The organism is Streptomyces sp. NPDC088732, from assembly GCF_044751205.1.
Lineage (GTDB): Bacteria > Actinomycetota > Actinomycetes > Streptomycetales > Streptomycetaceae > Actinacidiphila.
This window is the reverse complement of record NZ_JBIVLI010000004.1, coordinates 280,791-394,767: the sequence shown is the minus strand read 5'-3', so window position 1 is coordinate 394,767 and position 113,977 is coordinate 280,791. Positions and strand designations below refer to the sequence as shown.

Below are 113,977 nucleotides of genomic sequence, written 5' to 3'. Positions count from 1 at the left end.
GCGCCCCGGTCACCGACTGGCGGCTGTACGACACCCACTACACCGAGCGCTATCTCGGCGACCCCGGGCAGCAGGCGGCCGTGTACGCCGCCAACTCCCTCGTCACCGACGCCGGGCTGTCCGCACCGGCGGAGCGGGCGCGGCCGCTGATGCTCGTCCACGGCCTCGCGGACGACAACGTGGTCGCCGCCCACACCCTGCGGCTGTCCTCCGCCCTGCTGGCCGCCGGGCGCCCGCACGAGGTCCTCCCGCTGTCCGGGGTGACCCACATGACCCCGCAGGAGCAGGTCGCCGAGAACCTCCTGCTGCTCCAGGTCGCCTTCCTCAAGCGGGCACTGGGACTCGGCACCGCGTCCTGACCCGGTCCCTCCCCCGGCTCCGCCGCGCCGGCCCGAGCGCACCGGCCACGCACCACGAGCCTCACGGAGCACCACCCCGGGCGGCGCTTCCTAGCCGAACGGGGGCTCGCGCAGGTACGCCGCCCGGGCCTCCCCGGGCGGCGGCCCGTACGCGTCGACGACGGGCAGGACCGCCGTCCGGTCGAACAGCGGCATGCTGAGGGTGTCGGCGGCCGGCACCACCTCCGCGTCCGCGAAGGGGTCGCCCTCCGGCGCCCCGTCATGGTCCGGCCGGCGGGGAATCAGCAGCAGGACGGCCACGACGGCCGCGGCCGCCGAGAAGCCCGCCGCGAACTCGGCGCCGCCCAGGGCCTGGAGCCGGAAGGTGACGAGGACGGGGACCGCGACGGCCCCCAGCAGGCACGCGACCGAGATGCCCAGCGGCCGGGAGAACGGCGCCCGTGCCAGGGCCGCCGCCCCGGCGGCCGCGGCCAGGGCCGTGCCCGCCCAGGCCTGCCAGTCGAAGGGGGCGCCCAGTTGGGAGTTGACGAGGTAGCCGCCGACGGCCGTGCGGAACAGGAAGCTGGGCGGCAGCGGGGTGGCGGCCGGGTCGCCGTGGGTGCGGGTGAACTCCCAGATGCCCGTGATCGCCGCGGCGACCAGCAGCAGCAGCCCCGCCAGCACTCCCGCGGCGGGTCTGGGCGGCGCGGGGGCGTCCGTGCCGTTGCGGCGCACGACCAGGAGCAGCAGGAGCGCCCCGGCCACCTGGCCGCCGGCGGTGAGCAGCAACGGCCCCTGGAGGCCGCGCAGGACGCCGCCGGAGGCGGGGGCGAGCAGGAGGGCCGCGGGGGTGCGCAGCGCCAGGGTGATGACGGCGGCGGCCCCGAGCACCCCCACCCCGCCGGGCCGGAAGGCGGCCACCGCGCCGGCCGCGTACAGCCCGAGCAGCAGCAGGTCCACGGTGGAGGTGATCATCGGTGCCCCGCCGACCGGCACTCCGAGCCCGGTCCACACCCTGAGGGCGCCCTCCGCCCGGAACTGGGTGATGTCCTGCGCCACCCAGACGGCCTCGGCCGTTCCCAGGGCGGCACAGATCGCTCCTCCGAGCCGATACGTCTGCCGCATGGCCACCTCCCAGGCCCCTCCGGCAGCAGTGTCCTTGCGTTCCGGGGGAATACGGGGCGCGGGCGCCCCGCGTTCAACGCGGGGCCCTGCGGTGGCCGGCCGGGGCGACCCGAGGTCGCCCCGGCCGGCGGACGGCACCCGCACGGCCGTACGCGCCCAGCCTGCCGCGTCCGCATGTCGCGGGCGGGTCGGGCGCGTTGCCCGCGCGTAACCGCGATCGGCACGGCGACGGGGCGCGTACGGCGGGTCAGCCCTGCGCGGGGTCCGGGGGGACCACCGTCCTCTCCTCGGCGAAGTGGCAGGCGCTGGGGTGCGCCGCCGGGGAGTCCAGGCCGCGGAAGACCGCGGGGACGGCGAGTTCGGGGACCTCCAGGGCGCAGCGCTCCTGGGCCTTCCAGCAGCGGGTGCGGAAGCGGCATCCGGAGGGCGGGTCGGCCGGGGAGGGCACGTCGCCGGAGAGCAGGATGCGTTCGCGGTGCCCGCGGGCCTCGGGGTCGGGCACGGGCACCGCCGACAGCAGGGCCTGCGTGTACGGGTGGGTGGGGTGTTCGTAGATCTGGGAGTCGTCGCCGGTCTCCACGATCCGCCCGAGGTACATCACCGCGACGCGGTCGGAGATGTGCCGGACGATGGACAGGTCGTGCGCGATGAAGACGTAGGACAGCTCGAACTCGTTCTGCAGCCGCTCCATCAGGTTGACGACCTGGGCCTGGACGGAGACGTCCAGCGCCGAGACGGGCTCGTCGGCGACGATGATCTCCGGGCGCAGGGCCAGGCCGCGGGCGATGCCGATGCGCTGCCGCTGGCCGCCGGAGAACTGGTGCGGGTAGCGGTTGATGTACTCCGGGTTGAGACCGACGACGTCCAGCAGCTCCTGCACCTTGCGGCGGCGGTCGCCCTTGGGGGCGACCTCGGGGTGGATGTCGTAGGGCTCGCCGATGATGTCGCCGACCGTCATGCGCGGGTTGAGCGAGGTGTACGGGTCCTGGAAGACCATCTGGATGTTCCGGCGCACCGCTTTGAGGGCGCGCCCGGACAGCCGGGTGATGTCCTGGCCCTTGTAGAGGATGCGGCCCGCGGTGGCCTGCTCCAGATTGACCAGCAGCCGGGCGACGGTGGACTTGCCGCAGCCGGACTCCCCCACGATGCCCAGGGTCTCGCCCTTGTGGAGGTCGAAGTCGACGCCGTCGACGGCCTTGACGGCGCCGATCTGCTTCTTGACCAGGATGCCCTGGGTGAGCGGGAAGTGCTTGACCAGCCCGCGCACCTGGAGAACGGGTTCAGTGCTCGTGCCCACCGAGGCACTCCCTCCAGAAGTGGCAGGCGCTGCCGCGCGTGTCGCTCACCCGGTAGAGCCCGGGTTCGTCGGTGCGGCACCTCTCGCGGACCATCGGGCAGCGGGGGTGGAAGGCGCAACCGGGCGGGATGCGCAGCAGGTTGGGCGGCAGGCCCTTGATGGCGAACAGGTCCCGGCCCTTGTGGTCCAGGCGCGGGATCGACGCCAGCAGGCCCTTGGTGTACGGGTGGGCGGGGTTCCTGTAGATCTCGTGGACGGGGGCGGTCTCCACGATGCGCCCGGCGTACATCACGGCGATGTGGTCCGCGACGTCGGCGACCACGCCGAGGTCGTGGGTGATCAGGATCAGGCCCATCCCGTACTCGCGTTGGAGCTCGGCCAGGAGCTCCATGACCTGCGCCTGGACGGTGACGTCCAGGGCGGTGGTCGGCTCGTCGGCGATGATCAGCTCGGGTTCGAGGGCGAGCGCCATGGCGATCATGACGCGCTGCCGCATACCGCCGGAGAACTGGTGCGGGTACTGGCCCACGCGCTCCTTCGCCGCCGGGATGCGGACCCGGTCCATCAGTTCGACGGCCTTGGCCTTGGCGTCCTTGCGCGACATGCCCCGGTGCACCCGGAACATCTCGCCGAGCTGGTCGCCGACGGTGAGCACGGGGTTGAGCGAGGACAGCGCGTCCTGGAAGATCATCGCCATCCGGGCGCCGCGGACCTTGCGGCGCTCCTCGCCGCTCATGGTGAGCAGGTCCCGGCCCTGGAAGAGGATCTCGCCCCGGGTGACGTGGCCGGGCGGCGAGTCGAGGATGCCCATCACCGCCTGGGCGGTCACCGACTTGCCGCTGCCGGACTCCCCGAGCACGGCGAGGGTCTGGCGGGACCGCACGGAGTAGCTGACGCCGTTGACGGCCTTGGCGACGCCGTCGCGGGTGCGGAACTCCACGTGCAGGTCGCGGACGTCGAGCAGCGGCGCCGCGTCCCGCGCCGCCGCCGCGTCCGTCACCGGGCCGGTCATCACGCCTCCGTCCATCAGCGCAGCTTGGGATCGAGGGCGTCGCGCACGGCGTCGCCGAGCATGATGAACGCCAGCACCGTCACGCTGAGCGCCCCGGCGGGCCACAGCAGCATGTGCGGGGCGTTGCGGATCTGGGTGGACGCCTGGGAGATGTCGATGCCCCAGGACACCGTGGGCGGTTTCAGGCCGACGCCGAGATAGGACAAGGTGGCCTCCAGCGCGATGTACGTGCCGAGCGCGATGGTCGCGACGACGATGACCGGCGCCACGGCGTTGGGCGCGATGTGCCGGAGCAGGATGCGCCCGTTGCCGGCGCCCAGTGCCCGTGCGGCCTGCACGTAGTCGTTGTGCTTGGCGGTGATGACCGCGCCGCGCGCGATACGGCCGATCTGCGGCCAGCCCAGCAGCACGATGAAGCCGACCACGGGCCAGACCGTGGAATTGGTGACCACCGACAGGAAGACCAGGCCGCCCAGCACGATGGGGATGCCGAAGAAGATGTCGCTGACCCGGGAGAGGACGGCGTCCGTCCAGCCGCCGAAGTAGCCCGCCAGGCCGCCGAGGAGGCTGCCGAGGAGCGCGGCGCCGACGGTCGCGCAAAGGCCGACGGTGACCGAGGCGCGGGCGCCGTACACGACCCGGGTGTAGACGTCGCAGCCCTGGTTGTCGAAGCCGAAGGGATGGCCGGGCGACGACCCCAACTGGGAGTTGGCGAGGTTGCAGCTGAGCGGATTGCCGTCGGCGATCAGCTGCGGCCGGATCGCGATGACGACGAGGAAGACGATGACGAGCGCGGAGAGCAGGAAGACCGGATTGCGCCGCAGGTCGCGCCAGGCGTCCGACCACAGGCTGCGCGGCTTGTCCGCGATCGGCGGTCCCGTCTCGCCGGAGCCGCCGGGGCCGCCCGGAAGCGGTTTCTCCAGGCTGCGTGCCTCGTCCTGCCCGAGCCCCATGGAGGCGCCGGTGCCGCCGGCGGCCTCCATGGCCTCGTCGGGGTGGTCGGTGGGTTCGGGCATGGTGGTCCCCCGGCTCGGGCTGAAGGTGCTGCCGGCTCGCTCCGGGCCGCCGCCGTCCGGCTCAGGCATAGCGGATCCTCGGGTCGAGCACCGCGTACAGGAGGTCGACGAGCAGGTTCGCCACGAGGAAGACGATGACCAGGATCGTCACGAAGCCGACGACGGTGGCCGAGTCCAGCCGCAGGATGCCCTGGTAGAGCTGGAAGCCGACGCCGCGGATGTTGAAGATGCGCTCGGTGACGATGGCGCCGCCCATCAGGGCCCCGATGTCGGTGCCGATGAAGGTGACCACCGGGATGAGGGAGTTGCGCAGCAGGTGGCGGGTGACCACCAGGCGGCGCGGGAGTCCCTTGGCGACGGCGGTGCGCACGTAGTCGGCACGGGCGTTCTCCACGATCGAGGTGCGGGTGAGCCGGGTGACGTACGCGAGCGAGGTCAGCGCCAGGACCAGGCCCGGGACGATCAGTTCACCGAAGGGCGCCTCGATGGAGACCGAGGGCGCGATCAGGCCCCACTTGACGCCGAGCAGGTACTGCAGCACGTAGCCGGAGACGAACGTCGGGACCGAGATGACGATCAGGGTGGCGAGCAGCGCCGCGGTGTCGACCGGGCGGCCGCGGCGCAGCCCGGTGAGCACCCCGAGGCTGATGCCGATCAGGATCTCGAAGAGGATCGCGACGATCGTCAGGCGCAGCGTGACCGGGAAGGCGGTCCGCATCAGTTCGGTGACCGCCTGGCCGTTCCAGGCCGTGCCGAAGTCGCCCTGGAAGATCTGCCCCATGTAGTGCAGGTACTGCTGCGCGAGGGGGTGGTCCAGGTAGAGGTCGTGGCGGATCTGCGCGGCGGTGGCGGGGTCGCAGGCGCGGTCCCCGCACTTGGCCTGCACCGGGTCGCCGAGCGCGTACACCATGAGGAAGATCAGCAGGGTGGTGCCGATGAACACGGGGATCATCTGCAGCAGCCTGCGGACGACGTACCGTCCCACGGCGTCAGCTGACCTTGATCTGGTTGTAGACGGGGACGCTGAACGGGTTGAGCGCCACGCCGGACAGCCGGGGCGACCAGCCCGCGCTGCCGTTCTGGTACCACAGCGCGATGGCCGGCACCTGCTGGGGCAGGATGCGCTCGGCGTCCTTGAACGTGGCGACGGCCTTGGCGAGGTCGGTCTCGGCGTTGGCCCGGTCGACCAGCTTGTCGAACCTCGGGTCGCTGAAGTGCGAGTCGTTGGACGAGGCGCCGGTGTAGTACAGCGGCTGGAGGAAGTTCTGGATCAGCGGGTAGTCCATCTGCCAGCCCGCCCGGAAGGGGCCCTTCATCTGCTTGTTGGCGATCTGGTTGCGGAAGTCGGCGAAGGTGCCGACGGGATTGCCGACGCAGGCCCTGTCGTTGCCCAGGGCGTTGTTGATGCTGTTGCAGACGGCGTCCACCCAGTCCTTGTGGGACCCGCTGTCGGCGTTGTACGTGATCTTCATGGTGCCGCCGGGAATGCCGCCGGCCTCCTTGACCAGCTGCTTCGCCCGCGCCGGGTCGTAACGGCAGACGTCGCCGCAGATGGTGTCGTCGAAGCCGCCCCGCGCGCCGAGCACCGGTGAGGTCCAGTCCTTGGCGGGCGTGCGGGTCTTCTGGAAGATCTGCTGGGTGATCTGGTCGCGGTTGATCGCCATCGAGATGCCCTGGCGGAGTTCGGCGGAGCGCGGCCCCGACCAGGCCTTGTCGTACAGCGGGAAGGCGAGGGTCTGGATGATGCCGGCCGGGGTGTTGAGGTAGCGGTTGCCGAGGTCGGACCGGACGTGCCTCAACTGCTGGGCGGGGACGTCGTCGACCAGGTCGAGGTTGCCGGCCTGCAGATCGGTGTAGGCGGTGTTGCTGTCGGTGTAGACCTGAAGGTCCACACCGCCGTTGACCGCGGCGTCGGCGCCCTTGTAGCCGCGCCACGTGCGCAGCTTCATGACCTGGCCCCTGGTGTACGAGTCGACCTGGTACGGGCCGTCGCCGACCGGCCTCTTCAGCCACGCCGCGTGGTCGGTGAAGAAGCTCTTCGGCAGCGGCATGAAGGCGTTGTAGCCGAGGGTGTCGGGCCAGCTGGAGAACGTCTGGTTGAGCTTCACGGTGAAGTTCAGGGCGTCCTTCCTCACCAGTCCGGACAGCACCTTGGCGGTCGGGGCGCCACTGGCCGGGTGCACCGTGCCGTAGCCCTTGATGTAACTGAAGAAAGGCGCATTGACCTGCTTGTTCGTCACCAGCGCCGCATAGTTCCAGGCGTTGATGAACGAGTCGGAGGTGACCTTCTCGCCGTTGCTGAACGTCCAGCCGTCCTTGAGCCGCACCTCGAAGGTGCGGGAGTCGGTGGTCGAGACCGAGTCGGCGACGACGTTCTCGGCGGCCCCGGTCCTCGGGTTGTAGCGCTTCAGGCCGCGGAAGATCATGTCGAGCACTTTGCCGCCCTGCACCTCATTGGTGTTGGCGGGCTCCAGCGGGTTCTGCGGGTCGCTCCACGAGGCGCTGAGCACGTCCTTGCCGTCCGGCTCGCCCCCCGAGCCGCTCCCTCCGCCCCCGCACGCCGTCGCCGCCAGGACGAGGGCCGCCGCGCTCATGGCCCGACCCGCCGCGCTCCGTCGCATCGGCCGCCTCCTCAGGGAACTCTGTGCCGCACAGGACACCTGAGCCCCCATCAGACCGCAAAACCGGACATTGCGCACTGCGGCTCACCGGGCCCGGGCCGGGCCGCCGCGGCGATGAAGGGTTATCCCTCGGTCGCGGTCCGCCAATAAGGGTTTACCCGATCGTCAGGTTAAGTTTCGATCAAGAAAATAAAGGATCGATCACGACGAACCGGCCTTCATTGACGCGGATGTAATTCCGTTGCGAAAGTCCCACTCAACCCGCAAGGGCCGCGCACCCCCACTCGCACGACCTGCGAAGACGGATGCGTCCCCAATGTTTCAACCGCGTTGCACCACTATGCCAGAGCCGGCTGAAACGTAACGCCGAATTATTTTTCATTATCTTCAACCGAGTGAGAGTGTGTGACTCGTGGGCCGATATCTGCTGCGCCGACTCGTCAACTATCTGGCGCTGGTCCTCATCGCGGCCTCGCTCACCTACACGCTGGCGGCGCTGAGCCTCGACCCGAGGTCCAACTTCCTGGGCCGGAACCCCCCGGTCTCGGCCACCTCCGTGTCGGCCACCCTGGACGAGTACAACCTCAACCCGGACACCCCCTTCGTGGTGCGCTTCGGCCACTGGGCCGACGGTGTGGCCCACGGCGACCTCGGACGGACCGTCACCGGCGGCCAGGTCAACGACGAGTTCGCCCGGCGCGTCGGGGTGAGCACCCGGCTGCTGCTGATCGCCACCATCGTCGGCTCGATCGGCGGCGTGCTGGTCGGCGCCTGGGGCGCCATCAGGCAGTACCGCGTCTCGGACCGGGTCGCCACACTGGGCTCCTTCTTCATCCTGGCGATGCCGGTGCCCGTGATCGCGGTGACGCTCAAGCTGTGGTCGATCGACGTCAACGAGGCCGTCGGCTTCAAGCTCATCGAGTACACCAACGAGTACGATCCGGGCCTGACCGGCACCTGGGACATCCTGCTCAGCCGGCTCCAGCACCTGCTGGTCCCCAGCCTCACCCTGATCCTCGTCCAGGTGGCGCTCTACAGCCGCTACCAGCGCAGCACCATGCTGGACGTGCTCGGCAGCGACTTCCTGCGCACGGCCCGGGCCAAGGGCCTGTCCCGGCGGGCGGCCCTGATGAAGCACGGACTGCGCACCGCCGTGCTGCCGGTGGTCCCGCTGCTGGTCTACAACGTCGTGCTGCTCTTCACCGGCGCCACCTTCACGGAGAAGATCTACGGCTGGCACGGCATGGGCGAGTGGCTGGTCAACTCGATCAACACCAATGACGTCAACGCGGTCGCCGCCGTGGGCATGTTCACCGCCCTCGTCGTCCTGGTGGCCGGTCTGCTCTCCGATGTGCTCTACGCGGCACTCGATCCGCGCGTACGGGTGCGCTGAGCCCCACCGCGCCTCCGTCGCCCTGATCCCGCGTCACCAGGAGCCCTCTCTCATGGCCGTCCAGACCCCCTCCGTCCAGCCCGCCACCCTCCCCGCCCCGCCGGCCCGGCGCCGCAGCGGCGGACGGCTGCGGCTCACCGCCGTCCGCTTCGCCCGCAACCGCCTGGCGCTGTTCGGGCTGTGCATGCTCTTCGTGCTCTTCGTCCTGGCCTACGGCTCCCCGCTGTTCTACAAGTGGAGCTACACGGAGCTGGACTTCACCGCGTTCCAGAAGCCGCCCTCGGGAGCCCACTGGTTCGGCACCGACCAGACCGGTACCGACCTGTTCGCCATGACCATGCGCGGCCTGCAGAAGTCCCTGGTCATCGGCATCCTGACCGGCATCATCTGCACGTTCTTCGCCGCCGCGGTCGGGGCGAGCGCGGGCTACTTCGGCAGCTGGACCGACCGTTCCTTGATGTGGGTGGTCGACCTGCTGCTGGTGATGCCCAGCTTCCTGATCATCGCGGTGCTCTCCCCGCTCTTCCAGGGCACCACCTGGCTGGTGTTCGTGCTCCTGCTGGCGCTGTTCAGCTGGATGATCACCGGCCGGGTCATCCGCAGCATGACGCTGACACTGAAGGACCGCGAGTTCGTCAAGGCCGCCAAGTACATGGGCGTCCCGGCACCGGTCATCATCTTCCGGCACATCCTGCCGTCGATGGCCTCGATGCTGATCATCGACGGCACGATCCAGGTCGGTGCCGCGATCATCGGCGAGAGCAGCCTGTCGTACTTCGGCTTCGGCGTGCAGGCCCCCGACATCTCGCTCGGCACCCTCATCGCCACCGGCACCCCCGCCGCCCCCGCCTTCCCGTGGCTGTTCTACTTCCCGGCCGGCTGCCTGGTGCTGATCTGCCTGTCGATCGCCTTCATCGGCGACGGCCTGCGGGACGCCCTCGACCCCAACTCCGCCGGTGCCAAGGCCCGCGCCCCCCGCACGCTCAAGAGCACGTCCAAGGAAGGACGCACGTCGTGACCGAGATCCCCGCCCTGGAGGTCACCGACCTCCACGTCTCCTTCCCGAGCGAGGCCGGGCCGGTCGGGGCCGTACGCGGCGTCTCCTTCTCGGTGCGGCGCGGCGAAGTCCTCGGCATCGTCGGCGAGTCGGGTTCCGGCAAGTCCGTCTCCTCCCTGGCCGTCCTCGGCCTCCTGCCGGACACCGCCGACGTCAAGGGCTCGGTGAAGCTGCACGGCCGTGAGCTGCTGGAGCTGGACGACCGGGAGATGACGAAGATCCGCGGCAAGGACATCGCGATGGTCTTCCAGGACCCGCTGTCCGCGCTGACCCCGGTCTACTCCGTCGGCGACCAGATCGTCGAGGCCCTGCGCATCCACCAGGACCTGGACAAGGACGCCGCCCGCAAGCGCGCGGTCGAACTGCTGGACCTGGTCGGCATCCCCGACCCGCAGCGGCGCGCCGACGCCTTCCCGCACGAGTTCTCCGGCGGCATGCGCCAGCGGGCGATGATCGCGATGGCGATCGCCAACGACCCCGAGGTGATCATCGCCGACGAGCCGACGACCGCCCTGGACGTCACCATCCAGGCGCAGATCCTGGACGTGCTGAAGAAGGCCCAGGAGGTCACCGGCGCCGCCATCGTCATCATCACCCACGACCTCGGCGTGGTGGCCGGCTTCGCCGACCGGGTCCAGGTGATGTACGCGGGCCGCCCGGTGGAGACCGGCCCCGTCGACGACGTCTACTACGCGCCCCGCATGCCGTACACCATCGGCCTGCTGGGCTCGATCCCGCGGCTGGACGACGGCGGCCGGCACGCCCTGACCCCCATCGACGGCAACCCGCCGTCGATGGTCGCCCTGCCGACGGGCTGCCCCTTCGCCGCCCGCTGCCCCGTGGCGATCGACGTGTGCCGCCGGACCGAGCCGGAGCTGACGGTGCGCGAGGGCGGCAACCACCCCACCGCCTGCCACCGCAGTCACGAGCTGGAGGACGGCGGCTCCCTGGACCCGGCCACCGTCTACCCGGTGCCGGAACTGCCCCCGCCGCCGCCGGCCGCGGACGTGCCCCGCGACCTGCGCGACACCGTGCTGGAGGTACGCGGGCTGGTCAAGCACTTCCCGCTGATGCACGGCGCCGTCATCAAGCGCCGGGTCGGCGAGGTGCGGGCCGTCGACGGCATCACCTTCGACATCCGCGAGGGCGAGACCCTCGGCCTGGTCGGCGAGTCCGGCTGCGGCAAGACCACCACGCTGCTGGAGATCCTCGACCTGCCGTCGGGCCAGTCCGGCGCCGTCACGGTCTTCGGCAAGGACATCCGGGGCCTGGGGCGCGCCGACCGCAAGGCGCTGCGCCGCGACCTCCAGGTGGTCTTCCAGGACCCGATGGCGGCCCTCGACCCGCGCATGCCGGTCGGGGACATCCTCGCCGAGCCCATGAAGACCCACGGCTGGTCCCGGGACCGCATCGCCGCCCGCGTGCCCGAACTGCTGTCGCAGGTCGGCCTCGACCCGGACCACGTGGACCGCTTCCCCGCCGAGTTCTCCGGCGGCCAGCGGCAGCGCATCAGCATCGCCCGCGCCCTGGCCCTGGAGCCCAAGCTGGTCGTCCTGGACGAACCGGTCTCCGCCCTGGACGTCTCCATCCAGGCCGGTGTGCTCAACCTGCTGGACGAGCTCAAGTCGCGGCTGGGGCTCAGCTATCTGTTCGTCGCGCACGACCTGTCCGTCGTACGGCACATCGCCGACCGGATCGCCGTGATGTACCTGGGCCGGATCGTCGAGATCGGCTCCGCGGAGGCCGTCTTCGACGCCCCTTCGCACCCGTACACCCAGGCCCTGCTGTCGGCGGTCCCCCTGCCCGACCCCCGCAAGGAACGGATGCGCAAGCGCGTCCTGCTCTCCGGCGACCTGCCCAGTCCCACCGATGTGCCCACCGGCTGCCGCTTCCGCAACCGGTGCCCGAAGTTCGCCTCCCTCGACGAGGTCCAGCGCGGCCGCTGCCGCGACGAGGACCCGTCACCCTCCGCCCTGGCGGGCGACCACAACGCGGCCTGCCACTACGCCGCCGCGGTCACTGTCGTCTGACCCCCTTGTTGTCCCAACCCGTTAGAGGAGAGAGTCCGTTGAACAGAACCCGTACTTCCGCGGTCATGGTCGCGCTGGCCACCGCCGGCGCGCTGGTGCTCACCGCGTGCGGCGGCGACAGCGGCGGTGACGACGCCGCGGCCAAGAAGAACTCGGTGCCCAAGTCCAGCGCCAACAACATCAAGGCCACCGACCGCGACCAGCTGAAGGAGGGCGGCACCCTCAACTGGCCGGTCGCGGAGATCGCCGAGAACTTCAACTACAACGAGATCGACGGCACGCTCGCGGACGGCTTCGACGTCGAGCGCTCCCTGATCCCGATCACGATGCTGTCGGACGCGACGGGCACCGTGACGCCGAACCCGGACTACCTGACCTCGGCGAAGGTCGACGACAGCTCCGGCAAGCAGGTCGTCACCTACGAGATCAACCCCAAGGCCAAGTGGTCCGACGGCACGGCCATGTCCTGGAAGGACTACGAGGCCAGCTGGAAGGCGCTGAACGGCAAGGACGCCAAGTACAAGATCTCCTCCAGCACCGGCTACGAGCTGATCAGCAGCGTCGCGAAGGGCAAGACCGACCAGGAGGTCGTGGTCACCTTCGACAGCCCCTTCGGTGACTGGAAGAGCCTGTTCAGCCCGCTCTACCCGGCCTCGGTCATCGGCACCCCGGACGGCTTCAACACCGGTTACCTCGGCAAGATCCCGGTCACCGCCGGCCCGTTCAAGTTCCAGGGCATCGACAAGACCACCAAGACCCTCACCGTCGTCCGCGACGACAAGTGGTGGGGCAACAAGGCCATACTGGACAAGATCATCTTCCGGGCCCTGGACGCCGACGCCCAGGCCGGCGCCTTCGCCAACGGCGAGATCGGCTTCTTCAACGTGGGCCCCGACTCGGCCGCGTACAAGCAGGCCAAGGAGGTCACGAACGCCGAGATCCGCAAGGCGGCCGGCCCCAACTACCGCCACATCACCTTCAACGGCGCGCACGACAACCTCAAGGACGTCAAGGTGCGGCAGGCCATCATGTCGGCCCTCAACCGCGACGCCATCGCCCAGTCCGACCTCCAGGGACTGGACTGGGACCCCAAGCCGCTGAACAACCACTTCTTCGTCACCAACCAGAAGGGGTACAAGGACAACGCGACCGGCATCGGCGTCTTCGACCAGGCCAAGGCCAAGAGCCTGCTGGACGAGGCCGGCTGGAAGCAGGACGGCGAGTTCCGCACCAAGGGCGGCAAGACCCTGGAGCTGGACTTCGTCATCCCGGCGAACGTCGCCACCTCCGCCAACGAGGGCAAGCTGATGCAGCCCATGCTCAAGGCGGTCGGCATCAAGCTGAACATCAAGACCGTCCCGATCCAGGACTTCTTCGACAAGTACGTCAACACCGGCAGCTTCGACCTGACGGCCTTCTCCTGGCTGGGCACCGCCTTCCCGGTGTCGTCGACCAAGTCGATCTACGCCAAGCCCGTCGGTGACAACATCCAGCAGAACTACACCGGTGTCGGCAGCGACGAGCTCGACGCGGCCATGAACAAGGCGGCGGCGGACACCGACGCGGCCCAGGCCATCACCGACGCCAACGCCGCGGACGTGCTGATCTGGCAGCAGGCCAACCTGCTGCCGCTGTACCAGCGCCCCGACATCTACGCCGTCCAGAAGAACCTGGCGAACATCGGCGCCTACGGCTTCCAGGACCTGCGCTACGAGAACATCGGCTACACCAAGTAAGTCCCGCCGGCTCCGCCCCGCCACCGCACCCCGCGGCGGCGGGGCGGAGCCGTTCCCGGGGGCACCCTGCGGCGCCGCGCGGTCCGTCACACGGGCTGGATCCGCACCTCCGCGCCGGAGGCGCCCAGGTGCCCTCCCTGACGGTCGCGTCGTCCAGGGCAACCACGGGCCGCCGTGAGCCGTTCCGCCACACCTGGACCAGGACCGGCACCGGCGCCCTCGGCGTTCCCGGGCCCATGCGCGAACGCGGAAGGGCGCCCACGCGATGATCGCGTGGGCGCCCTTCGGGGGCTGGGCCGGGATCAGACCGTCGCGTTGACGACGTCCTTCTCCTCGGCGAAGTGGCACGCCGAGTCGTGCGCGGCCGGGGTCTCGGAGCTCTTGAAACGCTCCGGGATCGCCAGCAGCGGCTCCTCGGTGGCGCACTTGTCCTGCGCCTTCCAGCAGCGGGTGCGGAAGCGGCAGCCCGACGGCGGGTTGGCCGGGGACGGCACGTCGCCGGTGAGGATGATGCGCTCGCGGTGCTCGCGGGCCTCCGGGTCCGGCACGGGCACCGCCGACAGCAGGGCCTGCGTGTACGGGTGGGTGGGGTGCTCGTAGATCTCGGTGTCGGTACCGATCTCGGCCATCCTGCCCAGGTACATCACGCCGACGCGGTCGGAGATGTGCCGGACGATGGACAGGTCGTGCGCGATGAAGATGTAGGACAGGTTGAACTCGTCCTGGAGGTTCTCCATCAGGTTGATGACCTGCGCCTGCACGGACACGTCCAGCGCCGAGACGGGCTCGTCGCAGATGATGATCTCCGGGTTGAGCGCCAGGCCGCGGGCGATGCCGATGCGCTGCCGCTGGCCGCCGGAGAACTGGTGCGGGTACCGGTTGATGTACTCCGGGTTGAGACCGACGACGTCCAGCAGCTCCTGCACCTTGCGGCGCCGGTCGCCCTTCGGGGCCACCTCGGGGTGGATGTCGAAGGGCTCGCCGATGATGTCGCCGACCGTCATGCGCGGGTTCAGCGAGGTGTACGGGTCCTGGAAGACCATCTGGATGTTCCGGCGGACGGCCTTGAGCGCCCGTCCGGACAGCCGGGTGATGTCCTGGCCCTTGTAGAAGACCTCGCCGGCGGTGGCGCGCTCCAGGTTCATCAGCAGCTTGGCGACCGTGGACTTGCCGCAGCCGGACTCGCCGACGATGCCCAGGGTCTCGCCCTGGTACAGGTCGAAGGAGACGCCGTCGACGGCCTTGACGGCGCCGACCTGCTTCTTGAACAGGATGCCCTGGGTCAGCGGGAAGTGCTTGACCAGGTTGCGCACCTGCAGGATCGGTTCGCCGCGCTCGACCGGCTTGGCGATCGCGGCCTCGACGACCTCGGCTGCCGCCTCATCGTTCGTGGGGAGCTCAGCCATGGATCGTCTCCTTCCAGAAGTGGCACGCGCTGCCGCGGCCCGGCAGCTCGCCACCGTCCCGCTCGGTGACCGGGACGAGCCTGGGCACCTCGGTGCGGCAGATGTCCTGCGCCATCTCGCAGCGCGGGTTGAACGCGCAGCCGGTCGGGATGCGCAGGAGGTTGGGCGGCAGGCCCTTGATCGCGTAGAGCTCCTGGCCCTTCTGGTCCAGGCGCGGGATCGACGCCAGCAGGCCCTTGGTGTAAGGGTGGGCCGGACGCTTGTAGATCTCGTGGACGGGGGCGGTCTCCACGATGCGCCCCGCGTACATCACGGCGATCTTGTCCGCGACGTCGGCGACCACGCCGAGGTCGTGGGTGATCAGGATCAGGCCCATGTTGAACTCGCGCTGGAGCTCCGCGAGGAGCTCCATGACCTGTGCCTGGACGGTGACGTCCAGGGCGGTGGTCGGCTCGTCCGCGATGATCAGGTCGGGCTCCAGTGCCAGCGCCATGGCGATCATGATGCGCTGACGCATACCGCCGGAGAACTGGTGCGGGTAGTCGCCCACCCGCTGCTTCGCCGCGGGGATGCGGACCCGGTCCATCAGCTCGATGGCCTTGGCCTTGGCGTCCTTGCGGGACATGCCCTGGTGCACCCGGAACATCTCGCCCAGCTGGTAGCCGACGCTCAGCACCGGGTTCAGCGAGGACAGGGCGTCCTGGAAGATCATGGCGATCTTGCGACCGCGGATCTTGCGGCGCTCCTCCGAGGACATCTTGAGCATGTCCTTGCCCTGGAAGAGGATCTCGCCCTGCGGGATCCTGCCGGGCGGCATGTCGAGGATGCCCATGATGGCCTGCGCGGTCACGGACTTGCCCGAACCGGACTCGCCCAGCACCGCAAGGGTCTCGCCCGGCTCGACGGTGTAGTTCACACCGTTGACGGCCTTGGCGACGCCGTCCCGGGTGTGGAACTCCACGTGCAGGTCTCGGACCTCCAGCAGGGGAACACCCGTGCCGTCGGCGCGCCGGGGGGCCGGCACGCCCTCCGTCATATCCATGGTGGTCATGTACGCCCTCCTCAGCGCAGTTTGGGGTCGAAGGCGTCGCGGACCGCGTCGCCGAGCATGATGAACGCCAGCACCGTGAGGCTGAGCGCACCGGCCGGGAAGAGCAGGGCGTGCGGGGCGGTCAGGAACCGGTCCTGCACGTCGCTGATCATCAGACCCCAGGAGATGTTCGGCGACTGGATGCCGATACCGAGGTAGGACAGCGCGGCCTCCGCGGCGATGTACACACCGAGGTTCATCGTCGTGATGACGATCACCGGCGCCAGCGCGTTCGGCAGGATGTGCCGGAACGCGATGCGCTTGCTGTCCGCGCCCAGCGCCTTCGCCGCCATGACGTAGTCGTTGTGCTTGTTGGAGATCACCTCGCCACGCATGATGCGGAACACCTGGGGCCAGCCCAGGATCGCCAGCACCAGCGAGACCGTCCACACGTTGCCGGTGTTGAACATCGACATGATCAGCAGCGCGCCGACGATCAGCGGCAGGGCGAAGAAGACCTCGGTGACCCGGGACAGGACGTTGTCGAGCCAGCCGCCGCGCAGACCGGCGATCATGCCGAGCACACAGCCGACCAGCGAGGTCAGCAGGGTGGTCACCACACCGACGATGATCGAGTTCCGGGTGCCCCAGACCGTGCGGGTGTAGATGTCACAGCCCTGGAGGTCGTAGCCGAACAGGTGGCCCGAGGAGGGCCGGTCCAGCGAGTGCTCCAGCTGGCAGAAACCGTCGACGAACGGACTGCGGGAGGTGAAGACGCCAGGCGCGACCGCGAGCGCCAGCAGAAGCAGGATGATCACGCCCGAGACGATGAACATCGGATTGCGGCGCAGGTCGGTCCAGCCGTCCTTGAGCAGGCTGGCCGCGCGGGCCGGCTTCTCCTCGGCAGCCGTCACCGGCTCGCCGGGCATCCCGTCCTTGGCCGGGATGGACTTCTCGATGGTGTTCTCACTCATAGCGGATCCTCGGGTCGAGCACGGCGTAGAGAACGTCTACGACGAGGTTGGCCACCAGGTAGATCAGGACGAGCAGGGTGACGATCCCGACCACCACCGGACGCTCGCGCAGGTACACCGACTGCGCCAGCTGCTGGCCGATGCCCGGCAGGTTGAAGATTCTCTCCGTGATGATCGCGCCACCCATCAGCGCGCCCAGGTCCATGCCCAGGAACGTGACGACGGGGATCAGGGAGTTGCGCAGGGCGTGCAGCCCGATCACCCGACGGTACGGCAGGCCCTTGGCGACCGCGGTACGCACGTAGTCGGCACGGATGGACTCCATCATGCTGGCCCGGGTCAGACGGGTGATGTACGCCATCGACGTGGACGCGAGCACGAGGCCCGGCAGGATGAAGCTGGTGGGCCAGCCGTCGTCGGTACCGGCAACCGGGACGATGCCCAGGTTGACGCCGAGCTCCAGCTGGAGCACGTTGCCGAGCACGAAGACCGGGATCGAGATCAGCAGCAGGGTGCTGACCAGGACCAGCTGGTCCAGGAACTTGCCCTTGCGCAGCGCCGAGAGCACACCCGCCAGGATGCCGATGACGGCCTCGATGACGAAGGCGGTGATCGCCAGCTGCGCCGTCACCGGGAAGCGCTGGGAGACGATCTCGGAGATCGGGCGCCCGGTGTACGTGGTGCCCAGATCCCCGGTGAACACCCCCTTGATGTAGTACCAGTACTGCACGTACCAGGGATCGTTGAGGTGGTACTGGTCTCTGAGGATCGCGGCGATGTTGGGATCGGCTCGCTTCTCGCCTGCAAGCGCCTGGATCGGGTCGCCGTGCAGGGCGAAGACCAGGACATAGATGATCAACGTGACGCCTATCAGTACAGGTATCGCCTGCAAGATACGGCGCGCGACGTATCGGCCCATTGGTTCTCCAGAAGGGGGTGCTGACCCGCCTGCCGCCGGAGGGCTGGGAGGGGGCGGCGGGGCGGACGCGGACGGCAGACAGGGTGGGCAGGGGAAACCATCAGGCCTCCCCTAACCCACCCCATGTCAGCCCGTTACTTCAAGGGCGTACTCGCTCAGGCGAGCTTGACGGTGTCCCACAGGACGTTGCCGCCGGCGATCTTCAGGGCCGAGAGCTTGTCGCTGTAGCCCGCGTTCAGCTTGTAGAAGTAGACCGGGATGTACGGCATCTCGTTGAGGAGGATGTCGTCGGCAGCCTGGTACTGCTTCTGCGCGTCCGCGTCGGTCGCCGCCTGGTCACCGTCGGCGAGCAGCTTCTCGAACTGCGGGTTGGTGTAGCCCGCGTAGTTGGAGCCGTTGGCGATGGCGTCCTTCGAGAAGATCGGACGGAGGTAGTTCTCCATGTTCGGGTAGTCCATGTTCCAGCCCATACGGAAGGCGCCCTGGTACTTCTTGGCGTCCAGGTCGTTCAGGATGGTCTGGAACTGCTCGAACGGCTTCGCCGTGACCTTGATGCCCAGGTTGGTCTGGATCTCGTTGGCGACAGCCTCGATCCACGCCTTGTGGTCACCGTCGGCGTTGTAGCCGAGCTCCAGCGTGTTGCCCGGGAGGCCGCCGCTCTTCTTGTAGAGCTCCTTGGCCTCGGTCGGGTTCAGGGTGCACGCGTCGCCGCAGGCGCCCTGGCGGTAACCCGGGATGATCGGGCTGATGAAGTCGTCAGCCGGCATACGGGCGCCGAGGAAGATCTTGTCCGCGATGGTCTTGCGGTCGATCGACATCGAGATGGCCTTGCGGAGGTCCGCGTTCTGGAAGGCCTTGTTGTACTTCAGCGGGAAGCCGATGTAGCCCACGCCGGAGTCGGACTCGTCGATCGCGCGGTCGCCGAGGTCCTTCTTGTAGGTGGCCAGACCGGAGGTCGGGATCGAGTCGTCGATGTCGAGGTTGCCCGCGACCAGGTCCTTGTAGGACGTGTCGGAGTCCGAGTAGACCTTGAAGTTGATGCCCTTGACCTCGTACTGCGAGGCCTCGGGGAACTTGTCGTACTTGACGACGCTGATCGACTCGTTGTGCTTGACCTTGCCCTTCATCATGTAAGGGCCGTTGCCGATCGGGGCCTCGCCGAAGCCCTTGGGGTCCTTGAAGAAGGCCTTCGGCAGCGGGTCGAAGCCGTTGAAGGACAGCTGCGCCTTGAACGCCGAGAACGGCGCGGTCAGCGTGACCTTCAGGGTCGAGTCGTCGACCGCCTGGAGACCGGACAGCTTGTCGGTCGCCGGCTTCTTGCCCTCGCCCGGGTTCAGGTCCGCGTAGCCCTGGATGTGCGAGAACAGCGCGTTGGTCTGCTGCGCGTTGTCCTGGTTGGCGCCGTAGTTCCAGGCGTCGACGTAGGACTGGGCGGTCACCTTCTCACCGTTGTGGAAGGTGTAGCCCGGCTTGAGCTTGATCGTCCAGACCTTGGAGTCCGTCGTCTCTATGGACTGGGCCATGTCGTCGACGATCTTGTTGTCGGCGTCGAGCTTGGTGAGACCGACGAAGAGGGCGTGAACAACCTCGCCACCCTCGGTCTCGTAGGTGTTCGAGGGGACGAGACCGTTCTGCGGCTCGCCAATCTCCATCGACACAATGCCGTCAGACTTGCTGCCACCACCGGCATTGTCCTTGCCACCGCCGCAAGCAGTTGCGGCCATGGCGACGATGATCGCGCCTGCGACCCAAGTGGCGCTCTTGGCACCGCGCATGGGTTTGCCTCCTCAGGAGTCACTGTCCGTACGTGAAAGGCGCCGGACCCCACTGACACCCCTGACAGTGGACTACCGGCTACCTGTGCTCGTGAGTCGGCGCTCCCCATAAGCGCTTGGACCCATTGACCCGAGCTCAACGGCTCCAACTATCGGTCACGTTGGGCCTACGAACCACACACTTACGATCTCGTTTTGGTCACAACCGGTCCAAAACAGTTTCGCAATTCGGACATTTGGATTGTAGACAGACACCGACGAAACGGACTTGTAACACAAGTATCGGTGAACACTGTCCGGTATTCGGACGTCTGAAACTGAAAAACACTTGCCTCAAAGCGCGTGGATCCACGCGAATCTACGGCGCTGACGGACCGCCAGGGAACGTGCTGTCGCGGCCGCGCCACTGGCGTAACCGCGACACTTCGCCCCGGTCCACGAGGCCCGCCGCGACCGGCGGTTGCCGACGGTGACATCGGTCACAGCAACCGCCCGTGAGGGCCCGGTCCGTGGCCCGCCTCACATGCGCGGACCGCCCCGTCACGGTGCCGTCACGCAAAGGCACCGGCCCTGGCCGCCCGTGGGAACGGGAGCAGGACCGGTGCCCCTGGTGCATGTCAGCGCTTGGCGCGGGAGGCGGTGCGGCCGCGCTCCTTCTGGTCCAGCACGACCTTGCGGATGCGGACCGTCTCCGGGGTCACCTCGACGCACTCGTCGTCGCGGCAGAACTCCAGCGACTGCTCCAGGGAGAGCTTGCGCGGCGGCACGATCGCCTCGAAGGAGTCGGCGGAGGAGGAGCGCATGTTGGTGAGCTTCTTCTCCTTGGTGATGTTCACGTCCATGTCGTCGGCGCGGGAGTTCTCGCCGACGATCATGCCCTCGTACACCTCGGTGCCCGGGTCGGTGAACAGCACGCCGCGCTCCTGGAGGTTCGTCATCGCGAAGGCGGTGACGGCACCGGCGCGGTCGGCGACCAGCGAACCGTTGTTACGGGTGACCAGCTGGCCGAACCACGGCTCGTGGCCCTCGTGGATCGAGTGGGCGATGCCCGTGCCGCGCGTACCGGTCAGGAACTCGGTACGGAAGCCGATCAGACCGCGGGAGGGGACGACGAACTCCATGCGGACCCAGCCGGAGCCGTGGTTCGACATGTTGTCCATCCGGCCCTTGCGGGTGCCCATGAGCTGCGTCACGGCGCCCATGTGCTCCTCGGGCACGTCGATGGTGATGCGCTCGACCGGCTCGTGGACCTTGCCCTCGACCTCGCGGGTGACCACCTGCGGCTTGCCGATGGTCAGCTCGAAGCCCTCACGGCGCATCTGCTCGACCAGGATGGCGAGCGCGAGCTCACCTCGGCCCTGCACCTCCCACGCGTCCGGACGCTCGGTGTCCAGCACCCGGAGGGAGACGTTGCCGATCAGCTCGCGGTCAAGACGGTCCTTGACCTGGCGAGCGGTGACCTTGCGGTCCTTGACCGCGGACTTGACGGCACCCTTGCCGCCGGGGCCGCGACCGACCAGCGGGGAGGTGTTGGTGCCGATGGTCATGGAGATCGCGGGCTCGTCCACCGTGATCAGCGGCAGCGCGACCGGGTTCTCCGGGTCGGCCAGGGTCTCGCCGATGGTGATGTCCGGGATGCCGGCGACGGCGCAGATGTCACCGGGGCCGGCCTTCTCGGCGGGCTTGCGGGTGAGCGCCTCGGTCATCAGCAGCTCGGTGATGCGCACGTTCTGGATCGAGCCGTCGCGCTTGATCCACGCGACCGTCTGGCCCTTCGTGAGCTCGCCCTGCTCGACGCGGAGCAGCGCGATACGGCCCAGGAAGTTGTCGGCGTCGAGGTTGGTGACGTGCGCCTGGAGCGGCGCGGCCTCGTCGTAGGAGGGGGCCGGCACGTGCTCCAGCAGCGTGGAGAAGAACGGCTCCAGGCTGTCGCTGTCCGCGGGGACGGTGCCGTTCTCCGGCTTGGTGAGCGAGGCCACACCGTCGCGCGCGCACGCGTAGACGATCGGGAACTCGATCTGGTCCTCGTCCGCGTCCAGGTCCAGGAACAGGTCGTACGTCTCGTTGACGACCTCGTCGATCCGGGAGTCCGGGCGGTCGGTCTTGTTGATGCAGAGGATGACCGGCAGCTTGGCCGCCAGCGCCTTGCGGAGCACGAAGCGGGTCTGCGGCAGCGGGCCCTCGGAGGCGTCCACCAGCAGCACGACCGCGTCGACCATCGACAGGCCGCGCTCGACCTCGCCACCGAAGTCGGCGTGGCCGGGGGTGTCGATGATGTTGATCGTGATGGGGTCGCCACCACCCTTGGGGTGGTACTTCACGGCCGTGTTCTTCGCGAGGATCGTGATGCCCTTCTCGCGCTCCAGGTCGTTGGAGTCCATCATCCGGTCGTCCAGATGCTGGTGCGCGGCGAAGGCTCCGGCCTGCTTGAGCATGGCGTCGACCAGCGTCGTCTTGCCGTGGTCGACGTGGGCGACGATGGCGACATTACGAATGTCGTTGCGCGTGGGCATACTGCGGCGCTTCTCCCGGGTTGGTGGGTGTGGCGGCATACCCTCGTCGGCACACCTGCCGCCGGGCGAGTCGAGCCACGGCCTCACCCCATGGTACGGGGCCCGAACGGTAACGCCCGCCCGGGCATGATCGCCCGCCCCCGGGCCGTCCCCAGGTGCCTTTCAGGCGGTCGCGGTGTGCGGGATGAGCTCGACGCGCAGATCGAGGCCGAGCGCCCGCGCCAGGCGATCGAGCACCGGCAGAGTCGGCACGGTGCCGCCCGCTTCGAACCGGGCCACGGCCGACTGTGTGAGATTCGACCGGCGGCCGAGTTCGGACTGCGAGATACCCAGCTCCAGGCGCCGCTCCCGCACGGCAGTACCCAGTTCGAAGCGCAGGCGCGCAGCCGTGTACTCCTCTTCCATTTCCGGCGTGACGGCCCGTGCCTGCCGCGCCCCGGCGAGCGTCGTACGCCCCGACTCAGCGCTCACAGATTCTCCTCGTGGTCGGCGGTGTGACCTTCATCCACGCAGCGTTGCAGAGCCCGCCGGGCTCGGTTCACCTCGTCTGTCTCGCGCATCCTCGTCTTGACGAACACGGTCAGCATGATGATCCGGCGCTTCTCCGCGATCCAGTACGTGATCCGGACCTGGCGCTCGCCACAGTAGAACCGCAGCTCGCGAAGTTCCCGTCCAGCTGCCGCGTATACGGCTCGCCGAGCAGAACTCCCCGTTCCTCCAGAAGATCCAGGTGCATCAGAGCCTGAGCCCAGCGCCTGTCGTCGAGAGCCGCGAGCCACTGCGCGACCTCCGGTTCGAGTTCCACGGTACCCCAAGCCATAGCACGAACGCTATGACTCGGGGGGACTCGACGAGGGCGTGATCCGGAGTGGTCACCCGAACGGGAAGGTCATTTCTTGAAGCCGATGTCCTGGAAGCGCGGGGTCGCGAAGCCGAAGGCGCCCGCGTTGCGGACGGAGGAGCGCAGGGCGACCAGTTCGGGGCGCTGGAAGAGGGGGAGGGAGCCGGCGACGGCCCAGATGCGGGCGTCGGCGCGGGCGGCGAGGTCGCGGGCCCGGGAGGGGTCGAGTTCGCCGGCGGCCTGGTCGAGGAGCTGGTCGATCTGGTCGGTGCCGACCCGGGGGAAGTTCTGCGCGACGACCAGGCTGCCGTCCGGGCCCGCCTCCGGCTTGGCGTAGATGGGCCGGGTGTCGGTGGCCGGGTAGGCCGTGCCGGGCCAGGAGTAGAGGGCCAGGTCGAAGTCGCCGGCGGCGAGGTGGTCGCGCAGGAAGCTCTCGTCGGAGACCTTCTGGATCTCGGTGCGGACGCCGATCCCGGAGAGCATCGCGGCGACGCGGCCGCCGACCGTGTCCAGGGCCTTGTTGGACTCCGGCAGCACGAACCGCAGCGTGAGCGCCTTGCCGTCCTTGCGCAGCACAGTGGTGGAGGGCTCGACGACCGTGACCCGCACCTTGTGCGCGGGTGCCGCGAGGTTGCGCTCGGCGGGACGGGCGGGGGCCAGGGCGGTGCGGCGCCAGCCCGCGTCGGCGAGCAGCGCCTGGGCGGCCTTGGGGTCGGACTCGCCGAGGGCCGCGCTGTGGTCGGCGTACCCGGCCTGGGAAGCGAGCAGCAGGTGGTTGCCGAGCGGTTCGTCGGGCAGGCCGACCGGCTTGAGCACCGCCCGTGCGATCGCCTGGCGGTCGATCGCACGGGCCACCGCGCGCCGGACCCGCTCGTCGGCCAGCGGGCCGTCGGCGCCGTTCAGGGCGAGCTGGGTGTAGGAGGCCGACCGCGTCCGGTAGACGGACACGTTCTTGATCTTCGGGGTGCGGTCGACGTTCGCCAGGTCCAGGCTGCCGTCGGCCAGGCCCGCGGCCCGCAGGTGCGCCGGCACCGCGGTGAGCACCAGCTTGTCGAGTCTCGCCCGGTCGCCCCACCAGCGGGGGTTGCGGACCAGGGTGACGTCCTTGCCGGTGACCTTCCGCACCTGGAACGGGCCGCCGGAGACCGGCAGCGAGCGCCGGGCAGAGTCGTTGAACGCGGCGGCCGTGCCGGTGACGGACTTGGGGTAGAGCGGGGTGAACAGGGACTGCCAGTCGGCGAAGCGACGGGCGAAGGTGACGCGGACCTCGCCCGGCTCCTTGCCCTGGGCCACCGAGGCGATGCGGTCGTAGCCGGCGTTGCGGGCGGCCCAGTAGGCCTCGTCCTTGTCGCGCAGCGCCTTCCACTGGGCGGCGAAGTCGGCGGTGGACACGGCCCGGCCGTCGCTCCACACCGCCTTCGGATTGAGCTTGTACGACACGACCTGCCGCGGCGCGCGCTCCACGACCTCCGCGGACTGCAGCAGGTCGGTGTCCCGCTGGGGCCGTCCGCTTCCGTCCAGCCGGAACGTCGCGGGGAGCACCGCCGCGGCCACCATGTCGGTGGTGTCGCCGGCCTGGACCTGGAAGGCGTTGAGGGTGGCGGGCGCGGTGTCGACGGCCCAGTGCAGCGTGCCGCCGTCGCGCACGGCGTCGCGCGGCGCGGAGGCGAGGTCGGTCCCGGCGAGCGGGTCCTCGCGGCCTGAGGAGCAGCCGGCGAGCGTCGCCACCGCGAGGGCCAGCGCGGTGGCGAGCGCGGGTGGGGACAGGGGGGCGCTGCGGGCCATCGTTGCGTACCTCCGCGAACCGGGGCCATGACCATCTGGCGTTATTTGCCGCTTATCGCACCTCACTGAAAGCGATCATCGCGCCCCCTCGTGTTCGACACGGCGCACACCTCCCGGCTCCCACCCGCCCGGCCCAACGGGGCGCGCGGCGCCGGGCATACGCCCCCCATGAGTGGGAGAATCACGGCAGATCTCTTCCCAAGCGCGACTGTGACGCGCAACACTCGGCAGGCGCCGGCGTCGTGCGCCCGCACCGTGGCGGAGGTGAGGACAGCCATGTCCCTGCAGGACGATCTGACATCGGTACAGCGTCGGCTGGACGAGCTCGGCAGAGCCGTCTCCCGGCTGGAACAGCAGGTCGGCGACAGCCTTGACATGCGGCGCGTGCGCGCCGACACCAAGCACCTGAGCGACGACCTCGCGCTGCTGCGCGACAGTGTCGGCGCCACACACGCGGGCCAGAAGCCGCGCCCGGAGATGGTGACCATCCCCGACACGCCGTACGACCCCTCATTCTGGTCCGGCGCGGAGGACGAAGGGCTGGGGGCGCCGGACCGCCGAGCGCCCTAGGGAGCCACCTTTGGCCACAGATACCGGAACCGCACCCGGAACCGAACCGCCTCCACCCGCACCACCCGCGCGCCACGGTGTCCTTTCCGCCGGGCGCGCCGCCATTCCCGCCCGCCACCTGCGCACCGACCGGTGGTGGCTGCAACCGCTGCTGACCGCGCTGGGCCTGACCGCCTTCGTCGTCTACTCGACGTGGCGCGCCTTCGCCAACGCGCACTACTACGCGGAGCCGTACGTCTCGCCGTTCTACTCCCCCTGCCTGGGATCGAACTGCGTGGACATGCCGCTCGGCGCCCGCTGGCCGCTCTTCGGCGACTGGTGGGGGCTGTCCCCGGCACTGCTGGTGCTGATCTTCCCGCTGGGCTTCCGGCTGACCTGCTACTACTACCGCAAGGCGTACTACCGGGGCTTCTGGGCCTCGCCGCCCGCCTGCGCGGTGGCCGAGCCGCACACGGGCTACACCGGCGAGACCCGCTTCCCGCTGATCCTGCAGAACATCCACCGGTACTTCTTCTACTTCGCGATCCCGGTGGCCGCGATCCTCAGCTACGACGTCGTCCTGGCCTTCCGGGACGGGCGGGGCGCGTGGGGGCACATGGGGCTCGGCACCCTGGTGCTGCTGGTGAACATCGCCCTGATCTGGGCGTACACCTTCTCCTGCCACTCCTGCCGGCACATCGTCGGCGGGCGGCTGAAGCACTTCTCGCGGCATCCGGTGCGCTACCGCGCGTGGACCTGGGTGGGGCGGCTCAACCGGCACCACATGGGACTCGCCTGGGCCTCGCTGGTGAGCGTGGCGGTGTCCGACTTCTATGTCTACCTGGTCGCCAGTGGCGCGTTCGACGATCCGAGGTTCTTCTGATGGCACAAGTCGAACGGCACACCTACGACGTCGTCGTGGTCGGTGCGGGCGGGGCGGGACTGCGGGCCGCCATCGAGGCGCGCGAGCAGGGCATGCGCACCGCCGTGATCTGCAAGTCGCTCTTCGGCAAGGCGCACACCGTCATGGCCGAGGGCGGCATCGCGGCGAGTATGGCCAACGTCAATCCGCACGACAACTGGCAGGTGCACTTCCGCGACACCATGCGCGGGGGCAAGTTCCTCAACCAGTGGCGGATGGCGGAGCTGCACGCCCGCGAGGCACCGGACCGGGTGTGGGAGCTGGAGACCTGGGGCGCGCTCTTCGACCGCACCAAGGACGGGAGGATCTCCCAGCGCAACTTCGGCGGCCACGAGTACCCGCGGCTGGCGCACGTCGGCGACCGGACCGGCCTGGAGCTGATCCGCACCCTCCAGCAGAAGATCGTCTCGCTGCAGCAGGAGGACCTGGCCGAGTACGGCGACCACGAGGCCCGGCTGAAGGTCTTCCAGGAGTGCACGGTCACCCGGGTGCTCAAGGACGGCGACCGCGTGTCGGGGGTCTTCGGCTACGTGCGGGAGTCCGGGCGCTTCTTCGTGATCGAGTCACCGGCCGTGGTGCTGGCCACCGGCGGCATCGGCAAGTCCTTCAAGGTGACGTCGAACTCCTGGGAGTACACCGGCGACGGGCACGCGCTGGCGCTGCTGGCCGGGGCTCCGCTGATCAACATGGAGTTCGTGCAGTTCCACCCGACCGGCATGGTCTGGCCGCCGTCGGTGAAGGGGATCCTCGTCACCGAGTCGGTGCGCGGCGACGGCGGGGTGCTGCGCAACTCCGACGGCAAGCGGTTCATGTTCGACTACATCCCGGACGTGTTCAAGGAGAAGTACGCGCAGAGCGAGGAGGAGGGCGACCGCTGGTACGAGGACCCGGACAACAACCGGCGCCCGCCCGAGCTGCTGCCCCGCGACGAGGTGGCGCGCGCGATCAACTCCGAGGTCAAGGCCGGCCGCGGCACCCCGCACGGCGGTGTCTTCCTGGACGTCTCCACCCGGCTGCCCGCCGAGGTCATCCGGCGCAAACTGCCCTCCATGCACCACCAGTTCAAGGAGCTGGCGGATGTCGACATCACCGCCGAGGCGATGGAGGTCGGCCCGACCTGCCACTACGTGATGGGCGGCGTGGACGTCGAACCGGACACGACGGCGGCGACCGGGGTGCCGGGGCTGTTCGCGGCCGGTGAGGTCGCGGGCGGCATGCACGGCTCCAACCGGCTCGGCGGCAACTCCCTGTCGGACCTGCTGGTCTTCGGCCGGCGGGCGGGCCTGCACGCGAGCGAGTACGCGTCCGGGCTGGCCGCGGACCGTCCGTCGGTGGCCGAGTGGCAGGTCGACGCCGCCGCGGCGGAGGCGCTGCGCCCGTTCAGCGCGGAGGCCGAGACGGTCGCCGACGAGGTCGCCGAGAACCCGTACGGCCTGCACCAGGAACTGCAGCAGACGATGAACGACCTGGTCGGCATCATCCGCAAGCAGAACGAGATGGAGGAGGCGCTGACCCGGCTGGCGGCCCTGCGGGTGCGGGCGCGGCGGGCCGGTGTCGAGGGGCACCGGCAGTTCAACCCCGGCTGGCACCTGGCGATCGACCTGCGCAACATGCTGCTGGTCAGCGAGTGCGTGGCGCGGGCGGCCCTGCAGCGCACGGAGTCGCGCGGCGGGCACACCCGGGACGACTACCCGGAGATGGACCGCCGCTGGCGCAAGGTCAATCTGGTGTGCCGGCTGGCCGATCCGGCGAACGCCTTCGGCGACGTCTCGGTGGATCGGCGGGAGTCGGTCCCGATCCGTGACGACCTGCTCGCGCTGTTCGAGAAGGACGAGCTGCTGAAGTACCTGACGGACGAGGAGCTGGACCGGTGAGCACGTACTCGGGGCACTTCAGGGTGTGGCGCGGCGACGCCGACGGCGGTGAGCTCAAGGACTACGAGGTCGAGGTGCACGACGGCGAGGTCGTCCTCGACATCATCCACCGCCTGCAGGCCACCCAGGCCGGCGACCTGGCGGTGCGGTGGAACTGCAAGGCGGGCAAGTGCGGTTCGTGCAGCGCGGAGGTCAACGGGCGGCCGCGGCTGATGTGCATGACGCGCATGTCGGTCTTCACCCGCGAGGAGACCGTCACGGTGACCCCGATGCGCACCTTCCCGGTGGTGCGGGACCTGGTGACGGACGTGTCCTTCAACTACGAGAAGGCGCTGGAGGTCCCCTCCTTCGTCCCGCCCAAGGGCGTCGCGCCGGGTGAGTACCGGATGTTCCAGGAGGACGTGGAGCGCTCGCAGGAGTTCCGCAAGTGCATCGAGTGCTTCCTGTGCCAGGACACCTGCCACGTCGTCCGTGACCACGAGGAGAACAAGAAGGCCTTCGCGGGCCCGCGTTTCCTGATGCGGGTGGCCGAGCTGGACATGCACCCGCTGGACGCGGCCGAGGAGTCGGGCCTGGACCGCAAGCGCTCCGCGCAGGAGGACCACGGGCTCGGCTACTGCAACATCACCAAGTGCTGCACCGAGGTGTGTCCCGAGCACATCAAGATCACGGACAACGCGCTCATCCCCCTCAAGGAACGCGCGGTGGACCGCAAGTACGACCCGCTGGTCTGGCTCGGCGACAAGATCCGGCGCCGCAGCAGCAGCTGACCGGCCCGGGCCGGCCCCGCGGGGCCGGCCCGCACGCTCGCACCGGGGCGCTGCTCAGAACAGGCTGAGCAGCGCCTCGATCGTGTCCTCCCCCGAGGTGCCGCCGCCGTCCGCGGGCAGCGCCAGTTCGAACCAGACCGTCTTGCCGCGGTGGGTGCGGCGCGAGCCCCATCGCGTACTGAGCAGCGAGACCAGTTGCAGGCCGCGGCCGCCCTCGTCGGTGGCGCGGGCACGCCGGCGGCGGGGCTGCAGGAGGGCGTCGTCCCAGACCTCGCAGACCAGGGTGCGGTCGCGCAGCAGGCGCAGCCGGATGTCGCCGTGGCCGTGCCGCAGGGCGTTGGTGACCAGTTCGCTGACGAGCAGCTCGGTGGTGTCCACCAGGGCTTCCAGGTCCCACGACAGCAGGCAGTCACGGGCCAGTTCGCGGGCTCTCGCGACCGAGCGGGGGGTCGGCTCCAGCGTCCAGTCGCCGACGGAGTCGGCGGGCAGGCCGTGCACGCGGGCCATCAGCAGGGCGATGTCGTCCTCGCCGTGGGCGGTGTCGAGCCGGGCCAGTATGTGGTCGCAGACGTCCTCCAGAGGGCGCTGGGGGTCGTCCAGGGCCAGCCGGAACGCGCGCAGGCCCTCGTCCAGGGGGTGGCTGCGGGACTCGACCAGGCCGTCGGTGTAGAGGGCCAGCAAGGCGCCGTCCGGGAGGTCGATCTCGACCTCCTCGAAGGGCTCGCCACCGACGCCGAGCGGCATGCCGGTGGGCACCTCCAGCATCATCGCCGGCTCGCCGGGCTCCACGAGGACGGGCGGCAGATGGCCGGCGTTGGCGATGACGACCCGGCGGGTGATCGCGTCGTAGACGGCGTAGACGCAGGTGGCGAGGTAGACCTCGGACAGGTCGGAGGAGTCCGCCTCCTTGCCGTGCCGGCTGGTGCGGCCCTCGCCGCTGCCGCCGAGGCCGCGGGCGACCTCGTCCAGGGCGGTCAGCACGTCGGCGGGCTCGATGTCGAGCAGGGCCAGGGTGCGCACCGCGGTGCGCAGTTCGCCCATGGCGACGGCGGCGCGCAGGCCGCGGCCCATGACATCGCCGACGACGAGCGCGGTGCGGTGGCCGGGCAGTTCGATGACGTCGAACCAGTCGCCGCCGACCTCGGTCTCCATGTTGCCCGGCAGGTAGCGGCAGGCGATGTCCAGCCCGGCGGCCTCGGGGTTGCCGGGGGGCAGCAGGCTGCGCTGGAGGATGAGGGCGCGTTCGTGCTCGCGGCGGTAGAGCCGCGCGTTGTCGATGAAGATCGCGGCGCGGGCGGCCAGTTCCTCGGCGATCATGCGGTCGCGCTCGGAGAACGGCTCGCTGCCCTTGGCGCGGGCGAACTGCACCAGGCCGAGCACGGTGTCGCGGGCGACCACGGGCACCGCCAGGATGGACTGGACGAGCCCGCCGCCCAGTTCGCCGAGTTCGACCTCGGTGTCGCCGCCGTCGCCGGCTATGACCTGGGTCTGCGCGGTGCGCAGGGCGCCCGCCCAGGGCGAGTTGAACGGATAGCGGTGCACGGCGCCGACCGACACCGGGCTGCTGCCGGTGTCGCCGCCCAGCCGGGTCACCGGCGCGTCGGAGACGGCGCTGGCGAAGGCCACCCGGCGGACCTCGCCGCTGCCGTCGGCGGTCCCGACCGGGCCCTCCTCGCCCACCAGGAGCGCCTGGTAGAGGTCGACCGAGGCCAGGTCGCAGAAGTGCGGCACGGCGACGTCGAGCAGCTCGCGCGCGGTGGTCTCCAGGTCCAGGGAGCTGCCGATGCGCCGGCCGGCCTCGTTGAGCAGGGCGAGGTTGCGGCGGGTGTGGGCGGCCTCCCGCTCGGCGCGCTGGCGCCCGGTCACGTCCTGGGCGAGGCCGGCGACGCCGATGGGCCGCCCGCTGCCGCTGTGCAGCCGGTAGAGCGAGATCGCCCAGCGCCGGCGGCTGGTGGTCCCGCCGGCCGCGGGGACCGTACCGACGATCGTCATGTCGAGCACCGGGTTGCCGCTGTCCAGGACCTGCTTGAGCGCGGCGGTCAGCCGGTCGGCCTCGACCCGGGAGAGGAAGTCGTGCGGGCTGCGGCCGTGGTGGCCGCCGGGAGTACGGCCGAAGACGGTGGCGAAGCGCTCGTTGACGCGCAGCAGCCGCAGGTTGGTGTCGAAGAGGATGAAGCCCATCGGCGACTGGCCGAACACCGCCTGGGAGGAGGCGAGATCGGTCTCGATCTGGCGCAGCACCCGCATGTCGACGGCGATGCACAGTGCCCCGCGGGCGTTGGTCTCGCCGCGCGAGGGCATGACGTAGACCTCGGCGAGGCCCTCCTGGCCGGCCTTGTCGCGGTAGGGGACGACGCCGGTCCACTCGCGGCCGTCGAGGATCTCCGCGACGCGTTCGTGCGCGCGCTCCCGGCGGTCCTCGGGCACGAAGGCGCGGATCGGGTCCTTGCCGAGGGCCTCGGCCGCGGACACCCCGAAGAACTCCTCGGCGCGCTCGCTCCACTGCTCGATCCGCCCGTCGGGGCCGAGGGAGAACGAGGCGACCCGGATGTAGTCGTAGATCGACCCGGGAGGGCTCGACTGCCAGGCGCTCTGCGGCAGGGCCTCAGGGTTCCGGGGCCCAACGGCCCCCGATGGCTCATCGCTCACGCCCGACCCCTCCAGCTCACACATACGGACCGGCTGGTGCCGAGTATTCAGCATTACCCCCGTTCCGCACATGGTCTTGTCGATCACAGCATCATCTCAAGGCGTACCGATCCCGCCGGTGCCCCACTTCAACTACCCTGCTCCAGCGCGTCGAACCGTGCGCGAGGGGGTCATGCCGGTACGGGCAGGGCGAGTTCGAACCAGACGGTCTTCCCCGGCGGCCCGTGGCGCGTCCCCCAGCGCCGGGAGGCGCGGGCCACCAGCTGCAGGCCCCGGCCGCCCTCGTCCTCGGCGCCGGCGGAGCGTTCGCGGGGCGGATCGGGCAGCGGGTCGGACACCTCGACCAGCAGCGAGCTGCCGCGCACGACGCGGACGCCGATCGGCCCGTGGGCGTGGCGCAGGGAGTTGGTGACGAGTTCGCTGACGAGCAGCGCGGTCACGTCGGTCAGTTCCCGCAGCTCCCACCGCGCCAGGGTGTCCCGTACGAGCGCCCGGGCGTGGCGCACCGCGCTGGGCTCCGCGGCGAAGGTCCAGGAGGCCGTGCTGCCCTCGGGCAGACCGCCGAGGCGGGCCACCAGCAGGGCCACGTCGTCGGGTTCGCGGCCGTGCGCGAGGGTGGCCAGCAGGTCGTCGCAGGTGGCCTCCAGGGAGTGCGGGGGCCGGGCGGCGAGCACCGCGCGCAGCCGCTCCAGGCCGACGTCGATGTCCTCGTCGCGCGCCTCGATCAGGCCGTCGGTGTAGAGCACCAGCACGGCCCCGTCGGGGACGTCGAGTTCCACCGACTCGAACTCCACCCCGCCGACACCGAGCGGCACCCCGGCGGGGATGTCCATCAGCCGCACCTCCTTCACGGGGTCCGCGGGGTCCGTGACCGCCGTGCCGGCCGTCCCCTCCGTACGGCCCGTTCCCGGGACGACCAGGACGGGCGGCGGATGCCCGGCGCGCGCGACGGTCAGCCGCCGCGTGGAGGGGTCGTAGACGGCGTAGACGCATGTCGCCGTCCAGCCCTCCGCGGTGTCCCCGGCCAGGTCGTCCCCGAGGTCGTCGACGCGCCTCAGCAGCTCCTCCGGCGCCATCTCCATCGCCGCCAGGGTGCGCACCGCGGTGCGCAGCCGCCCCATGGTCGCCGCAGCCCGCAGCCCGTGCCCGATGACGTCGCCGACGACCAGCGCCACCCGGCCGCCCGCCAGCGGGATGACGTCGAACCAGTCGCCGCCGGCGGCGGCTCCCGAACTGCCCGGCACGTAGCGGAAGGCGAGTTCGACGCCCGGCGGTTCGGGGACGCTCTGCGGCAGCAGGCTGCGCTGGAGCATCAGCGCGCCCTCGCGCTCGCGGATGTAGAGGCGGGCGTTGTCCAGGGCGGCGGCGGAGCGGTCGGCGAGCTCCGTCGCCAGCGCGAGGTCCTCGGCGTCGAAGGGCTCGCGCCCGCCGGCCCGGCTGACCACCAGCAGGCCCAGCACGATGCCGCGGGCCACCAGCGGGGCCACGATCAGCGAGTGGATGCCGAGGTCGACCGCGGCCTGCACCTTGGGGTCGCCCGGGTAGGTGGTGATCGTGTCGCGCAGTTCCCGCGGGCTCTGCACCAGGGCGGGCCTGCCGGTGTGCAGCACGGCGCCGAAGATCGACGCGCGGTCGACCTGGATCGTCTTGCCGATGCCGAGCATCCGCTCGACGAGCGGCCCCTCCTTGATCGCCCCGATGCCGAGCTGGCGCATCCTCGTGGTCTCGCCGTACGGGGCGCCGGGCAGCTCGCCGCCGTCGGGGACCGCGGTGTGCAGGATGACCCCGCTGTAGTCGCTGAACCGCGGCACCACGGTCTGCGCCAGCTGCTCGGCGATCCGCCGCACGTCCAGGAGGTCCGCCAGCCGCGAGCCGACGTCGTTGAGCAGGGCCAGGCGGCGCCGGGCGCGTTCGATCTTCGCCGCGGAGTGCTGCCGTTCGGTGACGTCCATGACGGTGCAGCTGATGCCCAGCACCCGGCCCGCCCCGTCCTCCAGGCGGTGGTAGGACACCGACCGCCATCCGCCGTCCCGTCCGGGGATGACGACGTCGATGACGGCCCGCCCGGTGGCCAGTACGTGCCGTTGCAGCGCGGCCAGTTCGTCCGCGGCGCCCTTGTGGACGACCTCGTCGACCCGGCGGCCCAAAGTCCGCTCGCGGGGGACGCCGTTCATCCGGGTCAGGGCGTCGTTGACGCGGATGTAGCGCAGGTCGGTGTCGAAGATGGCGACGCCCAGCGGGGAGGAGTCGAAGAGCGGGTCCAGGGCCGCGAGATCGTGCTCCAGGGTGCGGATCCGGCTGGTCTCGGCGACCGAGGCCAGCACGAACTGGCGGCCGTCCCCGTCGACGAGCATCGAGGCCCTGGCCTCCACCTGGACACTGTGCCCGTCGCGGTGGCGCAGCCACAGGACGCCGTCCCAGCTCCCGGAGCGCAGCAGTTCCTCCAGGATGCCCTCCGCCGGGCCCGGGCCCGACACGGCGCCGGACCGGGGGGCGCCGCGGGCGGACGGCCGGGCGCCGGCCGCCAGCAGGGTGCCCACCCGGCGGCCCACGATGTGCTCGCCCGCCCAGCCGAGCATCTCCTCCGCGAGCGGGCTCCACAGCAGGACCCGCCCGGAGGTGTCGAGCATGACCACGGCCAGCCGCAGGCTGTCCAGGAGGCCGCCCGCCATGGTGCGCAGGGGTGGCGGCGGCAACGGCGGCGGCAGCGCCCTGGCGGGTCCGAGCGCACGCGCAGTCGCGGCCGCGGGCGGCGCGGGCTCCCGTGCGCCCTCCGCGTCCTGGGTGGAGTCGTCGCTCCCTGTCATGAATGGGGGCCCCAGACCATTGGGGGGTGTCCGGCGGGTGCCCGTCGGAGCGTCCTGGACGGATCAATCAGCCCATACCCGGTATTCCGGTCCGCATATCGCGGGACGGCGGCGGGGGGTCCGGCGGCCGGAGGACGGCTCATCGGCGTGCGGACGCGCGTGCCGCCACCCAGGCCACGGCCGGCCGGTCCTGGTCCAGCCAGTCGACCTCGTCGACGCGGTCGGCGGCCAGCCAGCGCAGTTCGTCGTGGTCCTGGAGCGGCCGGGGCTCCCCCGCGAGGATGCGCGCCGTCCAGACGTGCAGGACGTACCCCGGTTTCAGCGGCCACTCGCCCGGGACGCGTTCCAGGGGCTCCGCCTCGATGCCGAGTTCCTCGCGCAGCTCCCGCACCAGCGCGTCCCGCGCGGTCTCGCCGGCCTCGGTCTTGCCGCCCGGCAGCTCCCAGCGGCCGGCCAGTTCCGGCGGGGCGGTGCGCCGGGCGGCCAGCAGCCTGCCGTCGTCGAGCAGGGCGGCACCGACCACCACGGTCACGTCACGCGTCGTCATGCGCGGAACCTTACGACGCGCGGCGGTCGATGCGCTCGATCAGGTAGAGCTGCTTGTGCCCGCGGGCGTCGAGGGTGTCCGCGACGCGCTCGGCCTCCTGCTTGGTGGCGTAGCGGCCGACGCGGTAGCGGTTGCCGTTGTCGTCCTGGCGTATGACGACCCACACCAGCTCGCCGCTCATCGGATCTCCTCCAGGTGCGCGACATTGGCGCGGTCGTCGTCCTCGGCGCTGGGCCGGCCCGCGAACCAGGCGTCGAGGATCTCCCGCAGCAGCGGTCCGCTGGTCAGCCGCAGGCTGAGCGCGAGGGCGTTGGCGTCGTTCCATGTGCGGGCGCCGTCGGCGGAGTACGCGTCGACGCACAGGGCGGCGCGGACGCCCGGCAGCTTGTTGGCGGCGATGGAGGCTCCCGTACCGGTCCAGCAGCAGACCACGGCGTGGTCGGCGCGGCCCTCGGCGACGTCCCGGGCGGCGCTCTCGGCGCTCCAGGCCCAGTCCTGGCGGTCACCGGCGCGCAGTGCGCCGTGCGGGAGGACGGTGTGGCCGCGGCCGCGCAGTTCGTCGACGAGCTGCCGCGCCACTGGCTCGTCCATGTCCGAGGAAACGGCGATGCGCATATGCCGGAGCCTACGCCTCAACGTGACGCGCCGGACACGTTCGGACGGTATTCGACTCGATCGGGCCATGTTCGATGGGGAGTTGACTCAGAAGGGCCACTCGTTCGCGCCCTTCGGGCTCCCCGCGCGCCCCGGCGGCGCCGCTCGGATCCCCAAGCGGCCGCCGGAGCAGGCGAAGTGACGGTGCATCACCAGGGCAGGACGCCGTTGCGGTCGAAGTAGCCGCCGGTCGGGCCGTCGGGGGCGACCGTCGCCATGCGGACGATGACCTCGGCGCCCTCCTCGACCGTCTGGAAGCCGGTGTTGCCGTTCAGGTCGGTCTTGGTGAAGCCGGGCTCCACGGAGTTGATCCGGAAGTGCGGGAGCGCCTTCGCGTACTGCACGGTGATCATGTTGACCGCCAGCTTCGACGCCGGGTAGTCCAGGCCCGGGAACATGTGGGCCGGCTGGTCGGGGTCGGTGACGTGGTGCAGCGAGGCCAGTCCGCTGCTGACGTTGACGACGACGGGAACGGCGGACCTGCGCAGCAGCGGCAGGAAGGCGTGGGTGACCCGCACGACGCCGAAGACATTGGTCTCGAAGGTCTGCCGCATCGCGTCGGCGGTGGTCTCGACGGTGGGCACCACGCTGTTGTCCGGCCGGCGCACCTCGATGCCGGCGTTGTTGATCAGGACGTCCAGTCCGCCGTCGGCCTCGACCGTCCGCGCGGCGGCCGCCACCGAGGCGTCGTCGGTGACGTCGAGGACGACGAAGCGCGCACCCAGCCGCTCGGCGGCCTCCCGGCCGCGCCCGGCGTCCCGGGCGCCGATCCAGACGGTGTGGCCCTCGGCGATCAGACGGCGGGCGGTCTCGTACCCGAGGCCCTTGTTGGCGCCGGTGATGAGAGTGGTCGGCATGGTCGGCATCGTCGGCATGGTCTTGCTCCTGTGGGGGTGGGGAGGGTCGGTGACTGATGCCTCCAGCGTGCGGCGGGGGCCGCCGCGCAGACAGTCGTCCCGTGTTCCTGGGACTCGCGGTACCAGGGCGATCGAGCGCCCGGAGCGCACACTGGGGAGCATGGCGACAGCGGAGTTCGGCAGGGCGGTGCGCCGGTGGCGCGACCAGGTGTCCCCGGAGGCGGCCGGCCTGCCCGCGGGCGGTCACCGGCGTGCCGCGGGGCTGCGCCGGGAGGAACTGGCGCAGCTCGCGGGGATCTCCGTCGACTACGTCACCCGGCTGGAACAGGGCCGCGCCTCCAACCCGTCCGCCCAGGTCGTGGAGGCCATGGCGCGGGCGCTGCGGCTGTCGCCGACCGAGCGCGGCCACCTCTTCGAGCTGGCCGGGCTGGCGCCGCCGGGGCCCGAGACCGTCCCCGCGTACATCACCCCCAGCGTCCACCGGCTGCTGGACCGCATGACCGGCACACCCGTCGCGGTCTACGACGCCTCCTGGACGCTGCTCCAGTACAACCCGCCGTACGCGGCCCTGATGGGCGACCCCTCCGGATGGCGCGGCAACGACCGCAACGGCGTGTGGCGGCACTTCCTCGGTGCGGGCAGCCGCGCCCGGCTCACCCCGGAGGAGCTGGAGGCGTTCGAGACCGCGGTGGTCTCCGACCTGCGCGCGGCGGCCGCCCGCTACCCGTCCGACCAGCGGCTGCGACGCATGATCACGGAGCTGAGGGCGGGCAGCGAACGCTTCAGCGCGCGGTGGGACTCCGGCGCGATCGGCCGCCACGAAGCCGCGCGCAAGACCATCGACCATCCGGGGGTCGGCGCCGTGCGGCTGGACTGCGACGTGCTCACCGTGGCCGGCAGCGACCTGCGGATCATGGTCTACACCGCCGAACCCGGCACCGAGGACGCCGAACGCCTCTCCCTGCTCACCGTGCTCGGCACCCAGTCCCTCGTGGGCTGACCCGGCCCTGGCCCGGGGCGGGCGGCCTCCCGGTCGGTGGGTCGCCGACGCGTGCCCGGGGCCCGGTCCGCGGCCGCCGCGCGGACGGTTCACCGGGGCCCGCGTCGATCGTCGCGGCCGGGCGCGGCGGTCGGATCCCACTCCGGCCGGGACCGCGCCGCGGAAGGGACGGCGGGCCGGAAACGACCGCGGCGCCCACCGCGCCGGGACGTGCCGTCAGAGGGCGGACCGCGCCGCCGGGGTCACTTGACCGGCATGCGGTAGGACGCCCGGTAGCGCTCGGCGGGGACGATGATGTCCGCGGTCTCGACGGGCAGGCCCGAGGCGTAGAACGTGCGGCGGATCTCGATGACGACATGGCCGGGGACGCCGCCCAGCACCGCGGTCTCCTCCGCGAGCCCGGGGCGGGCGCCGACCTCCTCGGCGACGTTGTCGACGACGACGTCCAGCGCGGCCATGCGCTCGACCACGCCCTGCCCGGCCAGCGGACCCTCCTCCGGCAGCAGGACCGGGGTGCGTCCGGTGACCGACAGCGGTTCCCACGAGGTGGCGAGCATCATCGGCTCGCCCTCCGTGCGGTAGAGGTAGCGGGTGCGCATCACCCGGTCGCCGGGCTGGATGCCCAGCCGTTCGGCGACCCGCGGTCCGGCCGCGTCCTGGAAGCTGTTCGCCTCCCAGTTGCCCTTGAAGCTCTCGTCCGCCTGCTCCTGCCGGAACGGCGACGCCTGGCCGCCGCCCGGCCGGTAGCCGGTGCGGACGATCAGCCGCGGGTCGGGGCGCTCGCGGACGTACGTACCGGAGCCGGAGCGGCCCTCCACGAAGCCCTCGGCCATCAGGACCTTGCGGGCCTCCAGCGCGACGGTGTCCGACACCCCGTACTCGGCGCGGATGCGGGCCTGCGACGGCAGGCGGGTGTGCGGAGGGAGCGTGCCGTCGAGGATCTTCTGGCGGAGATCCCCGGCGACGCGAAGGTACGCGGGCTGCTCACCGAAAGGCACGTGCCCCTCCCTCGGGTTGACTGTGTGCAACAGCTTGGCAACACACCGTTGCCAGTCGCAAGTCTTGCCCATCGGATTACTTCTGTCGCGTCAACCCGGCAACAGCTCGAACGCCGCGAGGACCACCCTGGCGTGCTGCTCCGCCTGGTGCCTGACAGGGACCCAGCGCGCCCGGTGCGCGGTCTCGTACGCCCGGCACCAGTCCGCGACCAGGCGTTCCAGGCACTCGCGCACCGCGGCGGCCGGGACCTGGGACGGATCGGCGCCCCGGGCGAGTCGCAGCAGCATGGCCGCGGCGCGCAGCGGCAGCCGCTGCGCGTAGATCTCGACGCTGCTGACCCGGGCCCGGGTCATCGCGGGCAGCGGCGGCGCGGAGGCGGTGCGCAGCGCCGGGTCCCAGTCGGCGGCGAGCTGCGGGCCCACGGCGACGATCTCCTGCGCAGCGCGCAGCAGCGGCCCGCCGTCCCCGGGCAGGCAGGGCCGCAGCTCACCTATGAGCCCGCCGACGTGCTCGCTCGCCCGGCGCAGGGCGACGCCCGCGGCACGCAGCGCCTCGTCGGCGGCGGGGTGCGGGGAGGTGTCGCCCGCGCGGTCGCAGGCCCACATCGGCACCTCCGCGATCGCGGTGATGCCGCCGTAGCGGTGGGCGTAGGTCCAAGTGGAGTTGCTGGCGTCCTCGCGCGGGCCGCCGGGGGGCGGCATCACGTAGACGCCGGGCCCGGGGCTCGGCCAGTGGAAGGCGTCGGACGAACCGGCCTCCAGCGGGATGTCGAACTCGGCGGCCGATTTGGCGATCCGCTCGGCCAGCCGGGGGATGGCCCGGGTCACCTGGATGAAGCTGCCGCCGACGTCGATGCCGTGCAGCGAGCACTGGAGCACCGGGCGCAGTTCGTCGATGACCGCGATCAGCGCCCGGGTCTCGGGCAGCGCGCCGGCCAGTGAGCCGTCGTCGGGCAGCCACTCCGGCTGCTCGGCGGCGCGCGGCCGGAAGAAGTGCCGGTAGTGGCCGAGCATCGTGAACCGGCCGTCGGGGACGGCCTCGTTGAGCCGCGCGCCGTCCGGGTCGGCGCACAGCAGGAAGTGCCAGGCGGCGTCGGCGCCCTCGCGCAGCGCGGGGTCGGCGGCCACCCGCCGGGCCAGCCGGAGCGCGGTGGCGCCGCCGATCATCTCGTTGGCGTGCGGCCCGGCCACGACCAGCACGTTGCGCCGTCCGTGGCCCACCGACAGCAGGAGCAGCGGCTCGCCCGCCCGGGAGGTCCCCACCGTCCGTACCCGGCACAGATCGGGCCGGCGAAGGGTCAGCGCCCTGGCCGCCGCGTTCACCTCGTCCACGGTCGGGTAGCGGTCGCCGGCGGTGGTCTCCCCCGGATGTCTCATACAGCCCCCCGCTGTGGTCGAACGGTCGCACTGGATTGTTCCAATGCCCGTCAACCCGGGGCTAGTACGCGTAGGCGTGGTCGCCGCACACGGATGAAGGGGGTACGGCGCCTGGCGCAGCCGTACCCCCTTCCCTGCCGGAGCGTCAGTGGCGACGGGCGGCCTGGCGGCGGCGCGAGGCGAAGACGACGCCACCGCCGGCGAGCAGCAGCAGCGCGGCGGCCGCGGAGACCATGCCGACGTTGCCGGAACCGGTCTCGGCGAGGTCGCCGGAGTCACCGTTCGGGGACTGGGCGGCGTCGACCGCGGGGCTGGAGTCCGACGCGGAGGCGGAGGCGGACGCGGACGCGGAGTCCGACGCCGAAGCCGAAGCCGACGGCGTCTCGGACTCGGTGACCGGAGCCGAGGTGGACGGCGTCGCCGAGACCGGCGGCGTCGTGGTCTCGTCGCCGCCGGACGGCGTGGTCGGCGGGGCGGTGGTCGGCGGCGTGGACGGCACGGTCTGCGTGCTGCAGTCCTTGGTGCCGCCGTTCCACCAGGCGATCTTCTTGTCGCCGATGACCGCGTGGTCCGGGCCCTCGGGCAGCGGCCCGTGCTCGTAGCCGTCGTTGGCGTCCATGACGCCGTCGTACTTCTTGTTGCCGTAGTACAGGTCGACCTGGGCGAAGCAGGTGACGTCCGGGACGGCGACGTCGAGCGTGTCGGTGCCGTTGGTGATCGTCACGGTGTCCCAGTCGTGGAACACCTGCTTGCCGGAGGTCTCGAAGGTGGCGCCGTGCGTGCGGTACGAGGCCAGGGACACGGTGCAGGACGAGGAGCCGTCCGCGACGCGCACCTTGACGTGCACCTTTCCGTCCTCGGCGGGCTTGAGGGTGACGTCGTCGACCTTCACCGACGCGTACCAGTTGGTGCCGTCGAGCGAGAACTCGCAGCGGTCGGTGCTGGTCTTGGTGCCGCCTCCCTGCCCGGGCTTGTAGGTGTGGTGGCCGCCCTTGTCCCAGCCCTTGCCGCCGGGGCAGTCGCCCGCCCAGGCGGAGGTGGCACCGGCCGCGGAGAGGGCGACGGCGGCGGCACTCACACCGAGCAGCCGTCCGATGGTGACGCGTCGCGATATGGCCATGCGGAACCCAATCTTGCGTTGCGTGGCCCGGCGGGAGCGCGAAGGACGGCAGCTGCTTCCCCGTGTGCGAGCAGGCCGAGGCGTCGCCGGGCAGAGGTCGAGGTGCACACGGGGCTCTCCGGCCCCAGTGGCACCACGCATCGTCGTGTCTGCGTCAATGGCCTGTCAACCTGGCCCGCTGAAAAGGTCGTTGGATCGAGGTTTCGATCCGGGAAATGGCGGAAAGTGCGCCGAACGCGATCAGTCGCACCAGGTCCGCGTCGTACGGATCGGGGTCGGCGGCGCGCCAGGCCTCCACGTCCGCCTCGGTGATCCGGTACGGGGCCAGCGCGGCGAGCAGCACCAGCCGCGCCGCCGGGCGCTGGGCCGGGGGCAGCGGGGACGTCCGGTGCGCGATCCAGCCGCCGTCCAGCGGCGGGTGCGAGCCGTCCCACACGTCCACGGCGGCGGCCACGGCCTCCCGCGCCTGCACGCCGAGCCGTTCCCCGCCACGCCCCGCCGCGGCCCGCAGCGCCGCGAACGCGGTCCCCACGGGCGCCCCTTCGGCCCAGTCCGGCGGCGGCCCGGCCGGCACGCCGCGCAGCAGCGGCAGGCTCGCGCCGGGCTCCAGTTCCCTGCGCACGGTGCGCCCGAGGGCCCGGCCCCCGGCGCTGCGCACCAGCCGCAGCCGCTGCAGTCCCGCGGGCAGCATGTCGTCGGTGAGCAGCGCCGACACCATGCGGTTGATGAAGTGGAAGGCCAGCGCGGTGCCGATGAACTCCGGTGCGTCCGCGGCGTCGAAGGGCCGGCCCGCCGCCTCCGGCGCGTCCGGCCCGAGCGCGGTCCTGGTCGCCTTCCCCCAGGCGAGCAGCGCGGCGTGCCCCGGGTCGGCGGGCGCGTCACCGCGGGCGACGGTCTCGGCGAGCCGGTGGTCGCCGGTGGCGTGCAGCAGGACGGTGTGCGCGTCCACGCAGAACGGGCAGCGGTTGGCCTGCGAGACCCCGAGCGCGACGAGTTCCTTCGCGGTGCGGGAGGCGCGGCCGGCGAGCAGCGACTCGCGCAGCACGGCCCAGGTAGCGGCCAGCAGGTCGGGGGCGGGCGACAGCACCACGAAGGTGGGCGCCCGCCGGATGCCGAAGTCGGTCGCCAGCTGGGCGTACACCGCGGCGGACCGCCCGGTGAGCGTGTCCGGCGGCGCGGGGGTGGTGAGGCGGAAGGGTGCGGGCACGGGATGCCTCCTCCGGGGTCGTCGGCCCGTTCGCGGATCTCGATCGTGGACCCGGACCGGCCCCCGGGTCGTCGTCCCCGGGAAGTGACATGGCACTGCTGCACGGGCCGCGTGGCGGGGCGGCGCTACTCCCCGGGGAGTAGCGCGGGAGCCGTCTTCCAGGAGGACGTGCGGGGCGCGGGCCCCGGTTAAGGTGCCGTCATGGGAGGAGCCAGGCTGATCGCACGTCAGGTCCGCGAGTCGCCGCTGGACTTGCGGGGGTGGCAGGGCGTCCTCTTCGACGGGCTGCTCGGTCTCGTGCTCGTCGCCGACGTCCTGCTGCTGCCCGGGGTGCCGGCGCCCGCGGACGCGGTGGACCTCGTCCTCGCCCTCGTCGGCACGCTGGCCGTCAGCGGCAGCCGCCGCGCCCCCGTGTCCGCGCTGCTGCTGTGCACGGGCTGCATGCTGGCCTACGCGCTGCGGGTGCACCCGGGGCCGTCGGCGGCCTTCCCGGTGCTGGTCGCCGTGCACATCGCGGTCAGGAGCGGCGGGCGGCGGCTGCCGGTGAAGCTGGCGGTGCTCGCCTTCCTCGGCGGCTACCTGGCCTCCGGGCAGCCCGCGCCGACCGCGGCGCAGTCGACCGCGCTGCTGCTCGGCTGGTTCCTCGCCTCGGTCGCCATGGCGGTCGTGGGGCGGCACCGCCGCGCGTACCTGGAGCAGCTGGAACGGCGGGCACTGGAGGCCGAACGCACCCGCGAGGAGGCCGCCTTGCGCCGCGCGGGCGAGGAACGGCTGCGCATCGCACGGGAGCTGCACGACTCGCTGACGCACAGCATCTCGATCATCAAGCTCCAGGCGGGTGTCGCCGTCCATCTGGCCCGCAAGCGCGGCGAGGAGGCCCCCGAGGCGCTGCTCGCCATCCAGGAGGCGAGCGGCGAGGCCATGCGGGAACTGCGGGCGACGCTGGAGGTGCTGCGCGGCAGCGGGGGCGGCCACGGCGTGGACCGCATCGGGGACCTGGCCGAGCGCTCCCGGACCGCCGGGCTGCCCACCAGCGTCACCGTCAGCGGCCGGGAGCGGCCGCTCGCGGACGGCGTGGACCGGGCCGCGTACCGCATCGTGCAGGAGGCGCTGACCAACGTCACCCGGCACGCGGGACCCCGGCCGCGCGCCACCGTCCGCATCGAGTACGCCGACCGGCAGCTCGTCGTCCAGGTCGACGACGACGGCACCGCCGCGCCGGACGCACAACCGGTGCCCGGCGTCGGCCTCACCGGCATGCGCGAGCGGGTCACCGCGCTCGGCGGGCGGCTGCGGGCCGGACCGCGGCCCGAGGGCGGCTTCACCGTACGGGCCGAACTGCCACTGGAGGCCGCGACATGATCCGGGTACTGATCGTCGACGACCAGGCACTGATGCGCGCCGGGTTCCGGGCCCTGCTGGACGCGGAGGAGGGGATCGAGGTCGTCGCCGAGGCGGCCGACGGGCAGGAGGCCGTCGCGCTCGCCGAACGGCATGTGCCCGACGTGGTGCTGCTCGACATCCAGATGCCCGTGCTCGACGGCATCGGTGCGACCCGGCGGATCGCCGCCGACCCGCGGCTGGCGGAGGTGCACGTCGTGATCCTGACCAACTACGGCCTGGACGAGTACGTCTTCGACGCGCTGCGCGCCGGTGCCAGCGGCTTCCTGCTCAAGGACACCGAGCCCGCCGACCTCGTCCAGGCCATCCATGTCGCGCAGCGCGGCGACGCGCTGCTGTCCCCGGCCATCACGCGCCGCCTGATCGCCGAGTTCGTCTCCCGGCCGCCGGACGCGGCGCACGCGGCGGGCCTGGAGGCGCTCACCAACCGCGAGCGCGAGGTGGTGGCGCTCGCCGCGCGCGGACTGGCCAACGACGAGATCGCCGCGCGCATGGTCATCAGCCCGCTGACCGCCAAGACCCACGTCAGCCGGGCCATGACCAAGCTGGGCGCCCGCGACCGGGCCCAACTGGTCGTGTTCGCCTACGAGTCGGGGCTGATCACGCCCAAGTCCCCGGTCGCCGGACAGCAGCCCTACGCGCCGGCCGGCTCCGCGGCCTCGGCGGCGTCAGCGGTCTCCGCCGATTCGTCGGCCTTCTCGAAGTAGGTGTCGAGCACGGCGTCGAGCTCCCCGGACCAGGTCTTCAGCCGGCTCCTGGAGGGCGCCTCGACCCAGGTCTCGTACCAGCGCCGCGGCGAGAGGTAGACCGTCACACCGAACCGGCGCCCCCACCGCGGGGCGTCGACCTCGACCGCGCCGATCTCGTCCCAGCCGAACTCGGCCTCGGTGTCGTCGAGCCGGAACGTGACGCCGTCCCGGTCCGCCCGGATCGAGCCGCGGCGGTCGGCGACCTCGAACTCCGGTCCGCCGGCCGGCTCCGCGTCGCTGCGCGGGGCCTCCTCGACGGCGGGCTCCTCGACGGCGGGCTCCTCGACGGAGCTGTCGTCGCCGGTGTCCTCGGCGGTGTCTTCCACGGGGGTCGGGGCGTCGTCCGGCGCGGGCGCCGCCTTCACCAGGTCCGCGGACGGCTCCGCGGACGTGACCTGGGGCTCGTCCGGCTCCGGCACGGCGATGCCGGGGACGTACGCCGGATCGATGCCGGCCGCCTGTACGAGCGGGATGTTCGAACCTCTGCTCTGCTCCACGGCGGGCAGTATGGCCCATCGGGCTGTGCCCGCGACACTCGCCCCGGCCCGGGGCGCGCACGTGTCGCGCCCTCCCGGCCGGCGGATGGCGGAACGTTCCGGCGGCGGACCGGCCCGCCCGCCTGCCGCGCGGCGGCCGGCAACATCGCCCGGTGGCCTGTCGTGACCGGTCCATTCATGATCACGCAACCGGGGCGGCACCTGCCCGGACAACCCTCGACGCATGACCGACACACCTACGATCGTTCCCTTCGACCGCCGGAAGTTCCTGGCGGCGGCGGGCGGCACCACCCTCGGCGCCGTCGCCGCCGGCCAGTTGGCCATCGGAGCCGCCTCGGCCGCCGACGGCGGGACGGGAGCCGCCACCGCCGCCACCGGCCCGTCGGGCGTCGTCGACCCGGCCCCCTTCCTGCTCGGTGTCGCCTCCGGCGACCCCGACGAGGACAGCGTCGTGCTGTGGACGCGGCTCGTCACCGACCCGCTCGACGCGGAGACCGGCGGCATGGCACCCGTGCCGGTCAAGGTGAGCTGGGAGCTGGCGCGGGACGAGGAGTTCCGCCACATCGTCGACGACGGTCACACCGAGGCCGTCCCCGAGTCCGCGCACAGCGTGCACGTCGAGGCCAGGCACCTGACGCCCGACACCTGGTACTGGTACCGCTTCCAGGTCAACGGGACCTACAGCCGCACCGGCCGCACCCGCACCCTGCCGAAGCCCGGTTCCCCGGCCGACCAGCTGCGGTTCGCCTTCGTGTCCTGCCAGAGCTGGGCCGGCGGCCACTTCGCGGCCTACCGCGACCTGGCCGGGCAGGAACTCGACTTCGTCATGCACCTCGGCGACTACATCTACGAGACCGCCGACGGCAGCCTGACCGAGTTCCGCCGGCTGCACGCCCTGTACAAGAGCGCCCCCGAACTCCGCGACGCCCACGCCCGCTTCCCGTTCTTCGTCACCTGGGACGACCACGAGGTCCAGAACAACTACGCGGGCGACGTCCCGGGCGGCGCCGGCGACGGGCGGCCGTTCCTGGAACGCCGCGCCAACGGCTACCAGGCGTACTACGAGCACCTGCCGCTGCGCCGGGAGCAGCGGCCCGAGGGCCCCGACGCGCTGATGTACCGCAGGTTCGACTTCGGGCGGCTCGCCGGGTTCAGCGTCCTGGACACCCGCCAGTACCGCACCGACCAGCCGTGCGGCGACGGCCGGAAGACGCCCTGCGAGGCGGTCGGCGACCCGGCGGCCACCCTCACCGGCCCGGAGCAGGAGAAGTGGCTGCTCCGGGGTCTGCACAAGTCCGGCGCGCAGTGGAACGTCATCGCGCAGCAGACCATCATGGCCGCGTTCGACTACGACCTGGGCCCGTCGAAGATCGTCAACCTCGACCAGTGGGACGGCTACCCCGCCGCCCGCTCCCGGATCCTGGACTTCCTGGACACCGAGCGCCCCCAGAACCCGGTGGTCCTCAGCGGCGACTGGCACACGCACTGGGTCAACGACCTCAAGAAGGACTTCGACGACCCGGCCTCCCGCACCGTCGCCACCGAGTTCGTCGGCACGTCCATCTCCTCGGGCGCGAGCTGGGACGCGGACGTCCGGGCGGGTCTGGCGGCCAACCCGCACGTGAAGTTCTACAACGGCACCTACCGCGGCTATGTGATCTGCGACGTCACACCGGAGCGCTGGCGCGCCGACCTGCGGATCGTGCTGAGCGCCGGCGACGCCGCGTCCCCCGCGTACACGATCGCCGCGTTCGAGGTGCTCGACGGCGTCCCCGGTGCCCGCCGGGTCGACGGCGCGGGCGACGGCCTGTCCGGCCGGATCACCGACAGCGCGACCGGCACCCCGCTCACCAACATGCGCGTCAAGGTGCTGGACTCGGCCGGCAAGGCCGTCGTGTCGAGCACGACCGGCGCGGACGGCGAGTTCCTCGCCTTCGCCGTCCCCGGCGTCTACACCGTGGCCGCCGACGGCGTCGGTTACGACCCCGTCCAGGTGACCGCCACCGTGCAGGACGGCGCGCAGACCCGCGTCACCCTGCGCGCGGACCGCGCGCGGGCGCGCGCCGGCACGGGAACCACCATCCCCGGCCCCGTGGCCGAGGGCCTGGTCTCCGACCTGGTGATCTCCAACGACCAGCTGGCCCTGGCGATCTCGGCCGGTTCCGAGGACTCGCAGCTGACGCCCGTCACCCTCGGCAAGCCGCGCGACATGGCCGCCGTGGGCCACCTGGACCAGATCGACTGGTTCAACCTGCCCTACGCGTCGGCCGCCCAGCCGCGCGGCTCGAACGCCTGGCAGCAGCGCACCGTGAAGTCGACGTCGGTCCAGGTGGTCTCCTCGACGGGCGCCGAGGCCCGGATCAGGGCCACCGGCGCGAGCACCGCGTTCCCGGACGTCGCGGTGGTCACCGAGTACTCCGTCCGCGAGGGCGAGCGCTGGATCACCGCCGAGAGCGTCTTCACCAACCGCGGCACGGTGGCCCGCACCCTGTGGATCGGCGACGTGATCGACCACGACGGAACGGGCCAGCGCAGCGGCGTCCCCGGCCACGGCACCATCACCACCGGCACGCCCGCCGACTACGCGCCCACCGCGCCGTGGATCGGCATGACCGGGGCCGACAGCCAGACGTACGGCCTGCTCTACGAGGACACCGCGTTCACCGCCTACGCGTGCGACATCTGGGCGATGAGCCAGCGCCAGGTCACGATCGAGCCGGGGGCGGCCTGGACCCTGCGCCGGCGGATCACCGCGGTCGACAACCGGGCCTCGCTCGACCCGTTCGCCGTGCTGAACACGCTCTGACCGGCCGGGCCGGCGAGGCGGTGGCAGCGCCGCCTCGCCGTCCCCGGGGCCCGGCCGGCTCCGGGTCAGCGCAGTTTCCTGAAGGTTCCCCGCAGGTCGGAGACGAAGGCCTCGGTGTTCTCGTAGTGCACGAAGTGGCCCCCCTTCTCGTGGGCGTTGACGTTGATCGCGTTGAACGCGGCACGGGTGGGCCCGTTCTCGAACGCGGCGATGCGCTCCTCGACGGTGCGGACGCCGGGCGGGTAGGCGTCACCGAGGAGGAAGGTGAAACCGGCCGGCGGCTCGACGGTCGGCCGGCGGTCGTGCGAGGGCACCCACGGGTAGCGCACCGCGTTGCGGTACATGCGGATGGACGAGCCGATGGACTCGGTCACCCAGAAGGTGGTGGCCTGCGTGAGGACGAAGTCGCGGGGGAACGCCGCCTCGAAGTCCCCGTTCTTGTCGCTCCACTTCCGCCACCGCTGGAGCAGCCAGGCCAGCATGCCGATCGGCGAGTCGTTCAGACCGTGGGTGAGGGTCGACGCGTCCAGCATGTGCGCGGTGACGTGGGAGACGTACGTGGTGACGAAGTTCTCCATGCCCGCGCGCAGTTCCGGTGAGGCGTCCGCGGGGATCGTGGCCCCGTCGGTCACGTCCCAGAACCGCTCGTTGGCGAACATGCCCGGGGGCAGGTCCTGCCCGTAGTGCAGGCCGATGATGCTGTCCGCGTACTTGTGGCCGAGCGCGCTGGCGACCAGGGAGCCGTAGTCGGAGCCCGCCACGGCGTACTTCTCGTAGCCCAGCGTCTCGGTCATCAGCGTGTGCAGGATGTCGGCGATCTTCCAGTAGTTGAGATCGCCCCTGGTGAGCGGGGTGGACCAGGCGAAACCGGGGAGGTTCGGCACGACGACGTCGAAGGCGTCCGCCGCGTCGCCGCCGTGGGCGACGGGGTCCGCCAGCGGGCCCACGACCGGAAGGCTGAACTCACCGGGCCACGGCCAGCCGTGCAGGACCATGACGGGGATCGCGTCCGTGCCCTTGCCGCGCTCGTGGACGAAGTGCACGGGCGCGCCGTCGATCTCGACCTTGTGCTGGTTGAAGGAGTTCAGCCGCGCCTCCTGCGCCCGCCAGTCGAAGCCGTCGGCCCAGTACTCCACGAGCGGCTTTAGGTAGGCGGTGCTCACCCCGTAGTACTCCTCCTCGTTGTCCAGGTCGTCGAAGAAACGGGTCCTCCGCAGGCGGTCCTTGAGGTCGTCCAGGACGTCCTGCGGGACGTCGATCCGGTACGGGGCGAGCGCGGTGCGCTCGGTGTTGTCGCTCACAGTCGTGCTTCCTTCGCGTAGGGGGGTGGTGGGAGGGGGCGTCGGCCGGCGTCAGTCGGTGAAGTCGAGACGGATCCGGGTCTGCTCGAGCTCGGCGATGAACCAGGAACCGCCGGTCCTGACGAAGCGCACGCGGTAGTGGCCGTAGCCGTGCATGCCCCGGAAGGGGACGGCCTCGGACACGGGGGCGTCCGCGGGGCGGGTCACGATGTCCTCCATCGCCCATACACCCCGGGCGGCGGTCGCCGAGGCGACGTCGATCTCGTCGGAGAACAGGTGGTGGATCAGGGTGACGCCGGGGCCGCCGCTGGAGCCGACGGTCGCCACGATCTGCTCGCGGCCCTCCATGCGCAGCCACACCGAACCGTCCGGCTTGCGCGGGGTGAAGGTGCCGTCCGGCGTGAACAGGCCCGCCAGGTCCTGCCAGCGCTGGTGGTCCGCGTAGCGGACGTAGCGCGCCATCAGACGGCGAAGATCCTCGGTGATGCTCAGACGCTCTGCGGTATCCATGGGTCGACCACCTCTTCTGGACTGGCTGGTCCACCCATCGTGCGGAGAAAAGATTGGACCGGCAAGTCCAGAAATGAGGCGGGGCAGGAGACGCGGCCCCGGACGGCGCGACCGGCTTCATGGTCCGGTCCTCGCGGAATCGCTACCGTTGAGCCATGACCGCGCTGCCCGACCGGATGCGGCCGCCGCGTGCGGAAGGCTGGTTCGCGGAGGACCTGGACCGCCTCCCCGAGGCACCTCGCCACACCGAGCTGATCGACGGAGCACTCGTCTTCCTGTTGGCGCCGCAGCGGGCCTGGCACGGCCGCCTCGTCACCGCCCTGACCGCCACGCTCATGGCGCAGGCGCCGGTCGGCTTCGAGGTCGAGCGCGAGATGACGATCCGCCTCGACACAAGGAACCGCCCCGAGCCGGACCTCTTGCTGACGGACCTGCCCTACGACCCGGACCGCACCTGGTACGCCCCGGAGGACGTCAAGCTCGTCATCGAGGTCGTCTCCCCCGAGTCCGCCCACCGCGACCGCACGGTGAAGCTGCGCAAGTACGCGGAGGCCGGCATCCCGCACTACTGGCGCATCGAGGACGAGGACGGGGCACCCGTCGTCCACGTCCATGAACTCGACTCACCCACCGGCGCCTACGCACCCGCCGGCATCTTCCGAGGCACCCTCCGGCGCCCGGTGCCCTTCGGGATCAGCCTGGACCTGGGCACGCTCACGCCGCCGCGCACCGGCTGACCAGCAGCCGGCCCCTCGCGCAGTCCGTTCGCCGGATCAGTCGCCGTCGAGGACGAAGAGCGGCTTGGTGCCCCGTGCGGGTGCTTCGGCGACCGCGACGGCCTCCGCGAAGCGGTCCAGCGGGAACGGCCGTCCCTGGGGGATGCTCAGCACGCCCTCGGCGACGAGATCGCGCACCTGGGACAGCGCGCGCAGCGCCTCCTCGGGCGCGGCGGTGCCGAACCAGCGGTTCAGCCAGAAGCCGCGGACCGCCTTGGTCTCGTAGATGACCGAGCGTGCCGCCAACGGGATGGTCAGCGCGGCCGGGTCGGTCTGCCGGTGGGTGGAGAGCGCGCCGTAGACCACGACCTCGCCGCCCGGAGCCAGCGCCTGGGACACCTGGGCGCCGACCGGGCCCGCGACGCAGTCGACGGCCTTGCGCACCCCGGCCGGTCCGGCGATCTCGGCCACGCGCCGCACCAGGTCCTCGTCCTCGGTGCAGATGACCTCGTCACCGCCCAGCGCCTTGATCTCCTCGACGGCGTCGCGCCGCCGCACGACATTGATCGTGCGGATGCCCAGGTGCCGGGACAGCTGGATGACGAGCCGGCCGACGGTGGAGCCCGCGGCCGTCTGCAGCAGCCACTCCCCCGGCTGGACGTCGAGTTCGCGCGTCACGAGGAGCAGCGCGGTCAGCGGGTTGACGGCGAGCTGGCAGGCGCTGGAGTCGCTCAGCCCGTCGGGGACCGCCAGGAGCCTTCGTGTGTCGGCGACGAGGTACTCCTGCCACGTGCCGGCCACCGGCGGTCCGGGTACGGCGGGAACGGCGGCGACCACCACCCGCTCGCCGACCGCCGGCCCCTCGGTGTCCGGGCCCAGGGCCTCGACGCGGCCCACGCACTCCATGTGGCCGCCCACGACGGGGAATTCGGGGGAGAAACCGTAGCGGCCGCGCAGCACGTGCAGATCACTGGCGTGAATCGGCGTCGCCCGCACACGGATCAGCGCCTGGCCGGCCTCCGGCGTGGGCACCGGCCGGGACTCCAGCCGCAGGACGTCACCGGGCTCGCCGACTTCGCCGGCCACGAGCGCACGCATGGATGGGGGCATGAGGGGGGACCTTTCGTCTCGCAACGCCCGGCGAACTCGGCGGGCGTTCCGCACAGGAACAATGCTGCGCCGGCATCGTCGTCGGCGCCTCCAGGAATCGGGGCCGGAGAGCCCCCCTCAACCGCGACCGGCTTCCGTTGCCGCGGATCGGCCTGCGGCCTCCTCGCGGCGGGGCCCCTGCGGCAAGAATCTCCAGCGTTCCCGATGAAAGAACCGTAACACGTTTACCTATGTCAAGGTCTGAGGTGCGGGCACCCGGCGGAAGCAATGGAGCACGCAGGCGAGCCGGCCGGCGTCGGAGGTGGCGCCGCTCACAGCGGCCAAGCGGTGAGCAGGTCGCCGGGGCCGTAGGCGGCATCGAGGCCCGGAGAGTCGACGCCGCTGCGCGAGACCGCCACGACGGGAACGGGTTCGTCGGTGAGGGCGGCCCGGTGCCGATGGAGAGCGGCCGCGTCATGCCGGTCGAAGGGCGACCGCTCCAGCCACTTGATGGAACCGACGAAGAGCAGCTCCTTGGCGACGGGGGCGCGGTCCGCCCCGACGATATCGATCTCGATGTCGTTGGTACGGGTCCAGTAGCCCCCCACCGCGGGGGCCGCCGGCAGCCTGCCGTCGGGCAGTATCCGCGCCAGGGCCTCGCGGACCAGGGGCTCGACGGCCCGGCCACGCCAGCTGGACCAGCCCTCCCGGATCCGCGCCAGAGTCAGATCGCCGCGCCCCCGCTCGATCTCCTCCATGGACGGGCCGAGAAATCGCAACCAGAACCGCAGGTACGGATCCGCCACCCGGTAGCGGCGGTCCTTCGACGGACGCGGCGACACGGGCAGTTCCGCGGCGACGATCCGTTTGTCCGTGAGCAGTTCCAGCGCCCGTTGCAGCGGTGTGGCCCCGATCCCACCGGCCGCACGGGCGATGTTGGTGAAGGTCCGCTCGCCACTGCCGATGGCCGCCAGCACCGTGCGCGCCTGGGCCTGCGGGGGGAACTCGGCAGCCTGTGAGCGCTCGGCCGACACCAGCAGGGCCGACACCGGGTCGCTCAGCGCCTCCCCGAGGAAGTCCCACACCCCGGCCCCGTGCGGCCATTCCGCGCAGATCAGCGGCAGCCCGCCGGTGACCAGCGCGGCGTCGAAGGCTTCCGCCGGATCCAGCCCCAGCATCCGCCCCACCTCGGCGGGGTTCAGCGGACCCAGAACCATCTCCCGGCCGCGCTGATGGAAGGGGCGTCCGTAGCTGTTCAGCGCCTCCATCATCGACAGATCGGAGCCGATGAGGACCAGCAGAACCGGCTTGGCCTCCAGGACCCGGTCCCAGGCCCGTTGCAGCATCCCCTCAAAAGCACCGTCGGCATCCATCAGGTACGGCACCTCGTCGATGACCAGTACGCTCGCCCGGTCTGCGGGCAGCGCCGCCGCCAGCACATCGAATGCGGCGTCCCAGCTCTCCGGCCGCGCGGCGGCCACCAGCCCGGCCAACGGCAGCGTCGACGCCTGTGCGTCCCGCGCCAGCCGGGCCAGATCGGCCCGGGGAGACGCGCCGGTCGCCGCGTAGAACAGGAACGGCATTCCGGAATGCTCCGCGAACCTCTCGACCAGCCGCGACTTGCCCACCCGGCGCCGCCCGCGCAGCATCACGCACCGACCGGGCCGCTCCCCGCCAACCCCGGCCACGACCTTCTGGAGCTCTCGCTCCAGCGTCGCCAGCTCCTGCCCCCGACCCACAAAATCGACCATGTCCGCCACCTCCACGGACCACACTAACATTCATGTTGGCAACATGGACGTTAGTAACCTGGCCCAAATGACCCATGGCCCGAGTCCTGAACGCGCACCCCCCGCACTGTCCGCGAACCGCAGGAAGCAGACCCGGAACATGCCCCAGGGAATTCATTCTTCCCGCGCCGCATTTCGGCCTGCTTTCGCGGCCGGATCGACCCCGGGCCCGAGGCAAAGGGGTCCGTCCCGGAGCGGGAGGAAAACAGAGAAGCCCGCCCCATTTCGTGGGGCGGGCCATTCTTTGTTTCACGCCTCAAGAAGACTTCTTCACCTCGCCGGGGACGGTCTTGACGCGAGGGATTCTCAGGCTGAATCCATCGGGACCGCCCCACTCGACCACCAGCCGAGTTGCGTTGAAGGTGGCGGAGGCGTGCATGCTCCCGTCCTTCTTCTTCTCGAACTTGAGGTCCTTGGCGACCTTGACCACCTCGGCCAGGAGCGAGGCCATCTGCCCTTGCGGCGTGTCCTTGATTTCCTTCTTCAGGTCCATGAGCGTTTCCCCCCAAGGGTCGGCACGGCTACCACCGTGACGTTCGTACGGCCCTCAGGCTCCAGGGCCTCTTTACGGCTCTCGGCCGTACTCCACTGTAGGACATCACGGACCGTACCCGCCAAGGCTTCGGGCAGCCCCACTCCATCCTTCGAGAGCCGTCATCGCCCGAACCATGGCCTTGAAATTCTCGTTCACATTTGGCGTGTTCTCATCCAAGGCGGGCAGTCGGATCACATTCTTGTTCAGACAATACGGCTCGGACGTACTCGGGGGTCTGGAGGAGGCCCGGGATCAGGGGGATGCGCTCCACCTCCACCACGCTCGGCGCAGCACGACCGTTCTCGATCTTGCTGAGCTTGCTGGTGGACATCACGGCGCTGCGGGCGACAGCCTTGGCTTCCTTGCCGGATGCCTGCCGTGGCGCCCCCAGCGCCGCACCCGGCTCTGCTCGGTTCACTCCGCCCCGTGCTCTTCCCACCACTCCGGAAACGGCACCGACTGCGCCAGCGCGATGTCCCGGTGGGTGGCGAACTCGAACTCCGCCTCGGTGGGCAGCTCGTCCTTGGCGGGCAAGAAGGTGGGACCGAGGAAGGCCCCGGCCTTGTCGTAGTTCAGGACGACCGGCTCGCAGCCGTCGAACAGCCAGAAGTCCGGCACGCCTTCCAGCGGGTTCGGGCGGTCAGTGGTGTCGAGGATGAAGAACTCCTCGCCGGCTGTCATGTTCGTCAGGTAGCCCCAGCCCAGCTCATAGCGCAGGTAGGGCGTCAGCGGCCGGGACACGATGTGTACCCGCTTCATGTGCTTGCCGCTCTCGGTTGCGCGGCGCACCGTCTCCAGCCAGGCCGCGTTGTAGTCCTCCGGCTTCGGCTCCCCTGCCAGGAAGGCCCGGTAGGCGGCGGAGTCATCGGACTTCCCGTAGTCGTCCAGGGTCTCCAGGCGAAACGCCGCCGACTCGAAGGAGGAGAAGCGGGCGGCCAGGTTGTCGGATGCGCTGATCACGGCGGACCTTCCGGAAGAGTTCAACGGGGATCTCGACGACGGTCTCGTGCGCCGGTAGCTCCAGCCCGTGATCGGCCGCTCGACAGTCGCCCGAAGGGGCGCAAGAACCACAGGTCAGGCCTCCTGATGCAGCGTCAGGAGGCCTGACCCAATGGAAGGAAACAGGAAGGGGCCAGACCTTTCGATCTGGCCCCTGACCTGCGGTTTCCCGCTCTGAGCCGCGACCTTCTCAGGACCGCTGCTCAACGATCACACGTTGAAGCGGAACTCCACCACGTCGCCGTCCTGCATGACGTACTCCTTGCCCTCCATGCGGGCCTTGCCCTTGGCGCGGGCCTCGGGGATGGAGCCGCACTCGACCAGGTCGCCGAAGGAGACGATCTCCGCCTTGATGAAGCCCTTCTGGAAGTCGGTGTGGATGACACCGGCGGCCTCGGGGGCGGTGGCGCCCTTCTTGATCGTCCAGGCGCGGGCTTCCTTCGGGCCGGCCGTGAGGTAGGTCTGGAGGCCGAGGGTGTCGAAGCCGACGCGGGCGAGGGTGGCGAGACCGGGCTCGTCCTGGCCCATGGACTGCAGGAGCTCCAGGGCCTCCTCGTCGTCGAGCTCGATGAGCTCGGACTCGATCTTGGCGTTGAGGAAGATCGCCTCCGCGGGAGCGACCAGGGCGCGCTGCTCCGCCTTGAACGCGTCGTCGGTCAGCTCGTCCTCGTCCACGTTGAAGACGTAGAGGAACGGCTTCGTGGTCAGCAGGTGCAGCTCGTGCAGGAGGCCGCCCTTCTCCGTGGCGGCGGTGATGCCGGCGGAGAACAGGGTGCGGCCGTCCTCGAGGATCTGCTGGGCCTCCTGGACGGCGGCGAGCATCGCCGCCTTCTCCTTCTGGAGACGGGCGTCCTTGGTCAGCCGGGGCAGGACCTTCTCGATGGTCTGCATGTCGGCGAGGATCAGCTCGGTGTTGATCGTCTCGATGTCGTCCTTCGGGGACACCTTGCCGTCGACGTGGACCACGTCCGGGTCGACGAAGGCCCGGATGACCTGGCAGATCGCGTCGGACTCGCGGATGTTCGCGAGGAACTTGTTGCCCAGGCCCGCGCCCTCGCTGGCGCCGCGCACGATGCCCGCGATGTCGACGAAGTCGACCGTCGCCGGGAGCTTGCGCTGCGAGTCGAAGATCTTCGCGAGCGTGTCCAGGCGGGGGTCGGGGACACCGACGACGCCGACGTTGGGCTCGATCGTGGCGAACGGGTAGTTGGCCGCCAGCACGTCGTTCTTGGTCAGGGCGTTGAACAGGGTCGACTTGCCGACGTTCGGCAGGCCGACGATTCCGATCGTGAGCGACACGTGACGACTTCCCGTAGCGAGGTGGGTGGAGGGCCCGTGCGCCCGGGGTGGGCGGGGACGGACCGATCCACCAGTCTACGGAAGCGGGAGACCCCAGGAGGCTCCGGCGGCCCGCCTCGCCCCCTGTGGGGCTGAAAAGTCGTGTCCTGCCCCTGTTTTCCCCCTGCGGGGCGCCTACGTTGGGTGCGTGGACCAACACAGTGCGCGCACGCCGCACAACAACGGTGCCGTGACGCGGCCGGCCAGACCGGCCGAGCGTCCGGCGCGCAGGCCCGCGGGCGCGACCGCCGTGGGCGGAGGTCCGCGCCGCGGCCCGTTGTGGGGGGTGCGGCGGGGACAGAGCGAGTCCCGTCTGACGGGACTCGGCACCGGGGTCTTCATCACGCTGACCGCCCTGTGCGGCGGGGCCGTGGACTCCCTGGTGAACGGCGAGCCGGGCACGCTGTTCGGCGTCGTCTTCCTGCTGGCCTGCATCGCCGGCGGCGTGTGGGTGCGGCCGTACGACCTGTCGGCGGCGCCGGTGAGCGCGCCCATCGCCTTCACCATCGCGCTGGCCGTGACCGCCGACGGCGGCGGCGGGTTGACCGGGCACGTGATGGCGCTGCTCACCGGGCTCGCGACGCTGACCGGCTGGCTGTACGGCGGCACGGTGTGCGCCGCCGTGATCACGGCCGTGCGGAAGGTGGCGTACGTGACGCGGGCGCGGCGCGCGGAACGCCGCTGACCGCGCCGTACCCGCCCGCGTCCGCGTCCCGGACCGCTATCCGGCGGCGGCGGTGGTGACCGCCGCGGCCGCCGCCATGCCCGCGCCGACGATGCCCGCGTTGTTCTGCAGCGCGGCCGGCACGATCTCCGCCTCGATGCCCTCGATGAGCGGCAGGAACTTGTCCGCCTTGCGGCTCACGCCGCCGCCGATGACGAACAGCTCCGGCGAGAAGAGCATCTCGACGTGCGCGAGGTACTTGCTGACCCGGCGCGCCCAGTGCTCCCAGCTGAGCTCCTCGTCCTCCTTGACCTTGGTGGAGGCGCGTTTCTCCGCCTCGTGCCCGTGCAGCTCCAGGTGGCCGAGTTCGGAGTTGGGCAGCAGCTTGCCGTCCACGAACACGGCGCTGCCGATGCCCGTACCGAGCGTCAGCATGATGACCGTGCCCGAGCGGCCGCGCCCCGCGCCGTACGCCATCTCGGCCATGCCCGCCGCGTCGGCGTCGTTGAGCAGCGTCACGGGCAGGCCGACCCGCTCGGAGAGCAGGCCGGCCGCGTCCATGCCTATCCAGCCCTTGTCGACGTTGGCCGCCGTGCGCGTGACCCCGTGCGTCACCACACCGGGGAACGTCGCGCCGATCGGTCCCTGCCAGCCGAAATGGGTGACGACCTGCTTGACGCAGTCCGCCACCGCGTCGGGCGTCGCGGGATGCGGAGTGAGCACTTTGCAGCGCTCCTCCGCCAGATCCCCGCGATCCAGGTCGACCGGGGCGCCCTTGATCCCCGAACCGCCGATGTCCACACCGAAAACGCTCATGGCCCAACGCTACGACGTGGGAAGGACGGTCACCCCTCGGACGGCGGACCCGCCTGCTCGGGGGCGGTTCCGGCGGCCGGGGCGGCGGCCACCTTGGCGGCGGCCTCGGCGCGCAGGTCGCGGCGCAGCTCCTTGGGCAGCGAGAAGACGATCGACTCCTCGGCGGCCTTGACGATCTCGACGTCCTCGAAGCCGCGCTGCGACAGCCACTCCAGCACCTGCTCGACCAGGACGTCGGGAACGGAGGCACCGGAGGTGACGCCGACCGTGGAGACGCCCTCGAGCCAGGCCTCGTCGATCTCGGCGGCGAAGTCCACGAGGTACGCCTCGCGGGCGCCCGCCAGCTTGGCGACCTCGACCAGGCGGACGGAGTTGGAGGAGTTGCGCGAGCCGACGACGATCACCAGGTCGGCCTCGGCGCCCATCTGCTTCACCGCCAGCTGGCGGTTCTGCGTGGCGTAGCAGATGTCGTCGCTGGGCGGCGAGATGAGCTGCGGGAACTTCTCCTTGAGCGCGTCGACCGTCTCCATGGTCTCGTCCACGGACAGGGTCGTCTGGGAGAGCCAGACCACCTTGGAGGGGTCCCGGACCTCGACCTTGGCGACGTCGGCCGGGCCGTCGACCAGCGTGATGTGGTCGGGGGCCTCGCCGGAGGTGCCGATGACCTCCTCGTGGCCCTCGTGGCCGATCAGCAGGATGTCGAAGTCCTCGTTGGCGAAGCGGACGGCCTCCTTGTGGACCTTGGTCACCAGGGGGCAGGTCGCGTCGATGGTGGCGAGCCTGCCGCGCTCGGCCTCCTCGTGGACGACGGGCGCCACACCGTGCGCGGAGAACATCACGATCGACCCCTCGGGGACCTCCGCCGTCTGCTCGACGAAGATCGCGCCCTTCTTCTCCAGGGTCTGCACGACGTACTTGTTGTGGACGATCTCGTGGCGGACGTAGATCGGGGCCCCGTACTGTTCCAGGGCCTTCTCGACGGCGATCACGGCGCGGTCCACGCCCGCGCAGTAGCCACGGGGGGCGGCGAGCAGGACCCGTCGGGCAGCAGCAGTCATGTGCCCATCGTACGGGGCGTGACCGAGGTCATCGGCCCCGCCGGGGGCGCCCGCGGCGAGCCGCGCGCAGCAGTCCGGGCAGCCCTCCCGCGAGCACCGCGGCGGCCACCGCCGTCAGGCAGCTGAAGCAGCCGCAGCCGGGGCCGCGGCGCCCGATGCGGAAGCCGCCGCCGACGCGCGGCGGCCGCGGGGGCGGCGGGCCGTGTGAGCGCATGGGGGACCTCCCGGGCACGGGCGCATGGGGCTGCGTCCCAGCGTGCGGCGTCCGCGGGGGGACGGACAGCGGTGGGCGCCATTCGGGTCGGCGGCGGGACCGACCGCTGCCCCGGGGCAATCCCGCCCGGGGCGGGGTCACTGTCCGTGGCGGGGGCTAGTCTCGGCGTATGGCTCAGAACACGTCCGCGGAGGCGCCGATCCCGGTCGGCGAGGTGTCGCGGCTGATCGGCGGCTGGATCGACCGGCTCGGCGCGGTGTGGGTGGAGGGGCAGATCACGCAGCTGTCCCGGCGCCCCGGCGCGGGCGTGGTCTTCCTGACGCTGCGCGATCCGTCGCACGACATCTCGCTGAGCGTGACCTGCCGCCGTGCCGTGTTCGACGCCTTCGACGGCGCGGTCGGCGAGGGCGCGCGGGTCGTCGTGCACGCCCGGCCGGAGTGGTACGCCCCGCGGGGGCAGTTGTCACTGCGGGCGGCGGAGATCCGCCCGATAGGGATCGGCGACCTGCTGCTGCGGCTGGAGCAGCTGAAGAAGCGGCTGGCCGGCGAGGGCCTGTTCGCGCTGGAGCGCAAGCGTCCGCTGCCCTTCCTGCCGCAGCTGATCGGCCTGGTGTGCGGCCGTGCCTCGGCCGCGGAGCGCGACGTGCTGGAGAACGCGCGGCTGCGCTGGCCGGCCGTCCGTTTCGAGGTGCGCAATGTGCCGGTGCAGGGGGCGTACGCGGTCCCGCAGGTGATCGAGGCGGTGCAGGGGCTCGACGCGCACCCGGGCGTCGACGTGATCATCGTGGCGCGCGGCGGCGGCAGCGTGGAGGACCTGCTGCCGTTCTCCGACGAGCGGCTGGTGCGGGCGGTCGCCGAGTGCCGTACGCCGGTGGTGTCCGCGATCGGGCACGAGCCGGACACCCCGCTGCTGGACCTGGTCGCGGATCTGCGCGCCTCGACGCCGACCGACGCCGCCAAGCGCGTCGTTCCGGACGTGGGCGAGGAGCTGACCCGGGTCGGGCAGCTGCGGGACCGCTCCTTGCGGGTGGTGCGCGGGCTGCTGGACCGGGAGGAGCGGGGGCTGGCGGCGGCGATGAGCCGTCCGTCGATGGCACGTCCGCGGCTGATGGTCGAGGAGCGCGAGGAGCAGGTGGCGGCGCTGCTGGAGCGTTCGCGGCGGCATCTGCGGCACCGCCTGGACCGCGCGGACGACGAGCTGGCGCACACCCGGGCCCGGGTGGTCGCGCTGTCCCCCGCGGCGACGCTGCAGCGCGGGTACGCCGTCCTGCAGCGGGAGGACGGCGGGGTCGTGCGGGCCGCGGGCGAGGTGGCCGACGAGGAGAAGCTGCGGGCCCGGGTCGCCGACGGCGAGTTCACGGTCCGCGTCACGCGCTGAGCCGGCTGCGGCGTACGGCGCCGGGCGGACCCGCCCTGTCCGAGGGCGGCCCTAGTCTGGTGCCATGGCTGATCAGGACACGCTGGGGTACGAGCAGGCCCGCGACGAGCTTGTCGACGTCGTCCGCCGACTGGAGGCGGGCGGTTCGACGCTGGAGGAGTCCCTCGCCCTGTGGGAACGCGGCGAGGAGCTTGCCAAGGTGTGCCGCAACTGGCTGGAGGGCGCCCGCGCGCGCCTGGACGCGGCCCTCGCGGAGGAGTCGGACGACGCGGTGCAGGGTGCGCCCGGGGCGTCCGGCGCGGCCGAGGAGGAGTAGCCGGGGGGTGTCGTGACGGTGCTCACGGGACGGGCATCCCGGAATAGTTGAATCTTCACCTATGTTGGAGGGAAAGTTCGAGGCCGCCCCGCCGGGGCGGTTCCCCACAGCCCCCCGAGGTACCCGATGACCCTCCAGCTCGACACCGCCGCACAGAACCTTCTCTTCCGCGACGCGCGCACCGCCAACACCTTCACCACCGAGCCGGTGACCGACGAGCAGGTCCAGGACGTGTACGACCTGGTGAAGTACGCGCCCACCGCCTACAACCAGCAGCCGCTGCGCATCGTGCTGGTCCGCTCCGCGGAGAGCCGCGAGCGGCTGGTCGGGCTCATGAACGAGGGCAACCGGGCGAAGACCTCCACGGCGCCGCTGGTGGCCATCCTGGCCGCGGACAACGAGTTCCACGAGGAGCTGCCGGTGCAGTTCCCCGCCTTCCCGCAGGCCAAGGACATGCTCTTCGGCGAGCGCCCGGTCCGCGAGCAGTCGGCGGCCTTCAACGCCGCGCTCCAGGTCGGCTACTTCATCCTCGGCGTGCGCGCCGCGGGCCTGGCCGCAGGCCCGATGACCGGCTACAACGCCGACGCGATCAACAAGGAGTTCTTCCCCGACGGCGACCACTCCGTGCTCGCCGTGGTGAACATCGGCAAGGCGGGCGAGAACGCCTGGCGCGCGCGCTCGCCGCGACTGCCCTACGACGAGGTCGTCACCACCGTCTGAGACACCTCCGGCGCCCGCGCGGGCGCCGGGATCGTCCGGTGCTACTGGCCGCTGCGCTCCTGGAGTGCAGCGGCCAGTTCCGCGAGCCGGTCGGCCGGGGCGGTTCCGGTGACCATGGTGGTCACCCCGCCCTTCTGCCGCACCAGGGCGTCGTACTTGGGGCCCTCGTAGCGGTCCCAGGTCTCGCCGCCGACGGTGCGCGTGCCGCTCTTGCGCGCGTCGTGGCTCGTGGCCGCGACGAACGCCTCCGCGTCCGCGTTGCTCTGCTCGACGGCCGCGTACTCGTTCTGCGGGTCGATGAAGCCGAGGTGCCAGTGCACGGCCTTCGGGTTCGTGTCCTCGTACGTCACCGAGGTCGCCCGCCAGCCCTTGCCGAGCCCCTCGGGGGCCGCGACCGGGTACGGGGCGCTGCGGCGGGCCTGGTCGAGCTCGACCCGGTAGCCGACCACCTGGACGGGGTCGTGGTTCTCGTCGTGCGGGATGAAGAACCAGATGATCCCGACCACGACGCCGATCGCCGCCATCGAGAGCACCATGTCCCGCACTGTTTCCGTGCCGCGCTTCTTTGCCACGCCCCCTATGGTCCCCCATGCCCCGGAGCGTCCCGGCGCCCGGGTCCCGCACCGGCCCGCCCGCGCTCATGTGACGGGCCCCCTGCTCATCCTGGCACCTGGCGGATAAGGTCGTACCACCCTCTTTTCCGGCCGTCCTCGTACAGAAAGGTGCGCTGTGATGACCGAGCAGCACGAGAACCACACCATGCCGCCGCAGCTCGAAGTGAGTCCCGAGGCCCCCGACCGCAACCTCGCCCTCGAACTGGTGCGGGTCACCGAGGCCGCCGCGATGGCCGCCGGCCGCTGGGTGGGCCGGGGCGACAAGAACGGCGCGGACGGCGCGGCCGTCAAGGCCATGCGCACCCTGGTCTCGACCGTGTCGATGAACGGCGTCGTCGTCATCGGCGAGGGCGAGAAGGACGAGGCGCCGATGCTCTTCAACGGGGAGCGGATCGGCGACGGGACCGGCGCGGAGTGCGACATCGCCGTGGACCCGATCGACGGGACGACGCTCACCGCCAAGGGCATGCCCAACGCCGTCGCCGTCCTCGCCGCCGCCGACCGCGGCGCGATGTACGACCCCTCGGCCGTCTTCTACATGGACAAGCTGGTCACCGGCCCCGAGGCCGCCGACTTCGTCGACATCACCGCCCCGCCGTCGGTGAACATCCGGCGGGTCGCCAAGGCCAAGGGCGGCGCCCCCGAGGACGTGACCGTCGTCGTGCTCGACCGGCCGCGGCACGAAGGACTGGCCAAGGAGATCCGCGAGACCGGCGCGCGGATCACGTTCATCTCCGACGGCGATGTCGCGGGCGCCATCATGGCCGTGCGCGAGGGCACCGGCGTCGACCTGCTGATGGGCATCGGCGGCACGCCCGAGGGCATCATCGCGGCCTGCGCGATCAAGTGCCTCGGCGGCACCATCCAGGGCAAGCTCTGGCCCAAGGACGACGCCGAGCGGCAGCGCGCCCTCGACGCCGGCCACGACCTCGACCGGGTCCTGCACACGGACGACCTCGTCAAGGGCGACAACGTGTTCTTCGTCGCCACCGGCATCACCGACGGCGAGCTGCTGCGGGGGGTGCGCTACCGCGCCGAGACCGCGACCACCCAGTCGCTGGTGATGCGCTCCAAGTCCGGCACGATCCGGCAGATCGACTCCACGCACCGGCTGTCGAAGCTGCGCGCCTACAGCACGATCGACTTCGACCGCGCGCGCTGACCGCCTCCCGGCCGGAGGGGCCGGAAGACGGGAAGCGCGAAACTCCCGGCACTTGTGCGCACGGAGGCCGGGAGCACGCCCCTGGGGGCGTGCTCCCGGCCTCCGGCGTTCGCACGTGTCCGCGGGGCAGGCCCGTCCGGGGCATCTTCCGAGACTGGCGCCGACCGCCACGAGGGCAGGTCCCGCGGCTCCCGGGGGCGTCGTGAGACGGAAGGTCGGCTCCGTGGCACAGCCGGCTACGCGGACGGGGCGACAACTCCCCCGGCCGAAGCCGGGGAAGTGCCACGCCTGGGGGCACCTCCCAGCGGTAGCCGGGGTGGGGGCACCTCCCAGCGGTAGCTGGGGTGGGGGCACCTCCCAGCGGTAGCTGGGGGACTAACCCGCGGCGGCGATCCGCGGTGCGGGCCGCTGCAGTTCCGCCTCGCGGCGGCGCCGGCGCGCGAGCACGACCCTGCGCTCGGCCGCGGTCATGCCGCCCCACACGCCGTAGGGCTCCGGCTGCATCAACGCGTGCTCCCGGCACTCCAGCATGACCGGGCAACGGGCGCAGACCCGCTTCGCGGCCTCCTCGCGCGACAGCCGGGCCGCCGTCGGCTCCTTGGAGGGCGCGAAGAACAGACCTGCCTCATCGCTGTGGCACGCGGCATCCGAATGCCATGGGCCGCCCAGGTCCCGGGGGTGACTCAGGGAGGAACTGGATGCTGCCGCGGGCTCGATCGGTTGAAGCACGGGATACTCCTGACGACGGCTCGGCTTGGTGTCACCCTTGCCCGTCGCTGCCCTTCCCGCTGCGTCGGCACGGGGGTTGCCGACGTGGGGTACGGCGGCGAGCGACGTGTCCCCATGCCCTACCCGCTGTACGCGCGTTCATGCGCACCGTGTCCGGGGGTCGCACGCCCGTGCGTACGCGCCGTGTGCCGGACGGTGCGCCGCCGCACCGGCAACCGCCGCCGCTGCGGCGCGCCTTGGGGCGCACCCGCGCACCGCCGCGCACCGCGCGCGGGCGGCGGGAGCCGATGCCAGGTGACGCGTCGTCAGTAGTCCAGCTCGGGGCGGGCGTCCTTCTTCTTGACCCGCTTGCCGCGCCGCGGCTTGGCCTCCACGCCGCCCCAGAAGGCCAGGCCCTGCACCTTGATGACCGGGGCGCCGGGGTCGGGGGCCTCGTACGCGTTGACGTCGGAGCCGCCCATGATGCCGACCACGCCACCGCCGCGCAGGGTCACGTTCTCCGGCACCCTGATCTCGACCCCGCCCATGATGGCGGTGCAGTTGATGACGACCTCGGGCGCGGTGAACGTCGCCTCCGTGAGGTCGATCACCACGCCGCCCAGGATCGCGACCGCGTTGATCTTCGAGCCCACGCGCCAGCGGCCCTTGCGCTCGGCGCCGCCGAGGATGCCGACGAGGTTGGGGTTCTCCCCGGTGTGGTCGGGCACCCACTGCGAGGCCGGTGCCGCGGCGGCCGCGGGCGCGGGGACCGGCAGGTCGCGTACGAAGGGCTCCAGCTCGCCCACGGTCTTCGCCGCGTACACGCCGTCCAGCCGCTCCGAGTGCTCCTGGGTGCTCAGACGCCCCTCCGCCAGGGCATCGCGAAGAATGTCGGCCACCCGGTCGCGGTCCGCGTCGGACGCGCGGATGTCGGCTTCGGCGACAGGGGGACTCAAGGGCTGCTGCTCACGCTTCCGGAGCGAGGACTCATCCACGCGACTACGGTACACAAACGCGATAGATCGCGACTAGGCCCCTGCCCCGGTCGGTGAGGGTCACCTCACACACCGGGCACCCCGCGTTCGTTCTACGCTTGTCGGGCTTCTATGACGCAGCGCCAGTGAGGATGTCCCTTATGCCCGAGTTTGCCTACACGGACCTGCTCCCCCTCGGTGAGGACACCACTCCGTACCGACTGATCACCTCCGAGGGCGTCAGCACCTTCGAGGCCGACGGCCGGACCTTCCTCACGGTGGAGCCGGAGGCGCTGCGCACGCTCGCCGCCGAGGCCATGCACGACATCTCCCACTACCTGCGCCCCGCGCACCTCGCCCAGCTGCGCCGCATCCTGGACGACCCCGAGGCGTCCCCCAACGACCGCTTCGTCGCCCTGGACCTGCTGAAGAACGCCAACATCGCCGCGGCCGGCGTGCTGCCGATGTGCCAGGACACCGGCACCGCGATCGTCATGGGCAAGCGCGGCCAGAACGTGCTCACCTCGGGCGGCGACGAGGCGGCCCTGTCGCACGGCATCTTCGACGCCTACACCAAGCTCAACCTGCGCTACTCCCAGATGGCCCCGCTGACCATGTGGGAGGAGAAGAACACCGGCTCCAACCTGCCGGCCCAGATCGAGCTGTACGCGACCGACGGCGGCGCCTACAAGTTCCTCTTCATGGCCAAGGGCGGCGGCTCGGCCAACAAGTCCTTCCTCTACCAGGAGACCAAGGCGGTCCTGAACGAGGCCTCCATGATGAAGTTCCTGGAGGAGAAGATCCGTTCGCTCGGTACGGCGGCCTGCCCGCCGTACCACCTGGCGATCGTCGTCGGCGGCACCTCCGCCGAGTTCGCGCTCAAGACCGCCAAGTACGCCTCCGCGCACTACCTGGACGAGCTGCCGGCCGAGGGCTCGCCGGCCGGCCACGGCTTCCGGGACAAGGAGCTGGAGGAGAAGGTCTTCGAGCTCACGCAGAAGATCGGCATCGGCGCGCAGTTCGGCGGCAAGTACTTCTGCCACGACGTCCGCGTGGTGCGGCTGCCCCGGCACGGCGCCTCCCTGCCGGTCGCCATCGCCGTCTCCTGCTCCGCCGACCGCCAGGCCGTCGCGAAGATCACCGCGGAGGGCGTCTTCCTGGAGCAGTTGGAGACCGACCCGGCCAAGTACCTGCCGGAGACCACCGACGAGCACCTGTCGGACGAGGACGTCGTACGCGTCGACCTCAACCGCCCGATGGACGAGGTCCTGGCGGAGCTCTCGAAGTACCCGGTCAAGACCCGGCTGTCGCTGACCGGCCCGCTGGTCGTCGCCCGCGACATCGCGCACGCGAAGATCAAGGAGCGGCTGGACGCGGGCGAGGAGATGCCGCAGTACCTGCGTGACCACCCGGTCTACTACGCGGGCCCGGCCAAGACCCCGCAGGGTTACGCCTCCGGCTCGTTCGGCCCGACCACCGCCGGCCGCATGGACTCCTACGTCGAGCAGTTCCAGGCCGCGGGCGGTTCCAAGGTCATGCTCGCCAAGGGCAACCGCTCGAAGCAGGTCACCGACGCGTGCGCCGCGCACGGCGGCTTCTACCTCGGCTCCATCGGCGGCCCTGCGGCGCGCCTGGCCCAGGACTGCATCAAGAAGGTCGACGTCCTGGAGTACGCCGAGCTCGGCATGGAGGCGGTCTGGAAGATCGAGGTCGAGGACTTCCCGGCCTTCATCGTCGTCGACGACAAGGGCAACGACTTCTTCACCGACCCCGCCCCGGCACCCACCTTCACCAGCATCCCGCTGCGTCCGGGCGCCTGATCCCGGTCCCGCGGCACCTCCCACGCCCCCGCCGGTCCGACCGGCGGGGGCGTCGCCGTGCCGCGCACGAAAATCCGATCGGCGCTCACCTTCTACGAAGGTGGTTTACCGTTCAACTAGCGTCCCTTGAGCAAGATCACGCCGCCGCGACACCGCACGGCGGCGTGTCCGGCATTTCGAAGGGACCCACCATGAAGAGGATTTCGCTCGCCCTGGCCCTGGGCGCGGGGGCCGTGCTCAGCGCCACGGTGGCCGCACCGAGCCAGGCGGCCGACCAGGCCGACTACTGCTACCCGGGCTACTCGTGCTACTACGACGGCGCCAACGGCACCCACAAGATCTGGACGGCTCCGAGCAAGGGCTGCCACAACCTGGGCGACATCGGCCTCAACGACCGGATCGACTCGATCGTCAACAAGGGCGGCGGCACCGTCCACCTCTACAACTGGAACGGCAGCAACGCCTGGATCGCGCTGGGGGACGTCCCGGTCTCGCACGCCAACTTCCAGCCGGCCAACCTCGGCAGCTCCGCGAACAAGGTCGACATGGTCTGCATCGACTGACGCGCCGCGACCACCCGGCCACCGGCCCCGAGGCGCGCCCCGGGGCACGAGCCGGCCGGGACGGCCCGGCACCGCGTGCGCGGTGCCGGGCCGCGGCGCTCCCCGGGACCCCCGGGGGAATGAAACGGGTCGTGCCGCTGTCGTGGTGAGGGGGTCTACTGGGAGGTACCAGGACACCCGGCGACGTACGCGATGGAAGGGATTCCGGCGATGCCCGAGCAGGACGCAGGGGACGAGCGCGAGTACCGCACCGAGCACGACTCCATGGGCGAGGTGCGCGTTCCCGCCCACGCCAAGTGGCGCGCCCAGACCCAGCGGGCGGTGGAGAACTTCCCGATCAGCGGGCAGCGGCTGGAGCGGGCCCACATCGCGGCGCTCGCCCGGATCAAGGCGGCCGCGGCGAAGGTCAACGCGGAGCTCGGCGTGCTGGACAAGGACGTCGCCGAGGCGGTCCAGGAGGCGGCCGCGGAGGTCGCCGCCGGGCGCTGGGACGAGCACTTCCCGATCGACGTGTTCCAGACCGGCTCGGGCACCTCGTCCAACATGAACACCAACGAGGTCATCGCGACCCTGGCGAGCGAGCGGCTCGGCCGCGACGTGCACCCCAACGACCACGTCAACGCCAGCCAGTCCTCCAACGACGTCTTCCCCTCCTCCATCCACATCGCGGCGACCGCGGCGGTGACCGGCGACCTGATCCCCGCCCTGGAGCACCTGGCGGCGGCCCTGGAGCGCAAGTCCGCCGAGTTCGCGGACGTGGTGAAGTCCGGCCGTACGCACCTGATGGACGCGACGCCCGTCACGCTGGGCCAGGAGTTCGGCGGCTACGCCGCCCAGGTGCGCTACGGCGTGGAGCGGCTGCGCGCGTCGCTGCCGCGGCTGGCGGAGCTGCCGCTCGGCGGTACGGCCGTGGGCACCGGGATCAACACCCCGGCCGGCTTCTCGGCGGCGGTGATCGCGGAGGTGGCGCGCGCCACCGGACTGCCGCTCACCGAGGCGCGCGACCACTTCGAGGCGCAGGGCGCGCGCGACGGCATCGTGGAGACCTCCGGCCAGCTCCGCACGATCGCGGTCGGCCTCACCAAGATCTCCAACGACCTGCGCTGGATGGCCTCCGGGCCGCGCACCGGACTCGCCGAGATCGCGCTGCCCGACCTCCAGCCCGGCTCGTCGATCATGCCGGGCAAGGTCAACCCGGTCATCCCGGAGGCGGTGCTGATGGTGGCCGCCCAGGTCACCGGCAACGACGCGACCATCGCCGCGGCGGGCGCGGCGGGGAACTTCGAGCTCAACGTGATGCTCCCGGTGATCGCGAAGAACGTCCTGGAGTCGGTGCGGCTGCTCGCCAACGTCTCCCGGCTGCTCGCCGACCGCACCGTCGACGGCATCACGGCGAACGTCGAGCGCGCCCGCGAGTACGCCGAGTCCTCGCCCTCCGTGGTCACGCCGCTCAACCGGTACATCGGCTACGAGGAGGCCGCCAAGGTCGCCAAGCGCGCGCTGGCCGAGCGCCGCACGATCCGTCAGGTGGTGCTGGACTCCGGGTACGTCGAGCGGGGCCTGCTCACCCTGGAGCAGCTCGACGAGGCTCTGGACGTGCTGCGCATGACCCGCCCGTGACACCGGCCGTCCGCCGGGACGGCGTGCCGTACGGGCCCGTGACGAAGGATCGGCGCAAGAGAGACGCCGCCGTGACCCGTCGTCCGTAAGATCACGTCATGACGGCGGACATCCTTCTTCATCCGGGTACGGGGCAGGACGGCGGCCAGGACCACTGGTCGCCGGGCGACCAGGTGCTGTGGCGCTACCGCGGCAACGCGACGGACCGGGTGCACATCTGCCGTCCGGTGACGGTGGTCCGGGACGACGCGGAGCTGCTGGCCGTGTGGATGGCGCCGGGCACCGAGTGCGTCAGGCCGGTCCTCGCCGACGGCACGCCGATCCACCAGGAGCCGCTGGAGACCCGCTACCTCAAACCGCGTACGACGAGCGTCGACCGCTGGTGGGGCAGCGGGGTGCTGAAGCTGGCCCGCCCCGGGGAGCCCTGGTCGGTCTGGCTGTTCTGGGAGCGGGGCTGGGTCTTCAAGAACTGGTACGTGAACCTGGAGGAGCCGCACCGCCGCTGGTCGGGCGGCGTGGACTCCGAGGACCACTTCCTGGACATCCATGTCGACCCGGACCGCGCCTGGCACTGGCGCGACGAGGACGAGTTCGAGCAGGCGCAGGCCGCCGGGCTGATGCCGGCCGCGACGGCGGAGCGGGTGCGCGAGGCCGGGCGCCGCGCGGTGGGTGTCATCCGGGACTGGGGCCACCCCTTCGACGAGGGCTGGCAGCACTGGCGTCCGAATCCGGCGTGGCCGGTACCGGCTCTTCCGGTTGACTGGGACCGTCCGGCAAGGTGACCGCGTGAGTCTTGCCGTGCCCCCCAGTCCCAATCGTAAGATCGTGCCCCATAGTGCTGCACAAATCACAGGCTCACACTAGAGTTTGACGCTACGTCACGCAGGTCATCACGGGAGGCCCAGGCTGTGGGAGTCGGCGGCTACGAGGACATACAGCTGGACCGCACCGGGCAGGCGGAGGCCTTCGACGCCATCGGCGACCGTTACGACGAGGCCTTCCCGCACAAGGAGGGACAGCTCGCGGCCGGCGCATGGCTGCTGGAGCAGTTGCCGGCCGGTTCCCGCGTCCTGGACCTGGGGTGCGGCACCGGGGTGCCGACCTGCCGTCAGCTCTCCGACGCCGGGCACGAGGTGACCGGAATCGACCTGTCCCCGGTGATGCTGTCGCTGGCCCGCCAGTACGTGCCGTCGGCCGACTTCCACCAGGGCGACATCGCCGATGTGCGGCCCGGCGGCCTCTTCGCCGCGCGCGGCCGGCAGGATCTGGGGCGCTTCGACGCCGTCACCGCCTTCTTCTCGCTGCTGATGCTCTCCCGCGCCGAGATTCCGCTGGTCGTGCGGGCCGTGCGCGATCTACTCGCTCCCGGTGGGCTGTTCACTCTTTCGATGGTAGAAGCCGATGTGGATGACTTCCCGATTCCGTTCCTTGGTAACACCATCCGGGTATCGGGTTATCTACGGGACGATTTGCGCCAGGTGGTGACCGACGCAGGATTCGAGGTCCTGAGGGAGGAGTCGTACGCCTACGCGCCGCACACCACAGAAGTGCCGCCGGAGGAGCAACTCTTCCTGCACTGCCGCCGACCCGCCTGACGCGGCCGCCCCGCCACGTGGTCCCGCACGTGACGCACCCGACCGGATGGAACGACCAGCGTGAGCACGGAGCGCATTTCTGAGCAGGCCGCCGCCCAGGCGACAGCGGCCGGCCCGGCACGTCCGGGCGACCCCGAGCCGGTCCCCGATCCGCGGACCGGATTCCGGCTGCCCCCGGCCGCCGCGGTGGCCGGCGAGGCCGGCACGGCCGGGAACGGCGCGGCACAACCCGCGCAGAACCAGGCCCCTGTCCCCTCCTCCACCCCGGCCGGACCGTCCTCCCGCCGCGCCCGGCGTCCCCGGCGCGGCGGTGGCGCGGGCGCGGCCAAGCGCGCCGCCGGCACGACCGGCAACGACCCGGGCACGCCGTCCCTGCAACCCGTCACTCCTGCCCAGCGGCAGCCGGCCGGCGAGACCGGCGCGCCCGCCAAGACCGGCCGCCGCGGCGCCCGCGGCACCCGGCCCGACCGCAGAGCCGCCGAGGTGAGGGACCGTCAGGCCGCCCGGGTGGCGGCGGGCGAGACCGCCGGCGGCGTCCCGCGTGTGACGGCCGGCGTCCCGGACGCCGCCCACGCCCGGCAGCCGGCGCATCTGCGTCCGCCCGGTTCCCCCGGCGACGACTCCGCGGGCCGGCCGTGGGACGGGCCCTCCACCCACGACCTGCGGGCGGCCACCGCCATGGCCGCCCCGGTCGAGCCCGGCCGCCGCAGCTCCGCGGCCGGCGGCGCCCCGGGCACGCCCGGGGCGTCCGGTCCCGCGCAGCCCGAGAGCGGTGAGCCGCGCACCCGTGCGCGGATGCCGGACACCGGTGTGCCCGCCGCGCGCTCGGGCGGCCGCAACGGCGGCCCCGGCGGCCACCCGGTCGACGAGGAGTCCACCGCCGGCCGCCCGCTGAAGAAGGTCGGCCCGCAGAACCGCGGCCGGGCCGGGCACGCCGAGGCCGAGCGGCTGCGCTACGTCGGCGCGGCCACCCGCCGTATCGCCCGCGGACTGGACCTGGACGAGATCGTGCTGGGCCTGTGCCGCTCGACGGTGCCGGCCTTCGCCGACGCGATCCTGGTCTATCTGCGCGACCCGCTGCCGGTCGGCGACGAGCGTCCCTCGGGCCCGCTCCTGCTGCGGCTGCGCCGCACCGACCGCGTGCCGGACGACACCGAGCAGCCCGTCGAGGGCCTGCTGATGCCGGTGGTGCCGTCCACCGAGGGCCAGTACGGCGCGGCCGCCGAGGTCGTGGACGTGGCGATGGACGGACCGCTGGCGGAGGTGCTGCGCGGGGTGCGCCCGGTCTTCTCCGACAGTCCGCAGGCCACGGCCGCGCTCCTGGAGCTGGTGGGCGGCTGCCCGGACGCGGGGTCCGGCGACACGTTAGACCTCCCGACCGGCCGGCGGGCCATCCTGGCCCCGCTGCGCGGCCGCCGCCGGGTGATCGGCGCGACCGTGCTGCTGCGCCGTCCCGAGCGGTCCCCCTTCGACCCCGACGACCTGCTGGTGGCCGCGCAACTGGCCACCCACACCGCGCTCGGCGTGGACAAGGCGGTGCTCTACGACCGCGAGGCGTCGATCGCCGACTCCCTGCAGCGCGAGATGCTGCCGGACTCCCTGCCGGAGCCCACCGGGGTGCGCCTCGCCAGCCGCTATCTGCCGGCCGCCGAGTCCGCCCGGGTGGGCGGCGACTGGTACGACGCGATCCCGCTGCCCGGCAGCCGGGTGGCGCTGGTCGTCGGCGACGTCATGGGCCACTCCATGACCTCGGCGGCGATCATGGGGCAGCTGCGGACGACCGTGCAGACCCTGGCGGGCCTGGACCTGTCGCCGCAGGAGGTCCTCTACCACCTGGACGAGCAGGCCCAGCGGCTCGGCCAGGACCGGATGGCCACCTGCATCTACGCGGTCTACGACCCGATCGCGCACCGGGTGACCATCGCCAACGCGGGCCATCCCCCGCCGGTGCTGCTGCACGCGGACGGGCTGGCCGAGGTGCTGCGCGTGCCGCCGGGCGCGCCGATCGGCGTGGGAGGCGTGCCGTTCGAGGCGGTCGAGCTGCCCGCCCCGGCGGGGGCGACGCTGCTGCTGTACACGGACGGCCTGGTGGAGTCGCGGGCGCGGGACGTGTGGGGCGGCATCGAGATGCTGCGCGAGCGGCTGCACACCGCCTCCGCGGTGATGTGCCCGCCGCCGCTGGAGCCGCTGTGCGACGAGGTGCTGGAGATCGTCGGCCCGGGCGACCGGGACGACGACATCGCGCTGCTCGCCGCCCGTTTCGACGGCATCGCGCCCCGCGACGTGGCGTACTGGTTCCTCGAGCCGCGCGCCCAGACCGCGGGCCGGGCCCGGCGGCTGGTGCGCCAGGCGCTGAACCGCTGGGGCCTGGAGCCGCTGGCGGAGGCGACCGAGCTGCTGGTCAGCGAGGTGGTCACCAACGCGGTGCGGTACGCCGAACGGCCCATCACGCTGCGGCTGCTCCGCACGGACGTGCTGCGCTGCGAGGTGGGCGACGACGCCCCCACGCTGCCGCGGATGCGCCATGCCCAGCCCCAGGACGAGGGCGGCCGCGGGTTGTACCTGGTCAACCGGATGGCCCAGCGCTGGGGAGCGACCCGGCTGAGCGCCGGCAAGGTGGTCTGGTTCGAAATGGGCATTCCGGGCGGTGTCCAGCACTAGACGCTCCGTGTCCGTACCGGATGCATTTCTGGACTTTGTCCAGATCTGTCGCCGGAAGGCATTGCCCGGCGTGCCGAGCCGGTGTTTCAGTGTTTGTGTGGTCGTGAGCGACCAGGAGCCCCCGACGGACTCTTCCGAAGATCGACGGGAGGACACATTCACATGAGCACCCCCTACACCACCAACAACGCCGGAATCCCGGTGGAGAGCGATGCCCATTCGCTCACGGTGGGCTCGGACGGCCCCATCCTCCTTCAGGACCACTACCTGATCGAGAAGATGGCGCAGTTCAACCGCGAGCGGGTTCCGGAGCGTGTGGTGCACGCCAAGGGTTCGGGCGCGTACGGCGTCTTCGAGGTGACGAACGACGTCAGTCAGTTCACCAAGGCCGACCTCTTCCAGCCGGGACGGCGGACGGAGATGCTGGCCCGCTTCTCGACGGTGGCCGGCGAGATGGGCAGCCCGGACACCTGGCGCGACCCGCGCGGCTTCGCGCTGAAGTTCTACACCGAGTACGGCAACTACGACCTGGTCGGCAACAACACGCCGGTCTTCTTCGTGCGCGACTCGATGAAGTTCCAGGACTTCATCCGCAGCCAGAAGCGCCGCCGCGACAGCTCGCTGCGCGACAACAACATGCAGTGGGACTTCTGGACGCTGTCCCCCGAGTCGGCGCACCAGGTCACCTGGCTGATGGGCGACCGCGGCGTGCCCAAGTCGTACCGCCACATGAACGGCTACAGCTCCCACACCTACATGTGGGTCAACGGCGGCGGCGAGCGGTTCTGGGTCAAGTACCACTTCAAGACCGACCAGGGCATCGACTTCCTCACGCAGGAGGAGGCCGACCACTACGCGGGCGCCGACGGCGACCTGCACCGCCGTGACCTGTACCAGGCCATCGAGCGCGGCGATCACCCCTCGTGGACGCTGTACATGCAGATCATGCCGTTCGACGATGCGGCGGACTACCGGTTCAACCCGTTCGACCTGACCAAGGTGTGGCCGCACGGCGACTACCCGCTGATCGAGGTCGGCCGGATGACGCTCAACAAGAACCCCGAGGACTACTTCATCCACATCGAGCAGGCCGCCTTCGAGCCCAGCAACATGGTGCCCGGCATCGGCCCCTCGCCGGACAAGATGCTCCTCGGCCGGCTGTTCTCGTACGCGGACACCCATCGCTACCGGATCGGCCCCAACTACGCGCAGCTGCCGCCGAACCGTCCGCACACCGAGGTGCGCTCGTACGCCAAGGACGGCCCGATGCGGTACGAGCCGTCGCGCACGGCGGCACCGTACGCGCCGAACTCCTTCGGCGGGCCCGAGGCCGACATCGAGCGCTTCGGCGAGCCGGCCGGCTGGGAGGTCGCGGGGAACATGGTGCACGAGCCCTACAAGCTGCACCGCGAGGACGACGACTTCGGCCAGGCCGGGACGATGGTCCGCAAGGTCCTGGACGACGCCCAGCGCGACCGGCTGGTCTCCAATGTCTCCGGGCACCTGAAGAACGGGGTCAGCGCCCCCGTCCTGGAGCGCGCGGTCCAGTACTGGCGCAACATCGACAAGGAGGTCGGCGACCGCATCGCCGCCAACGTCAACGGCTTGTGACCTCCTCCTGATCGCAGCCCCGGCGCACGTGATGTCCGTCCGTGCCCCGGGGCTGCATCGTGTCCAATGCCGAACAAAAGGCCTGCTCAGAGGGGGTTGTGTCACACCCTCGTCACTATGAACAAGATCTATACACTGCAGGTATACCCCTCGTGTAGAGTCCTCCGCATGAGCATCGGCCACACCCTGCTCGGGCTCCTGGAGTCCGGCCCCCGCCACGGGTACGACCTGAAGCGGGCCTTCGACGACAAGTTCGGCCACGACCGCCCCCTGCACTACGGCCAGGTCTACTCGACCATGGCGCGGCTGCTGAAGAACGGGCTCGTGGAGGTCGAGGGCATCGAGCCCGGCGGCGGCCCGGAGCGCAAGCGGTACGCGATCACCGACGCGGGCATCACCGACGTCGGCAAGTGGCTCGCGGAGCCCGAGAAGCCCGAGCCCTACCTGCAGAGCACCCTGTACACCAAGGTCGTCCTCGCACTGCTGACCGGCCGCAGCGCCGCCGACCTGCTGGACACCCAGCGCTCGGAGCACCTGCGCCTGATGCGGGAGCTGACCGTGCGCAAGCGCGAGGGCGACCTCGCGGACCAGCTGGTGTGCGACCACGCGCTGTTCCACCTCGAGGCAGACCTGCGCTGGCTGGAACTCACCACGGCACGACTGGACCGACTCGCGGCGGAGGTAACCGCATGACCACCACGGACCTGCTGCTGGAGGCCGTCGACCTGCACAAGGCGTACGGCCCGACCCCGGCGCTGGACGGCGCCGAGTTCGGCATACGCGCCGGCGAGGTCGTCGCCGTCATGGGGCCGTCCGGCTCCGGCAAGTCGACGCTCCTGCACTGCCTGGCCGGCATCGTGCGGCCGGACTCCGGCCAGGTGCTGTACCGGGGACGGGACCTGACCGCGATGACCGACGCCGAGCGCAGCGCGCTGCGCCGCGGCGAGTTCGGCTTCGTCTTCCAGTTCGGCCAGCTCGTGCCCGAGCTGACCTGCGTGGAGAACGTGGCGCTGCCGCTGCGGCTGAACGGCGTCAAGCGCAAGGAGGCCGAGGCCCGCGCCACGGAGTGGATGGCCCGGCTGGAGGTCGACGACCTCGGCCGCAAGCGGCCCGGCGAGATCTCCGGCGGCCAGGGGCAGCGGGTCGCGGTGGCCCGCGCGCTGGTCACCGGCCCCCGCGTGGTCTTCGCCGACGAACCGACCGGGGCCCTGGACTCCCTCAACGGCGAGCGCGTGATGCGCCTGCTGACCGACGCGGCCCGGGACACCAGTGCCGCCGTCGTCCTGGTCACCCACGAGGCGCGGGTCGCCGCCTACTCCGACCGCGAGGTCGTCGTACGGGACGGCAAGTCACGGGACATGGAGCGCGTGGCATGAGTTCCGGAACCGAAGCGCGGGGCGGCCTCCTGTCCGGCTGGGTCCGCGACGTGGGGCTGGGCTTCCGCTTCGCCACCACCGGCGGGCGCGAGGGCTGGACCCGCACCGTACTGACCGCGGTCGGCGTCGGCCTCGGGGTGGCACTGCTGCTGGTGGCCGCCTCCGTCCCGGCGATGCTGGGCGCCCGCAGCGACCGCGGCTACGACCGGGACTACTCCTGGTTCAACGACCCGCCCAAGGTGAGCGCGAGCACCGTGCTGTACGCCGAGGCGAACACCACCTTCCACGACGACGACATCCGGGGCCTGCTCCTGAAGGCCGACGGCGACCGCCCGGTGCTGCCGCCCGGTGTCAAGGCGATGCCGGCACCCGGTGAGATGGTGGTCTCCCCTGCCCTGAAGCGGCTGCTCGACAAACCCGGCAGCACACTGCTGCGCGAGCGCCTGGACTACCGCATCACCGGCACCATCGGCGACAAGGGCCTGGTCGGCCCGGCCGAACTCGCCTACTACGCGGGCAGCGACAAGCTCGTCGCCCGGGGCACCGGCGACGACATCGGCACCGGCAACGCCACCCGCATCCCGTACTTCGGACGCGGCACCGTGAAGTCGGAGCCGCTCGGGGGCGTGCTCTCCCTGCTGGTGATCATCATCTTCGTGGTGCTGCTGCTCCCGGTGGCGGTCTTCATCGGCAGCGCCGTCCGCTTCGGCGGCGAGCGCCGCGACCGCAGGCTGGCCGCGCTGCGGCTGGTGGGCGCGGACAGCCGGATGACCCGGCGGGTCGCGGCGGGCGAGGCGCTGTTCGGCTCACTGCTCGGACTGGCCGTCGGCGCCGGGCTGTTCCTGGGCACCCGGCAGTTCGCGTCCGACGTGACGCTGTACGACATCAGCGTCTACCCCTCCGACATCAGCCCCGGCCCGGGCCTGGCCCTGCTGGTGGGCCTGGCGGTGCCGGCGGCCGCGGTCGCGGTGACGCTGCTGGCCATGCGCGGCATCGCGGTCGAGCCGCTCGGTGTGGTGCGCAACGCCACGGCGCGGCGCCGCCGGCTGTGGTGGCGGCTGCTGATCCCGCTGGCCGGCGTCGGCCTGCTGGCCCCGCTCTTCGGCGCGGTCAGCAACGAAAACGGCGTCAACTCGTACCAGGTGGCCGCCGGCACGGTCCTGCTCCTCGTGGGACTGACCGCCCTGCTGCCCTGGGTGGTCGAGTCGATCGTCGGCCGGTTCCGCGGCGGCCCGGTGGCGTGGCAGCTGGCCACCCGCAGGATCCAGCTCAACAGCGGCGCCTCCGCCCGGATGGTCAGCGGCGTGACGGCCGCGGTGGCCGGGGCGATCGCCCTGCAGACGCTCTTCACCGGCGTGCAGGGCGACTTCGTCAGCTCCTCCGGCAAGGACCCGCACCGGGCGCAGATGATCGCCACGACGGACGTCGGCAGCGGAGCCGAGGCCCACCGGGCCGAGCAGGCCTTCGCCGCCACCCCGGGGGTGCGGGACGCGCTCGGCGTCGTCTCCTCCAACGCCGTGCCGGCGGACACCTCCACCAAGAAGTCCACGACGGACCTGCCGTCGGTCCCGGTCCTGGTGGCCGACTGCGCCACCCTGCGCGAGCTGCTGGACCTCGGTCACGGCTGCGCGGACGGCGACGTGTTCCTCGCCGACGACGCGTACGGCTACGGCGACATCGACGCGTTCGTGCGGCCGGGGCGCGCCGTCGACCTCAACATGCCGCTGGGGGACCACTACATCGGAACCCCGCGGCTGTGGACGGTACCGGCCACCGCCCACCGGGTGGCCTCGCGCGTCGGCCCGGACGGCGCCCAGGAGTGGGGCGTGCTGGCCACTCCCCGGGCCCTGGACGTGGCCCTGCTGCAGAGCCCGGACGTCAAGGTCATGCTCCGGACGGACCCGCACGTGCCGGACGCGTTCGAACAGGCCCGCAACACCACGACGCGCCTCGACCCGCTGGCAGACATCTACCAGCTGGAGGCGACGAACGAGGACAAGAAGTTCGCCACCATCCGGCGCGGTCTGCTCGTCGGCGCCGCCGCCACGCTGGCACTGATCGGCGCGAGCCTGCTCGTCTCGATGCTGGAGCAGCTGCGCGAGCGCAGGAAGCTGCTGGCGGTCCTGGTCGCCTTCGGCACCCGGCGCTCGGTGCTCGGGCTGTCCGTGCTCTGGCAGACCGCGCTCCCGGTCGCGCTCGGGCTCGCCCTGGCCGTCGTCGGCGGCGCCGGGCTCGGCGCGGCCCTGCTGAAGATGGTCGGCGCGCCCCTGCACTTCGCCTGGGGCAGCGTCGCCACGATGAGCGGCATCGCCGCGGGGGTCGTCCTGCTGGTGACCTTGCTCAGCATGCCGCCGCTGTGGCGCATGATGCGCCCGGACGGACTGCGCACGGAGTGACGCGCGGCGGGCCCGGCCTCCCCCGAGGAGGCCGGGCCCGCCGGCGGCTCAGGCGCCCTGTTCGGGGGCGGGGCCGGGGAGTCCGGGGGCGGCCGCGGGGACGGTCCCGGCCGGGGCGGGGTCCTGCGGACCTGCCGCGGTCTCGGACTCGGCGGCCCGCATCGCCGCCTGCCGGGAGTTGGCCCGCAGGTAGACGACGACGGTGTTGGTCACCGCGACCAGCGGTACGGCGACCACCGCGCCGCCGATGCCCGCGATCAGCGAACCGGCGGCGACGGAGAGGATCACGCCCAGCGGGTGCACCCGCACCGCCCGGCCGAGGATGAACGGCTGGAGGATGTGGCCCTCGATCTGCTGCACCGCCAGCACGACGACCAGCACCATCAGCGCGGTGAACGGCCCCTGCGTCACCAGCGCGACGACCATCGCGATCGTGCCCGAGGCCACCGCGCCGACCAGCGGCACGAACGCGGCCAGGAAGATGATGACGGCGAGCGGCACCGCCATCGGCACCCGGAGGAAGTAGATGCCGATACCGATGAATATGGCGTCGATCAGCGCCACGATCACGGTGCCGCGCACATAGAGGGTGAGGGTGCGCCAGGCGCGCGGGCCGGCCCCGCCCAGTCCGTCGCGGGCGGCGACGGGGAAGAGCTTCAGGCACCAGTTCCAGATGTTGCGGCCGTCGTAGAGCAGGAAGAGCGTGCTGAACATCGCCAGCAGGATGCCGGTGAGCAGTTCCACGACGACGGTGACGCCCTGGAGTCCGGCGTCGGTGAGGGCCTTGGAGTTGGTGCCGATCGCGTCCTGGAGGTTCACGGCGATCTGGTTGATCTGGTCGTCGGTCACATGGAACGGGCTGTTGAGCAGCCAGCGCTTCAGCTCGTTGATGCCGTCCTGGAGGCTGTTGGAGAGGTTGTCGACGTTCTCCATGACCTGCCAGACCACGAACCAGCCCACCAGGCCCATGATCACGAAGCCGCCGATGAAGACGATGGCGGTGGCGACTCCGCGCGGCACGCCCAGCCGCTTCAGCCGGCCCACGAAGGGCTGGAGCAGTGCGGTGATCAGCAGCGCGGCCACGAAGGCCAGCACCACCAGCTGGATCGTGCCGATCACCCGCATCAGCACCCAGACGGTGCCGGCCAGCACCAGCAGCCGCCAGCCGACCTCGGCGGCGACCCGCATGCTCCACGGAACCTGCGAGACCGGGTCACCGGGGGCGGCGCCGCGGGGCACGTACCGGCGTGCGGCGGCGGCCTGTTCCTCCTGGCGGCGGGTCTCGGCGCGGGCCTCCGCGCGCGCCTTCTCGGCCGCGGCCCGGCGCTGTTCCTCCAGCCGGCCGGCCAGCCTGGCCAGTTCGGCGGCCAGACCGGCGCCCCACTGGCGCTTCTCCGACATCCTTGTACCCCTGTCCCCCGCCCCCCGCGGTCTTTCCGACCGCACCACCGTACGCGCACTGAGCCCCTGAACCCACAGAGGGGGTCAGGGGCTCGGCGGCGCTTTGCGTGGGTACCGGGTGATTCAGGCGTATTGCCTAGTACCAGTTGTTGTTCTGCCAGAACGACCAGGCGCCGCAGGGGCTGCCGTAGCGGCTGTTCATGTAGTTGAGGCCCCACTTGATCTGGGTGCCCGGGTTGGTGCGCCAGTCGGCACCGGCGGAGGCCATCTTGGAACCGGGCAGGGCCTGCACGAGCCCGTACGCGCCGGAGGAGGAGTTCGTCGCGGTGTAGTTCCAGCCGCTCTCACGCGTGACGATGTTGGAGAAGCACTGGAACTGGGTCTCGTCGCCTATGATCCCCTGCGCCATCGCCTGGACCTCGGCGGTGGTGTACGAGGCCTTCACGACGAGCGCGGCGCGCTCCGCGGCACGGGAGGCGGCTTCCTGCTTCCGCTTCTCCTCGGCCTTCTTCTCGGCCTCCTTGCGGGCGGCGGCGTCCTTGGCGGCCTGCTTGCGGGCGGACTCCTCGGCGGCCTTCCGCGCGGTGGCGTCGGCGGCGTCCGTCTGTGCCTGCACCTGCTGCGTCAGCGACGCCTGCTGAACCTGCTGCCCCGCGGGGATGTCCGCGAGGACGGTCGTCGCATCGGTGGCGGCGACGGGCTGCAGGCCCGGCTGCTCGCTACCGGAGGCGACACCGACGACAGCGCCCACGGTGGTGACCGCAGTGGCCGAAGCCACCGCGAATCCCCGGACCGAGATCCGGCTCACACGGTTTCCTTCCAGCGTCGCCCGCTTGGTGACCTCGCGGACGCGATCGTGCCCTTCGCGCTGGCTTCTTCATGCACCGGTCACAGAAGCTACTGGCCCGGTGGTCTCCCCCCTTCGAGGCGGGAGTCCGCTGATTCAGCTCGGGCGGCCCACGGCGAACGCTGTTCAATTCTGAGGTTCCGTACGCTTATAGGTACGGGTGTGCCATGGGCAGGGCCTGACAGAACCGACAGCCTGCCCTAGCCGGACTCGTCAACGCAATTCCCTGCCGGGTGTCAAACCTCACACGGCACGTGGGCCCCGGAATTTTCTCGTACCCCCCGGTAGTGGCCGCAGACGCCGCTAGGCTGCTGCGCCCTTGCGGCGCAGCAGCCTAGCGGTACTGCTCAACTGCCCTGACGGCGGGCCCCTGTCGGGCCCGTTCCGTCATCGCGTCACGTCCGCCCGTCCTCCAGCATCTCGGTGACGAGCGCGGCGATCGGCGAGCGCTCGGAGCGGGTCAGCGTGATGTGGGCGAAGAGCGGGTGCCCCTTCAGCTTCTCCACAACGGCGACCACGCCGTCGTACCGACCCACCCTCAAGTTGTCGCGCTGGGCGACGTCATGAGTGAGAACAACCCGGGAGTTCTGCCCGATGCGCGACAGAACGGTCAAAAGGACATTGCGCTCCAGGGACTGCGCCTCGTCCACGATCACGAAGGCGTCGTGCAGCGAGCGCCCGCGGATGTGGGTCAGGGGCAGGACCTCCAGCATGCCGCGCGCCACGACCTCCTCGATGACGTCCTTGGACGTCACCGCGCCCAGGGTGTCGAAGACCGCCTGGGCCCAGGGGCTCATCTTCTCGGCCTCGCTGCCCGGCAGGTAGCCCAGCTCCTGCCCGCCCACGGCGTACAGCGGCCGGAAGACCATCACCTTCTGGTGCTGCTGACGCTCCAGCACCGCCTCGAGGCCCGCGCACAGCGCGAGCGCCGACTTGCCGGTGCCGGCCCGGCCGCCCATCGACACGATGCCGACGTCCGGGTCGAGCAGCAGGTCGAGCGCGATCCGCTGCTCGGCGCTGCGCCCGTGGATGCCGAACGCCTCCCGGTCGCCGCGCACCAGCCGCACACGCCCGTCGGCCGTGACCCGGCCGAGCGCCTTGCCGCGCTCGGACTGCAGGACCAGCCCCGTGTGCACCGGCAGCCCGTCCGCCTCGGGCAGGTCGACGACCTCGCTCTGGAAGAGCTCGTCCACCTGCTCGGCGGGGACCACCACCTCCTCCATACCGGTCCAGCCCGAGGTGATCGCCAGCTCGGCCCGGTACTCCTCGGCCAGCAGGCCGACGGAGGACGCCTTGACCCGCAGCGGCAGGTCCTTGGACACGACGGTCACGTCGTAGCCCTCGGCCTGCAGGTTGCGGGCCACCGCCAGGATGCGCGAGTCGTTGTCGCCGAGCCGGAAGCCGGCCGGCAGCACGCCCGGGTCCGAATGGTTCAGCTCGACGCGCAGGGTGCCGCCCAGCTCGCCGATCGGGATGGGCGCGTCCAGCCGCCCGTACCGGACCCGGTACTCGTCGAGCAGCCGCAACGCCTGGCGGGCGAAGTAACCGAGCTCCGGGTGGTGGCGCTTGGCCTCCAACTCGGTCACCACCACGACCGGGAGTACCACCTCGTGCTCGTCGAAGCGGAGGAGGGCATGCGGGTCGGCAAGCAGCACGCTGGTGTCGAGTACGTATGTGCGCCGGTCGTGCTCACGGCGATTCTTGCTGGTCACCACGTGTGGACGAACCCCCTCGGAAGAGGTCGGGGTGCGACGGCGTCGCGCGGGACAGGGCCGGGAGCGACCACCAGGGCCGAACCACGGCCCTTCGAGTCGACGCGGTCAGTGCCGTCCGAGTCAAGTGCTGAGAACGGCACGTCCGTGAGCAAAGGGCCTCCCGGGCGGACAGCCAGGTGCCGTCCGCTGCTGTCCGACATCCATGGGCCGGATGTCGGTCTGACGGATCTATTCCCTCGAAAGTGGAGGCCTATGCGACTGCATATGACAGCCGTTGGCCCAAGCCCGCGCGTCTCCGCTGCTTCTCCGGCCGTTTTCCCACCGGCCCCCACAACGCAATCCGGCCACGTCCGTCACGGCATTCGGCCCTGCCCGGTGTGGCGCATCTCTCATCGCGGGCGCCCGTACGGGCCCGCGACCTGCGGCCACGGCTCCGCGGGGGGTGTGCGCGAGATCCTGCGGCGGACACCGCAAGCAGCGGTCACGGGCGGCCCCGTCACACGACCGCGCGGCAGGTCCGGCGTACGGAGGGCGGCGCGAAGACCCTCGTGGAGGGCGCGCAAGGCGCCGCGGCGGTACTCCGAACGGGTGCTCCACCCCGGCGTGTCGTTTCACGCCCGCAAACCCGGCCCCGGGGGGCCGGCGCCGTCAGGTCCCGTAGCGGCGGTGGCGGGCGGTGTAGTCGCGCAGCGCCCGCAGGAAGTCGACCTTGCGGAACGCCGGCCAGAAGACCTCGCAGAAGTAGTACTCCGAGTGGGCGCTCTGCCACAGCATGAAGCCCGACAGCCGCTGCTCGCCGGAGGTCCGGATGACGAGGTCGGGGTCGGGCTGGCCGCGGGTGTAGAGGTGCTCCGCGATGTGGTCGATGTCGAGGATCTCCGCGAGGTCCTCGATGGAGGTGCCGCGTCCGGCGTGCTCGTGGAGCAGGGAGCGGACCGCGTCCGCGATCTCCTGCCGGCCGCCGTATCCCACGGCGACGTTCACGAGTATGCCCTCGACGCCCTCGGTGGCCTGCTCGGCCTCCTTGAGGACGGACTGCGTCCGCGACGGCAGGAGGTCCTTCGCCCCGACGTGGTGGACGCGCCAGCGGCCGCTCGACGCGAGGCCGCGGACCGCGTCCTCGATGATGCCGAGCAGCGGGACGAGCTCCTCCGCCGGACGGTCGAGATTGTCGGTGGACAGCATCCACAGCGTCACGACCTCGACGCCGGTCTCCTCGGACCAGCCCAGCATTTCGGTGATCTTGTCCGCGCCGGCCCGGTGGCCCTGCTCGGTCGTGCGCGCCGCGGCCTTGGCCCAGCGGCGGTTGCCGTCCAGGATCACACCGATGTGCTTGGGGCTCTGGGCCGGATCCAGCCGCCGCTCCACCCGGTGGGCATACAGGTCGGTCAACCTGAGGCGTACCAGGTCGCGCAGATTCATTGCCGGGCCCCTCCTGCGGTCGTCCCCCCGCGGCAACACTAACGCGCCTCCCCGCGGGGCGCCGAACCGGGTGCGCGGGCCGCCGGGTGCCCTCGTGATAGGACGACTTCCGTGGATATTCGCACTCTCTACCGCGCCGCCGACGAGCGCTACGACGCCATGGAGTACCGCCGGTCGGGCCGCAGCGGCCTGAAGCTCCCGGCGATCTCGCTCGGCCTCTGGCACAACTTCGGCGACGACCGCACCCTCGACTCCCAGCGCGCCATCCTGCGCCGCGCGTTCGACCTCGGCGTCACGCACTTCGACCTGGCCAACAACTACGGCCCGCCCTACGGTTCGGCCGAGTCCAACTTCGGCACGATCTTCGCCCAGGACTTCCGCCCCTACCGCGACGAACTGGTCGTCTCCACCAAGGCCGGCTACGACATGTGGCCCGGCCCGTACGGCGAATGGGGCAGCCGCAAGTACCTGCTGTCCTCCCTCGACCAGTCCCTGGGCCGCATGGGCCTGGACTACGTCGACATCTTCTACTCGCACCGCTACGACCCCGAGACCCCGCTGGAGGAGACGATGGGCGCCCTGGCGTCCGCCGTCCGGCAGGGCAAGGCGCTGTACGTCGGCATCTCCTCGTACGGCCCGCAGCGCACCCGCGAGGCGGCCCGCCTGCTGCGCGAGATGGGCGTGCCGGCCCTGATCCACCAGCCCTCCTACTCCATGATCAACCGCTGGGTCGAGGACGAGGGCCTGCTCGACGTCCTGGACGACGAGGGCATGGGCTGCATCCCCTTCGTCCCCCTGGCCCAGGGCCTGCTGACGGACAAGTACCTCAACGGGATCCCGGAGGGCTCGCGCGCCGCCCAGGGCAAGTCGCTCGACCCGACGCTGATCACCGACGAGGTCGTCCGCCGGCTGCGCGGCCTGAACGACATCGCCGCCGGCCGGGGGCAGTCCCTGGCCCAGCTCGCGCTGAGCTGGGTGCTGCGCGACCCGCGGATCACCTCGGCCCTGATCGGCGCGAGCAGCGTCGCCCAGCTGGAGGCCAACGTGGGCGCGGTCGGCGCCCCGGCCCTCACCGCCGACGAGCTCGCGCAGATCGACACCTTCGCCCTGGAGTCGGGCGTCAACCTCTGGTCGCGCAGCAGCGAGGCGTGACCGGGAGCACCACCGCACCGTCCGGCGTCCTGGTCAGGGGAGCAGCAGCACCCCGGCCAGGGCGCCGGCCAGCATGAACGGCCCGAAGGGCAGCGGCGTCCGGCGGTCCGCCCGGCGGGCCGCCAGCAGCGCCAGCCCGGCCACGGCGCCCAGCAGGAAGGCCGTGAAGGTCCCGGCCACCAGCGTGTCCCACCCGTACCAGCCCAGCACGAGCCCCGCGGTGGGGGCGAGTTTGACGTCCCCGAAGCCCATGCCGCCGGGGTTGACCAGGTGCAGGACGAGATGGAGCAGCCCGAGCGCCAGCCCCCCGAGCAGGGCGCGCGGCCACGACCCGGCGTGACCGGGAACCAGCCAGGCGGCCCCGAGCAGGACCGCCGTCCCCGCGGCGGCGGGGAGCGTCAGCACGTCGGGCAGCCGCAGCACCGCCAGGTCGACCCGGGCGAGCAGCACCGCGAGCGGCACCAGCAGCAGCCAGACGGCGAGCTCGGGCCGCGCCCCCGTGCGGCCGGCCAGCGCCGCGCACAGCGCCGCCGTGCACAGTGCGTACCAGCGGCCGTCCGCCCACCACGCGCCGCGCACCGGCCCCAGCCAGCCCGGCACTCCCGCCGGGTACGGCTCCCCCTCGGGGCCCGCCGTCCGCCACGACTGCTCATCGCCGACCGCCAGACGGTGCGCCGCACGCGGCAGGACGAGACCCGCGACCGTTCCCCAGACGGCGGCCGCGACGATCGGATAGACATGCACCGGGCGACCGTACACGGGCCCGCGACCCGAAGGGACGTGACCGCAATGCGCACCCGCCTGCACGACGGCACCGCGCAACTGCGCCTGCCCGGCGGTGCGGTGCCGCTGGAGGTCGCCGCCTCCTACCGTGCCCGCACGCGCGGTCTGCTGGGGCGTGACGGTGTCACCGGCGCCCTGCTGCTGACGCCCGCCGCGAGCGTCCACACCCTCGGCATGCGGTTCGCCATCGACGTCGCCTACCTCGACCGGCGGCTGCGCGTACTGGCCGTGCGCACCATGGCCCCGGGCCGCCTCGGCCGGCCGCGGCTGCGGGCCCGGCACGTGCTGGAGGCGGAGGCGGGCGCGATGTCCGGCTGGGGGCTGGTGCCCGGCGTGACGGTGGGCGTGGAACCCGCGGGCCACTGACACCCGGGGCACCCGGGGCGGCGCCGCGGCGGTTCCCCAGAGGCATCCCGTGATCACGGTGCGTGTTCGGCGCCCCGACCCGGACGGGAAAAGGAGACGGGCCGGTCCGCAGGGGGGGGAGAGCGGACCGGCCCGAGGGGGGGGCTTCCAAGGTACCGCGTATCCGCCGCATTGCAGGACCAAGGTCATGAGGGAGATGTGAAGGTTCCCTTCAGAAAGGGCCCCACACGGAATCCGATTCACCCCTTTGACCCAATAAGCGGCGTCCTTCTCCCCAAAACATACCGATGGCGTGCCTGTTTCATCACTCCGCGTGACGGGCGGGCGGCCGGGGAATTTAATCACCCATGGGCCTCGCGTACCCCGCCCGGGTGAGTCGCGCCGTTGACCCGCGGCCGCCCGCACGCCTCAGGAAGGCCGGAACGTGATCTCCACCCGGCGGTTCTGCTTGCGGCCCGCCTCGGTGGAGTTGTCGGCGATCGGATAGTCCTCGCTGTAGCCGCGGACCTGGAAGGAATGGCTGTCGTTCCCGAGCGAGGCCAGCTCCCCGGAGAGGATCTTGTAGACCGCGTCGGCCCGCTTCTTGGACAGCACTTGGCCGTGCTCGTAGGAGCCGAGGTTGTCCGTGAAGCCGAACACCCGGATCGGCTGCGTCACGTTCCTGGCATCGATGTCGGACGCGATCGCCCGGATCCGCGCCGTCGCGGCCGGGTTGAGCTTCGCGCTGTCCTTCGGGAACAGCACGTCGGACTGGAGGGCGTACGTGACCGAGGAGTTGGACTCCTCGTGCCGCTCCTCCCCGTCGTCGGCGGAGGCGTCCTCGGACGAGGACCCGTCCGTCACCGACACGATGTCCAGCACCTTCGGCGGCGCCAGCTTCGCGCCCTCCGGGAGCTCCAGGTCCGGGTCGTCCGCGTCGACCGGCGTCGGCGCGGACGGGGTCGGCTGCGCCGTCGGGTCGTCGTCCGCGTGCGCCACCGGCGTGACGAGCGTCAGCGCGAGGCCCAGCACGGCGGCGGCCACGGGTCGGGGACGGGGCATGACTCACCCCTCCGAAAGCGTGATCTTGGCCGGGGGCATCGTCGGCAACTGGAACTCCACCTCGGTGGTGGTGGCCGGCGGAGCCGGGAACTGCGCAAAGATCGGCCGGGTCTCGCCCGGCTTGATCCCGATGAGCTTGGTTGTGCACAGGCAGACGCCGTCGGTGTCCCTGAGGACGTAGTAACGCTTCTTGCCCACCTCGTCGACCAGCACGGCACCGGCGACGGACGCCCCGGACCTGCTCACGGCCAGCTCGTCCCCCCGCCAAGCCGCGGCGTTGAAGGCCGAGTCGCCGTTGTTGGTGACCGTCCCCTTCACCGTGACGAAGCCGCCCGTGTCCCTGGTGGCGTCCGTGATCGTGACGGTGATGCCCTTCTCGCCCTTCGTCTGGGCCAGGATCTGTGTGGGGTCCGCGGACGGCGATGCACCGTCCGCGCCGGGGCTGCTGGGGGCGTCGGCGGACTTGGAGGGAGCCTTGCCCTCCGGCTTGTCTTCGTCACCTCCGCCTCCGCAACCAATCAGGGCAAGGGCGAGACACGCCGTGACAGCCACGACGGTCATCCCCCTGCGGGCGTTCGGCCGTTGCCGGAATCGCATCGGTCCCCCGTTCCTCACTCGCTGAGATGGACGGAGTAGAACTCCGCAAGGTTCAGGTCGAAGTCGTCGGTCGTCGGGTCCACGCTCAGATCGCCCTTGTCGCAGGCGAACTTCACGGTGTCGCCGTCCTTGCCGTCCACCGTGCACCGGGCCTCGACCACCCCGGTGGCATCGGCATGCGCGTGCATGCTCTCGGTGCCGTTCACGACCGACCTGCCCACGGTCCCCTCCGTGTGGAGGGAGACCCTGGCGCCGTTCGGTCCGGTGACGAGGTCACAAGTGTCGACAGCCGCGCGGTTCTCGGCGGCAAAGGTGCTCGCCGCGCCGCACGCGCCCGCGCCCGCGCCGTCCATGCCGTCCCCAGCGAGGAGCTCCGTCAACGTGTCCAGGTCACCGGCTTTCAAAGCGTCCAGGAATTCGTCGCGGACACCGTCACGAGTCTGCCGGGCGGCAGCCAGCGCCGCCGCGTCCGCCGCTGTCTGCGCGGTGTTGCGCACGGACGCGGCCTGCCCCACGGCGAAGAAGGCGAAGGCGAGGAAGAACAAGGCGCCAACGGCAACGATGTACAGGCCGAGCGTTTGGCCCCCGTCTCCGCTCGCACGAGTCAGCCGGCGCTGACGATGTCCGAGATCTTGTCCAGGATCCCCTGAAGCACGGCGTCGCCGATGTCCGTGGTCGCCAGCACCCCGATGATCACGGCGATCACCACCGCGATCCCCAGGTACTCGAAGGACGTCTGCCCCGCGTCGCCGCCGGCACGGCCCCGCATCCGCAGTGCCGTCAGCCGTTTCACAACCCACCTGCTCATCTCTCGTGCCCCAAACCGTAGTCACGTGATGTACGCCGGCCGCGCCCCTTGCGTCGGCCGGGCTCTGGCTGTTGCGGCGGGACAGGGCTGCGGCGAGGTTCACGGTGCGCCGCCTCCCCTCGGGCCAACCCGCTGCGGTCCATGCTCGATTGCAGGTGCAAATATGGTTGCGACTGCAAAGGTACACCGCAGTCGCGGACTTCCGCACCCGATGGCGCGGGCATGGGTCAATACCCGTCCCGGGCCCCGGCCATTCCCCCATGTCCCCCTCACCCCAGCAGATCGCCGAAGTTGATCCGGGAACCGAGGATCGTCCCGGTCATGAGGAGGATCATCGTCGCGGGCACGAGCAGCGTCGTGATGACGCCTGTCGCGCGCGGCACCGTACGGGCCGCGCGGCGGCGGGCGTTCTGCGCCTCGGTGCGCCGCATGTCCGTCGCGATCTGGAGCAGCGTGCGCGCGATGGGCGCGCCCAGTTCCTCGCCCTGCTGGAGGGCGGAGACGAACTGGCCCACCTGCTCGCTGCTGTTGCGCCTGCGCAACTGGTCGAAGGCGTCCCGGCGGCTGACGCCGACGTCCATCTGGCGCAGGGCGATGCGGATCTCGTCGCTCCAAGGCCCCTTGTAGACGGAGGCGACGCGTTCGAGTGCCTGTCGGAAGCCGAGTCCGGCGCTGACGACGACCGCGAGGACGTCGAGGAAGTCCGGCAGGGTGCGCTCGATCTCGTCGCGGCGTTTGCGGACGGCGAGCCAGATGCCGAGGTCGGTCCAGCCGAGGCCGTACGCGACCATCAGCAGCGCCGCGAACCAGTTCCCTGCCCGAAGGAGGACGAGGGCCGCGAGCCCGCCCAGGGCCCCGTAGACGGCGCGGCGGGCGGCGTAGCGGTCGACGGTCAGGCCGTAGGGGTGGCCGGCGTGGTCGATGCGGGCGCGGACGCGGCTGACGCGGGCGGGCCCCATCAGGCGCAGGACGAGCGGCGCCCAGCGGATGCCGAGGCGGTCGACGGCGTTGCCGACGCGGGTGGTGCGGGTGCGGCCGACCTCCAGGGCCAGTTGGAGGTCGCTCGGCAGTTTGACCTCGGAGCGGTACAGGCCGATGCCGTAGCACAGGCCGAGGACGGCCAGCGCGGAGCCGGCGGCCAGGGCAAGGGAGATCATCGGTGTCCCATCCCCCTCACACATCGATCCGCGACATGCGGCGGATGAGGGCGAACCCCACGACGTACAGGCCGAGGGCGATGACGACGGCGATCCGTCCGGCCGTCGAGCCGGTCATCGCGGCGAGCGAGCCCGGCATGATCCGGTCCAGCAGCAGCAGCGATCCGATGCCGATGAACGGCACCGCGTAGGCCGTGACCGTGACCTGCGACATCTGGGTGCGGATCTCGCGCCGGGTCTCCTTGCGCTCCTCCAGGGTCACCGTGAGGTTCCGCAGCGACTCCACGACCGAGCCGCCGGCCCGGGAGGACAGGACGAGGGTCGAGACCAGGACGACCAGTTCCCGGCTGGGGAGGCGTTCGCGCAGTTCCTCCAGGGCGTCCTCGATGGAGTGGCCGAGTGCCATCGCGTCGGCGACCTTGCGCAGTTCCTCGCCGGCCGGCGCGTCCAGTTCCTCCGCGGCCATGCCGACGGCCGTGCGCAGGGCGAGCCCGGCCTGGGTGGCGTTGGCGAGGACGCGAGCGAGGTCGGGCAGCTGGGCGATGAAGCGTTCGGTGCGCACCCGCCGCCGCCAGCCGAGGAAGGAGCTGACCGCCCATGCCGCGAGCAGTGCGGCGATCGGCCCGAAGAAGGGCGCCAGGACGACATCGGCCACCAGCCAGGAGCCGCCGACCACGCCGACGGCCGCGGCGGTGAACTGGCCTGGGGTCAGGTTGGTGCCGGTCGCCGCGAGCCGGGCGGCGAGCCGCCGGCCCCACCCGGTGGCGCGCACGCGGCGGTCCAGTCCGGAGAAGGCGACCGCGCTGCGCCGGCCGGCCGGGACCTCGGCGAGCCGGTCGACCAGGGCGGCCCGGTCGGCGCGCCCGCCGGACCAGGCGTGCAGTCCCCACACGCCCAGCAGCAGGGCGATGCCGGTCACCCCGAGCACGGCCAGTGCCATCGTCGCGGAACTCACTTGGCCTCCCGGCTCGACAGCTCCAGTTCGGTCTCCCCGACGCCGAAGGCAGCGGGGACCGACTCCCCCGCCAGGTAGAGGCGTTCGGCCATCTCCCGCGGCACCGGCTGGTGCTGGAACCAGCCGCGGACGATCCGGTCGGCGCCCATCGGCTCGGCGCGGAAGCGGGTGGCGGTGGTGAGCCGGAAGGTGTCCCGGCCGCGGGAGGACAGCAGCGCGATCTCGGCGATGCGGCGGGTGCCGTCCACGTCCCGGCGGAGCTGGACGATCACGTCCACCGCGCTGTTGATCTGGTCCCGCAGGGCCTCGAAGGGGATCTTCACCTCGGACATCGACGCCAGGGTCTGCAGCCGCAGCACCGCGTCCTCGGCCGAGTTGGCGTGCACGGTGGCCAGCGAGCCGTCGTGGCCGGTGGACATCGCCTGGAGCATGTCGAGGGTCTCGCCGCCGCGGACCTCGCCGACGATGACGCGGTCCGGGCGCATGCGCAGCGAGTTGCGCACGAGGTCGCGGATGGTGATCCGGCCGTGGCCCTCGACGTTGGGCGGCCGGCTCTCCAGGCGGACGACGTGCTCCTGCTGGAGCTGGAGTTCGGCGGCGTCCTCGACGGTGATGATGCGCTCGCCGTCGGGGATCAGCCCGGACAGCGAGTTGAGCAGGGTGGTCTTGCCGGAGCCGGTGCCGCCGCTGACGATGATGTTGAACTTCGCCCGCACCAGCGCGGAGAGCAGCATCAGCATGTGCTCGTCGAGCGTGCCGAGCCCGATCAGCTCGTGCAGGGTGTACGCGCGTGGGAAGCGGCGGATCGTCAGGATCGGGCCTGTGAGCGAGAGCGGCGGGATGATGACGTTGACGCGCTCGCCGGACGGCAGGCGCGCATCGACCATCGGGTTCGACTCGTCCACGCGGCGGTTGACCGTGGAGACGATCCGCTCGATGGTCTGCAGCAGTTGCTCCGCGCTGCTGAAGCGGGCGGCGACGGGCTCCACCCGGCCGCCGCGTTCGATGTAGATCCGGTCCGGGCCGTTGACCATGATCTCGGTGATCGACGCGTCCTCCAGCAGCGGTTCGAGGATGCCGAGGCCGAGGGCCTCGTCGACGACCCGGCGGATGATGCCCGTGCGTTCCTTCGTGGACAGCACGGGGCCCTCGCGGCTGATGATGTGGCCCAGGACGCGCTCCAGGCGCACCCGGCGCTCGGCGGCGGCGAGCGCGGACATCTCGGCGAGGTCGATCTCCTGGAGCAGCTTGGCGCGGTAGACGGCGACGAGGTGGCCCTCCTGCGTCTGCGGGGCGGTGTCGTCGTGGGTCGCGATGCGGTCGCGCAGGCTCATCCGTCCGTCCCCTCCTCGTCCTCCCTGGGCATGGTCGCGCTGCGGGTGACGGAGCCGGGGCTCAGGCCGGGGATCACCGAGGGGATCTCGATGGTGGCCGTGGCGTGCGTGGCGTCGCCGCCGCCGTCGGTCGTCACGTTCGTGCCGTCCCGCAGCCAGGAGCTGACGGCCTGTGTGCCGGCCGCCGCGCCGCTCAGGGGGTGGTCGTGGCGGGCCTCCATGCGGGCGGCGGCGCGGGCGGCGGTGCCGGCCTGGGCCGCGGTGTAGGCCGCGATGCCCAACTGGACGCCGGCCAGGGCGATGAGCAGCAGGATCGGCAGCATCCCCAGGAACTCCAGCGAGGCGCTGCCCCGGTCCCGCTGGCGGGAGCGGCCGGTCACGGGGCGTCCACCTCCTCGTCGACCGCCGAGGCGTGGCCGTGGACCCACAGCGGGAAGTCGACGGAGCCGGGGAAGAGCACGGGCACCTTCAGTCCGACGGTCACGTCCACCATGCCGTCGGCCCTGCCGGAGTCCACGGTGACCTGGTTCCAGGCGCCCGGCAGGTCGTCGACCGCGGCCGCGCGGGCGTCCTTGCCGACGGCGGCGGCGCGGGCGGCCTGGTCGGCGGCGTGGCCGGCGAGGGTGAAGGTGTAGCCGGCGAGCACGGCCTGCCAGACCAGGATCAGCACCAGCAGGATCAGCGGTGTCATGCCGAGCGTCTCCAGCGCGACCTGGCCCTGGTCGCCACGCGCGCGCCGGCCCTTGCGGGGGACGAGGGCGCTGCCGGCCGGCCCGGACAGGCCGACCTCGGCGGCCAGCGCCCACACGCCCTGCTTGACGGTGGAGCGGTTGTCGAGGTCCTGGAGCCGTCCGGCGTCGACGACGGCCTGGAGCTCCCGGAACGCCGCCGGGACGACCGCGGCGGAGACCTTGGTCCCGGTGATGCGGGCGACCAGCGAGGGCTGGATCTCGCTGCCGCGGGTGTGCCGGTTGACGGTGACGAGGACGTCCTGCGGTTTGCGGATCTGCAGCCGGTCCCACAGGCGCACCATGCGCTTGGCGGCGCGCACGGCGACGACGTCCGGGGTGGCGACGAGCAGCGCGGTGTCGGCCGTCTCGACGGCGACCGCGTTGGCGGCGGTCATCTGGGTGCCGCAGTCCACGACGACGACCTCGTAGCGCTGCCGCAGTGCGTGCAGGACGTGCCGCGCGGAGCGGTCGGTGACCTCCTCGCCGCGTTCGCCGTCGCCGGGCGCGAGCAGCAGCGCGGGCCCGGCCTCGTGGACGTACATGGCGTCCTGGAGCACGCGGCTGGTCACGTCGGGGATGTCGGCGAGGTCGGCGACCGAGCGGCGGAACTGGACGTCGAGGTAGGAGGCGATGTCGCCGCCCTGGAGGTCGAGGTCGACCAGGGCGGTGGACTTCCCCGCGGCCTGCGCGGCCAGCGCGAGCTGCACGGCGATCACGGTGGTGCCGACGCCGCCCTTCGCCCCGGCGACGGCGACCATGGTGCCGCCGGGCACGGCGGGCAACGCGGCCTGCTGCGGGCTGAGATGGCGCCGTACGCCCGCCGCCCAGCCGGCGGCCGCCTCGATGCGGGCCCCGAGTTCGTCGTACGACAGGGGCAGCGAGACGACGCCGCGCGCGCCGGCGTCCATGGCGCCGGACAGGACCGCGGGGCTGGCGTCGGCGGTGAGCAGGACGACACCGACGGCCGGGAAGCGCAGCGCGATCTCCCGGATGACCTCCAGGGCGGGCATCGGGCTGATGCGGTCGTGGACGACGACGGCCTCGGGCAGTTCGTCGATCCCGGTGTCGGCGGCCCGTGCGAGGACGTCGAGGAGGGTGGTCGAGTCGGGCAGCGCGGGGCCGGGGTCGGCACCGGGCAGCTGGTGGAGCAGGCCGGTGAGGGCGCGGGCGGTGTCGGGGTCCGGGGTGCCGGACAGGATGCGGACGCCGTTCACGAGGCGGCTCCGTCACGGGCGAGGGTGTAGGTGCGGTCGCGTGCGGACGGCGCGGTGTCGTCGCCGGGGGCGACGAGGGCGAGGCGTACGTGCCGGGCGAAGGACTCGGCGAAGGCGACGCGCTGGGCGTCCTCGGCGCCGAGGGCGAAGGTGATGGGGACGCCCTTGGCGCCGGCCCGCTGGCTGTCGGCCCCGGTGTCGAACGCCCTGATCTCCCCGACGTCGATGACCCGGGCGTTCGCCACGATGATCTTCGAGACCTCGGGGTCGGTGTCCTTGCGGGGAGCGAAGGTGGCGAAGATGTTGACCCGGGCCCCCGGTGTGATCTTGCCGGCGACGCCGGTCTCCGCGTCGATCATGATCGCGATCTCCATCTGCCCGGCCTGCAGCGCGGGCCGTTCGGCGACCATGTCGGTCTGCAGTAGCGATCCGCGCTCCAGCGGGACCGCGGCGATCTTGCCGCTGAGCTGTCCGATGTTCCGGACGGCCGTGGCGGGCAGCCAGCGCTCGGGTATGCGGACCGGTTCCAGTTGGCCGCGGCCGATGGACTCGTACGCGGGGACGTCCTTGGCCAGCCGGTACGCGGTCACCTTGGGGCCGACCTGGGAGCGCGCGTCGCCGATGACGGTGACGACGCCCGCGAACGCGGCGAGCGCACACAGCGCGGAGACCACGAGGAGGACGACGCCGCGACGCTGACGTGAGTTCATAGAGGTGGGGCCCTATCGCTCAAGTGCCGAGTGCTGGTGGGGAGAGCCTTCGGAGGGATCGTCGGAGGGAGGGGACGGGAGGGAGGGGGCGGTGCGGGCCGCGAGGGTGTGCGGGCGCTGCTGCGCGTGCACGACCTGACGCGGCCGCTCGGGCGGCCGGATGCGCTGGAGTCCGTCGACCGGGGCCGAGCAGAACAGGCAGCGGTCGCCGATGACCGCGAGGCCGCACCAGCCGCAGTTGTCCCGGCGTACGGAGGTGACCAGTTGGTAGAGCACGCCCACGTCGGCGATGTACGCGGTGAACTCGACGAGCTTGCCGGTCCCCCACCAGCGCGCGGAGTCCGCGGGCAGCGGCACCTCGCGCACGTGCTGGGCACGCCAGGTGCGGGCGAGCGGGCCGGTGACCCAGCCGGGGTCGACGCCGTGGCCCTGGGCGAACACGAGCTGGGTGAGGAAGGCGGGTCCGGCGGGCACCGCGGAGGGATCGGCCTCGACGAGGTGCGGCTCGGGATGGGCGAGGACGGCGAAGTGGCGGCCCGGCATCAGCGATTTCAGGTGCGCGCCGACGGGGACCTCCACGCGGTCGAGTTTGGAGACGGAACCCAGCAGCGCGCCGGAGTGGAGGTAGTGGGACAGCAGGCGGGCGGCCCCCGCGAGCACCCCGGGCCCGAGATCGGTCGCGGCGAGCTGCCGCAGCTGCTCGGCGAGCAGGACGGCGGCCAGCGGCGGCAGGTCGACGGGCACGATCGCCACCCGGTCCGCCTCCAGGGCCGCCCGTACGGTGTGCACACGGCGGCGCAGCGGGTCGGTGGGTTCGGGCGGCACGAGGACCACGAGATGGCCGTGGGCCTCCAGAGCGGCGACGGTGCGGCTCACGTGCTCCTCCAGGGGGAGCGCGAGGTCGTCCGTCGTGACCGCTATGACACTCGACACCCGTTGCCTCCCGGAACTCCCGCCCAGTCCCATCGCGGTGAGCCTATCGGTGTGTAGTGGGAGCAGTGCGCTAAGTCGCCGAACACTTGATGAAGTCGGTACCCATGGGACGGGACGAATACGCGTGCGACAGCAGATGCTGGGCGCATATGCGCGACCGCGGCGACGGGACAGCCGTACCGCCCGGGGGTATTGACCGGAGGATTGGTCTGGACCAAACTTCGACCTCACAAGAGTGGCCACTCGCGTACCCGTTGCCCAACTCCTCGCCCCCAGGAGGCAGTAGTGGAACTCGCACGCTCGCGGAGCACCGCCCTGAGAGCCGCGGCGGCCGTCGGAGCCGCCGCCCTCGCGGTGGCGGGACTCGTCGCCAACTCCGGCAGCGCGAACGCCGCCGACACCAACCTCGTGACCAACGGCGGATTCGAGAGCGGCCTGTCCGGCTGGACGTGCACCGCCTCCAGCGGCGCGGTCGTCGGCTCCCCCGTCCACGGCGGCACCAAGGCCCTTCAGGGCACGCCGTCCTCCTCGGACAACTCCCGCTGCTCGCAGACCGTCAGCGTGCGGCCCAACTCGACGTACACGCTCAGCGCCTACGTCCAGGGCAGCTACGTCTACCTCGGCGCCACCGGCACCGGCATGGCGGAGGCCTCGGTCTGGACCCCGTCCGCGACCTCGTACCAGCCGCTGTCCACCAGTTTCACCACCGGCGCGAGCACCACCTCGGTCACCGTCTACCTCCACGGCTGGTACGCGCAGCCCGCGTACCTCGCGGACGACGTCAGCCTGCTGGGCGCGCCCGGCTCGGGCACGCCCACCCCGACCCCCACGCCCACGGACCCGACGCCGACGCCGACCCCCACCCCCACGCCGACCCCGACGCCCACCGGTGGCGGCTCGCTGCCCAAGCACGTACTCACCGGCTACTGGCAGAACTTCAACAACGGCGCGACCGTGCAGACCATCGCCCAGGTGCCGAGCCAGTACGACATCATCGCGGTCAGCTTCGCCGACGCCACCACCACGCCCGGCGCGGTCTCCTTCACCCTCGACCCGGCGCTGAACTACTCCGTCAGTCAGTTCAAGGCCGACATCGCGGCGAAGAAGGCGGCCGGCAAGAAGGTCGTCGTCTCCGTCGGCGGGCAGAACGGGACGATCAGCGTCAGCGACTCCGCCTCGGCGAACACCTTCGCCAACAGCGTCTTCTCGCTGATGCAGACCTACGGGTTCGACGGTGTCGACATCGACCTGGAGAACGGGATCAACGCGACCTGGATGACGCAGGCGCTGCGCTCCCTGTCGGCCAAGGCGGGCTCCGGGCTGATCATCACCATGGCCCCGCAGACCATCGACATGCAGTCGACGTCCTTCGGCTACTTCCAGACCGCGCTCAACATCAAGGACATCCTGACCGTCGTCAACACCCAGTACTACAACAGCGGCACCATGAACGGCTGCGACGGCAAGGTGTACGCGCAGGGCACGGTCGACTTCATCACGGCCCTCGCCTGCATCCAGCTGCAGAGCGGCCTGGCCCCCTCGCAGGTCGGCCTCGGACTCCCGGCGTCCACCCGGGCGGCGGGCAGCGGCTACGTCTCGCCGGCCGTGGTGAACAACGCCCTGGACTGCCTGACCAAGGGCACCAACTGCGGCTCCTTCAAGCCCTCCACCACCTGGCCGGGGCTGCGCGGCGCGATGACCTGGTCCACCAACTGGGACGCGGCGAACGGCAACGGCTTCTCCGGCACGGTCGGCCCGCACGTGCACGGCCTGCCGTAACCCGCCGCACCGCGCCCCCGGGAGGGGTCCCGTCCCCCGGGGGCGCGGTGTCACGCTCAGACCGCCAGGCTCACCGCGCCGGCGACGGCGAAGCCCGCCACCGACAGCACGGACTCCAGCACCGTCCATGTGCGCAGCGTGTCGCGCTCGCTGATGCCGAAGTACTTGGCGACCATCCAGAATCCGCCGTCGTTGACGTGCGAGGCGAAGATCGAGCCCGCCGAGATGGCGCAGATGACCAGCGCCAGATGGGCCTGCGAGAAGTGCCCCGAGGCCAGCACCGGCTGGACGATGCCCGCCGTCGTCACGATGGCGACGGTCGCCGAGCCCTGGGCCACCCGCAGCGCCACGCTCAGCAGCCAGGCCAGCAGGATCACCGGCAGCCCGGCGTCCCCGAAGGCCTTGGCGAGCGCGTCGGCGATGCCGCTGGCCTTGAGGACCGCGCCGAAGACGCCGCCCGCGCCGACGACCAGCAGGATGTTGCCGATCGGCTTGAGCGAGGCGGTGGAGACCTGCTCCAGGCTCCGCCGGCTCCAGCCGCGCCGGATGCCGAGCAGCCAGTACGCGAGGAAGAGCGCGAGGGTCAGCGCCACGAAGGGGTGCCCGAAGAAGGTGAGCAGCGAACGGGCGGTGCCCTCGTCCATCGTGACGGAGGAGAAGGTGGCCAGCAGGATCAGCACCAGCGGGGTGCCGATGATCGCCAGCACGATGCCGACGGAGACCGGTTCCTGACGCGGCGCGGCAGCCGGCTCCCGGCCGTCGCCGAGCACCGCCTGCCGTGCCTCCTCGACGGCGTCCGCCATGTCCTGCGGCACGGGGACGAAGATGCGCCGGCCGATCCACGCCGAGAACGCCCACGCCGCCAGTACCGCCGGCAGGCCGCAGACCGCACCCATCAGGACGACCCAGCCGAGGTCCACCTGGAAGACGGCGGCCGCGGCCACCGGGCCGGGGTGCGGGGGCAGGAAGGCGTGCGTCATGGAGAGTCCCGCGAGCAGCGGGAGGCAGTAGAGCAGAATCGATTTTCCGCTGCGCTTGGCGGCCGCGTACACCAGCGGGGCCAGCACGAAGATGCCGACGTCGAAGAAGACCGGGATGCCGAAGACGAGCCCGGTCAGGCCCATCGCCAGCGGGGCCCGCCGCTCGCCGAAGGCGCCGAGCAGCCGGCCGGCCAGCGCCTCGGCGCCGCCGGAGATCTCCAGGATCGCGCCGAGCATGGTGCCGAGGCCGATGATGATCGCGACATGGCCGAGGATGCCGCCCATGCCGGTCTCGATGAGGCTGGTGGCGGTCGACCGCTGCACGGTGCCGAAGAGTTCGGTGACGCTCAGCCCGGCGGCGAGCGCCACCGCGATGGAGACCGCCAGCAGCGCCACGAAGGGCTGGAGCCTGGCCTTGATGATGAGGAACAGCAACAGGACGATGCCGAGGACGGCGACGGTCAGCAGCCCGGCGGTGCCGGGGATCAGGGCTATGAGACCGCCGGTGTGGGGGACGGGTTCGGTGTTCACTCGGGCTCCCGGTGGGTTTTCGGGCATGGGGGGACCACGGGACGGCGTACGGGTGCTGGGGTGGGACGTGTGGCGCGGTGGGGGGCGGTCGTCAGTCCAGGACGGCGAGGGCGTCGATCTCGACGAGCAGCCCGGCGGGCAGGCCGACGTAGACCGTCGTCCGGGCGGCGGGGGCGCCCTTCAGGTCGGCGAAGTACGCGTCGAAGAGGGCGTTGAACTCGGCGAAGTGGGCGGTGTCGGTGAGGTAGACGCGGATCATGACGGCGTCCTCCCAGGAGGCGCCGCCCGCCTCCAGGACCGCCTGGACGTTCGCGAGCGTCTGCAGGGTCTGCTCCCGCAGCCCCGGCCCGACCGGGGCGGGAGCCCGGCCCGCCACCGCGGGACCGAAGCCGACCTGGCCGGCGACCTGGAGGATGCCGCCCTTGCGGACGCCGTGGGAGAACCGGGCGGGCGGGGTGGTGTGGCCCGGCGGGGTGATCGCGGTCTTGTCGCTCATCAGGCTCCTTGGCTCGGTTTTCCGGAGTACTCGCGGCTGATCGCCTCCGCGGTGCGCTGGATCTGCGGACGCAGTTCGAGCAGCTCCTCCGCGCTGACGACCACATTCGGGGCGGACAGGGAACAGGCGGCCGCGACACGGCCGTCGGCGCCGCGGATCGGCGCGGCGACGCAGTTGATCGACTCCTCGTGCCCGCCGAGGTCGCTCGCCCAGCCCTGCTCGCGCACACGGGCGAGTTCGGCCAGGTGGGCTGTGGCGTCCGGGGTCGAACGGGAGGTGTAGCGCGGGTACTCCAGCCCCCGCACGACCGCGCGCCGCTCGGCCTCGGGCAGATCGGCCAGCAGCAGCTTGGCGACGGCCGCCACGGTGACGGCGACGGGCTTGCCGATCCGCGAGTACATGCGGACCGGGTACCGGCTCTCGACCTTGTCGATGTAGACGACCTCGCCCTCCTCGTACACGGCGAGGTGGACGGTGTGGCCCGTCAGTTCGCCCAGGGCGACGAGGTGGGGGTGGGCGATGCCCCGGACGTCCAGGTGCTCCATCGCCTCCTGGGCGAGCGCGAACAGCCGCGCGCCCAGGCGGTAGCGCTGGTCGTCCTGGCGGTAGACCATGCCGTGCTCGTGCAGGGTGCGCAGCAGCCGCAGCGCGGTGGACTTGTGCACGTCCAGGCGGGTGGCGACCTGTTCGAGGTTGGCGGGCCCCTCCGCGAGCAGGGGCAGGATGCGCAGCGCGCGGTCCACGGTCTGGCTCATGCGCGCAGTCTCCCCCATGCCTCCTCGCCCAGGGCGGCAAGGGAGTCGCCGCGTACCCCGATCGCCGCGGCGGCCAGCGCATGGCCGCGGGCGAGGCGGTCGGGCAGCGGCTGTTCGCGCAGCGTCGCGGACAGGAACCCGGCGGCGAAGGCGTCCCCCGCACCGACGAGGTCGGCCACGGGTGCGGCGGCCGCGGGCACGAAGACGCCCCCGCCGCCCTCGTACGCGATGGCTCCGAGCGCGCCCTGCTTGACGACGAGGACGGCGGGTTCGGGCAGCGCCTCGCGCACGGCGTCGGCGTCCGGCAGGCCCCAGGCGGCCTGCGCCTCGTCCTCGCCGACCAGGACCACGTCGCAGCGGCGGGCGAGCACGGCGAGCAGCGCCGGATCACCGGAACGCCACAGCGCGGGGCGGTAGTTGACGTCGAAGGAGATCAGCGGGCGGCCGGGCGCGGGGGCGGTGAGCTCGTGGACGAGGGCGGCGCAGGCCGCCGAGAGCGCGGCCGTGATGCCGGACAGGTGCAGGACCCGGCCCGCCCAGGCCTCCTCGCGGCCGACCACCGCCGGGGACAGGGCGGCGGCCGCGGAGCCGGCCCGGTAGTAGGCGACTTCGCCGTCGCCGGTGCGGAAGTAGACCCCGGTGGGGCGGTCGGGGTCGCGGCGCACGCCGGACACGTCGACCCCGGCCGCGGCGATCTCCGCGAGCAGGTGGTCCCCGAAGGGGTCCGCGCCGACCCCGCTGATCCAGCGGGCGGTGTGGCCGAGCCGGGCGAGCGCGCAGGCCACATTGGACTCGGCGCCGCCCGTCCCGCGCGTGAACGCGGCGGCCTCGGCGAGGCGCTGCCCCGGCGCGGAGGGCACAAAGGTCACCATGGACTCGCCCACGCACACGACGTCCACGGTCACCTCGGCTCCCTCCGGGCACCGTTGACCCGGCGCCGGCAGGGATGTTAGACACGTCGCAACACAGCACGCAATGACCGTTGCACATCATGCAACGCCCCTGGGAGGCGCGATGCGGATCGACGAGCTGCGCGAGGAACGCGTGGACCACCGCTTCAAGGGCCTTCCGCCCGACGCGGACGGACGCACCGTCGGCGAACTCGCCGCCGAACGCCGCTCCCTGTTCGACGGCGGCTTCACCACCCCGCTGCTCACGCTCTCCGCACCCGCCCTGGAGCACAACCTCACGCAGCTCGCCGCGTACGCGGCCAAGCACGGGCTGGCCTTCGCGCCGCACGGCAAGACCTCCATGGCCCCCCAGCTGTTCGCCCGGCAGATCGAGCACGGCGCCTGGGGCATCACCGCCGCGACCCCGCACCAGGTGCGGGTCTACCGGGCGTTCGGCGTGCAGCGGGTCTTCCTCGCCAACGAGATCGTCGACGCGGCGGCGCTGCGCTGGCTCGCCCGCGAACTCGCGGCGGACCCGGACTTCCGCTTCGTCTGCTACGTCGACTCCGTACGGGGCGTCGAACTCATGGACGCCGCGCTCACCCACGTCATCGACGTCGTCGTGGAACTCGGCGCGGCCGGCGGCCGCACGGGGGCGCGCGGCGCGGCCGAGGCGGCGTCCGTCGCCGACGCGGTGACCGCGTCCCGGTACCTGCGGCTGGTCGGCGTCGCCGGCTACGAGGCGCCTGCGGCGGACCCGCGGGCCTGGCTCGACGAACTCGTCGCCCTCGCGGGGGACTTCGACTCGGCCGGGCGGTTCGCCTCGACCGAGGAGATCGTGGTCAGCGCCGGCGGCAGCGAATGGTTCGACGCGGTCGCGGAGTCCTTCGGCGCGCTCTCCCTGTCCCGGCCCGTGCTGAAGCTGCTGCGGTCCGGGGCCTACGTCACCCACGACGACGTCCACTACAGGGACGTCACCCCCTTCCGCGACCGCCTCGCCGGTGAGGGATCGCTGGAACCCGCGTTCCGGCTGTGGACCCAGGTGCTCTCCCGGCCCGAACCGGGCCTCGCCCTCCTCAACGCGGGCAAGCGCGACGCGCCCTACGACCTCGACCTCCCCGTGCCGCAGGTCGTGCGCCGCGCGGACGGGTCGACCGTCCCGGCGACCGGGCTGACGGTCACGAAACTCGCCGACCAGCACGCGTTCGTGGACGTGGCGCCAGAGGGGGCCGACCTGGCGGTCGGGGACTGGGTGGGGCTGGGGGTGTCGCACCCGTGCACGGCGTTCGACAAATGGCAGCTTGTGCCTGTGGTGGGCGAGACCGGGCTGGTCACGGACTTCCTCCGCACGTTCTTCTGACCCAGGTTTGTCCCCCGCCCACCCGCCCGTGTGCCCATGAAGTCTGGGCGCCCCGACGCGCGTTGTCGGGGGCCGGGTTCGGGGCCTCCGGGGCTGCCATTCTGGACAGCACATTTAGGTGCCTCAGGTACCCGGGATTGATCACTCCGGGTTGTGCACCCAAATATGCTCCAGTGTCCAGAACGCCACCCCTCCGACCCCGCCCCCTCCGTAGTCTCCGCGCCTGATCCCCGGTGGGTGGTCTGAAGCGGCACCGTGCTCGGGCACCCGTTGGCGCAGCGCCAACAAAGTGCGCAGCCGTCACCGCCAACAGACACCCCACCGGCCGTAAGCCGCCCCAACCGGCCCCGGGAGGGGGTGCGCCGGGGTCCGCCCGCAGGGGACGAGCGGCGACCGCAGTACACGAATTGCAGGGGTAACCCGCGAGCGCCGTGGGGGTCCCCCCGGCCGAAGGTTGGGGGAGGACTCCGGAGCGGCGCCGACCCCACAACGCACCCAGCGGGGCCCGCACTTACCGCGCCGGGCACTCGGGAGGGAGGGCGGGGAAAAAACCTTACGGACGAGGAGGAGCGCCGCACATGGATCTGGCGATCAGGAACGCGTACATCGTGGACGGCACCGCAGGTGCACCGTACAGAGCCGACGTCGGCATCCGCCAAGGCCGCATCACCGCGATCCAGCCCCACATACGCGGCGCACGCCGCGAACTGGACGCGACCGGCCTGGCGCTCGCGCCAGGATTCATCGACATGCACGCCCACAGCGACCTCGCCCTGCTCACCGACCCCGCGCACGAGGCGAAGGCGGCGCAGGGCGTGACCTTGGAGGTGCTGGGCCAGGACGGCCTGTCGTACGCGCCCGTGGACGACCGCACCCTGGCCGAGCTGCGCAGCCAACTCGCGGGGTGGAACGGCGATCCCGAGGGTCTGGAGTACGACTGGCGCAGTGTCGGCGAGTACCTGGACCGCCTGGACCGGGGGGTCGCGGTGAACGCCGCGTACCTGGTCCCGCAGGGCACCGTGCGGATGCTGGCCGTGGGGTGGGAGGACCGCCCGGCGACCCCGGCGGAGCTGGACCGGATGAGGGGGCTGGTCGCGGAGGGCATGGCGCAGGGGGCGGTGGGGATGTCGTCGGGGCTGACGTACACCCCGGGGATGTACGCCTCGGACACGGAACTGACCGAGCTGTGCCGGGTCGTGGCCGCGCACGGCGGCTACTACTGCCCGCACCACCGCAGTTACGGCGCGGGGGCGCTGGAGGCGTACGCGGAGATGATCGCGCTGACCCGGGAGGCCGGCTGCGCGCTGCATCTGGCGCACGCGACGATGAACTTCGGGGTGAACGAGGGCCGTGCCCCGCAGTTGCTGGCGCTGCTGGACGAGGCACTGGCGGCGGGCGGGGACATCACCTTGGACAGCTATCCGTACCTGCCGGGCTCCACGACGCTCGCGGCGACCCTGCCGAGTTGGGCCACGGAGGGCGGCCCCGAGGCGACTCTCGCCCGGCTCCGGGACGACGCGCAGGCGGAGCGCATCCGGCACGTGATGGAGGTGGAGGGCTCGGACGGCTGCCACGGCGTGCCGATGGACTGGTCGTCGATCGAGGTCTCCGGGGTGCGGGAGCCCGCCCTCGCGGGCCATGTGGGCCGCCGGGTCCCGGACTTCGCGACCGCGCGCCGCCTGCTGCTGGAGGACCGCCTGGGCACGACGATCCTCCAGCACGTGGGGCATGAGGAGAACGTCCGGGCGATCATGCGGCACCGCGTGCACACCGGCGGCAGCGACGGCCTGCTCGTCGGGGACAAGCCGCACCCCCGGGCGTACGGCACCTTCCCGCACTACCTGGGCCACTACGTGCGCGAGCTCGGCGTGCTCCCGCTGGAGGAGTGCGTCGCGCATCTGACCGGCCGGCCCGCCGCCCGGCTGCGGCTGCCCGACCGCGGGCTGGTCCGCGAGGGGTACCGCGCCGACCTGGTGCTGTTCGACCCGGCGACGGTGGCGGCGGGCGCGACGTTCGAGCGGCCGCGGGCGCTGCCCACGGGCATTCCGTACGTGCTGATCGACGGCCGGTTCGTCATCGAGGACGGCCGTCGCACCGACGTGCTGGCGGGCCGTTCGGTGCGGGCCCGGGGTGCCGCAGGACCTGGTCGATGAGCTCGCGCAGCACGGCGGGTTCGCAGACGACCCCGAGGGCGCCGGCCCGGTGGGCCCGCTCCTCGCGTTCCGGGGAGACCCATCCCGCGTAGAACACCGCGGGGCCGGTGTGGAGGCCTGTGCCGCGCAGGTGCTCGAGGTCGGTGAAGCCCGCCCGGGGATCGCCGTGCCGCTCGATGTCGGAGATCAGCAGGTCCGCGGCGGCGAGCGGCAACCGCTCCTCGGCACCCGTGCGGTCCTCGACGACCTCGACGTGGGCGCCGTTGTGCCGCAGAGCCCGTACCTCGGTGGCGACGGTCCCGGGGTTGTCGTCGATCCACAGCACGCGCCGTCCGGAGTACGGGCCGTCGTCCGGGGCCGGGGAGGGTTCGGGGCCGGGCCCAGCTTCGGGGCCGTCCAGGTCGACGGTCGTGACCACGGCGGCCTGGGGGGAGCGTCGCAGGCGGTGGATCAGTTCGGCGGCTTCGGGCATGCGGACGAGGTCGTCGACGAGGGAGGTGAACGCACGGTCCGCGACCAGCGCGGGAAAGGCCGGCGGAAGCTGCCGCTCCAGTTCGGCCAGGGCCTGGGCGCGCTCCTGCGGTCCGGGGTCGGCAGCGAGCGGCACCTCGTGCTCGGTGAGAAGGCGGCGCACCAGTGCGTCACCCTGGCCGGTGGGCGCCGCGGGCGAGCGCAGCAGGCGCCGCACTGCCCGGTAGTCCAGGAACTCTCTGATCGCATCGCTGCCGCGGCCGCCGATCAGCACGCTGTGGAAGTCGCCGTACAGGTATTGGAGCAGGAGCGTGCGGAGCATGACCTCGGGACCGAAGTCCTGCCAGACGGGGTTGAGCCCGGCCTCCAGGACGAGGCCGTTGAGCAGCTTCTTGACCCGGCGCGGATTGCCCCCGGTGCGTTCGGCGAGCAGGCCGACGTGGGTGTCCTCGAGGAGGGCTCCGATGCCGGCCCGTTCGGCGCATCCGCGCACGTACCCCTCGATGTCCTCCGGGGGCGGGACACGGTAGTTGGTCTGGAAGACCTTCTCCATGAAGGCCGAACCCGCCGGGGAGAGGCCGCCGAGAAGACCGCCCGGGGACAGCGCGGAGCGGTCACAGCCGATGACGAAGGCCACCCCCGGGACGTCGAGATAGACCTTGACGGCCTCGCAGACGGCGAGCACGGTCTCCTCGGTGCAGCGGTCGAGGTCGTCGATGAAGACGACGAGCAGCCGCCGCGGGGCGTACTCGCCGCTGCCGGCCCATTGGGTCGCCAGGGCCCGCAGGGCGTCCCGCATCTCGTTGCGGGCCTGCGCATCGGCGGAGAGGCTGCGCCACAGTTCGTCGACCAGGCCCGCCGCACCGAGCGGTCCGGCGAGCAGCGCGGTCGCGGCGCGCAGGACCCGCAGCAGGGCACGGTGCTCGGTCGCGCGGTGCAGGGCGCGGCGAAGCAGCCGGCGGTCGAACTGCATCAGGACGGACTTGATCAGGCCTTCCAGGGCGTCCGCGCCGCGGGAGGTCCAGGCGTTGTACCAGACGGTGTGGACGTCGGCGGTGCCTCGCAGCTCGGCGTCGACCAGGCGCATCAGGCTGCTCTTGCCCGTCCCCCAGCCGGCGTCGACGGCGAGGGTGAACGGGGTGGAGCCACGCGAGTCGAGGAGCAGCCGGGCCAATTGCCGCGCGGGGCGCCCCGCGCCGAGGAGGTCGTCGTCGGCACTGGTGACAGGTTCGTCGTTGAGTAACGAGAACATGCGGCGAGAGTAGCGGTACGTCACCATTCGGCGCACAGGTGGCCAAGAACACGGGGCGAGGGGGGTGGGCTGGCCGTAAGCTCACGGACATGCAGGTGATCCAGTCCACGAAGCTCTCCAATGTCTGCTACGACATCCGCGGCCCGGTGCTGGAGGAGGCCATGCGGCTGGAAGCGGCAGGTCACCGCATCCTGAAGCTGAACACCGGCAATCCGGCGGCCTTCGGGTTCGAGTGCCCGCCGGAGATCCTGGAGGACATGCTGCGCAGCCTCGGCGGCGCGCACGGCTACGGCGACTCCAAGGGCATCCTCCCGGCGCGGCGCGCGGTGATGCAGCACTACCAGACCAAGGGCATCGACCTGGACGTCGAGGACATCTACCTCGGCAACGGGGTGTCCGAGCTGATCCAGATGGCGATGCAGGCGCTGCTGGACGACGGCGACGAGGTGCTGATCCCGGCTCCGGACTACCCGCTGTGGACGGCGGCGGTGTCGCTGTCCGGCGGCACGCCGGTGCACTACCGGTGCGACGAGCAGGCGGACTGGTTCCCCGACCTGGCCGACATCGAGCGGAAGATCACCGACCGCACCAAGGCGCTGGTGATCATCAACCCGAACAACCCGACGGGCGCGGTGTACGACGACGAGCTGCTGCGGCAGCTGACCGACATCGCCCGCCGGCACAACCTGATCGTCTGCTCCGACGAGATCTACGACAAGATCCTCTACGACGGGGTGACCCACACCCCGACCGCGGCCATCGCCCCCGATCTGCTGACGCTCACCTTCAACGGGTTGTCGAAGGCGTACCGGGTGGCGGGCTACCGCAGCGGCTGGCTCGCGGTGTGCGGCCCCAAGGAGCACGCGACCAGCTATCTGGAGGGCCTGACCATCCTGGCCAACATGCGGCTGTGCGCCAATGTGCCGGCGCAGCACGCGGTGGCCACGGCGCTGGGCGGCCGCCAGTCGATCAAGGACCTGGTGCTGCCGGGCGGGCGACTGGCCGAGCAGCGGGACGTGGCGTACGAGCTGCTGACGCAGATCCCCGGCGTCACCTGTGTGCGGCCGAAGGGCGCGCTGTACGCGTTCCCGCGGCTGGACCCCAAGGTCTACAAGGTCAAGGACGACCAGCAGATGGTGCTGGACCTGCTGCGCGCGGAGCGGATCCTGGTGGTGCAGGGCACCGGCTTCAACTGGCCGGAGCCGGACCACTTCCGGCTGGTCACGCTGCCGTCGAAGGAGGATCTGACGGACGCGGTCGGCCGGATCGGGCGGTTCCTGGACGGTTACGGCCAGCCGTAGGCCGGATGGCTCGATTCACTCCCTCCTTAGACTCTGTCCAAGGTAGGATGTACTCCTGAATGCAGGAGGAGTGCACCCATGTACGAACCGATCCGCACCAAATCGGTCCATACGGCGGCGGCACCGCGCCTTCCGCGACGCAGCCGTGACGAGGAGCTGGACCTCCAGCTCGCCGGACACCTCGCCGCCCTGCTGACCGTCACCGACGAGCTGCGGGGGCCGGTACCGTGCCCCGAGCTCGACCGTGCGGCGGAACAGCTCGCGGACGTGGTGACGCGGCTGTACCACGGACGGCGGCCGCTCCGGCTCCCCGCCGGTCCGCGGGCCGGGGATCCCGACCGCAGGGCCGCCCTCCACCGGCGGGCGCACGCGCTCGCCGGCCGGGCACTGGTCGTCGCCGAGTCACGGCAGGACACGGAGGCCGCGGCGCTCGCCGAGCGCCGTCTCGCCGCCCACGCCGGCACCGTCTGAACGACCCGGGGCCCGGGCACGACGTCGCACGCGTCATGCCCGGGCCCCGGGCTGTGAGGGTCGGCCGGACCCGCCGGGCGAGGGTGGTCAGGGTCAGGGACCCCCCGCCGCCGGGCCGTGCCTACCGCCGGGACCGCCCGCCCGCGCCGCACACGCGAGGAGGGCCGGGCGCCCCGGATTCCGGTGGGCGTCAGCCCAGGCGCTTCACCAGGGCGCGGTACTCGTCCCACAGCTCCTTGGGCGTGTGGTCGCCGAAGGTCTCCAGGTGGGACGGGATGAGCGAGGCCTCCTCGCGCCAGGTGTCGAGGTCGACCGACAGCAGCAGGTCGAGGTCCTTCTGCTCGATGTCGAGCCCCGTGACGTCGAGGGAGCCCTCGGCCGGCAGCACGCCGATCGGGGTCTCGACGCCCTCGGCCCGGCCGTTGAGACGCTCGACGATCCACTTGAGCACGCGGCTGTTCTCGCCGAAGCCCGGCCACACGAACCGGCCGTCCGCGTCCTTGCGGAACCAGTTCACGTAGTAGATCTTCGGCAGCTTGTCCGCGTCGTGCGTCTTGCCGAGCCCGACCCAGTGGCCGAAGTAGTCGCCCATGTTGTAGCCGCAGAACGGCAGCATGGCGAACGGGTCGCGGCGCAGTTCGCCGACCTTGCCCTCGGCGGCGGCGGTCTTCTCGGAGGCGACGTTGGCGCCGAGGAAGACACCGTGCTGCCAGTCGAAGGACTCCGTGACCAGCGGCACCGCGGAGGCGCGGCGGCCGCCGAAGAGGATGGCCGAGATCGGCACGCCCTTCGGGTCCTCCCACTCCGGCGCGATCGTCGGGCACTGCGCGGCGGGAACGGTGAAGCGGGCGTTGGGGTGGGCGGCGGGTGTCCCGGACTCCGGCGTCCAGGAGTTGCCCTTCCAGTCCGTGAGGTGGGCCGGGAGCTCCTCCGTCATGCCCTCCCACCAGACGTCGTTGTCGTCGGTGAGGGCGACGTTGGTGAAGACCGAGTTGCCCCACAGGGTCTTCATGGCGTTGGCGTTGGTGTGCTCGCCGGTGCCCGGCGCGACGCCGAAGAAGCCGGCCTCGGGGTTGATCGCGTAGAGGCGGCCGTCCTCGCCGAAGCGCATCCAGGCGATGTCGTCGCCGATGGTCTCCACGGTCCAGCCGGGGATCGTGGGCTCCAGCATCGCGAGGTTGGTCTTGCCGCAGGCGCTGGGGAAGGCGGCGGCGACGTACTTGACGGCCTCGACTCCGCCGCGCGGCGGGGTGAGCTTCAGGACGAGCATGTGCTCGGCCAGCCAGCCCTCGTCACGCGCCATGACCGAGGCTATGCGCAGCGCGTAGCACTTCTTGCCGAGCAGCGCGTTGCCGCCGTAGCCGGAGCCGTAGGACCAGATCTCGCGGCTCTCGGGGAAGTGCGAGATGTACTTGGTGGAGTTGCACGGCCACGGAACGTCGTCCTGACCGGGCTCCAGCGGGGCGCCCACGGTGTGCACGGCCTTCACGAAGAAGCCGTCCTCGCCGAGTTCGTCCAGCACGTCCTGACCCATGCGCGTCATGGTGCGCATCGCGGTGGCGACGTACGCGGAGTCGGTGATCTCCACACCGAGCGCGGACAGCTCGGAGCCCAGCGGGCCCATGCAGAACGGGACCACGTACATGGTCCGGCCGCGCATGGCGCCGCGGAACAGTCCCCCGGTACCGCCCTCACCGGTGAAGATCTCCCGCATCTCGGCGGGAGCCATCCAGTGGTTGGTCGGACCGGCGTCCTGCTCCTTCTCCGAGCAGATGAAGGTGCGGTCCTCGACACGAGCGACGTCGGTCGGGTCGGAGGCGGCGTAGTACGAGTTGGGGCGCTTGATCGGGTCGAGCTTCTTGAAGGTGCCCTGCTTCACGAGCCCGTCGGCCAGGCGCTGGTACTCCTCCTCCGAGCCGTCGCACCACACGATCTCGTCGGGCTGGGTCAGTTCGGCGATCTCGCCGACCCAGGCGATCAGGTCCTGATGTTGGGTGGGAGCCGCATTGACGCGCGCCACGATCGCTCCGTTCCGCCCGGTGTGCACTCACCTGGCGTCAGTTTTCGAGGGTGTTTTGTTGGGACCCCTTGGGGGCTGCGACCCGGATGCTGCTTCGTGGGTTGCTCATCCGGTGCCGACCGCACTCATATGAGTATCAGGACAGGAAACACGATCTGTCCAGGGCGCGTGGGGTGAGCATCGCCACTCCCAACGTCCGGCGACATTGCAAATTACCTCACGGTAACCTACGCCAGCGTAGGTAGCATTGACCCCATGAGCTCCGTGGACGAGACTCCCGTTGTGCCTCCCGCCCTTGATGAACTCGCCTCCGCCACCGCCCCGCTGAAGCCCAAGCTCAGGGGGTGGTTGCATGCCGGGATGTTTCCCGCCGTCCTCGTCGCGGGCGTCGTCCTGACCGCCTTCGCCGAGAGCACCCGCGGGCGGATCGCCTGCGCGGTCTTCACCGTGACCGCCTGCGCGCTGTTCGGCGTGAGCGCGCTCTACCACCGCGGCAACTGGGGCCCGCGCGGCGAGGCCGTGCTGCGCCGGCTCGACCACGCGAACATCTTCCTGATCATCGCGGGCACCTACACGCCGTTCACGCTGCTCCTGCTGCCCACCGGCAAGCAGGAGATACTGCTCTGGCTGGTGTGGGCGGGAGCCCTGGCCGGCATCGCCTTCCGGGTCTTCTGGGTCGGCGCCCCGCGCTGGCTCTACACGCCCTGCTACATCGCGCTCGGCTGGGCGGCCGTCTTCTTCCTGCCCGACTTCATGCGGCACGGCGGGGTCGCCGTGCTGGTGCTGATCATTGTCGGCGGCCTGCTGTACAGCATCGGCGCGATCGTCTACGGCACCAAGCGCCCCAACCCCTCGCCGCGCTTCTTCGGCTTCCACGAGGTCTTCCACTCGTTCACGCTCGCGGCCTTCATCGCCCACTACGTCGGCATCTCGCTGGTGGCCTACACCCACGCGTAGCCACCCGCAGCGGCCCCGAGAGCCCCGCGCACCGCACCGGCGGTCCGCGGGGCTTTCGCATGCCCGCATTGATAGCTACTCTTTTTTGAGAGTCACTGTCATTTGACGTCGGCTATCAGAAAGAGCTGTGCCATGACAACGAACGACCCCCGCCGCTGGTGGGCCCTCGGGGCCCTGGTGGCGAGCATGCTCGTCCTCGGTTTCGACATGACGATCCTGAACGTCGCCCTGCCGACCATGGCCGCCGAACTCGGCGCCGACACCGGCGACCAGCAGTGGATCGTGGACGCCTACACCGTGGTGTTCGCCGCCGCGATGCTCCCGGCGGGCCTGCTGGGCGACCGCTGGGGGCGGCGCCGGATGCTCATCGCGGGCCTGGCGGTCTTCCTCGCCGGCTCCGTGCTCGGCGTCCTCGCCGGCAGCCCCGGAACAGTGGTCGCCGCCCGCACGGTGATGGGCCTGGGGGCCGCGCTGGTGATGCCGCTCGCGCTGTCCGTGCTCCCCTCGCTGTTCGGGCCCGAGGAGCGCTCGAAGGCCGTCGGCGCGGTCACCGCCGCCATGGCGCTGGGCCTGCCGCTCGGGCCGATCATCGGCGGCGCCCTGCTCGACCACTTCTGGTGGGGCTCGATCTTCCTGATCAACATCCCGCTGGTCGCCGTCGGCATCACCGCCTGCCTGCTGCTGCTCCCCGAGACCCGCGACCCCGCCACCCCCCGGATCGACCTGCCGAGCACCGTGCTGGCGATGACCGGACTCGGCACGCTCGTTCTCGGCATCATCGAGGCCCCGCGGCGCGGCTGGACCGACCCCCTGGTGCTCCTCGCGCTCTTCGGCGCGCTCGCCCTGCTCACCGGACTCGTGATGCGGGAACGACGCCAGGAGCGGCCGATGCTCGACCTCGGACTGCTGCGGCAGCGCGGCTTCCTGTGGAACGCGGTCGCCGCGACGCTGGTCACGTTCATCCTCACCGGGCTGCTCTTCGTCCTGCCCCAGTACCTTCAGGCCGTGCTCGGCAACGACGCCCTGGGCACCGGCCTGCGGCTGCTGCCCATGATGGGCGGCCTGATGGTGGCGGCCCGGGGCAGCGCGCCGCTGGTGGCCCGGTTCGGGGCACGGCCGGTGGTGACCGCCGGGCTGCTGGTGCTCGCCGGGGCCGCCGTGCTCGGCAGCCGTACGCAGGTCCACGACGGCTACGGGTTCACCGCGCTGTGGCTGTCGGTCACCGGGTTCGCCTTCGGCTTCGCGATGATCCCGGCCATGGACGCCGCGCTCGGCGCCCTGCCGAGGGAACGCGCGGGTGCCGGCTCCGGGCTGCTGATGACCCTGCGGCAGACCGGCGGCGCGATCGGCGTGGCGATCCTGGGCAGCCTGCTCGCGGGCGCGTACACCGACCGGCTCGACACCACCGGCCTGCCCGCCGCGGCCGCCGGCACCGCCGCGGACTCCGTCGGTGCCGCGCACGCGGTGGCCGCGGCCCTCGGCGACCGGGCGCTGGCCGCCTCCGCGGACGCCGCCTATGTGCACGGCATGGACCTCGCCCTGCTCGTCTGCGGCGCCGCCTCGGTGGCGGCCGCCGTCCTGACCGCCCTCTTCCTGCCCGGCACCGGCGGGAAGCCGCGGACGGCGGCTCCCGCCGACGTGGCAGCGCCGGTGGTCGATGCCCGACAATGACCACGTGACCGCACCGACCAGCCCGACACGCCCGAGCCTGCGCGAGCGCAAGAAGATCCAGACCCGCCGGGCCATCCGCCGCGCGGCCTACCGGCTCTTCGAGGCGCAGGGGTACGACGGCACCACCGTCGAGCAGATCGCGGACGCGGCCGAGGTCTCCGCCAGCACGGTCTTCCGGTACTTCCCGACGAAGGAGGACATCGTCCTCACCGACGAGTACGACCCCGTCATGGTGGCCGCGCTGCGCGACCGCCCGGCGACGGAGCCCATCGTCGAGTCGATCCGGCACGCGCTGCTGGGACCGATGCGGGAGATGTTCGCCGACCCGGCCGAACTGGACGAGATGCGGCAGCGGTTGCGCCTGGCGCGCACCGTCCCGGCCATCCGCGCCCGCATGGGCGAGAACATCCAGCAGTCCAGCCTGCTGCTGTCCTCCGTCACGGCCGAGCGCCTGGGGCGCCCCGAGGACGACTTCGAGATCCGGGTCGTCGTCGGGGCGCTGATCGGCGCCTGGGGCGAGGCCATCTTCCACTGGATCGACACCGGCGGCGGCGCCGACCTGGCCGACCTCCTCGACCGTGCGCTCACCCTGCTCGCGGCCAACCTGAACGAGCGCTGACCGGCTTTTCCCGCGCGGTCCGCGCCCGCCGGCTACACCGCTTCGAGGGAGCGGACCCAGCCGAAGGCGGCCACCTCCTTGGTGGCCTCCTTGAGGTCCTTGGCGTTGTCGACGCCGCGCCAGTAGCCGTTGATGCGGTACGCGGACAGGCGGTTCTGCTCGCACAGCGCGGGGAAGGTGGTGTCCTCGTGGTCGCCGAGGTCGGGCAGGAGGGCGGTGACCTCCGGCTCGAAGAGATAGACGCCGGCGTTGATCCAGTGCGGGAGCACGGGCGCCTCGGTGAAGCTGCTGACCCGGTCGCCGCCGGCCAGCTCGACGATGCCGTACGGGGACTTCAGCGCGGTGACCGCCAGCGTGGCCAGCGCGGACCGCTCGACGTGGGCGCGGGCCAGGTCGCGCAGCGAGAAGCGGGTGAGGATGTCGCCGTTGAGACCGGCCCAGCGCTCTCCGGGGTGCGGCAGGCCGCGGGCGGCGTACTTCAGGCCGCCGCCGCGGCCGAGCGGTTCGTCCTCGACGACGATGCGCACGCGCAGCGGCAGCGGATGGGTGTCCACGTACTCCTGGAGCGCGTCGGCGCGGTAGCCGCAGGAGATGATCACGTCCTCGATGCCCTCGGCGGCCAGCCAGTGCGCCTGGTGCTCGAAGATCGGCCGGCCGGCCACCTCCACCAGGGCCTTGGGGATCCGGTCGGTGTACGGGCGCAGCCTGCTGGCCTGCCCGCCCGCGAGGACGACGGCCTGGCGGACCAGCGGGCCGCCCCATGCGGTGACGGCGGTCGGGGCGGCGTCGTGCGTGGTGGTCATGATGCCTCCTTGAGGGATGCGAACTGCGGTGCTGCGTGCTGCGGTGCTGCGAGGTCGGTGGGACGGTCACACTCCGGGCAGCGGCCCGATGGAGCGGTCGGACACG

Annotated in this window: 103 protein-coding genes (2 of these 103 only partly in view); 39 read left to right on the top strand and 64 right to left on the bottom strand. The window is 71.6% G+C overall.

The annotated features are described in order from the left end of the window. Positions 1-359: the final stretch of an alpha/beta fold hydrolase gene (locus ACIP9H_RS09685; RefSeq protein WP_401580688.1), read on the top strand. Its footprint begins 1,789 nt before the window's first position; 359 of the gene's 2,148 nt are visible here — the last part of the coding sequence; its start codon lies beyond the left edge, outside the window; the stop codon is at positions 357-359. 90 nt (positions 360-449) lie between these two features. Here ACIP9H_RS09685 and ACIP9H_RS09680 read toward each other — a convergent pair whose 3' ends face one another. The 6 genes from ACIP9H_RS09680 to ACIP9H_RS09655 all read right to left on the bottom strand — a co-directional run bounded on the left by ACIP9H_RS09680 (position 450) and on the right by ACIP9H_RS09655 (position 7,409). Next, positions 450-1,463: a hypothetical protein gene (locus ACIP9H_RS09680; protein ID WP_401580690.1), complete on the bottom strand. Its 1,014-nt coding sequence runs from the start codon at positions 1,461-1,463 to the stop codon at positions 450-452. 247 nt (positions 1,464-1,710) lie between these two features. Next, positions 1,711-2,760 carry an ABC transporter ATP-binding protein gene (locus ACIP9H_RS09675; protein ID WP_401958535.1) on the bottom strand — a complete coding sequence of 350 codons (1,050 nt, stop codon included), beginning with the start codon at positions 2,758-2,760 and terminating at the stop codon, positions 1,711-1,713. Beyond that, the gene (locus ACIP9H_RS09670) at positions 2,744-3,772 is read right to left on the bottom strand and encodes an ABC transporter ATP-binding protein (protein WP_401958638.1); all 1,029 of its coding nucleotides are present in this window, start codon (positions 3,770-3,772) and stop codon (positions 2,744-2,746) included. The genes ACIP9H_RS09675 and ACIP9H_RS09670 overlap by 17 nt, the downstream gene beginning before the upstream one ends. A 14-nt stretch (positions 3,773-3,786) precedes the next feature. Next, complete coding sequence (locus ACIP9H_RS09665) at positions 3,787-4,788, bottom strand: ABC transporter permease (RefSeq protein WP_401581147.1); 1,002 nt, start codon at positions 4,786-4,788, stop codon at positions 3,787-3,789. A gap of 61 nt (positions 4,789-4,849) precedes the next feature. Continuing rightward, positions 4,850-5,773 (bottom strand): ABC transporter permease, encoded by a 924-nt coding sequence (locus tag ACIP9H_RS09660; protein WP_401958533.1) that lies wholly within the window; start codon positions 5,771-5,773, stop codon positions 4,850-4,852. A gap of 4 nt (positions 5,774-5,777) precedes the next feature. Next, positions 5,778-7,409, bottom strand: coding sequence for an ABC transporter substrate-binding protein (locus tag ACIP9H_RS09655; RefSeq protein ID WP_401958531.1), 1,632 nt, complete (start codon positions 7,407-7,409; stop codon positions 5,778-5,780). 412 nt (positions 7,410-7,821) lie between these two features. Between ACIP9H_RS09655 and ACIP9H_RS09650 the strand changes: the two genes are divergently transcribed. The 4 genes from ACIP9H_RS09650 to ACIP9H_RS09635 are packed head-to-tail and all read left to right on the top strand — an operon-like array spanning position 7,822 to position 13,625. Continuing rightward, a complete protein-coding gene (locus tag ACIP9H_RS09650) occupies positions 7,822-8,802 on the top strand; it encodes an ABC transporter permease (RefSeq protein ID WP_401580697.1) in 981 nt (326 codons plus the stop codon). A gap of 52 nt (positions 8,803-8,854) precedes the next feature. Then, positions 8,855-9,820, top strand: a complete 966-nt coding sequence (locus ACIP9H_RS09645) for an ABC transporter permease (protein ID WP_401580698.1) — start codon at positions 8,855-8,857, stop codon at positions 9,818-9,820. Next, complete coding sequence (locus tag ACIP9H_RS09640; RefSeq protein ID WP_401580700.1) at positions 9,817-11,889, top strand: dipeptide ABC transporter ATP-binding protein; 2,073 nt, start codon at positions 9,817-9,819, stop codon at positions 11,887-11,889. The genes ACIP9H_RS09645 and ACIP9H_RS09640 overlap by 4 nt, the downstream gene beginning before the upstream one ends. 38 nt (positions 11,890-11,927) lie before the next feature. Beyond that, positions 11,928-13,625, top strand: a complete 1,698-nt coding sequence (locus ACIP9H_RS09635; protein ID WP_401580702.1) for an ABC transporter family substrate-binding protein — start codon at positions 11,928-11,930, stop codon at positions 13,623-13,625. A gap of 302 nt (positions 13,626-13,927) precedes the next feature. Here the strand turns inward: ACIP9H_RS09635 and ACIP9H_RS09630 are convergent, their stop codons facing one another. The 9 genes from ACIP9H_RS09630 to ACIP9H_RS09590 form a co-directional block, all read right to left on the bottom strand. Beyond that, positions 13,928-15,031 (bottom strand): ABC transporter ATP-binding protein, encoded by a 1,104-nt coding sequence (locus ACIP9H_RS09630; RefSeq protein WP_401958528.1) that lies wholly within the window; start codon positions 15,029-15,031, stop codon positions 13,928-13,930. Continuing rightward, complete coding sequence (locus ACIP9H_RS09625) at positions 15,024-16,082, bottom strand: ABC transporter ATP-binding protein (RefSeq protein WP_401580705.1); 1,059 nt, start codon at positions 16,080-16,082, stop codon at positions 15,024-15,026. The genes ACIP9H_RS09630 and ACIP9H_RS09625 overlap by 8 nt, the downstream gene beginning before the upstream one ends. Positions 16,083-16,093: 11 nt before the next feature. Then, a complete protein-coding gene (locus tag ACIP9H_RS09620; RefSeq protein ID WP_401580706.1) occupies positions 16,094-17,035 on the bottom strand; it encodes an ABC transporter permease in 942 nt (313 codons plus the stop codon). Beyond that, the gene (locus tag ACIP9H_RS09615) at positions 17,028-17,954 is read right to left on the bottom strand and encodes an ABC transporter permease (protein WP_401580707.1); all 927 of its coding nucleotides are present in this window, start codon (positions 17,952-17,954) and stop codon (positions 17,028-17,030) included. Before ACIP9H_RS09615 ends, ACIP9H_RS09620 begins: the two co-directional genes overlap by 8 nt. 155 nt (positions 17,955-18,109) lie before the next feature. Further along, complete coding sequence (locus ACIP9H_RS09610) at positions 18,110-19,729, bottom strand: ABC transporter substrate-binding protein (protein ID WP_401580709.1); 1,620 nt, start codon at positions 19,727-19,729, stop codon at positions 18,110-18,112. Positions 19,730-20,346: 617 nt separating this feature from the next. After that, positions 20,347-22,242, bottom strand: coding sequence for a translational GTPase TypA (gene typA / locus ACIP9H_RS09605; protein WP_360914996.1), 1,896 nt, complete (start codon positions 22,240-22,242; stop codon positions 20,347-20,349). A 162-nt stretch (positions 22,243-22,404) separates the two neighbouring features. Beyond that, positions 22,405-22,713, bottom strand: a complete 309-nt coding sequence (locus tag ACIP9H_RS09600; RefSeq protein WP_401580711.1) for a helix-turn-helix domain-containing protein — start codon at positions 22,711-22,713, stop codon at positions 22,405-22,407. Next, positions 22,710-23,021 (bottom strand): type II toxin-antitoxin system RelE/ParE family toxin, encoded by a 312-nt coding sequence (locus tag ACIP9H_RS09595; RefSeq protein ID WP_401958523.1) that lies wholly within the window; start codon positions 23,019-23,021, stop codon positions 22,710-22,712. The genes ACIP9H_RS09600 and ACIP9H_RS09595 overlap by 4 nt, the downstream gene beginning before the upstream one ends. Positions 23,022-23,131: 110 nt before the next feature. Then, positions 23,132-24,868 carry an ABC transporter family substrate-binding protein gene (locus ACIP9H_RS09590; RefSeq protein WP_401958520.1) on the bottom strand — a complete coding sequence of 579 codons (1,737 nt, stop codon included), beginning with the start codon at positions 24,866-24,868 and terminating at the stop codon, positions 23,132-23,134. Positions 24,869-25,144: 276 nt separating this feature from the next. Here ACIP9H_RS09590 and ACIP9H_RS09585 point away from each other — a divergent pair, with 276 nt between their 5' ends. From ACIP9H_RS09585 to ACIP9H_RS09570, 4 genes are read left to right on the top strand one after another with little or no spacing between them, the layout of a single operon-like run. After that, positions 25,145-25,438, top strand: coding sequence for a hypothetical protein (locus tag ACIP9H_RS09585; RefSeq protein WP_401580716.1), 294 nt, complete (start codon positions 25,145-25,147; stop codon positions 25,436-25,438). Positions 25,439-25,448: 10 nt separating this feature from the next. Beyond that, positions 25,449-26,300 (top strand): hypothetical protein, encoded by an 852-nt coding sequence (locus tag ACIP9H_RS09580; protein ID WP_401580718.1) that lies wholly within the window; start codon positions 25,449-25,451, stop codon positions 26,298-26,300. Continuing rightward, a complete protein-coding gene (locus ACIP9H_RS09575) occupies positions 26,300-28,213 on the top strand; it encodes a fumarate reductase/succinate dehydrogenase flavoprotein subunit (protein WP_401580720.1) in 1,914 nt (637 codons plus the stop codon). Before ACIP9H_RS09580 ends, ACIP9H_RS09575 begins: the two co-directional genes overlap by 1 nt. After that, positions 28,210-28,983, top strand: a complete 774-nt coding sequence (locus ACIP9H_RS09570; RefSeq protein WP_401580722.1) for a succinate dehydrogenase/fumarate reductase iron-sulfur subunit — start codon at positions 28,210-28,212, stop codon at positions 28,981-28,983. The genes ACIP9H_RS09575 and ACIP9H_RS09570 overlap by 4 nt, the downstream gene beginning before the upstream one ends. Positions 28,984-29,037: 54 nt before the next feature. Here the strand turns inward: ACIP9H_RS09570 and ACIP9H_RS09565 are convergent, their stop codons facing one another. The 6 genes from ACIP9H_RS09565 to ACIP9H_RS09540 all read right to left on the bottom strand — a co-directional run bounded on the left by ACIP9H_RS09565 (position 29,038) and on the right by ACIP9H_RS09540 (position 36,497). Continuing rightward, positions 29,038-31,656, bottom strand: a complete 2,619-nt coding sequence (locus ACIP9H_RS09565) for a SpoIIE family protein phosphatase (protein WP_401580724.1) — start codon at positions 31,654-31,656, stop codon at positions 29,038-29,040. A 146-nt stretch (positions 31,657-31,802) separates the two neighbouring features. Continuing rightward, on the bottom strand, positions 31,803-34,439 hold the full coding sequence (locus ACIP9H_RS09560; protein ID WP_401958516.1) for a SpoIIE family protein phosphatase: 2,637 nt from the start codon (positions 34,437-34,439) through the stop codon (positions 31,803-31,805). 139 nt (positions 34,440-34,578) lie between these two features. Next, positions 34,579-34,986: a (deoxy)nucleoside triphosphate pyrophosphohydrolase gene (locus tag ACIP9H_RS09555; RefSeq protein WP_401580728.1), complete on the bottom strand. Its 408-nt coding sequence runs from the start codon at positions 34,984-34,986 to the stop codon at positions 34,579-34,581. A gap of 10 nt (positions 34,987-34,996) precedes the next feature. Then, on the bottom strand, positions 34,997-35,167 hold the full coding sequence (locus ACIP9H_RS09550) for an SPOR domain-containing protein (protein ID WP_360915022.1): 171 nt from the start codon (positions 35,165-35,167) through the stop codon (positions 34,997-34,999). Beyond that, a complete protein-coding gene (locus ACIP9H_RS09545; RefSeq protein ID WP_401580730.1) occupies positions 35,164-35,601 on the bottom strand; it encodes an RpiB/LacA/LacB family sugar-phosphate isomerase in 438 nt (145 codons plus the stop codon). Before ACIP9H_RS09545 ends, ACIP9H_RS09550 begins: the two co-directional genes overlap by 4 nt. 188 nt (positions 35,602-35,789) lie before the next feature. Continuing rightward, positions 35,790-36,497 carry an SDR family oxidoreductase gene (locus tag ACIP9H_RS09540; RefSeq protein WP_401958511.1) on the bottom strand — a complete coding sequence of 236 codons (708 nt, stop codon included), beginning with the start codon at positions 36,495-36,497 and terminating at the stop codon, positions 35,790-35,792. A gap of 160 nt (positions 36,498-36,657) precedes the next feature. Here ACIP9H_RS09540 and ACIP9H_RS09535 point away from each other — a divergent pair, with 160 nt between their 5' ends. Then, on the top strand, positions 36,658-37,497 hold the full coding sequence (locus tag ACIP9H_RS09535) for a helix-turn-helix transcriptional regulator (RefSeq protein ID WP_401580734.1): 840 nt from the start codon (positions 36,658-36,660) through the stop codon (positions 37,495-37,497). Between the two features lie 242 nt (positions 37,498-37,739). Here ACIP9H_RS09535 and ACIP9H_RS09530 read toward each other — a convergent pair whose 3' ends face one another. The 4 genes from ACIP9H_RS09530 to ACIP9H_RS09515 form a co-directional block, all read right to left on the bottom strand. Continuing rightward, the gene (locus ACIP9H_RS09530; RefSeq protein WP_401580735.1) at positions 37,740-38,495 is read right to left on the bottom strand and encodes a GntR family transcriptional regulator; all 756 of its coding nucleotides are present in this window, start codon (positions 38,493-38,495) and stop codon (positions 37,740-37,742) included. Between the two features lie 90 nt (positions 38,496-38,585). Beyond that, positions 38,586-39,872: a M14 family zinc carboxypeptidase gene (locus tag ACIP9H_RS09525; RefSeq protein WP_401580737.1), complete on the bottom strand. Its 1,287-nt coding sequence runs from the start codon at positions 39,870-39,872 to the stop codon at positions 38,586-38,588. 145 nt (positions 39,873-40,017) lie between these two features. Beyond that, a complete protein-coding gene (locus ACIP9H_RS09520) occupies positions 40,018-40,992 on the bottom strand; it encodes an LPXTG cell wall anchor domain-containing protein (protein ID WP_401580739.1) in 975 nt (324 codons plus the stop codon). A 154-nt stretch (positions 40,993-41,146) separates the two neighbouring features. Further along, entirely contained in the window at positions 41,147-42,199 is a 1,053-nt protein-coding gene (locus tag ACIP9H_RS09515) for a carboxymuconolactone decarboxylase family protein (protein ID WP_401958506.1), read from the bottom strand. A gap of 201 nt (positions 42,200-42,400) precedes the next feature. Between ACIP9H_RS09515 and ACIP9H_RS09510 the strand changes: the two genes are divergently transcribed. Further along, on the top strand, positions 42,401-43,561 hold the full coding sequence (locus ACIP9H_RS09510; RefSeq protein ID WP_401580743.1) for a sensor histidine kinase: 1,161 nt from the start codon (positions 42,401-42,403) through the stop codon (positions 43,559-43,561). Beyond that, the gene (locus ACIP9H_RS09505) at positions 43,558-44,307 is read left to right on the top strand and encodes a response regulator (protein WP_401580745.1); all 750 of its coding nucleotides are present in this window, start codon (positions 43,558-43,560) and stop codon (positions 44,305-44,307) included. Before ACIP9H_RS09510 ends, ACIP9H_RS09505 begins: the two co-directional genes overlap by 4 nt. On the opposite strand, the gene ACIP9H_RS09500 is transcribed toward ACIP9H_RS09505, so the two are convergent. Beyond that, a complete protein-coding gene (locus tag ACIP9H_RS09500) occupies positions 44,235-44,846 on the bottom strand; it encodes a hypothetical protein (protein WP_401958502.1) in 612 nt (203 codons plus the stop codon). The two genes, ACIP9H_RS09505 and ACIP9H_RS09500, sit on opposite strands and share 73 nt — an antisense overlap. A gap of 223 nt (positions 44,847-45,069) precedes the next feature. Between ACIP9H_RS09500 and ACIP9H_RS09495 the strand changes: the two genes are divergently transcribed. After that, positions 45,070-47,652 (top strand): alkaline phosphatase D family protein, encoded by a 2,583-nt coding sequence (locus ACIP9H_RS09495; RefSeq protein WP_401958499.1) that lies wholly within the window; start codon positions 45,070-45,072, stop codon positions 47,650-47,652. A 65-nt stretch (positions 47,653-47,717) separates the two neighbouring features. Here ACIP9H_RS09495 and ACIP9H_RS09490 read toward each other — a convergent pair whose 3' ends face one another. Continuing rightward, on the bottom strand, positions 47,718-48,953 hold the full coding sequence (locus ACIP9H_RS09490) for an epoxide hydrolase family protein (RefSeq protein WP_401958497.1): 1,236 nt from the start codon (positions 48,951-48,953) through the stop codon (positions 47,718-47,720). 51 nt (positions 48,954-49,004) lie between these two features. Continuing rightward, positions 49,005-49,463, bottom strand: a complete 459-nt coding sequence (locus tag ACIP9H_RS09485; protein WP_401958495.1) for a nuclear transport factor 2 family protein — start codon at positions 49,461-49,463, stop codon at positions 49,005-49,007. A 155-nt stretch (positions 49,464-49,618) separates the two neighbouring features. On the opposite strand from ACIP9H_RS09485, the gene ACIP9H_RS09480 reads away from it, so the two are divergent. Then, positions 49,619-50,200, top strand: coding sequence for a Uma2 family endonuclease (locus tag ACIP9H_RS09480; protein ID WP_401958492.1), 582 nt, complete (start codon positions 49,619-49,621; stop codon positions 50,198-50,200). Between the two features lie 36 nt (positions 50,201-50,236). Here ACIP9H_RS09480 and ACIP9H_RS09475 read toward each other — a convergent pair whose 3' ends face one another. The 6 genes from ACIP9H_RS09475 to ychF all read right to left on the bottom strand — a co-directional run bounded on the left by ACIP9H_RS09475 (position 50,237) and on the right by ychF (position 55,891). Next, positions 50,237-51,289 carry a zinc-dependent alcohol dehydrogenase family protein gene (locus ACIP9H_RS09475; RefSeq protein WP_401958489.1) on the bottom strand — a complete coding sequence of 351 codons (1,053 nt, stop codon included), beginning with the start codon at positions 51,287-51,289 and terminating at the stop codon, positions 50,237-50,239. A 311-nt stretch (positions 51,290-51,600) separates the two neighbouring features. Then, on the bottom strand, positions 51,601-53,019 hold the full coding sequence (locus ACIP9H_RS09470) for an ATP-binding protein (RefSeq protein WP_401958486.1): 1,419 nt from the start codon (positions 53,017-53,019) through the stop codon (positions 51,601-51,603). A 295-nt stretch (positions 53,020-53,314) separates the two neighbouring features. Further along, the gene (locus ACIP9H_RS09465; protein WP_401580756.1) at positions 53,315-53,551 is read right to left on the bottom strand and encodes a hypothetical protein; all 237 of its coding nucleotides are present in this window, start codon (positions 53,549-53,551) and stop codon (positions 53,315-53,317) included. Between the two features lie 211 nt (positions 53,552-53,762). Beyond that, the gene (locus ACIP9H_RS09460; RefSeq protein ID WP_401580758.1) at positions 53,763-54,011 is read right to left on the bottom strand and encodes a Scr1 family TA system antitoxin-like transcriptional regulator; all 249 of its coding nucleotides are present in this window, start codon (positions 54,009-54,011) and stop codon (positions 53,763-53,765) included. Further along, on the bottom strand, positions 54,008-54,553 hold the full coding sequence (locus ACIP9H_RS09455; protein WP_401580760.1) for a DUF6879 family protein: 546 nt from the start codon (positions 54,551-54,553) through the stop codon (positions 54,008-54,010). The genes ACIP9H_RS09460 and ACIP9H_RS09455 overlap by 4 nt, the downstream gene beginning before the upstream one ends. A 249-nt stretch (positions 54,554-54,802) precedes the next feature. Continuing rightward, the gene (ychF, locus tag ACIP9H_RS09450; RefSeq protein WP_360915073.1) at positions 54,803-55,891 is read right to left on the bottom strand and encodes a redox-regulated ATPase YchF; all 1,089 of its coding nucleotides are present in this window, start codon (positions 55,889-55,891) and stop codon (positions 54,803-54,805) included. 187 nt (positions 55,892-56,078) lie between these two features. Between ychF and ACIP9H_RS09445 the strand changes: the two genes are divergently transcribed. Beyond that, on the top strand, positions 56,079-56,615 hold the full coding sequence (locus ACIP9H_RS09445; RefSeq protein ID WP_360915076.1) for a DUF6542 domain-containing protein: 537 nt from the start codon (positions 56,079-56,081) through the stop codon (positions 56,613-56,615). A 36-nt stretch (positions 56,616-56,651) separates the two neighbouring features. On the opposite strand, the gene ppgK is transcribed toward ACIP9H_RS09445, so the two are convergent. Genes ppgK through ACIP9H_RS09430 form a run of 3 tightly spaced genes read right to left on the bottom strand, consistent with a single transcriptional unit; the run spans position 56,652 to position 58,682 of the window. Then, entirely contained in the window at positions 56,652-57,410 is a 759-nt protein-coding gene (gene ppgK / locus ACIP9H_RS09440; protein WP_401580763.1) for a polyphosphate--glucose phosphotransferase, read from the bottom strand. A gap of 29 nt (positions 57,411-57,439) precedes the next feature. Then, entirely contained in the window at positions 57,440-58,468 is a 1,029-nt protein-coding gene (locus ACIP9H_RS09435) for a 4-hydroxy-3-methylbut-2-enyl diphosphate reductase (RefSeq protein WP_360915082.1), read from the bottom strand. 28 nt (positions 58,469-58,496) lie between these two features. Further along, complete coding sequence (locus ACIP9H_RS09430) at positions 58,497-58,682, bottom strand: hypothetical protein (protein WP_401580765.1); 186 nt, start codon at positions 58,680-58,682, stop codon at positions 58,497-58,499. Positions 58,683-58,851: 169 nt separating this feature from the next. Between ACIP9H_RS09430 and xseA the strand changes: the two genes are divergently transcribed. From xseA to ACIP9H_RS09415, 3 genes are all read left to right on the top strand, one after another. Beyond that, positions 58,852-60,060, top strand: coding sequence for an exodeoxyribonuclease VII large subunit (xseA, locus tag ACIP9H_RS09425; RefSeq protein ID WP_401580767.1), 1,209 nt, complete (start codon positions 58,852-58,854; stop codon positions 60,058-60,060). A gap of 64 nt (positions 60,061-60,124) precedes the next feature. Beyond that, on the top strand, positions 60,125-60,376 hold the full coding sequence (locus ACIP9H_RS09420) for an exodeoxyribonuclease VII small subunit (protein WP_401580768.1): 252 nt from the start codon (positions 60,125-60,127) through the stop codon (positions 60,374-60,376). Between the two features lie 126 nt (positions 60,377-60,502). After that, entirely contained in the window at positions 60,503-61,096 is a 594-nt protein-coding gene (locus ACIP9H_RS09415) for a malonic semialdehyde reductase (protein WP_360915094.1), read from the top strand. 41 nt (positions 61,097-61,137) lie between these two features. Here ACIP9H_RS09415 and ACIP9H_RS09410 read toward each other — a convergent pair whose 3' ends face one another. Next, the gene (locus ACIP9H_RS09410; RefSeq protein WP_401958477.1) at positions 61,138-61,668 is read right to left on the bottom strand and encodes a DUF4245 domain-containing protein; all 531 of its coding nucleotides are present in this window, start codon (positions 61,666-61,668) and stop codon (positions 61,138-61,140) included. Between the two features lie 160 nt (positions 61,669-61,828). Between ACIP9H_RS09410 and glpX the strand changes: the two genes are divergently transcribed. Next, positions 61,829-62,872: a class II fructose-bisphosphatase gene (gene glpX, locus ACIP9H_RS09405; RefSeq protein WP_401580771.1), complete on the top strand. Its 1,044-nt coding sequence runs from the start codon at positions 61,829-61,831 to the stop codon at positions 62,870-62,872. A gap of 375 nt (positions 62,873-63,247) precedes the next feature. Here glpX and ACIP9H_RS09400 read toward each other — a convergent pair whose 3' ends face one another. Together ACIP9H_RS09400 and ACIP9H_RS09395 are read right to left on the bottom strand one after the other, a co-directional pair. Then, entirely contained in the window at positions 63,248-63,601 is a 354-nt protein-coding gene (locus ACIP9H_RS09400; protein ID WP_401580773.1) for a WhiB family transcriptional regulator, read from the bottom strand. A 305-nt stretch (positions 63,602-63,906) separates the two neighbouring features. Next, the gene (locus ACIP9H_RS09395) at positions 63,907-64,575 is read right to left on the bottom strand and encodes a DUF1707 domain-containing protein (protein WP_401580775.1); all 669 of its coding nucleotides are present in this window, start codon (positions 64,573-64,575) and stop codon (positions 63,907-63,909) included. 140 nt (positions 64,576-64,715) lie between these two features. Here ACIP9H_RS09395 and ACIP9H_RS09390 point away from each other — a divergent pair, with 140 nt between their 5' ends. The 10 genes from ACIP9H_RS09390 (at position 64,716) to ACIP9H_RS09345 (ending at position 78,196) form a co-directional block, all read left to right on the top strand. Further along, positions 64,716-66,374, top strand: coding sequence for a fumarate hydratase (locus tag ACIP9H_RS09390; protein WP_401580777.1), 1,659 nt, complete (start codon positions 64,716-64,718; stop codon positions 66,372-66,374). A 191-nt stretch (positions 66,375-66,565) separates the two neighbouring features. Then, on the top strand, positions 66,566-66,937 hold the full coding sequence (locus ACIP9H_RS09385) for a peptidase inhibitor family I36 protein (RefSeq protein WP_401580778.1): 372 nt from the start codon (positions 66,566-66,568) through the stop codon (positions 66,935-66,937). A gap of 210 nt (positions 66,938-67,147) precedes the next feature. Then, positions 67,148-68,557 carry a class II fumarate hydratase gene (locus ACIP9H_RS09380; RefSeq protein ID WP_401580780.1) on the top strand — a complete coding sequence of 470 codons (1,410 nt, stop codon included), beginning with the start codon at positions 67,148-67,150 and terminating at the stop codon, positions 68,555-68,557. Positions 68,558-68,655: 98 nt separating this feature from the next. Then, positions 68,656-69,339 (top strand): DUF402 domain-containing protein, encoded by a 684-nt coding sequence (locus ACIP9H_RS09375; protein WP_401580782.1) that lies wholly within the window; start codon positions 68,656-68,658, stop codon positions 69,337-69,339. A gap of 126 nt (positions 69,340-69,465) precedes the next feature. After that, positions 69,466-70,152 (top strand): class I SAM-dependent DNA methyltransferase, encoded by a 687-nt coding sequence (locus ACIP9H_RS09370; protein ID WP_401580783.1) that lies wholly within the window; start codon positions 69,466-69,468, stop codon positions 70,150-70,152. 678 nt (positions 70,153-70,830) lie between these two features. Further along, positions 70,831-72,813 (top strand): SpoIIE family protein phosphatase, encoded by a 1,983-nt coding sequence (locus ACIP9H_RS09365; protein WP_401958635.1) that lies wholly within the window; start codon positions 70,831-70,833, stop codon positions 72,811-72,813. A gap of 162 nt (positions 72,814-72,975) precedes the next feature. Beyond that, positions 72,976-74,424 (top strand): catalase, encoded by a 1,449-nt coding sequence (locus tag ACIP9H_RS09360; RefSeq protein ID WP_360901705.1) that lies wholly within the window; start codon positions 72,976-72,978, stop codon positions 74,422-74,424. 168 nt (positions 74,425-74,592) lie between these two features. Then, a complete protein-coding gene (locus ACIP9H_RS09355) occupies positions 74,593-75,117 on the top strand; it encodes a PadR family transcriptional regulator (protein WP_401580787.1) in 525 nt (174 codons plus the stop codon). Beyond that, positions 75,114-75,800, top strand: coding sequence for an ABC transporter ATP-binding protein (locus ACIP9H_RS09350; protein ID WP_401580789.1), 687 nt, complete (start codon positions 75,114-75,116; stop codon positions 75,798-75,800). Before ACIP9H_RS09355 ends, ACIP9H_RS09350 begins: the two co-directional genes overlap by 4 nt. Then, on the top strand, positions 75,797-78,196 hold the full coding sequence (locus ACIP9H_RS09345; RefSeq protein WP_401958470.1) for an FtsX-like permease family protein: 2,400 nt from the start codon (positions 75,797-75,799) through the stop codon (positions 78,194-78,196). Before ACIP9H_RS09350 ends, ACIP9H_RS09345 begins: the two co-directional genes overlap by 4 nt. Before the next feature lie 48 nt (positions 78,197-78,244). Here ACIP9H_RS09345 and ACIP9H_RS09340 read toward each other — a convergent pair whose 3' ends face one another. From ACIP9H_RS09340 to ACIP9H_RS09325, 4 genes are all read right to left on the bottom strand, one after another. After that, a complete protein-coding gene (locus ACIP9H_RS09340) occupies positions 78,245-79,597 on the bottom strand; it encodes an AI-2E family transporter (protein WP_401958467.1) in 1,353 nt (450 codons plus the stop codon). Between the two features lie 136 nt (positions 79,598-79,733). After that, positions 79,734-80,405 (bottom strand): transglycosylase SLT domain-containing protein, encoded by a 672-nt coding sequence (locus tag ACIP9H_RS09335; protein WP_401958464.1) that lies wholly within the window; start codon positions 80,403-80,405, stop codon positions 79,734-79,736. Between the two features lie 434 nt (positions 80,406-80,839). Beyond that, the gene (locus ACIP9H_RS09330) at positions 80,840-82,159 is read right to left on the bottom strand and encodes a PhoH family protein (RefSeq protein WP_319658749.1); all 1,320 of its coding nucleotides are present in this window, start codon (positions 82,157-82,159) and stop codon (positions 80,840-80,842) included. A 648-nt stretch (positions 82,160-82,807) separates the two neighbouring features. After that, entirely contained in the window at positions 82,808-83,581 is a 774-nt protein-coding gene (locus tag ACIP9H_RS09325; RefSeq protein WP_401580797.1) for an isoprenyl transferase, read from the bottom strand. Positions 83,582-83,692: 111 nt separating this feature from the next. On the opposite strand from ACIP9H_RS09325, the gene mgrA reads away from it, so the two are divergent. Then, entirely contained in the window at positions 83,693-84,733 is a 1,041-nt protein-coding gene (gene mgrA, locus ACIP9H_RS09320; RefSeq protein WP_401580799.1) for an L-glyceraldehyde 3-phosphate reductase, read from the top strand. 33 nt (positions 84,734-84,766) lie between these two features. Here mgrA and ACIP9H_RS09315 read toward each other — a convergent pair whose 3' ends face one another. Next, entirely contained in the window at positions 84,767-85,477 is a 711-nt protein-coding gene (locus ACIP9H_RS09315; protein ID WP_401958460.1) for a prepilin peptidase, read from the bottom strand. A 45-nt stretch (positions 85,478-85,522) separates the two neighbouring features. On the opposite strand from ACIP9H_RS09315, the gene ACIP9H_RS09310 reads away from it, so the two are divergent. After that, on the top strand, positions 85,523-85,882 hold the full coding sequence (locus ACIP9H_RS09310) for a DUF192 domain-containing protein (protein ID WP_401581154.1): 360 nt from the start codon (positions 85,523-85,525) through the stop codon (positions 85,880-85,882). A gap of 408 nt (positions 85,883-86,290) precedes the next feature. Here the strand turns inward: ACIP9H_RS09310 and ACIP9H_RS09305 are convergent, their stop codons facing one another. The 11 genes from ACIP9H_RS09305 to ACIP9H_RS09255 all read right to left on the bottom strand — a co-directional run bounded on the left by ACIP9H_RS09305 (position 86,291) and on the right by ACIP9H_RS09255 (position 95,362). Beyond that, positions 86,291-86,923 carry an OmpA family protein gene (locus tag ACIP9H_RS09305; RefSeq protein ID WP_401580803.1) on the bottom strand — a complete coding sequence of 211 codons (633 nt, stop codon included), beginning with the start codon at positions 86,921-86,923 and terminating at the stop codon, positions 86,291-86,293. 3 nt (positions 86,924-86,926) lie between these two features. Further along, positions 86,927-87,484: a hypothetical protein gene (locus ACIP9H_RS09300; protein ID WP_401958457.1), complete on the bottom strand. Its 558-nt coding sequence runs from the start codon at positions 87,482-87,484 to the stop codon at positions 86,927-86,929. 50 nt (positions 87,485-87,534) lie between these two features. Next, positions 87,535-88,128, bottom strand: coding sequence for a pilus assembly protein TadG-related protein (locus ACIP9H_RS09295; RefSeq protein ID WP_401958633.1), 594 nt, complete (start codon positions 88,126-88,128; stop codon positions 87,535-87,537). Beyond that, a complete protein-coding gene (locus ACIP9H_RS09290) occupies positions 88,125-88,328 on the bottom strand; it encodes a hypothetical protein (protein WP_401958455.1) in 204 nt (67 codons plus the stop codon). Before ACIP9H_RS09290 ends, ACIP9H_RS09295 begins: the two co-directional genes overlap by 4 nt. Before the next feature lie 269 nt (positions 88,329-88,597). Continuing rightward, positions 88,598-89,485, bottom strand: coding sequence for a DUF5936 domain-containing protein (locus ACIP9H_RS09285; protein WP_401580807.1), 888 nt, complete (start codon positions 89,483-89,485; stop codon positions 88,598-88,600). A gap of 16 nt (positions 89,486-89,501) precedes the next feature. After that, the gene (locus ACIP9H_RS09280; protein ID WP_401580809.1) at positions 89,502-90,440 is read right to left on the bottom strand and encodes a type II secretion system F family protein; all 939 of its coding nucleotides are present in this window, start codon (positions 90,438-90,440) and stop codon (positions 89,502-89,504) included. After that, on the bottom strand, positions 90,437-91,774 hold the full coding sequence (locus ACIP9H_RS09275) for a CpaF family protein (RefSeq protein ID WP_401580811.1): 1,338 nt from the start codon (positions 91,772-91,774) through the stop codon (positions 90,437-90,439). The genes ACIP9H_RS09280 and ACIP9H_RS09275 overlap by 4 nt, the downstream gene beginning before the upstream one ends. Further along, a complete protein-coding gene (locus ACIP9H_RS09270) occupies positions 91,771-92,154 on the bottom strand; it encodes a TadE/TadG family type IV pilus assembly protein (protein WP_401958451.1) in 384 nt (127 codons plus the stop codon). Before ACIP9H_RS09270 ends, ACIP9H_RS09275 begins: the two co-directional genes overlap by 4 nt. Beyond that, positions 92,151-93,719 carry a CpaE family protein gene (locus tag ACIP9H_RS09265; protein WP_401580815.1) on the bottom strand — a complete coding sequence of 523 codons (1,569 nt, stop codon included), beginning with the start codon at positions 93,717-93,719 and terminating at the stop codon, positions 92,151-92,153. The genes ACIP9H_RS09270 and ACIP9H_RS09265 overlap by 4 nt, the downstream gene beginning before the upstream one ends. Beyond that, positions 93,716-94,429 carry a Flp pilus assembly protein CpaB gene (cpaB, locus tag ACIP9H_RS09260; RefSeq protein ID WP_401580817.1) on the bottom strand — a complete coding sequence of 238 codons (714 nt, stop codon included), beginning with the start codon at positions 94,427-94,429 and terminating at the stop codon, positions 93,716-93,718. Before cpaB ends, ACIP9H_RS09265 begins: the two co-directional genes overlap by 4 nt. Before the next feature lie 12 nt (positions 94,430-94,441). After that, positions 94,442-95,362: a hypothetical protein gene (locus ACIP9H_RS09255; protein WP_401580819.1), complete on the bottom strand. Its 921-nt coding sequence runs from the start codon at positions 95,360-95,362 to the stop codon at positions 94,442-94,444. A 285-nt stretch (positions 95,363-95,647) separates the two neighbouring features. On the opposite strand from ACIP9H_RS09255, the gene ACIP9H_RS09250 reads away from it, so the two are divergent. After that, entirely contained in the window at positions 95,648-97,141 is a 1,494-nt protein-coding gene (locus ACIP9H_RS09250; RefSeq protein ID WP_401580820.1) for a chitinase, read from the top strand. 56 nt (positions 97,142-97,197) lie between these two features. Here ACIP9H_RS09250 and ACIP9H_RS09245 read toward each other — a convergent pair whose 3' ends face one another. The 4 genes from ACIP9H_RS09245 to ACIP9H_RS09230 form a co-directional block, all read right to left on the bottom strand. After that, positions 97,198-98,652 (bottom strand): GntP family permease, encoded by a 1,455-nt coding sequence (locus ACIP9H_RS09245; RefSeq protein ID WP_401580822.1) that lies wholly within the window; start codon positions 98,650-98,652, stop codon positions 97,198-97,200. A gap of 91 nt (positions 98,653-98,743) precedes the next feature. Beyond that, entirely contained in the window at positions 98,744-99,148 is a 405-nt protein-coding gene (locus ACIP9H_RS09240; RefSeq protein ID WP_401580823.1) for a RidA family protein, read from the bottom strand. After that, on the bottom strand, positions 99,148-99,903 hold the full coding sequence (locus tag ACIP9H_RS09235) for an IclR family transcriptional regulator (RefSeq protein ID WP_401580825.1): 756 nt from the start codon (positions 99,901-99,903) through the stop codon (positions 99,148-99,150). Before ACIP9H_RS09235 ends, ACIP9H_RS09240 begins: the two co-directional genes overlap by 1 nt. Then, positions 99,900-100,808: a sugar kinase gene (locus tag ACIP9H_RS09230; protein ID WP_401580827.1), complete on the bottom strand. Its 909-nt coding sequence runs from the start codon at positions 100,806-100,808 to the stop codon at positions 99,900-99,902. The genes ACIP9H_RS09235 and ACIP9H_RS09230 overlap by 4 nt, the downstream gene beginning before the upstream one ends. 70 nt (positions 100,809-100,878) lie before the next feature. Between ACIP9H_RS09230 and ACIP9H_RS09225 the strand changes: the two genes are divergently transcribed. Together ACIP9H_RS09225 and ACIP9H_RS09220 are read left to right on the top strand one after the other, a co-directional pair. Further along, positions 100,879-102,153: an alanine racemase gene (locus ACIP9H_RS09225; protein WP_401580829.1), complete on the top strand. Its 1,275-nt coding sequence runs from the start codon at positions 100,879-100,881 to the stop codon at positions 102,151-102,153. Positions 102,154-102,731: 578 nt separating this feature from the next. Continuing rightward, the gene (locus ACIP9H_RS09220; RefSeq protein WP_401580831.1) at positions 102,732-104,306 is read left to right on the top strand and encodes an amidohydrolase family protein; all 1,575 of its coding nucleotides are present in this window, start codon (positions 102,732-102,734) and stop codon (positions 104,304-104,306) included. On the opposite strand, the gene ACIP9H_RS09215 is transcribed toward ACIP9H_RS09220, so the two are convergent. Continuing rightward, positions 104,227-106,029 carry a P-loop NTPase fold protein gene (locus tag ACIP9H_RS09215; protein ID WP_401580832.1) on the bottom strand — a complete coding sequence of 601 codons (1,803 nt, stop codon included), beginning with the start codon at positions 106,027-106,029 and terminating at the stop codon, positions 104,227-104,229. The two genes, ACIP9H_RS09220 and ACIP9H_RS09215, sit on opposite strands and share 80 nt — an antisense overlap. Positions 106,030-106,118: 89 nt before the next feature. Between ACIP9H_RS09215 and ACIP9H_RS09210 the strand changes: the two genes are divergently transcribed. Then, positions 106,119-107,330 carry a pyridoxal phosphate-dependent aminotransferase gene (locus tag ACIP9H_RS09210; RefSeq protein WP_360901780.1) on the top strand — a complete coding sequence of 404 codons (1,212 nt, stop codon included), beginning with the start codon at positions 106,119-106,121 and terminating at the stop codon, positions 107,328-107,330. Between the two features lie 78 nt (positions 107,331-107,408). Beyond that, entirely contained in the window at positions 107,409-107,801 is a 393-nt protein-coding gene (locus tag ACIP9H_RS09205) for a hypothetical protein (protein ID WP_401580834.1), read from the top strand. A 190-nt stretch (positions 107,802-107,991) separates the two neighbouring features. Here ACIP9H_RS09205 and ACIP9H_RS09200 read toward each other — a convergent pair whose 3' ends face one another. Then, positions 107,992-109,821 (bottom strand): phosphoenolpyruvate carboxykinase (GTP), encoded by a 1,830-nt coding sequence (locus ACIP9H_RS09200; RefSeq protein WP_401580836.1) that lies wholly within the window; start codon positions 109,819-109,821, stop codon positions 107,992-107,994. Positions 109,822-110,076: 255 nt separating this feature from the next. On the opposite strand from ACIP9H_RS09200, the gene ACIP9H_RS09195 reads away from it, so the two are divergent. The 3 genes from ACIP9H_RS09195 (at position 110,077) to ACIP9H_RS09185 (ending at position 113,068) form a co-directional block, all read left to right on the top strand. Further along, positions 110,077-110,778: a hemolysin III family protein gene (locus ACIP9H_RS09195; protein ID WP_401580838.1), complete on the top strand. Its 702-nt coding sequence runs from the start codon at positions 110,077-110,079 to the stop codon at positions 110,776-110,778. A 132-nt stretch (positions 110,779-110,910) separates the two neighbouring features. Continuing rightward, complete coding sequence (locus ACIP9H_RS09190) at positions 110,911-112,449, top strand: MFS transporter (protein WP_401580840.1); 1,539 nt, start codon at positions 110,911-110,913, stop codon at positions 112,447-112,449. Then, positions 112,436-113,068 (top strand): TetR family transcriptional regulator, encoded by a 633-nt coding sequence (locus ACIP9H_RS09185; RefSeq protein ID WP_401580842.1) that lies wholly within the window; start codon positions 112,436-112,438, stop codon positions 113,066-113,068. Before ACIP9H_RS09190 ends, ACIP9H_RS09185 begins: the two co-directional genes overlap by 14 nt. A gap of 32 nt (positions 113,069-113,100) precedes the next feature. Here the strand turns inward: ACIP9H_RS09185 and ACIP9H_RS09180 are convergent, their stop codons facing one another. Together ACIP9H_RS09180 and ACIP9H_RS09175 are read right to left on the bottom strand one after the other, a co-directional pair. Further along, the gene (locus ACIP9H_RS09180; protein ID WP_401580844.1) at positions 113,101-113,871 is read right to left on the bottom strand and encodes an NDP-sugar synthase; all 771 of its coding nucleotides are present in this window, start codon (positions 113,869-113,871) and stop codon (positions 113,101-113,103) included. 66 nt (positions 113,872-113,937) lie between these two features. Further along, positions 113,938-113,977: the 3' portion of a polysaccharide lyase gene (locus ACIP9H_RS09175; protein ID WP_401580845.1), read on the bottom strand. It continues 827 nt past the right edge of the window; only the last 40 of its 867 coding nucleotides appear in the window; its start codon lies off the right edge, out of view — the gene reads right to left on this strand; its stop codon occupies positions 113,938-113,940.

Bases quoted from the DNA above. Each gene is read 5' to 3' on its own strand.
- ACIP9H_RS09240 (WP_401580823.1), bottom strand. From the start codon at position 99,148: ATGAGCGACAAGACCGCGATCACCCCGCCGGGCCACACCACCCCGCCC.
- ACIP9H_RS09345 (WP_401958470.1), top strand. From the start codon at position 75,797: ATGAGTTCCGGAACCGAAGCGCGGGGCGGCCTCCTGTCCGGCTGGGTC.
- ACIP9H_RS09225 (WP_401580829.1), top strand. From the start codon at position 100,879: ATGACCGTTGCACATCATGCAACGCCCCTGGGAGGCGCGATGCGGATC.
- ACIP9H_RS09235 (WP_401580825.1), bottom strand. From the start codon at position 99,903: ATGAGCCAGACCGTGGACCGCGCGCTGCGCATCCTGCCCCTGCTCGCG.
- ppgK (WP_401580763.1), bottom strand. From the start codon at position 57,410: ATGAGCGTTTTCGGTGTGGACATCGGCGGTTCGGGGATCAAGGGCGCC.
- ACIP9H_RS09310 (WP_401581154.1), top strand. From the start codon at position 85,523: ATGCGCACCCGCCTGCACGACGGCACCGCGCAACTGCGCCTGCCCGGC.
- ACIP9H_RS09355 (WP_401580787.1), top strand. From the start codon at position 74,593: ATGAGCATCGGCCACACCCTGCTCGGGCTCCTGGAGTCCGGCCCCCGC.
- ACIP9H_RS09220 (WP_401580831.1), top strand. From the start codon at position 102,732: ATGGATCTGGCGATCAGGAACGCGTACATCGTGGACGGCACCGCAGGT.
- ACIP9H_RS09430 (WP_401580765.1), bottom strand. From the start codon at position 58,682: ATGCGCTCACACGGCCCGCCGCCCCCGCGGCCGCCGCGCGTCGGCGGC.
- ACIP9H_RS09680 (WP_401580690.1), bottom strand. From the start codon at position 1,463: ATGCGGCAGACGTATCGGCTCGGAGGAGCGATCTGTGCCGCCCTGGGA.
- ACIP9H_RS09275 (WP_401580811.1), bottom strand. From the start codon at position 91,774: ATGAGCCTGCGCGACCGCATCGCGACCCACGACGACACCGCCCCGCAG.
- ACIP9H_RS09190 (WP_401580840.1), top strand. From the start codon at position 110,911: ATGACAACGAACGACCCCCGCCGCTGGTGGGCCCTCGGGGCCCTGGTG.
- ACIP9H_RS09495 (WP_401958499.1), top strand. From the start codon at position 45,070: ATGACCGACACACCTACGATCGTTCCCTTCGACCGCCGGAAGTTCCTG.
- ACIP9H_RS09210 (WP_360901780.1), top strand. From the start codon at position 106,119: ATGCAGGTGATCCAGTCCACGAAGCTCTCCAATGTCTGCTACGACATC.
- ACIP9H_RS09215 (WP_401580832.1), bottom strand. From the start codon at position 106,029: ATGTTCTCGTTACTCAACGACGAACCTGTCACCAGTGCCGACGACGAC.
- ACIP9H_RS09655 (WP_401958531.1), bottom strand. From the start codon at position 7,409: ATGCGACGGAGCGCGGCGGGTCGGGCCATGAGCGCGGCGGCCCTCGTC.
- glpX (WP_401580771.1), top strand. From the start codon at position 61,829: ATGACCGAGCAGCACGAGAACCACACCATGCCGCCGCAGCTCGAAGTG.
- ACIP9H_RS09620 (WP_401580706.1), bottom strand. From the start codon at position 17,035: ATGAGTGAGAACACCATCGAGAAGTCCATCCCGGCCAAGGACGGGATG.
- ACIP9H_RS09185 (WP_401580842.1), top strand. From the start codon at position 112,436: ATGCCCGACAATGACCACGTGACCGCACCGACCAGCCCGACACGCCCG.
- ACIP9H_RS09610 (WP_401580709.1), bottom strand. From the start codon at position 19,729: ATGCGCGGTGCCAAGAGCGCCACTTGGGTCGCAGGCGCGATCATCGTC.
- ACIP9H_RS09520 (WP_401580739.1), bottom strand. From the start codon at position 40,992: ATGGCCATATCGCGACGCGTCACCATCGGACGGCTGCTCGGTGTGAGT.
- ACIP9H_RS09625 (WP_401580705.1), bottom strand. From the start codon at position 16,082: ATGACCACCATGGATATGACGGAGGGCGTGCCGGCCCCCCGGCGCGCC.
- ACIP9H_RS09385 (WP_401580778.1), top strand. From the start codon at position 66,566: ATGAAGAGGATTTCGCTCGCCCTGGCCCTGGGCGCGGGGGCCGTGCTC.
- ACIP9H_RS09360 (WP_360901705.1), top strand. From the start codon at position 72,976: ATGAGCACCCCCTACACCACCAACAACGCCGGAATCCCGGTGGAGAGC.
- ACIP9H_RS09205 (WP_401580834.1), top strand. From the start codon at position 107,409: ATGTACGAACCGATCCGCACCAAATCGGTCCATACGGCGGCGGCACCG.
- ACIP9H_RS09435 (WP_360915082.1), bottom strand. From the start codon at position 58,468: ATGACTGCTGCTGCCCGACGGGTCCTGCTCGCCGCCCCCCGTGGCTAC.
- ACIP9H_RS09305 (WP_401580803.1), bottom strand. From the start codon at position 86,923: ATGCCCCGTCCCCGACCCGTGGCCGCCGCCGTGCTGGGCCTCGCGCTG.
- ACIP9H_RS09470 (WP_401958486.1), bottom strand. From the start codon at position 53,019: ATGGTCGATTTTGTGGGTCGGGGGCAGGAGCTGGCGACGCTGGAGCGA.
- ACIP9H_RS09290 (WP_401958455.1), bottom strand. From the start codon at position 88,328: ATGAGCAGGTGGGTTGTGAAACGGCTGACGGCACTGCGGATGCGGGGC.
- ACIP9H_RS09585 (WP_401580716.1), top strand. From the start codon at position 25,145: ATGTCCCTGCAGGACGATCTGACATCGGTACAGCGTCGGCTGGACGAG.
- ACIP9H_RS09485 (WP_401958495.1), bottom strand. From the start codon at position 49,463: ATGGATACCGCAGAGCGTCTGAGCATCACCGAGGATCTTCGCCGTCTG.
- ACIP9H_RS09350 (WP_401580789.1), top strand. From the start codon at position 75,114: ATGACCACCACGGACCTGCTGCTGGAGGCCGTCGACCTGCACAAGGCG.
- ACIP9H_RS09615 (WP_401580707.1), bottom strand. From the start codon at position 17,954: ATGGGCCGATACGTCGCGCGCCGTATCTTGCAGGCGATACCTGTACTG.
- ACIP9H_RS09415 (WP_360915094.1), top strand. From the start codon at position 60,503: ATGACCCTCCAGCTCGACACCGCCGCACAGAACCTTCTCTTCCGCGAC.
- ACIP9H_RS09555 (WP_401580728.1), bottom strand. From the start codon at position 34,986: ATGACGACGCGTGACGTGACCGTGGTGGTCGGTGCCGCCCTGCTCGAC.
- ACIP9H_RS09560 (WP_401958516.1), bottom strand. From the start codon at position 34,439: ATGACAGGGAGCGACGACTCCACCCAGGACGCGGAGGGCGCACGGGAG.
- ACIP9H_RS09575 (WP_401580720.1), top strand. From the start codon at position 26,300: ATGGCACAAGTCGAACGGCACACCTACGACGTCGTCGTGGTCGGTGCG.
- ACIP9H_RS09465 (WP_401580756.1), bottom strand. From the start codon at position 53,551: ATGGACCTGAAGAAGGAAATCAAGGACACGCCGCAAGGGCAGATGGCC.
- ACIP9H_RS09390 (WP_401580777.1), top strand. From the start codon at position 64,716: ATGCCCGAGTTTGCCTACACGGACCTGCTCCCCCTCGGTGAGGACACC.
- ACIP9H_RS09525 (WP_401580737.1), bottom strand. From the start codon at position 39,872: ATGAGACATCCGGGGGAGACCACCGCCGGCGACCGCTACCCGACCGTG.
- ACIP9H_RS09505 (WP_401580745.1), top strand. From the start codon at position 43,558: ATGATCCGGGTACTGATCGTCGACGACCAGGCACTGATGCGCGCCGGG.
- ACIP9H_RS09535 (WP_401580734.1), top strand. From the start codon at position 36,658: ATGGCGACAGCGGAGTTCGGCAGGGCGGTGCGCCGGTGGCGCGACCAG.
- ACIP9H_RS09565 (WP_401580724.1), bottom strand. From the start codon at position 31,656: ATGTGTGAGCTGGAGGGGTCGGGCGTGAGCGATGAGCCATCGGGGGCC.
- cpaB (WP_401580817.1), bottom strand. From the start codon at position 94,429: ATGAACTCACGTCAGCGTCGCGGCGTCGTCCTCCTCGTGGTCTCCGCG.
- typA (WP_360914996.1), bottom strand. From the start codon at position 22,242: ATGCCCACGCGCAACGACATTCGTAATGTCGCCATCGTCGCCCACGTC.
- ACIP9H_RS09670 (WP_401958638.1), bottom strand. From the start codon at position 3,772: ATGACCGGCCCGGTGACGGACGCGGCGGCGGCGCGGGACGCGGCGCCG.
- ACIP9H_RS09380 (WP_401580780.1), top strand. From the start codon at position 67,148: ATGCCCGAGCAGGACGCAGGGGACGAGCGCGAGTACCGCACCGAGCAC.
- ACIP9H_RS09480 (WP_401958492.1), top strand. From the start codon at position 49,619: ATGACCGCGCTGCCCGACCGGATGCGGCCGCCGCGTGCGGAAGGCTGG.
- ACIP9H_RS09285 (WP_401580807.1), bottom strand. From the start codon at position 89,485: ATGATCTCCCTTGCCCTGGCCGCCGGCTCCGCGCTGGCCGTCCTCGGC.
- ACIP9H_RS09325 (WP_401580797.1), bottom strand. From the start codon at position 83,581: ATGAATCTGCGCGACCTGGTACGCCTCAGGTTGACCGACCTGTATGCC.
- xseA (WP_401580767.1), top strand. From the start codon at position 58,852: ATGGCTCAGAACACGTCCGCGGAGGCGCCGATCCCGGTCGGCGAGGTG.
- ACIP9H_RS09545 (WP_401580730.1), bottom strand. From the start codon at position 35,601: ATGCGCATCGCCGTTTCCTCGGACATGGACGAGCCAGTGGCGCGGCAG.
- ACIP9H_RS09590 (WP_401958520.1), bottom strand. From the start codon at position 24,868: ATGGCCCGCAGCGCCCCCCTGTCCCCACCCGCGCTCGCCACCGCGCTG.
- ACIP9H_RS09510 (WP_401580743.1), top strand. From the start codon at position 42,401: ATGGGAGGAGCCAGGCTGATCGCACGTCAGGTCCGCGAGTCGCCGCTG.
- ACIP9H_RS09550 (WP_360915022.1), bottom strand. From the start codon at position 35,167: ATGAGCGGCGAGCTGGTGTGGGTCGTCATACGCCAGGACGACAACGGC.
- ACIP9H_RS09300 (WP_401958457.1), bottom strand. From the start codon at position 87,484: ATGACCGTCGTGGCTGTCACGGCGTGTCTCGCCCTTGCCCTGATTGGT.
- ACIP9H_RS09180 (WP_401580844.1), bottom strand. From the start codon at position 113,871: ATGACCACCACGCACGACGCCGCCCCGACCGCCGTCACCGCATGGGGC.
- ACIP9H_RS09365 (WP_401958635.1), top strand. From the start codon at position 70,831: ATGGCCGCCCCGGTCGAGCCCGGCCGCCGCAGCTCCGCGGCCGGCGGC.
- ACIP9H_RS09645 (WP_401580698.1), top strand. From the start codon at position 8,855: ATGGCCGTCCAGACCCCCTCCGTCCAGCCCGCCACCCTCCCCGCCCCG.
- ACIP9H_RS09340 (WP_401958467.1), bottom strand. From the start codon at position 79,597: ATGTCGGAGAAGCGCCAGTGGGGCGCCGGTCTGGCCGCCGAACTGGCC.
- ACIP9H_RS09475 (WP_401958489.1), bottom strand. From the start codon at position 51,289: ATGCCCCCATCCATGCGTGCGCTCGTGGCCGGCGAAGTCGGCGAGCCC.
- ACIP9H_RS09420 (WP_401580768.1), top strand. From the start codon at position 60,125: ATGGCTGATCAGGACACGCTGGGGTACGAGCAGGCCCGCGACGAGCTT.
- ACIP9H_RS09630 (WP_401958528.1), bottom strand. From the start codon at position 15,031: ATGGCTGAGCTCCCCACGAACGATGAGGCGGCAGCCGAGGTCGTCGAG.
- ACIP9H_RS09665 (WP_401581147.1), bottom strand. From the start codon at position 4,788: ATGCCCGAACCCACCGACCACCCCGACGAGGCCATGGAGGCCGCCGGC.
- ACIP9H_RS09195 (WP_401580838.1), top strand. From the start codon at position 110,077: ATGAGCTCCGTGGACGAGACTCCCGTTGTGCCTCCCGCCCTTGATGAA.
- ACIP9H_RS09540 (WP_401958511.1), bottom strand. From the start codon at position 36,497: ATGCCGACCACTCTCATCACCGGCGCCAACAAGGGCCTCGGGTACGAG.
- ACIP9H_RS09375 (WP_401580782.1), top strand. From the start codon at position 68,656: ATGACGGCGGACATCCTTCTTCATCCGGGTACGGGGCAGGACGGCGGC.